Origin of the sequence: Rhizobium sp. H4 (assembly GCF_003013335.1) — a bacterium.
Lineage (GTDB): Bacteria > Pseudomonadota > Alphaproteobacteria > Rhizobiales > Rhizobiaceae > Rhizobium > Rhizobium sophoriradicis.
In genome coordinates this window covers 115344-227556 of sequence record NZ_PSOW01000012.1, presented here as the reverse complement: position 1 = coordinate 227556, position 112213 = coordinate 115344, and the positions used below count along the sequence as shown (strand labels likewise).

At 62.1% G+C, this 112213-nt stretch carries 110 protein-coding genes, 2 tRNA genes and 3 pseudogenes (2 of these 115 only partly in view); 70 read left to right on the top strand and 45 right to left on the bottom strand.

The annotated features are described in order from the left end of the window. Together C4N04_RS20100 and C4N04_RS32505 are read left to right on the top strand one after the other, a co-directional pair. On the top strand, positions 1–13 hold the final stretch of the coding sequence (locus C4N04_RS20100) for a YitT family protein (protein WP_009993999.1). The gene continues 623 nt to the left of window position 1, outside the view; only the last 13 of its 636 coding nucleotides appear in the window; its start codon lies off the left edge, out of view; the stop codon is at positions 11–13. Positions 14–144: 131 nt separating this feature from the next. After that, positions 145–279 carry a hypothetical protein gene (locus C4N04_RS32505; RefSeq protein ID WP_280954347.1) on the top strand — a complete coding sequence of 45 codons (135 nt, stop codon included), beginning with the start codon at positions 145–147 and terminating at the stop codon, positions 277–279. A gap of 433 nt (positions 280–712) precedes the next feature. Here C4N04_RS32505 and C4N04_RS20095 read toward each other — a convergent pair whose 3' ends face one another. Continuing rightward, on the bottom strand, positions 713–1174 hold the full coding sequence (locus tag C4N04_RS20095; RefSeq protein WP_106796841.1) for a carboxymuconolactone decarboxylase family protein: 462 nt from the start codon (positions 1172–1174) through the stop codon (positions 713–715). Positions 1175–1195: 21 nt separating this feature from the next. Beyond that, a complete protein-coding gene (locus C4N04_RS20090; protein WP_038686750.1) occupies positions 1196–1696 on the bottom strand; it encodes an Rrf2 family transcriptional regulator in 501 nt (166 codons plus the stop codon). Between the two features lie 117 nt (positions 1697–1813). On the opposite strand from C4N04_RS20090, the gene C4N04_RS20085 reads away from it, so the two are divergent. From C4N04_RS20085 to pdeM, 3 genes are read left to right on the top strand one after another with little or no spacing between them, the layout of a single operon-like run. Continuing rightward, positions 1814–2446, top strand: a complete 633-nt coding sequence (locus C4N04_RS20085; protein ID WP_010057954.1) for a YitT family protein — start codon at positions 1814–1816, stop codon at positions 2444–2446. A gap of 48 nt (positions 2447–2494) precedes the next feature. After that, positions 2495–5005 (top strand): ligase-associated DNA damage response DEXH box helicase, encoded by a 2511-nt coding sequence (locus tag C4N04_RS20080; protein WP_096765064.1) that lies wholly within the window; start codon positions 2495–2497, stop codon positions 5003–5005. Between the two features lie 48 nt (positions 5006–5053). Beyond that, complete coding sequence (pdeM, locus tag C4N04_RS20075; RefSeq protein WP_038686755.1) at positions 5054–5779, top strand: ligase-associated DNA damage response endonuclease PdeM; 726 nt, start codon at positions 5054–5056, stop codon at positions 5777–5779. A gap of 48 nt (positions 5780–5827) precedes the next feature. On the opposite strand, the gene C4N04_RS20070 is transcribed toward pdeM, so the two are convergent. The 6 genes and pseudogenes from C4N04_RS20070 to C4N04_RS20045 all read right to left on the bottom strand — a co-directional run bounded on the left by C4N04_RS20070 (position 5828) and on the right by C4N04_RS20045 (position 14449). Beyond that, positions 5828–6409, bottom strand: a complete 582-nt coding sequence (locus tag C4N04_RS20070) for a transglycosylase SLT domain-containing protein (protein ID WP_038686757.1) — start codon at positions 6407–6409, stop codon at positions 5828–5830. A gap of 313 nt (positions 6410–6722) precedes the next feature. Further along, positions 6723–7279 (bottom strand): annotated as a pseudogene (locus C4N04_RS20065) (dihydrofolate reductase family protein). A gap of 191 nt (positions 7280–7470) precedes the next feature. Continuing rightward, positions 7471–8271 (bottom strand): TIGR02186 family protein, encoded by an 801-nt coding sequence (locus C4N04_RS20060; RefSeq protein WP_009990223.1) that lies wholly within the window; start codon positions 8269–8271, stop codon positions 7471–7473. Next, the gene (locus C4N04_RS20055; RefSeq protein ID WP_038686761.1) at positions 8271–9191 is read right to left on the bottom strand and encodes a sulfite exporter TauE/SafE family protein; all 921 of its coding nucleotides are present in this window, start codon (positions 9189–9191) and stop codon (positions 8271–8273) included. Before C4N04_RS20055 ends, C4N04_RS20060 begins: the two co-directional genes overlap by 1 nt. Before the next feature lie 460 nt (positions 9192–9651). Next, positions 9652–13428 (bottom strand): peptidoglycan-binding protein, encoded by a 3777-nt coding sequence (locus tag C4N04_RS20050; protein WP_106796840.1) that lies wholly within the window; start codon positions 13426–13428, stop codon positions 9652–9654. 337 nt (positions 13429–13765) lie between these two features. Further along, complete coding sequence (locus tag C4N04_RS20045) at positions 13766–14449, bottom strand: DNA-3-methyladenine glycosylase I (RefSeq protein ID WP_038686765.1); 684 nt, start codon at positions 14447–14449, stop codon at positions 13766–13768. 250 nt (positions 14450–14699) lie between these two features. On the opposite strand from C4N04_RS20045, the gene C4N04_RS20040 reads away from it, so the two are divergent. From C4N04_RS20040 to C4N04_RS20015, 4 genes are all read left to right on the top strand, one after another. After that, positions 14700–16496, top strand: coding sequence for an acyl-CoA dehydrogenase C-terminal domain-containing protein (locus C4N04_RS20040; RefSeq protein WP_106796839.1), 1797 nt, complete (start codon positions 14700–14702; stop codon positions 16494–16496). Between the two features lie 195 nt (positions 16497–16691). After that, positions 16692–17900, top strand: a complete 1209-nt coding sequence (locus C4N04_RS20030) for an acetyl-CoA C-acetyltransferase (RefSeq protein WP_038686769.1) — start codon at positions 16692–16694, stop codon at positions 17898–17900. Positions 17901–17970: 70 nt separating this feature from the next. Beyond that, complete coding sequence (locus tag C4N04_RS20025; protein WP_106796838.1) at positions 17971–20187, top strand: 3-hydroxyacyl-CoA dehydrogenase NAD-binding domain-containing protein; 2217 nt, start codon at positions 17971–17973, stop codon at positions 20185–20187. A gap of 461 nt (positions 20188–20648) precedes the next feature. Next, positions 20649–20858, top strand: coding sequence for a cold-shock protein (locus tag C4N04_RS20015; protein WP_003545273.1), 210 nt, complete (start codon positions 20649–20651; stop codon positions 20856–20858). Positions 20859–21021: 163 nt separating this feature from the next. Here C4N04_RS20015 and C4N04_RS20010 read toward each other — a convergent pair whose 3' ends face one another. Beyond that, positions 21022–21522 carry a MarR family transcriptional regulator gene (locus C4N04_RS20010; RefSeq protein WP_106796837.1) on the bottom strand — a complete coding sequence of 167 codons (501 nt, stop codon included), beginning with the start codon at positions 21520–21522 and terminating at the stop codon, positions 21022–21024. Positions 21523–21580: 58 nt separating this feature from the next. Here C4N04_RS20010 and C4N04_RS20005 point away from each other — a divergent pair, with 58 nt between their 5' ends. Both C4N04_RS20005 and C4N04_RS20000 read left to right on the top strand, forming a co-directional pair. Then, positions 21581–21985: a GFA family protein gene (locus C4N04_RS20005; RefSeq protein ID WP_106796836.1), complete on the top strand. Its 405-nt coding sequence runs from the start codon at positions 21581–21583 to the stop codon at positions 21983–21985. Positions 21986–22058: 73 nt separating this feature from the next. Then, on the top strand, positions 22059–22496 hold the full coding sequence (locus C4N04_RS20000; protein ID WP_106796835.1) for a nuclear transport factor 2 family protein: 438 nt from the start codon (positions 22059–22061) through the stop codon (positions 22494–22496). A gap of 15 nt (positions 22497–22511) precedes the next feature. Here C4N04_RS20000 and C4N04_RS19995 read toward each other — a convergent pair whose 3' ends face one another. Then, the gene (locus C4N04_RS19995; protein WP_106796834.1) at positions 22512–23702 is read right to left on the bottom strand and encodes an MFS transporter; all 1191 of its coding nucleotides are present in this window, start codon (positions 23700–23702) and stop codon (positions 22512–22514) included. A 138-nt stretch (positions 23703–23840) separates the two neighbouring features. On the opposite strand from C4N04_RS19995, the gene C4N04_RS19990 reads away from it, so the two are divergent. Further along, positions 23841–24398: a TetR/AcrR family transcriptional regulator gene (locus C4N04_RS19990; protein ID WP_038686776.1), complete on the top strand. Its 558-nt coding sequence runs from the start codon at positions 23841–23843 to the stop codon at positions 24396–24398. 5 nt (positions 24399–24403) lie between these two features. On the opposite strand, the gene C4N04_RS19985 is transcribed toward C4N04_RS19990, so the two are convergent. Beyond that, positions 24404–27907: a hybrid sensor histidine kinase/response regulator gene (locus C4N04_RS19985; RefSeq protein WP_106796833.1), complete on the bottom strand. Its 3504-nt coding sequence runs from the start codon at positions 27905–27907 to the stop codon at positions 24404–24406. A gap of 223 nt (positions 27908–28130) precedes the next feature. Between C4N04_RS19985 and mscL the strand changes: the two genes are divergently transcribed. The 5 genes from mscL (at position 28131) to C4N04_RS19960 (ending at position 33681) form a co-directional block, all read left to right on the top strand. Further along, positions 28131–28577: a large conductance mechanosensitive channel protein MscL gene (mscL, locus tag C4N04_RS19980; protein WP_106796832.1), complete on the top strand. Its 447-nt coding sequence runs from the start codon at positions 28131–28133 to the stop codon at positions 28575–28577. A 327-nt stretch (positions 28578–28904) separates the two neighbouring features. Beyond that, positions 28905–30071 (top strand): pyridoxal phosphate-dependent aminotransferase, encoded by a 1167-nt coding sequence (locus tag C4N04_RS19975; RefSeq protein ID WP_106796831.1) that lies wholly within the window; start codon positions 28905–28907, stop codon positions 30069–30071. A 208-nt stretch (positions 30072–30279) separates the two neighbouring features. Then, the gene (galE, locus tag C4N04_RS19970) at positions 30280–31314 is read left to right on the top strand and encodes a UDP-glucose 4-epimerase GalE (protein ID WP_106796830.1); all 1035 of its coding nucleotides are present in this window, start codon (positions 30280–30282) and stop codon (positions 31312–31314) included. Between the two features lie 138 nt (positions 31315–31452). Then, positions 31453–32505, top strand: coding sequence for an enoyl-CoA hydratase/isomerase family protein (locus C4N04_RS19965; protein ID WP_106796829.1), 1053 nt, complete (start codon positions 31453–31455; stop codon positions 32503–32505). A gap of 237 nt (positions 32506–32742) precedes the next feature. Beyond that, complete coding sequence (locus tag C4N04_RS19960; protein WP_106796828.1) at positions 32743–33681, top strand: MBL fold metallo-hydrolase; 939 nt, start codon at positions 32743–32745, stop codon at positions 33679–33681. A gap of 173 nt (positions 33682–33854) precedes the next feature. Here the strand turns inward: C4N04_RS19960 and C4N04_RS19955 are convergent, their stop codons facing one another. Together C4N04_RS19955 and C4N04_RS19950 are read right to left on the bottom strand one after the other, a co-directional pair. Then, positions 33855–35915, bottom strand: coding sequence for an ATP-dependent helicase (locus tag C4N04_RS19955; protein ID WP_106796827.1), 2061 nt, complete (start codon positions 35913–35915; stop codon positions 33855–33857). 101 nt (positions 35916–36016) lie between these two features. Continuing rightward, positions 36017–36283, bottom strand: a complete 267-nt coding sequence (locus C4N04_RS19950; RefSeq protein ID WP_106796852.1) for a hypothetical protein — start codon at positions 36281–36283, stop codon at positions 36017–36019. Positions 36284–36446: 163 nt separating this feature from the next. On the opposite strand from C4N04_RS19950, the gene C4N04_RS19945 reads away from it, so the two are divergent. Then, positions 36447–36710, top strand: coding sequence for a hypothetical protein (locus C4N04_RS19945; RefSeq protein WP_096768834.1), 264 nt, complete (start codon positions 36447–36449; stop codon positions 36708–36710). A gap of 285 nt (positions 36711–36995) precedes the next feature. Here the strand turns inward: C4N04_RS19945 and C4N04_RS19940 are convergent, their stop codons facing one another. Both C4N04_RS19940 and C4N04_RS19930 read right to left on the bottom strand, forming a co-directional pair. Beyond that, positions 36996–37241, bottom strand: a complete 246-nt coding sequence (locus C4N04_RS19940; RefSeq protein ID WP_009996061.1) for a DUF982 domain-containing protein — start codon at positions 37239–37241, stop codon at positions 36996–36998. An 861-nt stretch (positions 37242–38102) separates the two neighbouring features. Continuing rightward, positions 38103–38177, bottom strand: a tRNA-Thr gene (locus tag C4N04_RS19930). Positions 38178–38332: 155 nt separating this feature from the next. On the opposite strand from C4N04_RS19930, the gene C4N04_RS19925 reads away from it, so the two are divergent. The 10 genes from C4N04_RS19925 (at position 38333) to C4N04_RS19880 (ending at position 44321) form a co-directional block, all read left to right on the top strand. Next, entirely contained in the window at positions 38333–38527 is a 195-nt protein-coding gene (locus C4N04_RS19925) for a hypothetical protein (RefSeq protein WP_106796826.1), read from the top strand. Between the two features lie 92 nt (positions 38528–38619). Further along, the gene (murA, locus tag C4N04_RS19920; protein WP_038686791.1) at positions 38620–39912 is read left to right on the top strand and encodes a UDP-N-acetylglucosamine 1-carboxyvinyltransferase; all 1293 of its coding nucleotides are present in this window, start codon (positions 38620–38622) and stop codon (positions 39910–39912) included. 156 nt (positions 39913–40068) lie between these two features. Further along, positions 40069–40500: a DUF2948 family protein gene (locus tag C4N04_RS19915; RefSeq protein WP_096768833.1), complete on the top strand. Its 432-nt coding sequence runs from the start codon at positions 40069–40071 to the stop codon at positions 40498–40500. Positions 40501–40551: 51 nt separating this feature from the next. After that, entirely contained in the window at positions 40552–41850 is a 1299-nt protein-coding gene (hisD, locus tag C4N04_RS19910) for a histidinol dehydrogenase (RefSeq protein WP_096768832.1), read from the top strand. 4 nt (positions 41851–41854) lie between these two features. Further along, positions 41855–42328, top strand: a complete 474-nt coding sequence (locus C4N04_RS19905; protein ID WP_106796825.1) for a UPF0262 family protein — start codon at positions 41855–41857, stop codon at positions 42326–42328. After that, positions 42325–42810 (top strand): low molecular weight phosphatase family protein, encoded by a 486-nt coding sequence (locus tag C4N04_RS19900; protein WP_170961363.1) that lies wholly within the window; start codon positions 42325–42327, stop codon positions 42808–42810. Before C4N04_RS19905 ends, C4N04_RS19900 begins: the two co-directional genes overlap by 4 nt. Positions 42811–42932: 122 nt before the next feature. Continuing rightward, positions 42933–43151, top strand: coding sequence for a translation initiation factor IF-1 (gene infA, locus C4N04_RS19895; RefSeq protein ID WP_003545338.1), 219 nt, complete (start codon positions 42933–42935; stop codon positions 43149–43151). Between the two features lie 55 nt (positions 43152–43206). Further along, positions 43207–43827, top strand: a complete 621-nt coding sequence (locus C4N04_RS19890; protein ID WP_012482617.1) for a Maf-like protein — start codon at positions 43207–43209, stop codon at positions 43825–43827. 31 nt (positions 43828–43858) lie between these two features. Then, positions 43859–44071 (top strand): DNA gyrase inhibitor YacG, encoded by a 213-nt coding sequence (yacG, locus tag C4N04_RS19885; RefSeq protein WP_106796824.1) that lies wholly within the window; start codon positions 43859–43861, stop codon positions 44069–44071. A gap of 174 nt (positions 44072–44245) precedes the next feature. Further along, positions 44246–44321, top strand: a tRNA-Phe gene (locus tag C4N04_RS19880). 233 nt (positions 44322–44554) lie between these two features. Here the strand turns inward: C4N04_RS19880 and C4N04_RS19875 are convergent. Beyond that, the gene (locus C4N04_RS19875; protein WP_077992603.1) at positions 44555–45643 is read right to left on the bottom strand and encodes a glycosyltransferase family A protein; all 1089 of its coding nucleotides are present in this window, start codon (positions 45641–45643) and stop codon (positions 44555–44557) included. 765 nt (positions 45644–46408) lie between these two features. Between C4N04_RS19875 and C4N04_RS32205 the strand changes: the two genes are divergently transcribed. Together C4N04_RS32205 and C4N04_RS19865 are read left to right on the top strand one after the other, a co-directional pair. Continuing rightward, positions 46409–46633: a hypothetical protein gene (locus C4N04_RS32205; protein ID WP_086155894.1), complete on the top strand. Its 225-nt coding sequence runs from the start codon at positions 46409–46411 to the stop codon at positions 46631–46633. 68 nt (positions 46634–46701) lie between these two features. After that, positions 46702–47211, top strand: a complete 510-nt coding sequence (locus C4N04_RS19865) for a nucleoside kinase (RefSeq protein WP_086156414.1) — start codon at positions 46702–46704, stop codon at positions 47209–47211. Positions 47212–47325: 114 nt separating this feature from the next. Here C4N04_RS19865 and C4N04_RS19860 read toward each other — a convergent pair whose 3' ends face one another. Next, positions 47326–47919 (bottom strand): TetR/AcrR family transcriptional regulator, encoded by a 594-nt coding sequence (locus C4N04_RS19860; protein ID WP_096768829.1) that lies wholly within the window; start codon positions 47917–47919, stop codon positions 47326–47328. 167 nt (positions 47920–48086) lie between these two features. On the opposite strand from C4N04_RS19860, the gene C4N04_RS19855 reads away from it, so the two are divergent. Continuing rightward, on the top strand, positions 48087–48485 hold the full coding sequence (locus C4N04_RS19855; RefSeq protein WP_096763629.1) for a RidA family protein: 399 nt from the start codon (positions 48087–48089) through the stop codon (positions 48483–48485). A 1-nt stretch (position 48486) separates the two neighbouring features. Here C4N04_RS19855 and C4N04_RS19850 read toward each other — a convergent pair whose 3' ends face one another. From C4N04_RS19850 to C4N04_RS19815, 8 genes and pseudogenes are all read right to left on the bottom strand, one after another. Then, positions 48487–49425: a dihydrodipicolinate synthase family protein gene (locus C4N04_RS19850; protein WP_106796823.1), complete on the bottom strand. Its 939-nt coding sequence runs from the start codon at positions 49423–49425 to the stop codon at positions 48487–48489. Between the two features lie 10 nt (positions 49426–49435). Beyond that, complete coding sequence (locus tag C4N04_RS19845) at positions 49436–50389, bottom strand: oligopeptide/dipeptide ABC transporter ATP-binding protein (protein ID WP_106796822.1); 954 nt, start codon at positions 50387–50389, stop codon at positions 49436–49438. Continuing rightward, positions 50386–51405 carry an ABC transporter ATP-binding protein gene (locus tag C4N04_RS19840; protein WP_106796851.1) on the bottom strand — a complete coding sequence of 340 codons (1020 nt, stop codon included), beginning with the start codon at positions 51403–51405 and terminating at the stop codon, positions 50386–50388. Before C4N04_RS19840 ends, C4N04_RS19845 begins: the two co-directional genes overlap by 4 nt. An 8-nt stretch (positions 51406–51413) precedes the next feature. Continuing rightward, on the bottom strand, positions 51414–52331 hold the full coding sequence (locus C4N04_RS19835; protein WP_086155898.1) for a dihydrodipicolinate synthase family protein: 918 nt from the start codon (positions 52329–52331) through the stop codon (positions 51414–51416). A gap of 19 nt (positions 52332–52350) precedes the next feature. Then, a complete protein-coding gene (locus tag C4N04_RS19830; protein ID WP_106796821.1) occupies positions 52351–53226 on the bottom strand; it encodes an ABC transporter permease in 876 nt (291 codons plus the stop codon). A gap of 3 nt (positions 53227–53229) precedes the next feature. Next, the gene (locus C4N04_RS19825; RefSeq protein WP_106796820.1) at positions 53230–54177 is read right to left on the bottom strand and encodes an ABC transporter permease; all 948 of its coding nucleotides are present in this window, start codon (positions 54175–54177) and stop codon (positions 53230–53232) included. A gap of 74 nt (positions 54178–54251) precedes the next feature. Further along, positions 54252–55830, bottom strand: a pseudogene (locus tag C4N04_RS19820) (ABC transporter substrate-binding protein). After that, positions 55827–56558 carry a FadR/GntR family transcriptional regulator gene (locus tag C4N04_RS19815; protein WP_106796850.1) on the bottom strand — a complete coding sequence of 244 codons (732 nt, stop codon included), beginning with the start codon at positions 56556–56558 and terminating at the stop codon, positions 55827–55829. Before C4N04_RS19815 ends, C4N04_RS19820 begins: the two are co-directional and overlap by 4 nt. 97 nt (positions 56559–56655) lie before the next feature. Here C4N04_RS19815 and C4N04_RS19810 point away from each other — a divergent pair. The 3 genes and pseudogenes from C4N04_RS19810 to C4N04_RS19800 all read left to right on the top strand — a co-directional run. Continuing rightward, positions 56656–56782, top strand: a pseudogene (locus C4N04_RS19810) (ABC transporter permease); the annotation flags it as partial. Positions 56783–57027: 245 nt separating this feature from the next. Next, the gene (locus C4N04_RS19805; RefSeq protein ID WP_106796819.1) at positions 57028–58173 is read left to right on the top strand and encodes a right-handed parallel beta-helix repeat-containing protein; all 1146 of its coding nucleotides are present in this window, start codon (positions 57028–57030) and stop codon (positions 58171–58173) included. Positions 58174–58271: 98 nt separating this feature from the next. Then, on the top strand, positions 58272–59075 hold the full coding sequence (locus C4N04_RS19800; RefSeq protein WP_010059471.1) for a Ku protein: 804 nt from the start codon (positions 58272–58274) through the stop codon (positions 59073–59075). Between the two features lie 83 nt (positions 59076–59158). Here the strand turns inward: C4N04_RS19800 and C4N04_RS19795 are convergent, their stop codons facing one another. The 3 genes from C4N04_RS19795 to C4N04_RS19785 are packed head-to-tail and all read right to left on the bottom strand — an operon-like array spanning position 59159 to position 60583. Then, entirely contained in the window at positions 59159–60013 is an 855-nt protein-coding gene (locus C4N04_RS19795) for a Ku protein (protein WP_106796818.1), read from the bottom strand. Between the two features lie 18 nt (positions 60014–60031). Continuing rightward, a complete protein-coding gene (locus C4N04_RS19790; protein ID WP_009994050.1) occupies positions 60032–60262 on the bottom strand; it encodes a DUF2188 domain-containing protein in 231 nt (76 codons plus the stop codon). A 60-nt stretch (positions 60263–60322) separates the two neighbouring features. Beyond that, positions 60323–60583 carry a hypothetical protein gene (locus C4N04_RS19785; RefSeq protein ID WP_010056011.1) on the bottom strand — a complete coding sequence of 87 codons (261 nt, stop codon included), beginning with the start codon at positions 60581–60583 and terminating at the stop codon, positions 60323–60325. A gap of 143 nt (positions 60584–60726) precedes the next feature. On the opposite strand from C4N04_RS19785, the gene C4N04_RS19780 reads away from it, so the two are divergent. The 3 genes from C4N04_RS19780 (at position 60727) to C4N04_RS19770 (ending at position 63700) form a co-directional block, all read left to right on the top strand. Then, complete coding sequence (locus tag C4N04_RS19780; RefSeq protein ID WP_106796817.1) at positions 60727–61161, top strand: OsmC family protein; 435 nt, start codon at positions 60727–60729, stop codon at positions 61159–61161. A gap of 47 nt (positions 61162–61208) precedes the next feature. Beyond that, the gene (locus C4N04_RS19775; RefSeq protein ID WP_199852487.1) at positions 61209–62690 is read left to right on the top strand and encodes an FAD/NAD(P)-binding protein; all 1482 of its coding nucleotides are present in this window, start codon (positions 61209–61211) and stop codon (positions 62688–62690) included. A gap of 104 nt (positions 62691–62794) precedes the next feature. Further along, positions 62795–63700 carry a DMT family transporter gene (locus tag C4N04_RS19770; RefSeq protein WP_106796816.1) on the top strand — a complete coding sequence of 302 codons (906 nt, stop codon included), beginning with the start codon at positions 62795–62797 and terminating at the stop codon, positions 63698–63700. Here C4N04_RS19770 and C4N04_RS19765 read toward each other — a convergent pair. The 5 genes from C4N04_RS19765 to C4N04_RS31605 are packed head-to-tail and all read right to left on the bottom strand — an operon-like array spanning position 63666 to position 69686. Further along, positions 63666–65348, bottom strand: coding sequence for a VOC family protein (locus tag C4N04_RS19765; protein ID WP_245425627.1), 1683 nt, complete (start codon positions 65346–65348; stop codon positions 63666–63668). The two genes, C4N04_RS19770 and C4N04_RS19765, sit on opposite strands and share 35 nt — an antisense overlap. A 21-nt stretch (positions 65349–65369) precedes the next feature. Next, positions 65370–66965, bottom strand: coding sequence for a response regulator (locus C4N04_RS19760; RefSeq protein WP_106796815.1), 1596 nt, complete (start codon positions 66963–66965; stop codon positions 65370–65372). A 4-nt stretch (positions 66966–66969) separates the two neighbouring features. Further along, the gene (locus C4N04_RS19755; RefSeq protein ID WP_009991532.1) at positions 66970–67395 is read right to left on the bottom strand and encodes a response regulator; all 426 of its coding nucleotides are present in this window, start codon (positions 67393–67395) and stop codon (positions 66970–66972) included. Next, positions 67382–69523, bottom strand: a complete 2142-nt coding sequence (locus C4N04_RS19750; RefSeq protein WP_106796814.1) for a PAS domain-containing sensor histidine kinase — start codon at positions 69521–69523, stop codon at positions 67382–67384. The genes C4N04_RS19755 and C4N04_RS19750 overlap by 14 nt, the downstream gene beginning before the upstream one ends. Continuing rightward, positions 69513–69686 (bottom strand): hypothetical protein, encoded by a 174-nt coding sequence (locus C4N04_RS31605; RefSeq protein WP_158775570.1) that lies wholly within the window; start codon positions 69684–69686, stop codon positions 69513–69515. The genes C4N04_RS19750 and C4N04_RS31605 overlap by 11 nt, the downstream gene beginning before the upstream one ends. A gap of 28 nt (positions 69687–69714) precedes the next feature. Here C4N04_RS31605 and C4N04_RS19745 point away from each other — a divergent pair, with 28 nt between their 5' ends. The 3 genes from C4N04_RS19745 to C4N04_RS19735 all read left to right on the top strand — a co-directional run bounded on the left by C4N04_RS19745 (position 69715) and on the right by C4N04_RS19735 (position 71742). After that, positions 69715–70092: a response regulator gene (locus C4N04_RS19745; protein ID WP_077992568.1), complete on the top strand. Its 378-nt coding sequence runs from the start codon at positions 69715–69717 to the stop codon at positions 70090–70092. Between the two features lie 478 nt (positions 70093–70570). Continuing rightward, positions 70571–71275 carry a helix-turn-helix transcriptional regulator gene (locus C4N04_RS19740; RefSeq protein ID WP_009992967.1) on the top strand — a complete coding sequence of 235 codons (705 nt, stop codon included), beginning with the start codon at positions 70571–70573 and terminating at the stop codon, positions 71273–71275. A 29-nt stretch (positions 71276–71304) separates the two neighbouring features. Continuing rightward, complete coding sequence (locus C4N04_RS19735; RefSeq protein ID WP_106796813.1) at positions 71305–71742, top strand: response regulator; 438 nt, start codon at positions 71305–71307, stop codon at positions 71740–71742. A 33-nt stretch (positions 71743–71775) separates the two neighbouring features. Here C4N04_RS19735 and C4N04_RS19730 read toward each other — a convergent pair whose 3' ends face one another. From C4N04_RS19730 to ybaL, 4 genes are all read right to left on the bottom strand, one after another. Further along, positions 71776–72492 (bottom strand): HAMP domain-containing sensor histidine kinase, encoded by a 717-nt coding sequence (locus C4N04_RS19730; RefSeq protein WP_106796812.1) that lies wholly within the window; start codon positions 72490–72492, stop codon positions 71776–71778. Between the two features lie 172 nt (positions 72493–72664). Then, on the bottom strand, positions 72665–75211 hold the full coding sequence (secD, locus tag C4N04_RS19725) for a protein translocase subunit SecD (protein ID WP_106796811.1): 2547 nt from the start codon (positions 75209–75211) through the stop codon (positions 72665–72667). A gap of 84 nt (positions 75212–75295) precedes the next feature. Then, on the bottom strand, positions 75296–75676 hold the full coding sequence (locus C4N04_RS19720; RefSeq protein ID WP_039623014.1) for a hypothetical protein: 381 nt from the start codon (positions 75674–75676) through the stop codon (positions 75296–75298). A 54-nt stretch (positions 75677–75730) separates the two neighbouring features. Further along, positions 75731–77539, bottom strand: a complete 1809-nt coding sequence (gene ybaL / locus C4N04_RS19715; protein ID WP_096763646.1) for a YbaL family putative K(+) efflux transporter — start codon at positions 77537–77539, stop codon at positions 75731–75733. A 79-nt stretch (positions 77540–77618) separates the two neighbouring features. Here ybaL and C4N04_RS19710 point away from each other — a divergent pair, with 79 nt between their 5' ends. Beyond that, entirely contained in the window at positions 77619–77879 is a 261-nt protein-coding gene (locus C4N04_RS19710; RefSeq protein ID WP_009990767.1) for a helix-turn-helix transcriptional regulator, read from the top strand. A gap of 7 nt (positions 77880–77886) precedes the next feature. On the opposite strand, the gene C4N04_RS19705 is transcribed toward C4N04_RS19710, so the two are convergent. Further along, positions 77887–79308 (bottom strand): glycosyltransferase family 39 protein, encoded by a 1422-nt coding sequence (locus tag C4N04_RS19705; RefSeq protein WP_096763647.1) that lies wholly within the window; start codon positions 79306–79308, stop codon positions 77887–77889. Positions 79309–79931: 623 nt separating this feature from the next. Here C4N04_RS19705 and C4N04_RS19700 point away from each other — a divergent pair. From C4N04_RS19700 to C4N04_RS19640, 13 genes are all read left to right on the top strand, one after another. Next, positions 79932–81566 carry a methyl-accepting chemotaxis protein gene (locus C4N04_RS19700; RefSeq protein WP_086155913.1) on the top strand — a complete coding sequence of 545 codons (1635 nt, stop codon included), beginning with the start codon at positions 79932–79934 and terminating at the stop codon, positions 81564–81566. 63 nt (positions 81567–81629) lie between these two features. After that, entirely contained in the window at positions 81630–81926 is a 297-nt protein-coding gene (locus C4N04_RS19695) for an STAS domain-containing protein (RefSeq protein WP_039617876.1), read from the top strand. Continuing rightward, the gene (gene cheY1 / locus C4N04_RS19690) at positions 81923–82288 is read left to right on the top strand and encodes a chemotaxis response regulator CheY1 (RefSeq protein ID WP_003570362.1); all 366 of its coding nucleotides are present in this window, start codon (positions 81923–81925) and stop codon (positions 82286–82288) included. Before C4N04_RS19695 ends, cheY1 begins: the two co-directional genes overlap by 4 nt. Before the next feature lie 17 nt (positions 82289–82305). Then, positions 82306–84591, top strand: a complete 2286-nt coding sequence (locus C4N04_RS19685) for a chemotaxis protein CheA (protein WP_039617880.1) — start codon at positions 82306–82308, stop codon at positions 84589–84591. 4 nt (positions 84592–84595) lie between these two features. Further along, positions 84596–85063 carry a chemotaxis protein CheW gene (locus C4N04_RS19680; protein ID WP_096763649.1) on the top strand — a complete coding sequence of 156 codons (468 nt, stop codon included), beginning with the start codon at positions 84596–84598 and terminating at the stop codon, positions 85061–85063. Next, on the top strand, positions 85060–85968 hold the full coding sequence (cheR, locus tag C4N04_RS19675) for a protein-glutamate O-methyltransferase CheR (protein ID WP_038686855.1): 909 nt from the start codon (positions 85060–85062) through the stop codon (positions 85966–85968). The genes C4N04_RS19680 and cheR overlap by 4 nt, the downstream gene beginning before the upstream one ends. Next, positions 85965–87008 (top strand): protein-glutamate O-methylesterase CheB, encoded by a 1044-nt coding sequence (gene cheB, locus C4N04_RS19670; RefSeq protein ID WP_038686857.1) that lies wholly within the window; start codon positions 85965–85967, stop codon positions 87006–87008. Before cheR ends, cheB begins: the two co-directional genes overlap by 4 nt. Then, complete coding sequence (locus tag C4N04_RS19665; RefSeq protein WP_004672258.1) at positions 87009–87398, top strand: response regulator; 390 nt, start codon at positions 87009–87011, stop codon at positions 87396–87398. It begins immediately after the preceding gene. Next, entirely contained in the window at positions 87395–87949 is a 555-nt protein-coding gene (gene cheD, locus C4N04_RS19660) for a chemoreceptor glutamine deamidase CheD (RefSeq protein ID WP_012482667.1), read from the top strand. Before C4N04_RS19665 ends, cheD begins: the two co-directional genes overlap by 4 nt. Before the next feature lie 16 nt (positions 87950–87965). Further along, the gene (locus C4N04_RS19655; RefSeq protein WP_009988093.1) at positions 87966–88355 is read left to right on the top strand and encodes a hypothetical protein; all 390 of its coding nucleotides are present in this window, start codon (positions 87966–87968) and stop codon (positions 88353–88355) included. 199 nt (positions 88356–88554) lie between these two features. Then, positions 88555–90246 (top strand): flagellar basal-body MS-ring/collar protein FliF, encoded by a 1692-nt coding sequence (fliF, locus tag C4N04_RS19650; RefSeq protein ID WP_106796810.1) that lies wholly within the window; start codon positions 88555–88557, stop codon positions 90244–90246. Positions 90247–90627: 381 nt separating this feature from the next. Beyond that, a complete protein-coding gene (locus C4N04_RS19645) occupies positions 90628–91374 on the top strand; it encodes a helix-turn-helix transcriptional regulator (RefSeq protein WP_038686864.1) in 747 nt (248 codons plus the stop codon). Positions 91375–91382: 8 nt separating this feature from the next. Beyond that, positions 91383–92129, top strand: a complete 747-nt coding sequence (locus C4N04_RS19640; RefSeq protein WP_077992545.1) for a helix-turn-helix transcriptional regulator — start codon at positions 91383–91385, stop codon at positions 92127–92129. Between the two features lie 57 nt (positions 92130–92186). Here C4N04_RS19640 and C4N04_RS19635 read toward each other — a convergent pair whose 3' ends face one another. The 6 genes from C4N04_RS19635 to motA all read right to left on the bottom strand — a co-directional run bounded on the left by C4N04_RS19635 (position 92187) and on the right by motA (position 97485). After that, complete coding sequence (locus tag C4N04_RS19635) at positions 92187–92627, bottom strand: hypothetical protein (RefSeq protein ID WP_004672272.1); 441 nt, start codon at positions 92625–92627, stop codon at positions 92187–92189. A gap of 5 nt (positions 92628–92632) precedes the next feature. Beyond that, entirely contained in the window at positions 92633–93712 is a 1080-nt protein-coding gene (flhB, locus tag C4N04_RS19630) for a flagellar biosynthesis protein FlhB (RefSeq protein WP_106796809.1), read from the bottom strand. Positions 93713–93940: 228 nt separating this feature from the next. Continuing rightward, the gene (fliG, locus tag C4N04_RS19625) at positions 93941–94981 is read right to left on the bottom strand and encodes a flagellar motor switch protein FliG (protein WP_077992539.1); all 1041 of its coding nucleotides are present in this window, start codon (positions 94979–94981) and stop codon (positions 93941–93943) included. A gap of 27 nt (positions 94982–95008) precedes the next feature. After that, the gene (gene fliN, locus C4N04_RS19620) at positions 95009–95596 is read right to left on the bottom strand and encodes a flagellar motor switch protein FliN (RefSeq protein ID WP_106796808.1); all 588 of its coding nucleotides are present in this window, start codon (positions 95594–95596) and stop codon (positions 95009–95011) included. Positions 95597–95661: 65 nt separating this feature from the next. Then, a complete protein-coding gene (locus C4N04_RS19615; protein ID WP_106796807.1) occupies positions 95662–96612 on the bottom strand; it encodes a FliM/FliN family flagellar motor switch protein in 951 nt (316 codons plus the stop codon). Next, the gene (gene motA / locus C4N04_RS19610; RefSeq protein ID WP_009993223.1) at positions 96613–97485 is read right to left on the bottom strand and encodes a flagellar motor stator protein MotA; all 873 of its coding nucleotides are present in this window, start codon (positions 97483–97485) and stop codon (positions 96613–96615) included. It lies immediately after the preceding gene. A gap of 254 nt (positions 97486–97739) precedes the next feature. On the opposite strand from motA, the gene flgF reads away from it, so the two are divergent. The 13 genes from flgF (at position 97740) to fliP (ending at position 106770) form a co-directional block, all read left to right on the top strand. Further along, positions 97740–98474, top strand: a complete 735-nt coding sequence (gene flgF, locus C4N04_RS19605) for a flagellar basal-body rod protein FlgF (RefSeq protein ID WP_009993224.1) — start codon at positions 97740–97742, stop codon at positions 98472–98474. Between the two features lie 95 nt (positions 98475–98569). Then, on the top strand, positions 98570–99964 hold the full coding sequence (fliI, locus tag C4N04_RS19600; RefSeq protein WP_096763653.1) for a flagellar protein export ATPase FliI: 1395 nt from the start codon (positions 98570–98572) through the stop codon (positions 99962–99964). Positions 99965–99966: 2 nt separating this feature from the next. Further along, the gene (locus C4N04_RS19595) at positions 99967–100509 is read left to right on the top strand and encodes a flagellar protein (protein ID WP_106796806.1); all 543 of its coding nucleotides are present in this window, start codon (positions 99967–99969) and stop codon (positions 100507–100509) included. 175 nt (positions 100510–100684) lie between these two features. Continuing rightward, on the top strand, positions 100685–101077 hold the full coding sequence (flgB, locus tag C4N04_RS19590; RefSeq protein ID WP_038686881.1) for a flagellar basal body rod protein FlgB: 393 nt from the start codon (positions 100685–100687) through the stop codon (positions 101075–101077). A 5-nt stretch (positions 101078–101082) separates the two neighbouring features. Beyond that, positions 101083–101499 carry a flagellar basal body rod protein FlgC gene (gene flgC, locus C4N04_RS19585; RefSeq protein WP_106796805.1) on the top strand — a complete coding sequence of 139 codons (417 nt, stop codon included), beginning with the start codon at positions 101083–101085 and terminating at the stop codon, positions 101497–101499. A gap of 2 nt (positions 101500–101501) precedes the next feature. Further along, the gene (locus tag C4N04_RS19580) at positions 101502–101843 is read left to right on the top strand and encodes a flagellar hook-basal body complex protein FliE (RefSeq protein ID WP_039617900.1); all 342 of its coding nucleotides are present in this window, start codon (positions 101502–101504) and stop codon (positions 101841–101843) included. A gap of 19 nt (positions 101844–101862) precedes the next feature. Continuing rightward, the gene (flgG, locus tag C4N04_RS19575) at positions 101863–102651 is read left to right on the top strand and encodes a flagellar basal-body rod protein FlgG (protein WP_106796804.1); all 789 of its coding nucleotides are present in this window, start codon (positions 101863–101865) and stop codon (positions 102649–102651) included. A gap of 16 nt (positions 102652–102667) precedes the next feature. After that, a complete protein-coding gene (gene flgA / locus C4N04_RS19570) occupies positions 102668–103150 on the top strand; it encodes a flagellar basal body P-ring formation chaperone FlgA (protein ID WP_038686890.1) in 483 nt (160 codons plus the stop codon). Further along, a complete protein-coding gene (locus C4N04_RS19565) occupies positions 103147–104268 on the top strand; it encodes a flagellar basal body P-ring protein FlgI (protein ID WP_039617905.1) in 1122 nt (373 codons plus the stop codon). Before flgA ends, C4N04_RS19565 begins: the two co-directional genes overlap by 4 nt. Continuing rightward, positions 104265–104804: a MotE family protein gene (locus C4N04_RS19560; RefSeq protein WP_038686894.1), complete on the top strand. Its 540-nt coding sequence runs from the start codon at positions 104265–104267 to the stop codon at positions 104802–104804. The genes C4N04_RS19565 and C4N04_RS19560 overlap by 4 nt, the downstream gene beginning before the upstream one ends. Continuing rightward, a complete protein-coding gene (gene flgH, locus C4N04_RS19555; RefSeq protein WP_038686897.1) occupies positions 104801–105517 on the top strand; it encodes a flagellar basal body L-ring protein FlgH in 717 nt (238 codons plus the stop codon). Before C4N04_RS19560 ends, flgH begins: the two co-directional genes overlap by 4 nt. Before the next feature lie 12 nt (positions 105518–105529). Continuing rightward, on the top strand, positions 105530–106036 hold the full coding sequence (locus C4N04_RS19550; protein ID WP_038692234.1) for a flagellar basal body-associated FliL family protein: 507 nt from the start codon (positions 105530–105532) through the stop codon (positions 106034–106036). Then, entirely contained in the window at positions 106033–106770 is a 738-nt protein-coding gene (fliP, locus tag C4N04_RS19545; RefSeq protein ID WP_106796803.1) for a flagellar type III secretion system pore protein FliP, read from the top strand. The genes C4N04_RS19550 and fliP overlap by 4 nt, the downstream gene beginning before the upstream one ends. A 75-nt stretch (positions 106771–106845) precedes the next feature. Here fliP and C4N04_RS19540 read toward each other — a convergent pair whose 3' ends face one another. Continuing rightward, on the bottom strand, positions 106846–108762 hold the full coding sequence (locus C4N04_RS19540; RefSeq protein ID WP_106796802.1) for a glycosyltransferase family 41 protein: 1917 nt from the start codon (positions 108760–108762) through the stop codon (positions 106846–106848). A 431-nt stretch (positions 108763–109193) separates the two neighbouring features. Between C4N04_RS19540 and C4N04_RS19535 the strand changes: the two genes are divergently transcribed. The 3 genes from C4N04_RS19535 to C4N04_RS19525 form a co-directional block, all read left to right on the top strand. Then, positions 109194–110099, top strand: coding sequence for a flagellin (locus C4N04_RS19535; RefSeq protein ID WP_039617911.1), 906 nt, complete (start codon positions 109194–109196; stop codon positions 110097–110099). Positions 110100–110380: 281 nt separating this feature from the next. Beyond that, entirely contained in the window at positions 110381–111289 is a 909-nt protein-coding gene (locus C4N04_RS19530; protein WP_077992528.1) for a flagellin, read from the top strand. A gap of 246 nt (positions 111290–111535) precedes the next feature. Continuing rightward, positions 111536–112213: the 5' portion of a flagellin gene (locus C4N04_RS19525; protein WP_077992525.1), read on the top strand. 234 nt of this gene lie beyond the right edge of the window; 678 of the gene's 912 nt are visible here — the first part of the coding sequence; it begins with the start codon at positions 111536–111538; its stop codon lies beyond the right edge, outside the window.

Below are 112213 nucleotides of genomic sequence, written 5' to 3'. Positions count from 1 at the left end.
CATCGCACTCTGACATTACAAATCGGTAACCCATTCTGAACAAAACGTAACTTGCCTGCGACCGGTCCCGGCGCGACATTTCTCCCCGCGCCGGATTTGATGAGGTGAGTTATGTCAGATTTGGAAAAACTTGTGAGACGCCGCATGCAGGAAGAATACGCCAAGGGCGCTTCCGCAGAGGAAATTACGAAAGTCGTCCGCGATCTGCTCAACAGCATCGACCTCTCGGGCACAGGCCCTGACGCCGTTGCCGCACGGGCCACGATCGATCGCCAATAACGGAATTTTCAACCGACCCGAAATTTCGGGTCGGTTGTTGGGATGCCATCATTGCCCGAGCCGACACCCAGTAGGGAAAGGAGATACGACCCGCCCCTTGTCCTGGTGGATGCGGTGTGGATGCTCGGCTCAAGGCCGAGCATGACGGAGGGTGGGGTTGACCCTACGCCAACTCACTCAGCCCCAGCCGTCACAGTCCGCTCAATCGCCTTCCAATGACAAGCTGGCGCTGCTGTCCTCGCTTTACGACCATGCGAAGCCGCCGAACGGAGGGCCGCATCGCAAAAGCCCGAAGCCGCCGCAGGAGGATTGGGAGGATCGGATCTGACACTAAGTCTCTGGCGGGTAAGCTATTTCCGGCGAACTTTAGCCCCACCCTCCGTCATGCTCGGCCTTGAGCCGAGCATCCACGCCGCATCCACCGGCATTGGCCTCAAGCCGCCTTTGTCACCGCATCGAGCGGATGCTGCGAGTGGAAGCCGACAGCGAGCCGGTTCCAGATATTGATCGCGCCGATCGCAACGGTGATCTTTGTCATCTCCTCCTCGGAGAAATACGCCTTCAGCGTCTCGTAGTCGGCATCCGGGGCGCCGGTTTTGGCGATGTTGGTGACGGCGTCGACCCAGCCGAGCAGGGCGCGTTCGCGCGCGTCATAGACCGGCGATTCCCGCCAGACGCACATCAGGTTGATCCACTGTTCGCTGAGCCCGTCGTGGCGGGCTTCCTTCACATGCATGTCGACGCAATAGGCGCAGCCGTTGATCTGCGAGGCGCGCAGCTTGATCAGGTGGATGAAGCGGCGCTCTAGGCCAGAGGTCTGGACATATTGTTCGAGTGCGGCGACCGCCTTGTAGGCATCGGGGGCGGCTTTGGCGAAGTGGAAACGCGGTTGCATGTCTTTCTCCTTTGATAGGGCTCAGCGAGCCGTCTTGCGTTCGTGGATTTCGAGGAAGGCGCAGCCTCGGGCTGCGATCGATCCGTCGTCGAGGGCATTCAATTCGATGCCGAGATCGGCAATGCTGGTCTTGGCGAGTTCGGCCCGGTAGACCCGCTCGGCCCGGAGCATCGCCGCGCTGATGTTGCAGGGCTTGGCGAAGAAGCGGTCGGAGACCGGGTTCGGGCCGCGCTGGCGGATTTCGGCGCAGCGGAAAGCCGGCGCCGGCCCCTCGACGGCGAGCAGGATATCGAGCAGCGAAATCTCTTCCGGCGCCTTCGCCAGCCTATATCCACCCCGCGGGCCCGGCACGGTATCGAGGATGCCGGCGCCCGACAGCGCCTGCAGATGCTTCAACAGATAGCTCGTCGACACGCCGTGGAATTCCGCCAGGGCCGCGGCCGAGAGCACGCCGCCTTCGGAGAGGCCGGAAAGCATCGCAACGCTGTGAATGGCCTGCTCGACGCCATCGCCCATCTTCATCGAAACAATCTCCAAATCGTGGATAAAAGATATCCATGATTATCTCGACTGTCAACTGGCGGCTGCTTGCCTTTCTCCTTGCGCCGGATAGAAGGAGAAAAACCGCAGGGGAACATCATGGCATCCAATGCCTTCGCAGGCCTTCTGAATTCCAGCGCCGACCGTCACTCACTTTTTGACGACGCGCAGGGCATCGTCGCCGGCAGCATGCTCGCGGTGCTCGGCGTCACGCTTCTTTCCGGCGCGGGACTGCTTGCCGGCGGCACCGCGGGCCTTGCCTTCCTCGCCCATTATGCGACCGGAATAAGCTTCGGCCTCTGCTTCTTTGCGGTAAACCTGCCCTTCTATTATCTCGCCTTCCGTCGCCTGGGCCCCGCCTTCACCATCAAGACTTTCGTTGCGATCGCGCTGACCTCGGTCCTGTCCGAATTCGCGCCCGGCTTCATCGGCGTGGCGCATGTCCATCCGGTCGCCGGAGCGCTCTTCGGAGGCCTCGTCATCGCCGCCGGCATGCTGGCGCTTTTCCGCCACCGCGCCAGTCTCGGCGGCATCGGCATCCTCGCCCTCTACATCCAGGATCGCTTCGGCTGGCGCGCCGGCCTCGTCCAGCTCGGCTTCGACGGCATCGTGCTGGCGCTCTCCTTCTTCGTCGCCAGCCCCTTCATCATCGCCTGTTCGGTGCTCGGCGCGGTCGTGCTCAACCTCACCCTCGCCATCAATCATCGCAAGGACCGCTATATCGCGATGTGAGCGGTCGGCCGCTCTTCTTTTTCGCGGGTGTTTCACTACCTTCAGGATGTGGACCAGATCGATTCCGAAGCCCGAGCCCTGCTTCCTGCCGCCTTTACCCGCTGGTTTGCGGAAAAGGGCTGGCGTCCGCGCGCCCATCAGCTGGAATTGCTTGCCCGCGCCGAGGCCGGCGAAAGCACCCTGCTGATTGCGCCGACCGGCGCCGGCAAGACGCTTGCCGGTTTTCTGCCGTCGCTCACCGACCTTACCCGTCGCGGCAAGATTCCACCCGGGTCCGCCTTCACCGGCATCCACACGCTCTATGTCTCGCCGCTGAAGGCGCTGGCGATCGATATCGAGCGTAATCTGATGAAGCCGGTCGCGGAGATGGGCCTGCCGGTCACCGTCGAAAACCGCACCGGCGATACGCCGAACGCCAAGCGCCAGCGCCAAAAACTCAGCCCCCCAGACATTCTGCTGACGACGCCCGAGCAGGTCGCCCTGCTTCTCGCCAACCGCGAGGCCGAGCGCTTCTTCAAGGACCTGAAATATGTGGTGCTCGACGAGCTGCATTCGCTCGTCACCTCCAAGCGCGGCCATATGCTGTCGCTCGGCCTTGCCCGTCTGCGCCGCCTTGCCCCAGGCCTCAAGACCATCGGCCTGTCGGCGACCGTCGCCGAGCCGATGGACCTGCAGAAATGGCTGGTCGCCCAGGAAGAGGGCAGGGAGCATCACGCCGGCCTCGTCGTCGTCGAAGGCGGCGCCAAACCCGACATTTCGATCCTGTCGACCGACGAGCGCATTCCCTGGGCCGGCCATTCCGCCAAATATGCCATTCCCGATGTCTACCGGCAGCTCCTCGATCACCAGACGACGCTGCTGTTCGTCAATACCCGCAGCCAGGCCGAAATGCTCTTCCAGGAGCTTTGGACGATCAATGACGACAACCTGCCGATCGCCCTTCACCACGGCTCGCTCGATGTCGCCCAGCGCCGCAAGGTCGAGGCGGCGATGGCCGAAAACCGGCTGCGTGCCGTCGTCGCCACCTCGACGCTCGATCTCGGCATTGACTGGGGCGATGTCGATCTGGTGATCCATGTCGGCGCGCCGAAGGGCGCCTCGCGCCTTGCCCAGCGCATCGGCCGCGCCAATCACCGCATGGACGAGCCGTCGAAGGCGATCCTCGTGCCGGCCAACCGTTTCGAGGTGATGGAGTGCCAGGCGGCACTCGACGCCAATTATATCGGCGCCCAGGATACGCCGCCGGTCGGCCGCGGTGCGCTCGACGTGCTCGCCCAGCACGTGCTCGGCATGGCCTGCGCCGAACCCTTCGACATGCTGGAACTCTATGACGAGATCACCAGCGCCTCGCCCTATGCCGATCTCAGCTGGGAAAATTTCGAACGCGTCGTCGATTTCGTCGCGACCGGCGGTTATGCACTCAGGACCTACGAGCGTTACGCCCGCATCCGCAAGAGCAAGGAGGGCCGCTGGCGCGTCTCCAACCCTGCTGTCGCCCAGCAATATCGCCTCAACCTCGGCACCATCGTCGAAAGCCCGATGCTGAACATCCGCATGGTCAAGCGCGGCGAGGGCGGCCGGATCGGCCGCGGCGGCGCCACGCTCGGCAAGGTCGAGGAATATTTCCTCGAGCAATTGTCGCCCGGCGATACCTTCGTCTTCTCCGGCAAGGTGCTGCGCTTCGAGGGCATCCGCGAAAACGAATGCCTGGCGTCGCAGGCCTTTTCGCTCGATCCGAAGATCCCGTCTTACAATGGCGGCAAGTTTCCGCTGTCGACCTATCTTGCCGAGCAGGTGCGGGCGATGATCGCCGACCCCGACCGCTGGCGCCATCTGCCCGATCAGGTGCGCGACTGGCTGTCGCTGCAGACGGACAAATCGATGCTGCCGAAGCGCGACGAGTTCCTGATCGAAACCTTCCCGCGCGGCAGCCGCGGCTACATGGTCGCCTATCCCTTCGAGGGCCGCCTCGCGCACCAGACGCTCGGCATGCTGCTGACGCGCCGGCTGGACCGGGCGGGCGCCAAGCCGCTCGGCTTCGTCGCCACCGATTATTCGCTCGCCGTCTGGGCGCTGGAGGATATGGGCCTGATGATCGGCAACGGCCGGCTCAGCCTTTCCGACCTGTTCGACGCGGACATGCTGGGTGACGATCTCGAAGCCTGGCTCAACGAATCCTTCCTGCTGAAGCGCACCTTCCGCAATTGCGCCGTGATTGCAGGCTTGATCGAGCGCCGCCATCCTGGCAAGGAAAAGAGCGGCCGCCAGATCACCGTCTCCGCCGATCTGATCTATGACGTGCTGCGCAGCCACGAGCCGGATCACATCCTCCTGCAGGCGACGCGGCAGGATGCGGCGACCGGACTTTTGGATATAGGCCGACTTGGCGATATGCTGATGCGAATCAGGGGCCATATCACCCACCGCCCGCTCGATCATATTTCCCCGCTCGCCGTGCCGGTGATGCTGGAGATCGGACGCGAAGCGGTGCCGGGCGAGGCCCATGACGCATTGCTCGCTGAAGCGGCGGACGATCTGATCGCCGAAGCGCTGGCGTAAGGATTGGACCTGACAGAATTGGGCCTGACGAGGGAAAAGACGACCGTGATGAACCGCCTGGCGCTGGCGCGCGACATATCGGCACTGGCTGCAGTACCGGCCGTCGAGACGTCGATCCACGGCATTGCCGCCGTCTGCGATCCGCTCGGCGCCCTCTATTTGCCCGATGCCGGCCTGCTCGTCGTCTCCGACCTGCATCTGGAAAAAGGCGCGGCCTTCGCCCGCCGCGGCATGATGCTGCCGCCCTATGATACGCTGGCGACCCTGACCGTACTGGCCGCCGTCATCTCGCGTTACGATCCAAGGCTCGTCGTCTCGCTCGGCGACAATTTCCACGATCGCATCGGCTCCGCGCATCTGCCGGAAAATTTCCGCGCGCTGATCGTCGGCATGGCGCGTGGCCGCGAATGGATCTGGATCAACGGCAACCACGATCCCGACGGCGTCGTCGATCTGCCCGGCGCCTGCGCCGACGAGATCCATTATGCCGGCCTGACCTTCCGCCACGAGCCGAAAAACGGCCTGCAGAGCGGCGAAATCGCCGGTCACCTGCACCCGTCGGCGACCGTGCGCCGGCGCGAGAGATCAATCCGACGCCCCTGTTTCGCCACCGACGGCGCCCGCCTGCTGATGCCCGCCTTCGGCGTCATGAGCGGGGGCTTGGATCTCGGCCACCAGGCGATGAAAGGCCTGTTCGACACATCGTCGCTGGTGGCGCATCTTTTGGGGCGCGATCGGATTTATTCTGTCAGGTATGGGAATTTGCGGGGGTAGCGATTGCTATTCGGATAGGGCCTGCCGTGGCCGCCCCTCAGACTATTATTAATCACACCCCCGCAACTGCTGCTGATAGGTTCCAGCCATCCGCGCGAACTTCTGCGCCGTCTGCTGCAATTGCCCGTTCGAGCGCCAGTCGCCGCGCTTGTATCCCGTCGGCCCGGAATAATAGGCGAGGTAGAGATTATAGGCATCGTTCAGCGGAATGCCGGTCTCCACGCTGTTTTGATAGTGGTACCAGCCGATGAAATCGATGGCGTCGGTGAAGTTCGTGCGCCGCGCCGCCCAGTTCCCGGTCTGCGACTGATAGTGATCCCACGTTCCGTCGAGCGCCTGCGAATAGCCGTAGGCGGTCGATGGCCGGGTCCAGGGAATGAAGCCGAAGAGCTTGGTACGCGGTGGCCGCGCATAAGGCTGGAAACCCGATTCGGTGTACATCGTCGCCATCAGGATCGGCACGGGCACGCCGTATTTCTTTTCTGTCCGCTCGGCCGCTCTCTGCCAGCTGGAAAAAAGCCCCTCGCGCTGGTCGAACACGGCGCAGATGTTTCTCGTCTGCTTCGGCGCCGTCGCGCAGCCGGCAAGTAGCGCGAGACCCACGGCGGTCAGAACGATACGAGTACGCATAACAGAACCTCTCGTTTCAGAGAGATTACTAACTCGTAAATGTTAAGAACCGGTTTTTAGTCGAATACGAAGCTTTTTGGAAAGGGCTGCCGCCGTCGACCGGGGCCGAGCCACGATCTAAGACCCCTCCCCAACCCCTCCCCACAAGGGGGAGGGGCTTGAATGCCGCGCCGACCTTATTCCCTTCACCGTCTCATCCGCAGAAGCGTTGATGTTTGTCGTGGGACGGTGCCGCGCATAGCCCCTCCCCCTTGTGGGGAGGGGTTGGGGAGGGGTTTCGCCCAGGCATCGCACAGCCATGGCCCGCAGCCTGCTACACCTTCACCGGCTCATAGCGCAGGATCACTGCGCCGCCTTGCGTCGTCGCGGAATCGATGAGCTTCAGCGGCAGCTGGGCCTCGGAGCGCTTGAAAAGCGGATTGCCGCCGCCGAGGATGACGGGTACCACGCAGACCCTGATTTCATCGATAAGGCCAGCTTTCAACAGGCTGTCGGCAAGCTCGGCGCTGCCGAAGATGAAGATCGTCTTGCCGTCCTCTTGCTTCAGCCGCGTCAATTCGGGGATCGGATCGCTGACGACGCGGGCTTGTTCCAGCCGGGCTCGGTCATCGTCCGCGACACGGCGATCTTGGCGATGCCGTTCATATAGGCCTTGATCTTGTCTTCGCCTTGCGCCGTCGGCCAGTAGGAGGCCATGCCCTCATAGGTCTTGCGGCCGAAAACCAGGAGATCGCCTTCTTCGCCGAACTGCTCGGCCAGGCGCTGCAGCTCCGGCCCCCAGGCGAGATTGTGGAAGTCGATATCCCACGGCTTCGTGCCTTCGAAATACCCGTCGAGGGTCATCAGGTTCCAGACGATAAGCTTTCTCATGGCATCCTCCTTCTCGATTGTCGGATGTAAACCGGTTGCGAATCAAAACTGGTTCAAACCTTACGTGGCCGATAGCAAAATGCAAGCGGTTTTTACGAGGAGGAGCGGATGAGGTGCGCCGGGGCCAGCCGGCGCTCGACCGGTGGCCGCTATAACAGGACATTCGCGGGCGTACGGTGCCTTGCGGCGGCTCAGTCCCGGCGGAAGATGAGGCTGGCGCCCCAGCCGGTGACGACGGCGAGCAGCACGGCAACGCAGCCGTAGAGGATCGGCTGGTCATGTGCCGCATCGGTGATCGTCTGCTCGATGCCCGTCTTGATGACGCGCAGCGGCAGCGATTTCTCGGTGACGAGATTGCCGCTCTTGAAGAGATAGGCGCGCACCGTATGCACGCCGTTTGGAATATTTGCCGGCAGGCGCAGGCTCGCCTTGAACAGGTTCGAGGAAACGAACCGCACGCCGCTCGGGTTGCGGTCGTAAAGCGCGCCTCCCTGCTGCAGCCGCAGGAAAGCCTGGCGGAACTCGCCGAGATTGCTGCCGTCGCCGACGAAGCCGACCGGCGTCAGCGGAATGTGATCGATGCCGATCCCCTGATCGGTCAGCTCGAGCGGCGTCGTCAGATCGTCGATCATGCGCGAACTCGACATCGAATAGGAATGCGGCACCGCCTCGAAGGTCATCGAGCGCCTGTTCACCCAGATGCCGAAGACACGCTCCTTCTTGCGCACCGTCGCATCCTCGCGCGGGCCTTCCAGCACCACGACCACGTCATACTGGCCGATGGCGAGCAGCAGCTGGTCGGTGTTCGAGAGCGCCCCGAAGATCGTCAGATCCGCCCCGTGGAAATCCGAGGTGATGGCGATTTCGCTGGTCGACGTGCCGATCTCAAGGCCTTCTCGCACCGCTTCGGTTGATTGTCCCGGCAGCCATTGCGCGCCGGCCACCGCCGGCAGCAGGCAAAGAAGCGCGAGGAGGGCGACAAGCAGGCGCATCAGTTATCCCCCATCACCACCGAATAGACATCGGTCGGCGTTACCACCAACGCGATCGCCAGACGCAGGCCGACGGCCAGCACAAGCAGCCCGAGCAGGGCGCGCAACTGCTCGCCGCGCAGCTTCTGACCGACGCGAACGCCGTATTGCGCGCCGATGACGCCCGCCACCATCAGGATGAAGGCGAGCACGATGTCGACAGAGAAATTCGTCGCCGCCTGCACGATCGTCGTATAGGCGGTGACGAAGATGATCTGGTAGAGCGAGGTGCCGACCACGACATTGGTCGGAATGCGCAGGAGGTAGATCATCGCCGGCACCATGATGAAGCCGCCGCCGACGCCCATGATCGAGGTGAGGATGCCGATCGCAAAGCCGAGCGCGACGATCGGAATGACGCTGAGATAGATCTTCGATTTCTTGAAGCGCACCTTGAGCGGCAGCTTGTGCACCCAATGCTGGTGGCCCGGCTTGCGTGGCGCCGGCGGTTCGTTGCGAGCAGCCCGCCGCATGGCATTGATGCTTTCGAGCAGCATCAGCCCACCGACGGTCCCCAGGAAGATGACGTACATCAGCGAGATTATGAGATCGAGCTGGCCTACGCGGCGCAAAAGCGAAAAGATCCAGATACCGACCGTGGCGCCTGTAAGACCGCCGATCAGAAGCACAGTGCCGAGTTTCACATCGAGCGTGCCGCGCCGGAAATGGGTGATCGCCCCCGAAATCGACGACGCTACAACCTGGTTCGCGCCGGTGGCGACGGCGACGACAGGCGGGATATTGTAAAAGATCAGCAGTGGGGTGATGAGAAAGCCGCCACCAACGCCGAACATTCCGGAAAGGAACCCGACGGCCGCCCCCATGCCGAGAATGATGAAGATGTTCACCGACAATTCTGCGATGGGCAGATAGATTGTCACAACCGACCCCGAATGATGACCGCTCCTGCCGGGCGGTTTCCGTCACGTCCCCGTTCGAATGCGCACCTTACCGCGAAATCGTTGCCAGAGGCTTTCGATCAGCTCTGAGATGGAGATCGGTGGCAGAGATTCGCCGGATGCGCGAACGGATATTCCCGCATATTCCGGCTTTTTTCAGATTGCATGACGGGCGGGAGCAAAAGGCGGCGAAAGCCTTGCGGCATAGTGCCGCCAGGCTGGGATTTGCTGACGGAGTTGGCAGACTCCTTTCGGTTCGCGCCGCAATGGTTGCCCCTCACCCTAACCCTCTCCCCGTAAAAACGGGGCGAGGGGACGTGCCTTGCGAGATGCCAGTGAGGGAGGGAGAGGTCGCGGCAAATCCCCTTCTCCCCGCATGCGGGGAGAAGGTGCCGGCAGGTGGATGAGGGGCCGGTCTCGCCGATCTCCGGCGCGCCGCGCCTCAAATCGCCTTGGCCACCTGCTTGTTGCGCTCGAGCAGCGCCTTGACCGTCGCGTCGGTCACCTTGCCGTCCGGCTGCTGGCCGATCGACTTCTGGAAGTTCTTGATCGCGGTCACGGTCTTCGCGCCCATTTCGCCGTCGGGCACGCCGGCGTCGAAGCCGTTATTGTTGAGGATGGCCTGGATGTTGCGGATCGCCTTCTTCATGTCGACCGAGGCTGTCTTGGCGCCGGTGCCCGCCCATTCGTCGGGAATGTCGATGCCGTTGGCGCGGTGGTCGAGCGGCTCCGGCTTCCAGAGATCGGCCTTGGTGCGGGCACGCTCGAGCTGGTCCGGCTTCATCGCGTTGGCGACCTCGTCGCGCTTCTGGGCCGCATCCTTGTCGCCGGCCTTGGCGGCGATCGCGAACCACTTGTAGGATTCTTCGAGGTCGGCAGGAACGCCGTTGCCCCTCGCGCAGAGGATCGCCAGGTTGAACTGGCTGTCGGTGATGCCGAGGTTGGCGGCCTTGATGAACCAGGAGGCGGCCGTCGCATAATCCTGCTGGCCGAGCGCGCCGGAGGCGTAGAGGACGGCGAGGTTGTGCATGGCGCTGGCATTGCCCTGGTTGGCCGCCTGTTCGTAGAAGGACCTTGCCTTGGCAATGTCGCGTTCGACGCCGTTGCCCTTTTCGTACATGCTGCCGAGCCGGTACTGCGCCGGCGCAAAACCCTTGTCGGCCGAAAGCTGGTACCAGGTCGCCGCCTGCTTCTGATCGACCGTCACGCCGTTGCGGCCGTCCGAATAGCGCGCGCCGATCTCGAACAGCGCCAGCGCATCGCCGCCCTGCGCCGCATCGGCAAGCGATTTCGGCTGCACGGTGTCGGGAATGGTGATGGCGGCCTGCGGTGCTGCGGCCGGCGTATTCGGAAGGAAGCCCGATGTCTCCTGCGTCGGGCTGGACGAAGCGGCGGGCGCAAAAGTTGCAGCTCCTTCGCCGTCGAGCGGTGCAGCGTCGGTCAGATGATCGCCGGCGGTGGGTGAGGTTGATTCCGGCTGCGCCTGTTCGCCGGCCGGGGGAGCCGTTTCGGCTGCGGGAGCGGTCGTAGCGGCAACGCCGGCGTCCGTCTGGGCGGGTGTCGCTTCAGGCAGGGCCGGCTGCGGGTTTTCCGTCGCTCCGGTCAGCGCCGAGACCTCCGCCGGCGCCTGCGGCGCGGGTTCGCCGCTCGTCAGCGTCCGGGCCAGCGGAAAGGCCATGATGGCGAGCAGCACGGCGCCGATCGCCAGCAGGATCGGCCGGCGGTAGCGCGAAAAGGCGCTGATCTTGCCGGTTTTGCCCGTCTGGTCGGTCTTGCCCAGCTTGTCGGCCTTGGCAGTGGCGCTCTTCTTTTCGGCCTTGGGAGCTGCCTGCTTTGGGTTGGCGTCCACTTCCATCGCGGCTGCCTGCGCCGCACGGCGGGCCGCGGCGATGTAATCGGCGCGATCGGTTTCGCCGGCAGGTTTGCCGCGCGCGGCACTCTGGCTGGCGCGCACCCGTTCAAGGATCTTCTTGACGTCAGGCGCGCCCGAACCCGGCTCGAGCAGTTCATTCGCCGCATCCGTCGGCACCACGTCGGCAGGATCGATCGACGGCGCGGGGTCGATCACCGCGCGTTCGCCGGCCTTGGTCTCGGATTTCTTGCCTGGGCGGAGCCGCTTGCCCAAGCTGGCGAGCAGGCCGGCCTTTGCCGGTGCCGGCGTTGCGGCCTCCGGCACTCTGGTCGCGGCTTCGATGGCGATCGCGCTCGTCGCGCTCATGGCCGCGGCCTGGGCCGGGACGGCAGCTTCGGCTGCGACCTCAGCCGGGCGGATGACCGGAGAGGCCATCGCTGTCGGGGCAGCTCTCGGCGTCTGGGCGGCCTCGGCCACCATCAGCGCGTAAGGGTCGACATCGAAATCGACGTCGGCGACCGGCATCGGGGCGACCGGCCGTCCGCGCTCTTCCATCCCGTCGAGGCGGTCGGCGATATGCACCAGCGTCTCATGCAGCGCCTTGAAAGTCTTGTGCGTGCGCTCCTCGCTGTCACGGCTGATATCCTCGAGGTGGCGCAGATCCTCGGCCAGCGCCGCCAGCGCCGACATATCGGCGGCCGGCACGCCGCCCTGCAGCGCGCCATTGCGCGAATAGGCCTCGACGACGGCTTCCGCCGCCTGACGCGCCGCTTCGATAATATATTCGTCGCTCGTCGCCATATAATCTTCGATCGCGCCCATGCGCCGGTCGAGATCGGCGGGGATCGCAGCGCTTTCGCGCGGCTCGCTCATCAGCGCCGAAAGATTGGCGATCTGGTCCTCGAGGTTCTTCAGCGCCCGAGGATCTGTCGGCGGTGCTGCGGTGCTCTCCTCCAGCCGGGCGGCAATATCGCTCAGGCGCCCTTCCAGACGCCGGAAGGCGCCGTCGTCGATCGCCGCGGCCGGCGCCGGCTGCGGATGGGCCATCTCGTCGATTCGCCGGGCGAGATAATCGAGCCGCTGCGCCAGCACGTCGTTGACGGCGCCGTTCTCGAGCGCGTCGATCTTGCGGGAGATGTCGGACAGCGGTCCCGTGAGGTCGGGCTGCGCGGCCGTCTGCTGCGTGCGCTCCAGCAGATAGGAAAGATGTTCCAGCCGCTCGTCGAGCCGCGACGTCGCTTCGGCGTTGGTCAGATCCTCGACACGTTCCGTCAGCGCCTCCAGCCGCATCGCCAGCTCATCGGCCGGCGTCGCCCGGTTGGCGGCATCATGGCTCATCACGTCGATCTGGTCGGCGAGTGCCGAAAGCCGGCTTTCCAGCCGCTGCATCAGCGTCGGATCGCTGTTGGCGGCCGCACGTCCGCTGGCCGCGATCGCCCGGCTGATCTCGTCGAGCCGCATGTCCATGGCGGCGAACTGTTCGGCCATGACCCGGTCATGCGGCTGGATCATATTGCCGAACTGCTCCATCGCCGTGGCGATGGCGATGAGCTTATCTTCCAGCGCGCGAACCGCCGGGCTTTCGCCCATGCCGCCGATATGGCGCTTGATGTCGTCGAGCCGGTAGGCGAGCGAAACCAGCTCTTCCTGCAGCCCCTCGGTATCGAGGGCGGCAAGCCGGTTCTCGAAGCCGTCCCAGCGGCTTTCCATGTGACGCAGCGATTCCTCGCGCGCCAGCCCGTCCATCAGCGATCGCAGATCCTCGAAATCTTCACGCAGGCCGGCCGCTTCCGCGCCGGCCGAGCGTCCGGTCAGCTGGGTGATGCTCTGGGCGAGGCGGTTCATGTCGGCGCGGATGTCGTCGGCGAAGCGGCCGTCGCCGGCACTTGTTTTGATCTCGCGCAGTTCCGTGCGCAGCGCATTCATCTCGCGGGTAACGCCTTCGGAAATGTCGCGCTTCAGGTCTTGGCGCAGGTTGACGAGCGCCTGGGCGATCTCCGTCATCGTATCGTCGCCGGCGCGGAAGGCGGGTGCCGGCTGAGACGCTGTGGCGCGTGGCGCGGGTTCGCGCAGCTGCGGAGCCGGTTCGCGCCCGTAAGGCCGCTCACGACCGGCTTCCAGCGCGCGCTGGCGCTGGCGGATTTCAGCGAGCGGATCTGGCCTCGGCTCGATCGGCGCTCTGGCCGGGCGCGGCGAATTGGAGCTGGCGTAAACGTCGCGCTCGGCCGTTGCCGTGCGCGGTCGGGGTTCGCGCCCGCTTCCCATTAGCCCTTCGATGCGCGCCTCCAGCCCTTCGATCGTGCGGTTCAGCGCATCGAGCGAGGTCCTGTCGGACTGCCGGGAAGGATTTGATCGCGATCCGTTCATCTTCTTGCTCGCTTCGACTGCTCGACCTCTCGTCAGAGCTCGATCCGTGGCTTTTCCGTCTGTGGCCAGCGTCTTCACGCGGACCGGAGCGCATCATCCGAAAGAAGATCGTCGATTAGACTTTCCTCAGGCTGAACGATGTAGCGGCATCCTTTAGAAACGCGAGACGGGGAAAAGGAATGCGGGTCGCTACTGCTCAACCCGCACCTTTCACGAAACGTGGTAAACAAGCCGTTAATATCGATGAGAATTTTTTAACGTTTGCAGTCCAACGGCCGCTTTTGGCAGCAATTGCGGCTGAATTCGTCAAACCGGAAACGCATGACACGGCGGGATCTCAGTGCGCCGCATCGATCGAATAGGCGCTGATGCGGGAGAGATGAATGAAGGAAAGGCCGGTCTCCTCGGCCCAGTCGTTGAAGGCCTTCTGGATCAGCGGCTGGTCCTTCTTCGCCGTCCCGGAGGTAGACAGCGGCACGCCGGCCGATCTGAGGCAGGCAAGCACATCCATCGTCGCAACGAAGCTGTCGCGGCCGATGCCCCGCAGGAAATATTGCCCGGTCATGCCGCCGAGCCGGCTGCCGCGTTTGCTCAACAGGTCGAGGAGACCGACCTGGTCTTCCCGCGGCCAGTCGGCGAGGAAGACGCCGGCGCTGCCATATTCCTTCGCCAGCTCCCTGATGAAAGCGGCATTGGCGCGAACGGACATGATCTTCGCGCCGTTGCGGATGATCCGCTCGTCCGAGGTCAGTTCATGCCAATAATCATCGGGCGCGATATTCAGCATTGCCGGATCGAAACCGGAAAACGCCGCCTCGAAGCCCGGCCACTTCGCATCGATCACCTTCTGGACGAAGCCGCTGTAGAAGATGCGCCGGGTCATGTCGGCGAGAATACGATCGTCGGGCATGGCGCGCAGCCGGTCGTGATCCGGCCGATGCTTTTCCAGCAAGGCCTGCAGCGCGGCCGCTCCGCCTTTCCGCTCTTCCGCACGCTGCCTTATCGCCTCGAAACTGATCATGCCGGCCGCCCCTTACGCAATTGCCGTTGGAAAGACGCCTCCGCTTATACGCCGTTCCACAATGGGCAAGGAAGGGGAGATGACGTCTCGTGCTTCCGGGCACTTCGTCGCCCGCAGATTCGTGGTCCGCGAATTTTTTCGAGAAAGATCGCAAAGCTGCTGAATTTGACGTTTACGCAAACGTCAATATTTTGTAAGACAGTGCCCGAGGCCGGTGCGACCCGGTCAGTCGAATGGAGGAATTCGCGAAATGCCAGTCTACAAGGCCCCGGTGAACGATACGCTCTTCGTCCTGAATGATGTGCTGGGCCTCGAACGCTACAACAATCTGCCGGGTTTTGCCGATGCCACGCCTGACATGATCGAGGCGATCCTCGGCGAGGCGGGGAAAGTTGCCGAGGAGGCGCTCTTCCCGGTGAATTATTCCGGCGATCAGGAAGGCTGCCATCGCCACGACGATGCCAGCGTCTCGACACCAAAAGGCTTCAAGGAGGCTTATAGGGCCTATCGCGAAGGCGGCTGGATCGGCCTTGCCGTGCCTGAGGAATTCGGCGGGCAGGGGCTTCCCTATACGCTGCATTGCGCCGTCGGCGAATATACGTCCGCAGCCAACATGTCGCTGATGATGTACCCCGGCCTGACGCAGGGCGCGATCGCCGCGATCCTCGTCCACGGCACGCAGGAGCAGAAGGACACCTACTTGCCGAAGATGGTCGACGGTTCCTGGTCGGGCACCATGAACCTGACAGAGCCGCATTGCGGCACCGATCTCGGCATGCTGCGCACCAAGGCGGTGCCGCAGCCTGACGGCAGCTACAAAATATCAGGCCAGAAGATCTTCATCTCCGCCGGCGAACACGACCTGACCGACAATATCGTCCACCTGGTGCTCGCCCGCATCGAAGGCGCGCCCGAGGGCACCAAGGGCATCTCGCTGTTCATCGTTCCGAAATTTCTGGTCGGCCAGGACGGCGCGCTCGGTGCCCGCAATACCGTCTCCTGCGGCGCGATCGAGCACAAGATGGGCATTCACGGCAACGCCACTTGCGTGATGAATTACGACGAGGCGACCGGTTTCCTGATCGGCGCCGAAAACCGCGGCCTCAACGCCATGTTCGTGATGATGAACGAGGCCCGCCTGATGGTCGGTCTGCAGGGCATCGCCATTTCCGAGGTCGCCTATCAGAACGCCGCCGCCTATGCCCGCGACCGCATCCAGGGCCGCTCGCTGTCCGGCGTCAAGGCGCCGGACAAGAAGGCAGATCCGATCATCGTCCATCCCGATATCCGCCGGACGCTGATGACCATCCGCGCCTTCAACGAGGCCGGCCGCGCCTTCCTGCTCTGGACCGCGCTGAAATCCGATATCGCCCACCGCGCCACCGACGAGAAGGAGCGCCAGACGGCCGACGATATTCTCGGCCTCGTCACGCCGATCCTCAAGGGCGTGATGACCGACCGCGGCTTCGACCATGCCGTCATGGCCCAGCAGGTCTTCGGCGGTCACGGTTATATCGAAGAACACGGCATGAGCCAGTATGTGCGGGATGCCCGCATCGCCATGATCTATGAAGGCGCCAACGGCATTCAGGCGCTCGATCTCGTCGGCCGCAAGCTCGCCTTGAACGGCGGTCGCGCCGCCATGGCCCTGTTCAAGGAGATCGGTGATTTCTGCGAAGAGAACCGCGGCGACGAAAAGCTCTCCTTCTTCACCAAGCATCTGAAGAAGGGCTTGAACGACGTCCAGGGCGCGACCATGTGGTTCATGCAGAACGCCATGGCCAAGCCCGACAATGCCGGCGCCGGCTCGACCGACTATATGCATCTCTTCGGCCTCGTCGTCCTCGGCTATATGTGGGCGAAGATGGCGAAAGCCGCCGAGGACGGCCTTGCGTCAGGTGATGGAACCCGTGAGGATTTCCTGAAGAACAAGCTGGTGACCGCCCGCTTCTTCATGGAACGCATTATGCCGGAAACCGCGCTGCGCAAAGCCCGCATCGAAGCCGGCGCCGATACAATGATGGAACTCGCCGCCGAAGCGTTTTAATTGAGGTTCCCCCTTCTCCCCAGCGGGGAGAAGATGTCCGAAGGACAGATGAGGGGGTGAGCGACGAAGGAGCGAACGGCCGCGCGCAAGCAAGGCCGAGTTTGCCGCGAGCGCCCCCTCATCCGACCTTCTCCCCGAGGGGGGAAGGGGGAGTTGAAATTCACCGGCGCCGCCGCGCCGTCAGGGAGATGAGGAATGACCGAGGTTTTCATTTACGATCACGTCCGCACGCCGCGCGGCCGCGGCAAGAAGGACGGCGCCCTGCATGAGGTGCCCTCCGTCCGCCTCGCGGCCAAGAGCCTGGAAGCGATCCGCGACCGCAACGGGCTCGATACCACAACCGTCGACGACATCATCATGGGCTGCGTCGATCCGGTGATGGATGCCGGCGCCGTCATCCCCAAGGCCGCCGCCTTCGAAGCCGGTTATTCCACCAGGGCGCCCGGTATGCAGATCTCCCGTTTCTGCGCCTCCGGCCTCGATGCCGTCAATTTCGGCGCTGGCAAGATTGCCCAAGGCGCCGATGACATCGTCATCGCGGGCGGCGTCGAAAGCATGTCGCGTGTCGGCCTCGGCATGTCGGGCGGCGCCTGGTTCATGGACCCCTCGGTGAATTTCCCGGCCTATTTCATGCCGCAGGGCGTATCGGCCGATCTCATCGCCACCAAATACGGTTTCAGCAGGACCGATGTCGACGCCTACGCCGTCGAGAGCCAGAGGCGCGCTGGACATGCCTGGGAGCAGGGTTGGTTCGACAAGTCGGTCGTCCCGGTCAAGGATCAGAATGGCCTGACGATCCTCGATAAGGACGAGCATATGCGCCCCGGCACCGATATGCAGGCGCTCGCATCCCTCAATCCGTCCTTCCAGATGCCCGGCGAGATGGGCGGCTTCGAGGCCGTCGGCATCCAGGCGCATCCTGAGATCGAGCGCATCAACTATGTCCATCACGCCGGCAATTCCTCCGGCATCGTCGATGGCGCGGGCGTCGTCCTGCTCGGCTCGAAGGTGGGTGGCGAGAGCATGGGACTGAAGCCGCGCGCCCGCATCAAGGCCTTCGCCAATATCGGCTCCGATCCGGCCCTGATGCTGACCGGCCCTGTCGACGTCACCGAGAAACTGTTGAAGCGGACCGGCATGAGCCTTGCCGATATCGACCTCTTCGAGCTCAACGAGGCCTTCGCCGCCGTGGTGCTGCGCTACATGCAGGCCTTCGACATCGACCACGCCAAGATCAACGTCAATGGCGGCGCCATTGCCATGGGCCACCCGCTCGGCGCCACCGGCGCGATGATCCTCGGCACGGTGCTCGACGAACTCGAACGCCGCGATCTCAATACCGCGCTGGTGACGCTCTGCATCGGCGCCGGCATGGGCACGGCGACGGTTATCGAACGCGTTTGATCGGATCTGAACCCTCCCTTGTCGGGGAGGGGCTTCACCGCAAGAGAGTTCAGGGAGAGGAATTCCCAAGATGAGCAGCTACAACAATTTCACGCTCGAAACCGACGCCGATGGCATCGCTCTCGTCACCTGGGACATGCCCGGCAAATCGATGAACGTCTTCACCGCCGAGGTGATGGAAGAGCTCAACGCCATCATCGACGCCACGACGGCCGACGCCGGCGTCAAGGGCGTCGTCTTCACCTCGGGCAAGTCCTCCTTCTCCGGCGGCGCCGACCTGTCGATGATCAAGTCGATGTTCGGCTCCTATCAGAAGGAGAAGGCGAAGAGCCCGGAAACGGCCGTTCAGACGCTTTTCGGTCTCGTCGGCCGTATGTCCGGCCTGTTCCGCAAGCTCGAAACGTCGGGCAAGCCCTGGGTATCCGCCATTAACGGCACCTGCATGGGCGGCGCTTTCGAACTGTCGCTCGCCTGCCACGGCCGCGTCGCCTCCAATGCCAAGAGCGTCAAGATCGCGTTGCCCGAGGTCAAGGTCGGCATTTTCCCCGGCGCCGGCGGCACCCAGCGTGTGCCGCGGCTTGCCAATGCTCAGGATGCGTTGCAGATGATGACGACGGGCCAATCGCTGACCGGCTCCCGCGCCAAGGCGATGAACCTCGTGCATCAGGTGGTCGAGCCGGATCAACTGATCCCGGCCGCCAAGCAGATGATCAAGGACGGGCTGAAGCCGGTTGCCCCGTGGGACGAGAAGGGCTTCAAGCTGCCGGGCGGCGGCATCTGGACGCCGGCCTCCGCCCAGCTCTGGCCGGCCGCACCGGCAATCCTGCGCCGCGAAACCTCCGGCAATTACCCCGCCGCGCTCGCCATCCTGAAATGCGTTTATGAAGGCCTGCAGGTGCCGTTCGACACGGGTCTCAAGATCGAGCAGCGTTATTTCACCGAGGTGCTGCAGACCCGCGAAGCCTTCTCGATGATCCGCTCGCTGTTCATCTCCATGCAGGAGCTCGGCAAGGGCGCCCGCCGTCCCGCCGGCATTCCGAAGACCGAACTCAAACATGTCGGCGTCGTCGGCGCCGGTTTCATGGGCGCCTCGATTGCCTATGTCACCGCCGCCGCCGGTCTCCCGGTGACGCTGATCGACCGCGACATGGAGGCTGCCGCCAAGGGCAAGGCCGTCTGCGAAGGCCTCGTCAAGGATTCCGTCGGTAAGGGACGCTTTACGCAGGACGAGGCGGCGGCGCTTCTCTCCCGCATCACGCCTGCCGCCGACTATGCCGGTCTCGCCACCGCCGATCTCGTCATCGAGGCGGTGTTCGAAGATCGCGAAGTGAAGAAATCGGTCATCGAGGCGGTTGAAGCCGTACTGCCGGAAGGCGCGATCTTCGCCTCCAATACCTCGACCCTGCCGATCACGGGTCTTGCGAAGAACTCGAAGCGCCCGGCCGATTTCATCGGCATCCACTTCTTCTCGCCTGTCGAAAAGATGATGCTGACCGAGGTCATCCTCGGCAAGGAGACCGGCGACAAGGCGCTCGCCGTCGCGCTCGACTATGTCGCGGCGATCAAGAAGACGCCGATCGTCGTCAACGACACCCGCGGTTTCTTCGTCAATCGCTGCGTGCTGCGCTACATGTCGGAAAGCTACGACATGCTGATCGAAGGCGTGCCGCCTGCGATGATCGAGAACGCGGCCAAGATGGCCGGCATGCCGGTCGGTCCCCTGGCGCTCAACGATGAGGTCGCCATCGACCTGTCGCTGAAGATCCTCAAGGCCACCATCGCCGATCTCGGCGAGAAGGCGATCGAACCCAGGCATATGGAGCTCATCTCCCGCATGGTCGAAAAGGAGGGCCGCTTCGGCCGCAAGAACTCCAAGGGTTTCTACGACTATCCGCCGAAACCGGCGAAGAAGTCGCTTTGGCCCGAGCTCAAGGACTTCTATCCGCAGAAACAGGCGGATGAGGTCGATGTCGCCGTCCTCAAACAGCGTTTCCTCGTCACCATCGCGCTCGAAGCCGCCCGCACGGTCGAGGAAGGTATCGTCACCGATCCGCGCGAAGCCGACGTCGGCTCGATCCTCGGCTTCGGCTTCGCGCCCTATACCGGCGGGGCGCTGAGCTATATCGACGGCATGGGTGTGAAGGCTTTCGTCGAGTTGGCGGAAAAGTTAGCCGAGGCTTACGGCAGCCACTTCAAGCCGACGCCGCTGCTGAAGGACATGGCCGCCAAGGGCGAGACCTTTTATGGGCGGTTCGATCCCTATGCGGGGGCGAAGGCAGCGGCGTAAGCGCGATCCGCGGCCTTGGTATTAACGGGAGTATCTTTACCGTTGTGCCGTGGCCGCCCCCCTCTGCCCTGCCGGGCATCTCCCCCACAGGTGGGGAGATCGCAAGTGGCTAAACTTTCCCGCCTCTCTACCGTTTCGCCCGGCGGACACCAGTTGTTTGGGGAAGCCGGTGCGCCCAGCCAATCTCCCCACCTGTGGGGGAGATGCCCGGCAGGGCAGAGGGGGGCTTACACGGCACGACGTTAGTGAACACCCCGCCAAGCCGAATTCGACTTTCCCTTGCCGACGCCTTGCCGCGGACACAATTTGCAATTACATGTCTCCGCATCGATCTTGCTAGATGAACTTTGAAACGGCGCTTGCGTCGTTCCTGGCGACCTTCCTCCAAAATCGGTTTTCATCGCCGCTTGGGCTTTGCCCGGGCTGCAATCTTCTATGAGCGATTCGAAAAGGATATCGTCATGAGCACAGGTACAGTAAAGTGGTTCAACGCAACCAAGGGCTTCGGCTTCATTCAGCCGGATGACGGCGCAGCCGACGTTTTCGTCCACATCTCCGCCGTCGAGCGTGCCGGCATGCGCGATCTCAAGGATGGCCAGAAGCTGTCTTACGAGCTCGTCCGCGACAACAAGTCCGGCAAGATGTCGGCAGACCGCCTCCAGGCGGCCTAAATCTTGACGCGTCCTCTTGGACGCGTGGAGCTTTGAATATCATCTCCGGATCGTGACCACGGATGTACTGGCACGGTTCGTTGAGATGGCAGGGAAGGTCGGGTTAGCCCGGCCTTTTTGCGTTTCTGGCCGGCAGGCCAGAGGGGGCGCTCAGGGTGCGACCTCAACCTCCGGACGCCCCGTCACTCTCCAGCATCGCCATCACCCGCGCCATGACAGCCCGCGCCGCGTCGAGCTCGGCCGACGTAAACGCGGCGCCGAGCCCATCCGCCCATCCGGCCTGCGCCACCTCGATCACCCCCAGCCGCTCGGCCCCTTCGTCCGTTAGCCGCACCAGCTTCGCCCGCTGGTGCTCCGGATTGTCGGCATAGGCGATCAGCCCTTCGCCCGCCAGCACGTCGGCAAGCCGCTGCACACCCTGGCGGGCGAGGCCGAGCGCGCGCGCGATTTGCGCCACCGACATGTCGCCGCGCCGCGCCGCCGCCAACACCTGCCAGCGCGCGCTCGTCTGTCCCGCGGGCTTTGCCAGCCGGTCGCCGGCCGCGATCAGATGGCCGGCAAGACGAAGGGCCGTGATCGCGAAAGCGGAAAAGGCGTCCCCTTCCACGGTTCGCTCCGGTCGCTTTTGTTTGACAACATGTTGTCTATTCTGTATCTCATCCATCGTGACAACATATTGTCATAGTTCTGCGCCCGCTGCAACGCCGAAGGAGGAGATCACCATGAAGAAGACCTACAGAGGAAGCTGCCATTGCGGCAAAGTGCACTACGAGGTGGACATGGACCTCGAAGCGGGCACCGGCCGCTGCAATTGTTCGATCTGCGCCAAGCGGCGCTATTGGGGCGCCAACGTCAAGCCGGAGGACTTCCGGCTGATGTGCGACGAGGAGGAGATGTCAGACTACCAGTTCAACACGATGAGCGGCCATCACCGCTTTTGCCGCACCTGCGGCGTGTCCGCCTTCGGCGACGGTTATGTCGAAGCGATCGGCGGCGCCTATGTCTCGATCAACATCGCCTGCCTCGACGATATCACCCCTGAGGAACTGGCGGCCTTATCAGTCCGTTATGCCGACGGCAGGCACGATGCCTGGTGGAACGAACCGGCGGTGACGAGTTACCTCTGAAGCAATTCAGCAGCCGATGTCGGATCGTCCTCCTCCCGTTCGTCCTCTGTCCACAACGGAAAGGAGAACGACCGTGAAAGACGAAGCCAGGATCAACGAAGAGGCGATCATCGCCATGCTGATGATGCGGGCCAAGGCGCTGGGCGAAAAGAACGCCGCGGAGGCGCTTTCCTATGAGGCCGAGGATTCCGTCGAATTTTCGCTGGCGCCGCCGCTGGTCTACTACGGCCAGGACGAGGCGGGTCTGCAGGCGTGGTTCGACACGTGGGAAGGCCCGATCGGCGGCGAGGTACGCGATGCCAAGTTGACGGTCGGCGGGGGTGTCGCGTTCTGGAGCGGCCTCATGCATATGACCGGGACCAAGACCGATGGCGCCGAGGTCGATCTCTGGTTCCGCCAGACCCTCGGCATCGTCAAGCAAGACGGGCATTGGATCGTCGCTCACCAGCATGCCTCCGTGCCCTTTGCCATGGATGGCAGCGGTCGTGCATTGCTCGATCTCAAGCCGTGACGTGGGCCTTGTATGTCAGGCCATCATCCTGCGGCCACTACGGACAGCGATGATCCCGATGCCCATCAAAAGCAGGATGGCCGTCGCATAGATATCCGTCGTCAGGCCATAACCTGCCGATTTCGCCAGGAAGCCGGCAAGGATCGCCGGCAGGCTGAAGGCGAGATAACTCTGGACGTAGAAGGCGGCAAGCAGGCCTGCCCGTTCCTCCGCCTTGGCGAGCGGCATGATGGTGCCGATCGAGCCGAGGAAATTGGTGCCGAAGCCGGCGCCGGTGAAGACGGTGCCGACGAGAAGCAGCGGCACATTGGCAAGATGCACGCCGGCAACGACCGTCAGGATGCCGAGCGTTTTGGCCGACACGCCGAAACCGAGATTGGCCGATGCCGTCTTGCCGCGCCTGAGATAGACGGCGATTGCTCCGCTCACCATCAGCGCGGTCACGACAGCCCCGCCCGTCAGCGGCGCGCGGCTGCCGGTCGTGCTGGCGACCAGCGACGGTACCAGCGAGAGGTAGAAGCCGGCAAGCGTCCAGTTGGCGATGTTGATCGGCGTCACCAGCGACAGCGGCCGCTTCACCTGCGGCGGAATGACGACCCGCGGCATCAGCGAGCCGAGCGCGCCGGGTCGCCTGCCGCCCGTCTCCCGGGTCAGCCAGATGCCGCCCGCCTGCAGGGTGAAGGCGATGATCAGCAGCGCATAGGTGAGATGCATCGGGAACGGGCCATATTGGATCAAGGCGCTGGTGCCGACCGCGCCGACCACCATGCCGCAAAGCGGCGCGATCGAATTGACGATCTGCCCCTTTGCCCGATCGACATCGACAAGCGCCGCTCCGAGCGAAGCGCCGGCAATGCCGGTCGCCACACCCTGAACGGTCCGTGCCGCGATCAGCCAGCCGGGGCCGTTGGCGACGACGAACAGCCCCATGGCAAGGATTTCGAGTAAGAGGGCTGAGAAGATCACCGGCTTCCTGCCCAGATGGTCGGAGATCGAACCGGCGATCAGGAGCGCCGCCAGCAGGGCGAAAGCGTAGACCGCGAAGATCACCGTAATCACCACCGGCGAGAGCGAGAAATTCTCCTGATAGATGCGGTAGAGCGGCGTCGGCGCCGCGGAAGCGCCGAAGAAGGTGGCGAGCGTCAGCGCGTGAAAGCCGATCGAGGGGGCTGGCGCATTCTCTGTGGATTTGGCTGAGGCGAGCATATATAAGCCCCTTAAAGCTAAGCCGTTGCGTTAGCTCCATCTAAGGCGCTTGCGGCATAAAGGCAAATTCTTTGCGTTAATGCATCTTTCAAAGATTTTGAACCATAGAACTGGGAAGGCGTAAGTCGGGTTGCGGGCATGGCATTGAAAGAAAATCTCCGGCCGGGTGGCAGAAGTGCCCGGGTTCAGGCATCGGTTCACAAAGCCGTCCGCGAGCTGCTGGCCGAGATGAACCGCGCCGAGGTGACGATCCCGCTGATCGCTGCCAGGGCGGGGGTGACCCCGTCGACCATCTATCGCCGCTGGGGCGATCTGCAGGAGCTGTTGGCCGATGTCGCCGTCGAGCGGTTGCGGCCGGATATGCAGCCGGTCGATGCCGGCAGCGGCAGGGCCGACCTCGAAGCCTGGGCCGAGCAATATGCCGAGGAAATGTCCTCCGGGCCAGGCCGTGAGATGATCCGCGATGTGCTGGCGGCGCAGGCCGGCGCCAATGCCTGCAAATGCGCCGAATATACGCGCCAGCAGATCGTCGTCATTGCCGACCGGGCGAAGGCGCGCGGCGAGGCCTTTCCCGATGTCGACCGTGTCATGGATGAGGTCGTGGCGCCGATCATGTACCGCATCCTGTTCGGCGACGTGCCGGATGCCGCGCGTGTGCGCTCTCTCGTCGCACGCCTCATGACCACGACGGACTGAATCTCTTACTCTGCGGCTGCGCGTTTGAGGCCGGATATTTGAGTGATATACGCGCGTAGCGCCGCCGGACGTACCGGTTTGTGCTGAACGGCGATGTCGTGCCGCTCGGCCTCGCCGCGCACCTCAAGCGTGCGGTCGGCGGTGATCAGCAAAGCCGGGAGATCCGTGCCGAACTGCCGGCGCAGGTGCAGGATCGCGGCAATGCCGGTGCCGTCGTCGAGATGATAGTCGGCAATGACGAGATCCGGCGGCCCGCCATCGCCATCGCTTGATATGACGTCTGCGAGGCAGTCGAGCGCCCTGACCTCGCAGCCCCAGCCGCTGAGCAGCAGCCGCATGCCTTCGAGGATCTTCGGCTCGTTGTCGATGCACAGGATCTTGAGCCCCTTTAGCGGCTGCCCGCCGCGTTCGGCAGGGGCGACGGCTGCCGCGGCTTCTGCCGGGCGCGAAGCGTCGAGCGGCATGGCGATGCGGAACTCGGTGCCTTTGCCATGCGTCGAATGCAGCTCGACCCGATGATTGAGCACCCGAGCGATGCGGTCGACGATTGAAAGGCCGAGCCCGAGGCCGGAAGCGGTTTTCGCCCCTTCGTCCAGCCGCGCGAATTCCTTGAACACGGTGCGGAATTTCGACGGCGGAATGCCGATGCCGGAATCGATCACCTGGATAATCACCTGATTGCCGCGCCGCCGCGCCCCGACCAGCACCTTGCCGGTGATCGTGTATTTGATGGCGTTGGAAACGAGGTTCTGCACCAGCCGGCGCAGGAGGTTGGGGTCGGAGCGCACGCGCAGCGACGTCGGCATGACCACCAGCTTCAGCTGTTTTTCCCGGGCGATCGGCGCGAAATCGGTCTCGATCCGCTCCAAGAGGTCGGAAAGCGCGACGGAGGCGAGCCGCGGCCGCATAGCGCCGGTATCGAGCCTGGAGATATCGAGCACCGCGCCGAGAATGGTTTCGACCGATTCCAGCGCGGAGTCGATGTTGCGCACGATCGGGCTGTTGTCGGATTGCGCCATGCGCTCGACCAGGGCGGAGGAATAGAGCCTGGCGGCATTGAGCGGCTGCAGGATGTCGTGGCCGGCGGCGGCAAAAAAGCGGGTCTTGCCGATATTCGCCTCGTCGGCCGCCGCCCGCGCCTCGGCGAGTTGGCGGTTGACGCGGGTAAGCTCGGCCGTGCGTTCGGCGACGCGCTGCTCCAGCGTCTCGTTCGCCTGCTTCAGGGCCTGGTCGGCGTTGACGCGCTGGGTGATGTCGGTGAAGGTGGCGACGATGCCTTTGTCGGGCATGGCGTTGGAGCGCACCTCGATGATCCGCTCGCCGCCGCCGAGCACCAGTGAGAAGGGCTTGTCGAGCGTCAGGAAGTGCCGCACCGTCTGCTGCTGATCGCCGGGCGCGATGTCGCCGCGCTGGCTGAGAATGGTGACGATCTCGGAGAGGGGAAAGCCGACCTGGCCGGCATTCTCCGGCAGATCGAGCAATTGCCGGAAGCGCCGGTTCCAGATGGTCAGCCGGTTGGAACTGTCGAAGACGGCAATGCCCTGGTCCATCTGCGACAGTGCGGTCTGCAGCATGTCCTGGTTATATTGCAGCGCCTCGCTCGCTTGGTCGAGCAGCCAGGCGGTGTCGGAAGAAGCATCCTCGATCTTCTGCAGGATCAACGACAGCACCAGGCGGGCCGAGGATGAGCCGATGGCGCTGCCGAGCAGCTGTTCGCTGAAATGGATCAGCGCCATGTCGGCCGGCTGTTCGTCCTCCAGCTTGCGGCCGGAGCTTTGCTCATAGGTCGTCAACGAGCGCTGCATGCGCTCCTCGCCGAGATAGCGCGAGATCGCCGCCTTGAGGTCGCCGACGCTGATGCGGGTCTTCCAGCCGCGCGTGGCAAATTGCGAGCGCGAATGCCGCTTGACGAAGATGCCGGCCTGGATGCGTTCCAGCGGCCTGGCATTGCGGGTGAGCGAGCCGACGATGACGAAGGCGGTATTGACGAGCAGGCTCATCACGGTCGCATTGACCAGCGGATCGGCGTCGGGCGCGGTAAACAGCGTCGCGCCGGGGAAGATGAAGCCGAGCACGGCGCTTGCCACATAGGAATAATCGGGGCCGCCGAGCGAGGGCAGGAACAGCAGATAGACCCAGATGACGAAGCCGGACGTCAGCCCGAGGATGGCGCCGCGCGCATTCGCCCGCCGCCAGATCAGCCCGCCGAACAGGGCAGGGGCGATCTGCGCGATCGCCGCGAAGGAGAGAAGGCCGATCGAGGCAAGGCCGGCCGTGCTGTCGGTCGAGCGGTAATAGGCATAGCCGAACAGCAGCACGGCGAAGATGGCGCTGCGGCGGATGTTGAGCAGCGTCTTGGCGAAATCGTCGCGCTGGCCGGTGCGGCCGGCAAGTTTGCGCCTGAGGAAGATCGGCATGATGATGTCGTTCGACACCATGATCGACAGCGCCACGGAATCGACGATGACCATCGCGGTTGCGGCAGAAAAGCCGCCGATGAAGGTGATCAGCGTGATGACAGGCATCTCGCCGGCCAGCGGCAGCGACAGCATGTAGAAATCGGCATTGCCGGTGCCGCCGAAGGTCAGCAGCCCGCCGATCGCCACCGGCAGGACGAAGAGATTGATCGCGACGAGATAGGTGGGAAACAGGAAGCCCGCGAGTTTCAGCTGTTTCGCCGTCCGGTTTTCAACGACCGTTACGTGGAATTGCCGCGGCAGCAGGATGATGGCGAAAGCCGACAGCATGATTAGGGTAATCCAGCGGCTGATCGGCGTATGGTAATTCAGCGCCGACATGACCAGGCTGTTTTCGACGGTCTTTTGCCAGAGATCGGCGGGACCGTCGAAGAGAAACCAGATGACGCAGACGCCGGCCGTCAGGAAGGCGACGAGCTTGACCACCGATTCCATCGAAACCGCGAGGATGAGGCCGTCCTGGTGTTCCGTCGCATCCGTATGCCGCGTGCCGAACATGATGGCGAAGCAGGCAAGCACCAGCGTCGCGGCGAGCGGCAGGTCGACGAAGTAGAGATTGCCGCTGCCGATGCCGTAATCGGACGGGTTGACCATGGCGCTGACGGTGCTGGAGATCGCCTTCAGCTGCAGCGCGATATAGGGAATGGTACCGATCAGCGAGATCAGCGCGACGATGGTGGCGACCGTCGGGTTCTTGCCGTAGCGCGCGGCGACGAAATCGGCGACCGAGGTGAGCTTCTCCGCCTTGGCAAGCTCGATGATGCGGCGAAGCAGCGGCATGCCGAGGGTGAAGACCAGAATGGGACCGATATAGATGCCGGCAAATTCCAGGCCGCGTTGCGCGGCAAGCCCGACGCTGCCGAAATAGGTCCAGGAGGTGCAGTAGATCGCCAGGCTCAGCGCATAGACCACGGGCCATCCGCCTTCCAGCGCACCCGGGCCGCGGTTCTTGCGGTCGCCATAGCTGGCCACGGCGAAAAGCAGCAGCAGATAGCCGAAGGCAGACGCGAATATGACCCAGCCTGGAAGCATTGACTCTCCGCCGGCGAGAAGCCGCCGGCACCTCCCGCAATGCAGATGAGCTTAAGTCATTTCAGGAGCCTTGAAAATTCCCGCCCGTCTACGCCTTAAGTCAAAGACTGCACGCGGGAGTTCGGCCCGATTATTGCGATTTGCAATTGATTAATTGCAATGAAGATGTAGCTAATGAAAACAACTGCATATCTCTGAAATGGATCGAAGGGAGACGGATCGGATGCTCAATGAGTTCAAAACCTTTATCGCCCGCGGCAATGTCATGGATCTTGCAGTCGGCGTCATCATCGGCGGCGCCTTCGGCGGCATCGTCAAATCGCTGGTCGATGACCTTATCATGCCGATCGTCGGCGCCATTATGGGCGGCTTCGATTTTTCCAATTACTTCCTGCCACTCTCCTCGGCCGTCAACGCGCCCACACTTGCCGCCGCCCGCGCCCAGGGTGCGGTCTTCGCCTATGGCAGCTTCCTCACCGTTCTCATCAACTTTCTGATTCTGGCCTGGATCATCTTCCTGATGGTCAAGGGCGTCAATTATCTGCGCATGCAGGTCGAGCGCCAGGAAAAGGCCGCACCGGAAGAGCTGCCCCCACCGCCGGCGGATGTTCAGCTGCTGACGGAGATCCGCGATCTCCTCGCCACGCGCCCGACGGCTGATCGGGGCTGAAGTCGGCGGCTCCGTCCCATACCCACTGCTGTCCGTTCGTGTCGATAGCTGCCCCTCACCCTAGCCCTCTCCCCGTAAAAACGGGGAGAGGGGACGTGCCTTGCTAGAGGTCGGTGGGGACTGGAGAGATTGCGGCAGATCCCCTTCTCCCCGTCAGAACGGGGAGAAGGTGCCGGCAGGCGGATGAGGGGCAGGCGTCAATCTCCCAGCGGGATTTTTTCCGTCGGCCCAGCCCGGCCATTCATCACGAAAATCGATATAGCATCACTGGATATCATGGGATTTGCCGGCGCAAATCTTCTATGAAGGCGGAAACCGGAGATATGCATGTCGATCGTGAAAAGCCTGAGCCCGCGCGCCATGGCGGCGCCCGAAAGCGGGATCGTCGAAGTCGTCAATTATGCCCGCGGCCGGCAAGGCCTGCTGCCGCTCTGGGTGGGGGAAGGCGACCTGCCGACGCCTGATTTCATCAGCAGGGCGGCGATGGAGGCGCTTGCTTCAGGCGAAACCTTCTATACCTGGCAGCGCGGCATTCCCGAGCTTCGCCGGGCGCTGTCGGATTATTATTTCAGACATTTCGGAATCCGGCTTCCGGTCGAGCATTTCTATGTCACCGGCTCCGGCATGCAGGCGATCCAGATCGCCGTGCAGGCGCTGACCTCGCCGGGCGACGAATTCGTCTATCTCACCCCGGCCTGGCCGAATATCGCCGCCGCGCTCGAAATCGCCGGCGCGCGCGCCGTCGGCGTCGAACTGCAGTTCGAGGGCGGCAAATGGGGGCTCGATCTCGACCGCCTCGCAGCCGCGATCACGCCAAAGACCCGGGGTCTTTTCATCAATACGCCCTCGAACCCGACCGGCTGGACCGCAACCCAAAAGGATCTCGGCGAAATCCTCGCCCTTGCCCGCAAACATGATCTCTGGATCATGGCGGATGAAATCTACGCGCTCTATCACTTTGCTGGCGGCCGAGCGCCCTCCTTCCTCGACATCATGGAAGAGGGCGACAAGATCATCTTCGTCAATTCCTTCTCGAAGAACTGGTCGATGACCGGCTGGCGCGTCGGCTGGATCGTCGCTCCGCCCGAGATGGGACAGGTGCTCGAAAACCTCATCCAATATTCGACATCGGGCGTGGCGCAGTTCATGCAGAAGGGCGCCGTCGCGGCGCTCGATCAAGGCGATGATTTCGTGCGCGCCAACATCGCCAAGGCCGCCCGTTCCCGCGACATCCTCTGCGATGCGCTGATTGCCACCAACCGCGTCGAGACGCTGAAGCCGGACGGCGCACTCTATGCCTTCCTGAAGATTGACGGGGTTACCAACAGCCGCAGGGCCGCGGTCGACATCGTCGACAAGACGGGCGTCGGTCTCGCCCCCGGAACCGCTTTCGGCGCCGGCGGCGAGCTGTTCCTGCGCGCCTGTTTCCTGCGCGACCCCGGCCAGATAGCGGTCGCTGCCGAGCGGCTCTGCGATTATATCGTCAAGCTCTGAGAGGGCCGGCGAGAGCGCGCGCCGGACCGATTTTGCGCCGGAACGGCCGGATCGCTAAAACTTGAGCAAAGCCCGAAATCGGCCTCTAACCACGACTCCAAACATAAGCGTTGAAAGGGTCCCGAACGGCCCTGCGATAAGAAAATTGGAAAGAAAAACCGGCGCCTGATGCCCCTGCTTCTAAAAAGCGAAAGCAGGGGTGTGGGACATGGCGGTTTTGGTGACGGGCGGGGCCGGTTATATCGGCAGTCACATGGTTTGGGCGCTCATCGATGCGGGCGAGGATGTGGTGGTGCTCGACCGTCTCTCCACCGGCTTCCGCTGGGCCGTGGCGCCGGCGGCGCGTTTCTATCTCGGCGACATTGCCGATCCCGACATCTTGAAGAAGATCTTCATCGAAAACGACATCGAGGCGATCGTCCATTTCGCCGGCTCCGCCGTCGTCCCGGTCTCGGTCGCCGATCCGCTTTCCTATTACGACAACAACTCCGGCAAGACCCGGGCACTTCTCTCCGCCTCGATCAAGGCCGGCATCCGCAATTTCGTCTTTTCGTCGACGGCGGCCGTCTACGGTCAGCAGCAGAACGACCTGCCGGTGAAGGAGAATGCCTCCCTCAATCCGGAAAATCCCTACGGCCAGTCGAAGCTGATGACCGAATTCATGCTGCGCGATGCCGCCGCCGCCTATGATTTCAACTATGTCGCGCTCCGCTATTTCAACGTCGCCGGCGCCGACCCAGATCACCGCACCGGCCAGTCGACGGCAGGCGCCACGCATCTGATCAAGGTCGCCTGCGAGGCAGCACTCGGCAAACGCGACAGCGTCCATGTCTACGGCATCGACTATCCCACCCATGACGGCACCGGCGTGCGCGACTACATCCATGTCACCGATCTTGCCGATGCCCATCTGAAAGCGCTGCAGCATCTGCGCAGGGACAAAGGCTCGCTGGTTGCCAATTGCGGTTATGGCAGCGGCTATTCGGTGCTCGACGTCTTGAACATGGTCACCCGCCTGCACGGACATTCCTTCAAGATCCATATGGCGCCGCGCCGTCCCGGCGATTCGGCAAGCGTCGTCGCCGATGCTTCGCTCGCCCGCCAGGTGCTCGACTGGAAGCCGCGCCACAATTCGCTGGAAACCATCGTCCAGAGCTCGCTCGATTGGGAGCTCTTCCTGTCGAACAGAAATGTCGACGACCTGCACAGCATCCACCGGGCGCTTGCCGCCGCATCCTTTTAAACGGTGCTCGGCGGCAGCCTGTTTACAGGCTTGCCGGAAATGCTCTGGAGCGATGCCGCATCGTCGTCTATGCATGGTTTCAAGCCTTTCCTTGGCAGAATGTCTGACCAGGAAAGGCTGGAACAGCGGAGGTGAACCATGCAGGACAGCGAAGTCATCATCGAGCGGCGAGGCGCTGCCGGCATCATCCGGCTCAACCGGCCGCGGGCGCTGAACAGCCTGACGCTGGCGATGATCCGGTCGATTGCCGAGGCGCTTGACGGTTTTGCCCGCGATGCCGACGTGGCGATTGTCGTGGCGACAGGGGAAGGCGAACGCGGCTTCTGCGCCGGCGGCGACATCCGCGCCCTGCATGAGAGCGCCCGGGCCGGCGACGGCCTCGCCGGAACCTTCTGGCGCGAGGAATTCCGTCTCAACCATCAGATCGCCGTCTACCCCAAACCCTATGTCGCGCTGATGGACGGCATCACCATGGGCGGCGGTGTCGGCCTGTCCGCGCATGGCCGCCACCGCATCGTCACCGAACGCACCCGCCTTGCCATGCCGGAAACCGGCATCGGCTATGTCCCCGATGTCGGCGCCACCTGGCTTCTGCCGCAGGCACCCGGTGAAGCCGGGACATGGCTCGGCCTCACCGGGCTCGATATCGGCGCGGCCGACGCGATCCACTCCGGGCTTGCCGATGTTCAAATCGCTTCCTCGCGACGCGGCGAGGTGATCGATGCGCTGTCCACACTACCATGCGGTAGTTCGTCGATTGATGTCGATACCGCCTTGCAGGCGTTTGCGGAACCTCAGGGTGAAAGCCGGCTGCGGCAGAACGCAGCGGTGATCGACCGTGCGTTTTGTTTCGACAGCGTCGAGGAGATCCTCGCGGCGCTCGGCCGGGAGGCGGGAGAGTTCGCCGACGAGACGCGCCGCGTACTGCTGGCGCGTTCGCCGACCAGCCTGAAGCTCGCTCTGCATCTGCTGAGAGCCGGCCGCCGCAGCGCGTCGCTGGCCGAATGCCTCGGCCGTGAACTCGGCGCCTGCCTGCAGATGTTGCACAACCCGGATTTCTTCGAGGGCATCCGCGCCGCCGTCATCGACAAGGACCGCAATCCGAAATGGTCGCCGGCGTCGGTCGAGGCCGTGGAGCCGGCAATCCTGGAGCGTTTCCTGAAACCGGCCGACCCACCGCTTTCGCTCTGACGCCGCACCTCTGAATACCGAGTGCCGGCACAGTTCGGCGGGCGATAACCGATGCTTCTTCACGCCAGCCTCTTCACTACCAAACCTTCGCGACGGCCGGCTGAAGCTATAGGCTGGCCTATCCTAAGGCGTAGCCTTTCCTCTCCCTTGACCTGATCGACCGTCAGCACGCCCCGACATAGTGTCCGCGACGTGACCCCTAACCGACATCTCGATCACGCAAAACAGGAGCGCATCATGTCGCAGGCAGAAGCAAAACCCCGTACGACCGGTCAGCAGGAGCCTGGCAGGCCGAAGCCCGAAGAGTTGGTTCCGTCGCGCTATGCGGTGCGGATCGGTGAAATTGAAGTGCTGATTATCAGCGATGGCGTGTTGCCGCTCCCGACTGCGATGCTGGGACACAACGCCGACGCGGCTGACCGGGCAGTCTGGCTGGACGATATGTTCCTGCCGCGAGACGCTTTCGACTGGGCGTTGAACGTGGTCCTTGTGCGCAGCAGCGGGCAGACCATTCTCATCGACGCCGGGCTAGGCTTGGATCCGGACTTGAACTTGCCGCGCGCCGGACAGTTGATCAAGCGATTGGAAGCCGCTGGCATCGATCTGACATCGGTGACCGACGTGGTACTTACCCACTTGCATATGGATCACATCGGCGGGCTGCTGGTCGATGGCGTGAAGGACCAGTTGCGTGCTGATCTCAGGATCCACGTTGCGTCCGCAGAGGCCAAGTTCTGGGAGGCGCCCGATTTCAGCCACGTGTCGATGCCGCCCGGCTTTCCGGATGCGCTTCGGGCAACGGCAAAGCGATTCCTCAGCGAGTACGGCAGCCATCTCAAGCTGTTCGATGAGCGGTCCGAGGTGGCGCCGGGTGTGGTCGTCCAACGCACCGGCGGCCACACCCCCGGACACAGCGTGGTACGGCTGGCATCCGGCGGTGACCGCCTGACATTCGCCGGCGATGCCGTGTTCGCGGTCGGGTTCGAGCACCCCGACTGGTACAATGGTTTCGAACACGATCCCGAGGAAGCCGCTCGCGTTCGCATCGATCTTCTCAGGGAGCTGGCAGCGAACGGCGAACAGCTGGTGGCCACCCACCTGCCGTTCCCGTCGGTCGGTCGGGTGGCGGTCGACGGTGACGTCTTCCGTTGGGTGCCGGTGTTCTGGGACTACTAAGCGCCCGCCAGGTCAGGGCCGAACCAAAGCGCGTCGTATGGATCGGATTCCATGCGGCGCTCAGAGCATGATGCCGAAAAGTGTGAGCGGTTTTCGGGCGACATCATGCTCTAACTCTTTAATTCAGAGCAGGATTCAGATTTTAGGCCGACCGGGCCTAAAATCATCCTGTTCTAGCGCCACATGCCGCGCATACGGGCGCCGACATCGATGCGCACCTGCCGCGCCTGCGCTTGAGCGGCGGCATCCGATTTCACCTGCGGCCAGCTGCAGGCCTCGAAGAATTGCAGCAGGGTCGCCGGAATGAAGCGGCTGCGCGAGGCATAGACATGCCGGTCGCCCTGCGCGTTCTGCCCATAGGTGAAGAAACGCTGCGGCACGACGAGGTCGAGACCGTCGCGGGCACGCGTCATCGCCACATAGAGCAGCCGGCGCTCCTCCTCGATTTCGGCGGTGGCGCCGACGGCAAGATCGCTCGGAATGCAGCCGTCGACGACGTTCAGCATGAAGACCCTCGTCCATTCCTGGCCCTTGGCCGAATGGATGGTCGACAGAATGAGATAATCCTCATCGAGCAGCGGCACGCCGGCCTGGTCGCTGGTCGCATCCGGCGGGTCGAGGGTGAGCTCGGTGAGGAAACGCTCGCGCGAGGCATAACCGACGGCAATCTGCTCGAGCTGTAACAGATCGGCCTGCCGCGTTGCCGCGTCCTCATGCAGACGCTCCAGATGCGGCGCGTACCATTGCCGCGCTAGCTCGATTTCCGCCGGCCAGCCGGCCTTGCCGGATTTGATCTCCTGCAGCATCGAAACGAAAGCCGCCCAGTCCTCGCCGGAGCGCGGCGGCGCCGGCATGGCGGCGAGCGCCGACAGCGGGCTCGCATCCTCGGCCATCAGGTCGAGCGCCTTCTGCGCCGTCGACGGCCCTACGCCCGGCAGGATTTGCATCAGCCGGAAACCCGCCACCCGGTCGCGCGGGTTCTGGGCGAAGCGAAGCGCGGCCAGCATGTCCTTGACATGGGCGCTGTCGAGAAATTTCAGCCCGCCGAACTTGACGAAGGGAATGTTGCGCCGGGTCAGCTCAACCTCCAGCGGCCCGCTGTGATGCGAAGCGCGGAACAGCACCGCCTGCTGCTTGAGCTTCAGGCCCTCTTCGCGATTGTCGAGCACCTTGTCGGCAACGTAACGCGCCTGATCGGCCTCGTCGCGCACGGTGACGAGGCGCGGCCGCTCGGCCGATTGCCGCTCGGTCCAGAGATTTTTGGTGAAGCGCTCCGAGGCGAGATCGATGACGGCGTTGGCGGCTGTCAGGATCGGCTGCGTCGAGCGATAGTTGCGGTCGAGCGTGACGATATTGGCGGGCGGGCTGAAGGCGGCGGGAAAATCGAGGATGTTGCGCACCGTCGCTGCACGGAAGGAATAGATCGACTGCGCATCGTCGCCGACGACGGTCAGTCCCCGACCGCCGGGCTTCAGCGCCATTAGGATCGAGGCCTGCAGCCGGTTGGTGTCCTGATATTCGTCGACCAGCACATGGTCGAAGCGGCTGCCGATATCCTCGGCGATCACGCTCTCGCCGACCATCTGCGCCCAGTAGAGCAGGAGGTCGTCGTAATCGAGCACATTCTGGCTCTGCTTGGCCTCGACATAGCAGGCAAAAAGCTCGCGCAGCTGTGTTTCCCAGGCCGCGCACCAGGGGAAGGCGTCGCGCAGCACCTGGTCAAGCGCCGTCTCCGAATTCACCGCCCTGGAATAAATGGCAAGGCAGGTGCCCTTGGCCGGAAAGCGGCTTTCCGTCTTGGAGAAGCCGAGATCGTGCCGGATGAGGTTCATAAGGTCGGCGCTGTCTTCGCGGTCATGAATGGTGAAATCGGCGTCGAGGCCGATCTGCTTGTTATAGTCACGCAGCAGCCTGGCGCCGATGCCATGGAAGGTGCCGGACCAATGAAGCGCATCGGTCATGACGCCGGCCTTCGAACCGAGCACGTCGCGGCAGATGCGCTCGACGCGCCGCGCCATCTCGGCGGCGGCCCGGCGCGAGAAAGTCATCAGCAGGATGCGGCGGGGATCGGCGCCCTTGACGATCAAATGGGCGACCCGATGCGCCAAGGTATTCGTCTTGCCGGAACCGGCGCCGGCGATGACCAGCAGCGGCCCGGCAATATGGCTGCCGTCGGTGAGCGTGCCGTGCTCGACGGCCATGCGCTGCTGGGGATTGAGCTTTTCGAGATACATCCAGCCGTCCGGTCGGGCTCCCGCAGAATCACCGCGAGAAGATTAGATGTTCCTTGAATGTTCGCGATTGTCGGCGATGTCAAGTCGGGAACCGGCAATCCTCAATCGGGGAAATCCGGCCCCACTTCGCGACGCACCAGTTTCAGGCTGCGGTCCGGCTGAAGAATATAGGTCTCCTCCACGCGCTGGCCGCTCTCATTGTAGAACTGGTTGTAAACGGCGCTGCCGACCGGCGACTTGGTCAGCTTGGTTCGCGGTTGGCCGCCATAGGTGATGCTGCCGGGGATGGGGTCGAGCGCCGGGCTGTCGGCCGAGGAGCAGCCGGCCAGCAGGGCGCCGGCAAAAAGGGCGGGCAGTAGCGCTTTCATCGTCGTCATTCCTCTCGGACTGCCGCCAGATATGGAACGGCGGTGCCTTCCGCCAAGGGTGCAACACCACAGTCCCGAAGATATCACTCGCACAGGGCCAGGTAACGGAACCAAACACCTTCCCACGTGTTGAAATGCCGGATCTGAAACGCTGGAGACCATCATGCAGACGCTTCCTCGCCTCTGGGCGCCCACTCTGATCATCGGCTGCGGTGTCCTTGCCGGCTCGGCCCATGCCTCGCTCGAAACCGGCACGGATTATTCCGCGCTTCCGAAGGACCAGATCGCGCTCAACGAATATACCGAAACGACCGCCTGCACGCCTGTAGAGCCGCACTATCTGCCGTCATTCATCCGCACGGGCGACGGCACGATCATCGGTGTCGGGTATATCGAGGTGGAAAATGCGGGTGACGCGGCCTGCTGAAAATCCGATCTGCTCTGAAGCATGATGCCGAAAAGTGTCGGCGGTTGTCGGACGACATCCATGCCTGGCGTTCGAACGAGGCTCGCCTGCTTGTCCGGTGACGAGCCTCTGACCATCATCATGATGGCTGGGTGTTTTTTATCGAAACAGCTGTCTCAGGCGCAACGCCTTTTGCGCCCAAACCCGGCAACGGCTCGATCCAGGGTTAAGTAAAAATTAAACAATGTATCGTTCCGGCACGCCTTGCCGAACAAATCGGAAAACAGCCGCGCGTTCCTCGCCGTGTTAATGCAGCAGCTTCAGCTTCGCCTCTTCGGCAGCCGCCAGGAATTCGGCTCTTGCCTCTTCCACGCTCTTGCGTCCGTCGAGTGCTGCCCGACAGGTGCTGCGCGCCTTGATATAATGCAGTCCGCGCGCGCTCGGCCAGAGATCCGCCAGGCATTTCAGCGCATCGAACGGCCCGTTGACGGTTCTGAGGTCAGCGCCTTCGAAACCGACCTTGACCGGGTCGTGCCATTTTTCAGTTGCCATCGATGCTCCTCCAGGGTTTCGACAGAACTACGGTGCAGCGCCCGCCTATCCTCAGGCGAGACACGGCCATGATAGCCATTCTAGCGAGATTTTTGCGGTCAACAATGGTGAATCGTTTGTTGCTGGTGAAACGGAAATGCCACCTGGCGACACGCGATCGTAGGATTCGAAGGGGGGACGCCCGTACGCGAAGGAGAGGCCTTCAATAAACCATAAGGTGCAGGCCCGTATCGCTGATCCGTGCTCCGCAAGCTAAGAGTTCAACATATGGTTAGGCGGAAATCTGATCCAGACTGCTATTTTCTATGGCGCGCTGGCAATGCCGCCTCTTGCCCACGGCGCGGAGATATCGGCTGAAGAATCCTTCCTCGTCCATATTTCCATCGAAACTGTCCCGCGAATGCAGCGGGAATATCTGCGGGTCAACCTTCAGCGGCTGGGGAAGAGGGAGACGATAGATATCGCCTCCCATGTGGCATCAGAGAGTGTTGATCGATAGTATGTAGAGGGCATATTTGACGGGGTTAACGGACTGCCCCACGAACCAATTCCAGGTCAAGACGTTGTGGTAACTGGCGAATTGGTCGAACGGTGGCAGTTATCCCCGTTCCGACCCTATTATCTCGAAGCGACCGAAATCCCCGATTGTACGGGCATGCTGTCCGCTTCCTGCGGATGGCTGCCCCTCACCCTAACCCTCTCCCCGTAAACGGGGCGAGGGGACGTGCCCTGCTAGGGGCCAGCGAGGGACGGAGACGTTGCGGCATATCCCCTTCGCCCCGTTTACGGGGAGAAGGTGGCGGCAGCCGGATGAGGGGCGGCCGGGCACACGAGATATGATGTTATTGCCTGAAAGAAAACTGGTGCTGCCGAGTGGGATTGAACCACCGACCTCACCCTTACCAAGGGTGTGCTCTACCACTGAGCTACGGCAGCAGGACCAGGACCCGTGTGAGCCGGGCGGCTCAATCGCGGGAACGGGGCGGCTATTGCCACAGCTTGACGACAAGCGCAAGCCGCAAATTCCAACTTCGCGTGGATTGCGGTGTAGGGGACTTTTGGATCGGCGCGAATTCGGCTAATCCTGTGACATGAACAACAAGACCGAAACCGGCCACCAGAGCCGCAAAGAGGCAATCGAGGCACAGGCGAAACTGCGCCGCGAGCGCGCCGCCGAAAAGCTCAGGGAAAATCTCAGCCGACGCAAACAGCAGGTGCGCGCCCGCCGTTCCGGCCAGGCCGACGAAACAAATGGGCTGCCCGCCGCAAAAATGGACGAATCGTAATGTTCCGTCCGGCACGAATTGAAGCCTCTTAAGAAATCCCCTAAACACCCCCACTCCTCTTTCAAGCCAGAACTTTCAGGAAGTAAGCGCACATGGATCGTATCAGAATCGTCGGCGGTAATGAGCTGAATGGCATCATTCAGATTTCCGGCGCCAAGAATGCCGCACTGCCGCTGATGATCGCCTCGCTTCTGACCAGCGACACGCTGACGCTGGAAAACGTGCCGCATCTGGCCGATGTCGAACTTCTGATGCGCATCCTCGGCAATCATGGCGTCGATGTCGCCGTCAACGGCCGCCGCGAGCGCCAGGAGGATTCATACGCCCGCACGATCCATTTCACCTGCCGCACCATCGTCGATACCACCGCTTCCTATGAACTGGTCTCGAAGATGCGCGCCTCGTTTTGGGTTATCGGCCCGCTCTTGGCGCGCGAAGGCCATTGCCGGGTGTCGCTGCCGGGCGGCTGCGCCATCGGCACGCGCCCAGTCGATCTCTTCATCGAAGGCCTGACGGCGCTCGGCGCGACCATGGAGATCGATGCCGGTTACATCAACGCCAAGGCCCCGGATGGCGGCCTGATCGGCGCGCGCTACACCTTCCCGAAGGTTTCCGTCGGCGCCACCCATGTGATGATGATGGCGGCGACCCTTGCCCGCGGCACGACTGTCATAGGCAATGCCGCCCGCGAACCTGAAGTCGTCGATCTCGCCAACTGCCTGAACGCCATGGGCGCCAAGATCTCAGGCGCGGGCACCGCGACCATCACAATCGAAGGCGTCACCTCGCTGTCCGGCGCCCGCCACCGCGTCCTGCCGGATCGCATCGAGACCGGCACCTATGCGATGGCCGTTGCCATGGCCGGCGGCGACGTCGTGCTCGAAAATACCGATGTGTCGCTGCTTGAAACCGCGCTGGAAACGCTGCGCCGCGCCGGCGCGGATATTTCCGCGACCAACAACGGCATGCGCATCAAGCGCAACGGAGCCGGCATCAAGCCGGTCGATATCGTCACCGATCCCTTCCCGGGTTTCCCGACCGACCTGCAGGCGCAGTTCATGGCGCTGATGACCCGCTCGTCCGGTATCTCGCACGTCACCGAGACCATCTTCGAAAACCGCTTCATGCACGTGCAGGAGCTTGCCCGGCTCGGCGCCAGGATCACGCTGTCAGGCCAGACGGCGAAGATCGAAGGTGTCCAGCGCCTGCGCGGCGCGCCTGTTATGGCGACCGATCTGCGCGCTTCCGTTTCGCTCGTCATCGCCGGCCTTGCTGCCGAGGGCGAAACCACGGTCTCCCGCGTCTATCATCTCGATCGCGGTTTCGAGCGGCTCGAGGAGAAGTTGACCCGCTGCGGCGCCGTCGTCCAGCGCATCAGCGAGTAACAGAGACCTTCATTCCGGTTGCGAAATCGGTCGCAGCATCTTATTTCCCTTGTCTAACGCATCGCCATTCCGGCGGTGCCTGTTAAAAACAACAGCATGATGTCGTCCGAAAAGCGCTCACGCTTTTCGGCATCATGCTCTGGGGATTGAGCCTGAATGACCGACCTGAAGCTTGTTGCGCTCGATGACGAGGACCTCGCGATCATTTCCGCGCATATGCAGGATAGCGTCTTCAAGGTCGGTGACATCGACTGGTCGCCGCGCGGTGCCCAGTTCGCGCTTGCCGCCAATCGCTTCGTCTGGGAAAGTGCCGTGCGCAAGCGCAGAGGGTTCGAGCGCCGCCGCGCTGCCTTGGTCTTCAAGCGGGTCCTGGCCGTGCGTTCGCTCGGCATCGACCGTGGCGAGCGAGATGAAGTGCTGTCGCTGCTGGCGCTGCGCTTCGAGAAGAAGGGCGAGGGGCCGGATGGCACGGTCGAGCTGGCGCTGTCGGGCAACGCCTCGATTGCGCTCGATGTCGAATGCATCGAGGTGCAGATGGCCGATATCGGCGGTGCATGGCAGGCGGCTTCCAAGCCGCGCCATCCCTGACGCGCAAGACGTTTGAATGTTGCGGTTTCGAGTTGAGAAGGAATATCGGCCTTGGCAATCTGGCTGGATCAGGCATCGGAAGGTTTCGAGCAGCATTTCGCCGCTTTCCTGACGACGAAGCGCGAAGTCTCCGAGGATGTGAACGCCGTTGCGCGCGGCATTATCGATGACGTCAGGGCCCGTGGCGATGTGGCGCTTGCCGAATATTCGCTGAAATTCGACGGCATCGATTTCGCCACCGTGCCGATGCGCGTCACGCCCGAAGAGATCGATGCCGCCGTCGAGGCGGTGCCGTCGGAAGTGCTGGGGGCGCTGAAGCTCGCAGCACTCCGCATTGAATCCCATCATCGCCGGCAGCTGCCGAAGGACGATATCTACGAGGACGATCTCGGCGTCCGTCTCGGCTCGCGCTGGACGGCGATCGAGGCGGTCGGGCTCTACGTCCCGGGCGGCACCGCGAGCTATCCGAGTTCGGTACTGATGAATGCCGTGCCGGCCAAGGTCGCCGGCGTCGACCGTATCGTCATCGCCGTTCCGGCCACCGGTGGCGCCGTCAATCCGGCGGTGCTGGCCGCCGCCAGGCTTGCCGGCGTGACCGAGATCTACCGCGTCGGCGGCGCCCAGGCGATCGCCGCTCTCGCCTACGGCACCGAGACGATCGCGCCGGTCGCCAAGATCACCGGGCCCGGCAACGCCTATGTCGCCGCCGCCAAGCGCCACGTCTTCGGCACCGTCGGCATCGATATGATCGCCGGCCCCTCCGAGGTGCTGGTCATTGCCGACAAGGACAACAATCCCGATTGGATCGCCGCCGATCTTTTGGCGCAGGCCGAGCACGATGCCAGCGCCCAGGCGATCCTGATCACCGATGATGTCGAATTCGGTAAGGCGGTGGAGCAGGCGGTCGAACGCCAGCTGCAGACGCTGAACCGCGCGGATACGGCAGCCGCCAGCTGGCGCGACTTCGGCGCGGTCATCCTCGTGGCCGATCTGAAACAGGCCATTCCGCTCGCCAATCGCATCGCTGCCGAACATCTCGAGCTTGCCGTCGCCGATCCGGACCGGCTGCTCGACGGCATCCGCAATGCCGGCGCGATCTTCATCGGCGCCCATACGCCCGAAGTGATCGGCGATTATGTCGGCGGGTCGAACCATGTGCTGCCGACGGCGCGTTCGGCGCGCTTCTCCTCCGGTCTTTCGGTGCTCGATTTCGTCAAGCGCACCTCGATCCTGCGCCTTGGGCCGGGTGAGCTGCGCACCCTCGGCCCGGCGGCGATCGCGCTGGCGGTCTCCGAAGGCCTCGATGCCCATGCGCGATCGGTCGCGATCCGCCTCAACCTCGAAAGGTGAGGGCATGGCGGCGGGCGATTTCCGGCTTTGCGACGTCGTCCTCGACGATACGATCGGCCGTTCGACGCCCGATGTCGAGCATGAGCGTGCCGTCGCCATCTTCGATCTGATCGAGGAAAACAGTTTTGCGCCGATCGGCCATGCCGGCGGACCCTACCGGCTGAACATCTCGCTGGTCGATTCGAAGCTGGTCTTCGCCATCACCACGGAAGAGGGCGGCCATGTCGCCACCCATATCCTGTCGCTCACGCCTTTCCGGCGGATCGTCAAGGATTACTTCATGATCTGCGAGAGCTATTATGAAGCGATCCGTTCGGCGACGCCGAGCCGCATCGAAGCGATCGATATGGGCCGGCGCGGCATCCACAACGAGGGGTCGCAGACGCTGAGGGACAGGCTGGCCGGCAAGATCGAAGTGGATTTCGACACCGCCCGGCGGCTGTTTACCCTGGTCTGCGTGCTCTACTGGCGCGGATGACGGAGATGGAGCTCGCCGCCGATGTTGGGGAGGGAAAGAGGCCGGGCGCCATCCTCTTCATGTGCGGGATGAATGCCATCCGCTCGCCGATGGCGGAAATCATTGCCCGTAGCATTCTGCCCTCCAATACTTATATAAGGTCGGCCGGCGTTCGCGCCGGCGAGCGCGATCCCTTCGTCGATGTCGTGCTCGAGGAGATCGGGCTTTCCCTCGGGCGCCGCCAGCCGCAGACGCTTGATGAACTCGAGGACGATTATTTCGATCTGATCATCACGCTCTCGCCGCAGGCTCATCACGCCGCACTCGAGCTGACGCGTTCGAATGCAATCGACGTCGTCTACTGGCCGACCATGGACCCGACGGTTGTCACAGGAACGCGCGAGCAGATTCTCGAGAGCTATCGCGAGGTCCGCAATCACCTGGCCGGTCTCATCGAAAGCCGGCTGCTGAAACGAAATGGCATTGCCGCGCAATCGGCGTGAAAACAAATGACGGAAAGCCCGATCAACAAGGTTCACAAACCCGCCTTGATTGTGTAGTTTCCGCCCAAATTTAAAGGCGCGCGCTGCGCTGCCTCTTCAACCCACAGGAAGAAAACCACTATATGCCGAAAGAAGAAGTCCTCGAATTCCCGGGAATCGTCACCGAACTTCTGCCGAATGCGACGTTTCGCGTGAAGCTCGAAAACGAACACGAGATCATCGCCCACACCGCCGGCCGCATGCGCAAGAACCGCATCCGCGTTCTCGCCGGCGACAAGGTGCTTGTGGAAATGACGCCCTACGATCTGACCAAGGGCCGCATCACCTACCGTTTCAAGTAAGCTTGCCCGAGGTCCTGCAAGCGGTTTTCTCCCGTCTGCCGATGGTCGAGGTTCCATGGCGCTGAAATACAAGCTCATTCTCGCCTCGGGCTCTCCCCGTCGCGTCGACCTGCTAAACCAGGCAGGCATCGAGCCTTCGCGCCTGATGCCGATGGATATCGACGAGACGCCGAAGAAGTCGGAGCATCCGCGTTCGCTCGCCCGCAGGCTTTCGGCCGAGAAGGCGGAAGCGGCGCTCGCTGCCATCAAGGGCGATATCACCTGGAAGGGCAGCTATATCCTCTCCGCCGATACGGTGGTTGCCGTCGGCCGGCGCATTCTCGGCAAGGCCGAGTTCGCCGACGAGGCGCTGAGCTCGCTCCATCTTCTGTCGGGACGCAACCATCTCGTCTATACCGGCGTTTGTCTGGTGACGCCGGATCGCAAGATCCGCCAGAAAATAGTCGAGACAAAGGTGCGCTTCAAGCGGCTGTCCGGCTTTGAGATCGAGAACTACCTGGCCTCCGGCCAGTGGCGCGGCAAGGCGGGCGCCTACGGCATCCAGGGCCTTGCCGGCACCTTCGTGCAGAAGATGGTGGGCTCCTACACCAATGTCGTCGGCCTACCGCTTTATGAAACCATTGTGCTGCTGACCGGCGAAGGCTTCGATGTGCATAGCCGGTGGCCCGAGGCCTGAGCCCACGGCCAACGCCTTAGGACGGACCGATATGCCCGAATACAGGAAAGCCGCCGCCAAGGTCGAACCGCTGCGCAAGACGCGCCCTTGCCCCGAATGCGGCAAGCCGTCGAATCGCGAACATTATCCCTTTTGCTCCAACCGCTGCCGCGAGGTTGATCTCTCCCGCTGGCTGACCGGCTCCTATGCCATTCCCGTTGCCGTTGACGAGACGAAGGCCGATTATCCCGACGAGGAAAACTAGAGGCTCCACTGGCGAAGCTCTTATTTTTCCTGATGAATCGGGCAAATCCAGCGGGACCGTCAAAAAAGAGTCATTTGACGCTTGCCATGAGCGAACAAGATGCTATAACCCCGCTCGCTTCCGGGGCGAACCAAGGCCCCACGGTGCTTTTTAAGCACCATCGGAAGCAGGTTAGCCCAGGTAGCTCAGTTGGTAGAGCAGCGGATTGAAAATCCGCGTGTCACTGGTTCGATTCCGGTCCTGGGCACCATCAAAAATCTAAAGCAAAGCTTTATTGAGTTTCCTGGTCCTCGTTGGCCTGCGACAAGCCTTTCTGCAGTACCGGAGTCCTGATAAGCGAAATGCCCCGCCAGGACGGGGCATTCGTATCAGGGGTGCCGCGCTATTGAGGAGGCGCGGCAGGTAGAAGGATGACAGAGTTCGGAAAATCGTCAATTTACCTGAACTCATTAGCCCCGCCTCCGCACAGCATCGCCCAACCTCTCAGGGCTCGAGAGATGAACTTAGTTTGGCATCCACCCCTGCCAGCCGAACCAGGTGGCGTCTTGATCGTCGGCTCTCGTCAGGGGGCTCGACGGGCGGAATGCTCTTTAGGTCGAATTTCGATCTAAACTGGAGATCTGAATTTTGAATTTTTCGCCAGCGCAGCCCCTTTTGGAGGATACGCTGGACCACGAAAAAGGGATCGCTTCGTATTATCGACCAAAGGACCATGACTGACAAAGATGAACTCTTGGCTTGGCGAAATTGCCAGTACGCATATTTCCGAGTGGCGTTCATCGCACTTCGCGCAGCGTAGTGGGGCAGATGAGGATTTGCGGCGAGCGAACGCCTGACAACTTCCAGAGCGCCCTGACCCATCTGCAGGTGATTTGATGACATGTTGCCCGGATACTGGCGGTAGCCAACCAGCCGTTCCGGAATGACTTCGACAAGATAGCGCGCGGCCAACCTAAGTTCGAAATCGAGGTCTTCACAGCCGCCAATTCCTGCTGCTGCATATGAGGTATCAAACCCGCCAATTTCGAGCGCAACATCGCGACGAACAAGAAGCGCGCTCCCATTGCCAACGTATTTGAAAGTGAGATGCCGGGCGTAGATATATCCTCTTGCAACATCGGGGCGGTAGGAGCAAACGATCTCATCGTCTCGATTGATTATATGGTGCAACACATAAACAGCGGCCCACTCACGGGATAATCTGTGGAGCGCATTTACCTGCTTCTCGATTTTGGTCGAATGCCAGAGATCGTCCGCGTCAAGAAACGCCACATATGGCCCTGATGATGCCCTGATGCCGGTATTTCTTGCCGCCGCGACACCGCGGTTTGATGTGGACAGGAGACGAATTCGCGAATCCACCCTGGCCATTTTCTCGACCAATCTTGCCGTATCGTCGGTAGAGCCATCATTGACGACGATGATCTCAAGATTCGCATAAGTCTGTTGCACTGCGGATCGAAGTGTACGTTCGATGTACGGTGAAGCGTTGAAAGCGGGAACGACCACCGACACTAGCGGCCGGGTCAAATGGACAGTTTCCCTACGATCCTCAACTGAACAAGAAACCATACAAGATGATCTTCAGGTTGTTGCCGTGTGTAGAAGGGTGCGGCGGTGCCGGCCAGCGCTCGATGAGGTGCTCCGAAAGGCACTGATCCCTTTTGGCGATACTGCATACGAACTCGCCCCCTATGATACAACGATCGTAACATGTGGACATAATCCCGGAAAGGTAGACAAATGAGGTATATCCGGCGCACGCGGCCTTCAGCGGGGCGGCCGTGGCGCGAACTCCACAAGTACTGGACGGCCATCGATCGGGATAAGCCGACCAATCCTGTTATCACCGCCTCGGCCGCGGTCGTCCCAAAGCGCGTACCCGCCCCGGTCGAGGCGGGCCGGTTATGCCATCGAATGGAACCAACACCGGGCATTGCCGTTGTAAGCAGGAGTCCCACCATGAGCAACGTCCGTCAGGCGCCAACGAGATGGTGATGGTACTCCGAGGAGAACGCGCATGGATCTCACAACTCTTCTCATCATCGTTGTAATACTTCTGTTACTTGGCGGTGGCGGCTGGTACGGCCGAGGACGCTGGTATTAAACGACGGTCTACACGCACCACTGGGTTGACGAGCGCTCCGGCTGGACGGCGCTGTCGCCACAGCGAAGCTTTGCGTGGTCCATCGATCCCATTGTCGATCCGCAATGAGCAGTCCAATCACGTAGGTTTGCTTCGGCGCGCTGACGGTTTATGCATAAGCGGCTGGAGCAACGGAACAATCGCGACCCGGTCTGGTTTAAGCTAGGTCCGTATTCCCAGCGGAGGCGACGATGTGGGCAGTTCTGATCGGTGCCGCTCTGATAATCGGCGGCCTTGTTTTTCTCTTACAGCCGACGCTCCGTCGAAAACCGAGTGATCCTCACCTGATGCCCCAAGGCGGGGCGACGTTGGAACCGCGGCGTCAAGGCCTGAGGTTCCTTGGATTATCGCGGAATTGGCCGGCGCTTGCGGTTATCGCGGTTGGCGCGCTTCTTCTCGTTTTCGGGAGCTACTAGGCCCGCCGTCAGTGAATACGCCAGTGAAGTATCTTCTCAGCGGATTGCTGACCGTGGTAAGCGTCCCTATGGGCATCAAGAACTACTTGATCGAAGGCAGCTCCGGCACTGGAAAAACGTCTGTCGCTACTGAGCTGGAGCGGCGTGGTTTTCATGTCGTCCATGGTGATCGGGTGCTGGCCTATGTTGGGGACCCCGAGACCGGCGAGGCGCTCGAAGGACCGCCGCAAGGTGTGGACCGCGTCGTTTGGAGTTACGCGCACTGGATCTGGCCTGTTGAAAAGGTCCGGGCCATCTCCGCTGACACCACTCATCCTGCGACGTTCTTCTGTGGCGGCTCCCGCAACTTCCATAAGTTCCTGGACGTGTTCGACAAGGTTTTTGTGCTCGACATAGATGTCGAGACGTTGAACAGACGATTGGACGGGCGGCCAGATGAGCCGGGTTTCGCGCCGGACGAGCGTGCGGTGGTTCTGCGCTACCATAGGAGCATCAAACACTTTCCCGCCGGGATCGGTATCGACACAACCGGAACAGTCCCGAGCGTCGTCGACGATATCCTTGCCCAACTGAGCTGAAGCCTGAAGGGTGTTGCGACGGGGTGGGGAAGCACCGGTGCCACGCAGGCTGGGCAAGGCATGCCACCAGGGCGATTGGCGCCGGGTCGCCGATACGCTGCGCGTATAAGGCGCTTACGCCGACGTCCTGAGAAGGCCTGCAGCCAAAGCGCCGAAGGCTTCGACGGCTTTCGGCAGCACATCCTGCGGCTCGTCACTGGCAGCGATCCAGAGAGCGGCATTGAGCGCCGCGCCGTTGAGCAGCCGGGCGGCGGCTTCCGCGTCCACCGGCTTCAGGGTTCCCTGTGCGATCAAGCGCTCGATCGCCCGCCTGGTAGCCTGAAGACAGTTGCTCTGGCTCGGCCATTGTGAGGGATCACCCAACACGGCAGGTCCGTCGAGGAGAACGATGCGCTGGACCTCCGGATCGAGCGCCATCTCGATATAGGCGGCACCTTCGGCAAGCAGGCCCTGCCAAGCGTCACCCGCACGGGCGCCGATCTCCTGGGCGCGCGAGGCCATTTCCGTGTCGATCTGGTCGACAACTGCGGCAAGCAGCCCGCGCTTGTCACCGAAGTTGTGGTAGAGTGCACCCCGCGTCAGCCCGACTTCGGCCGTTAGCTCGTCCATCGAGGCGGCCGCATAGCCCTTCTCGGCAAAAGCCTTTCGCCCGGCGGCGATCAGCTTCCGACGATTTTCCTCCATCGTCTCGGCGCGTCGTTTTGCCATTTCAACTCCAATTTCAGATACGCTTCGTATATGAAGCTTGACATGTGCAGCGTATCTAACTAAGTCATATACGCACCGTATATCAGATGGCGCGGCCATATGTGAAGCTTCTGCAGTGACACGGCTGCGCTCACGTTCCAATCAACGATGATGAAACGAGATCGACAATGACCAAACGCGAAGCAATTTTTCCCGCCGACAGACATGCTCTTTATGAGGAACACGGCTATTCGGCCGCCATCCGATCCGGCGATCTTCTGTTCGTGTCCGGCCAGGTCGGCAGCCGTTCCGATGGAACGCCTGAACCAGACTTCCAACGCCAGGTCGAACTGGCTTTCGAAAATCTCAAGGCGGCGCTGGATGCCGCGGGTTGCACGTTGGATGATATAGTTGACGTCACGACGTTCCACACCGACCCCGAAAACCAGTTTGAGACAATCATGGCCGTCAAGCAGAAGGTTTTCAGCGAACCGCCCTATCCAAACTGGACGGCGGTCGGCGTGAATTGGCTGGCCGGCTTCGATTTCGAGATCAAGGTCATCGCCCGCATCCCTTCGATTGCATGACCTACCGAACGAAGAGTTCGGGGATCATCATGCGGGCGCGGTCGCGCAGATTTGCCGCCTCTTGCTCATCGATAAAGCGGTAAGGCCATCGCAACCTGGTGGTGACTGGCCCCCAGTTACCGATCGCGGCGAGCAGTTTGTCGAGGGCTGCGTTTGAATAGCCATGGTCACGGCGAAACGGGACGATGTGATCGTCCATAAAGGCGCGGATGCGCTTCTCGATCTCGAGCGCGGCGTCGATGTCGGCGTGCATCAGCTCTGTCCAGGCTTGGGCACCATGGGGGCTGAGACAGGCGACGTTGGAAAACGCGCCGGCAGCAACGCCGCGTTTGATGCCGGTGGCGAGATGGTGGCCGGGAATGAACAGGGAAAATTCGCCAAGATGCGCGCGCGCCTGTGCATACCAGGCTTCGTCGCCATCGGCGATCTTCATCCCGACCACCGACGGGCAGGGGCCGCACACGTCACTGAGCTCGGCTGGCGTCAGGACGCGTTTCGCATGCGGGGGATTGTAAAGGATGAGCGGGAAGCCGTCGGCGGCCTCCGACGCGCGGTGCAGGAAGTCGACGGCTTCGAGATTGGTGAGCGGCCACCAGTCGGGCAGGATCACCTGGATTGCCAACGGCTTGTGTGCAGTGGCGCGGCGCAGGCGATCGAGCATGATGATCGGATCGGGCTGGCAGGCGCCGATGACGAAGGGCATTGCGGCGGCCCGGCAACGCGACGCCAGCATCTCCTGAATTCGCTCGTACTCCGCTTCCGTCTGGTTGTGAAATTCACCCGCAGTGCCATTCGAATAGATGCCGTCGACCTTGGCGGCGATCAGTCTGTCGATTTCCTCGCCGAGCTTTTCGAAATCGATGCTGTTGTCCTCAGCGATCGGCAGGAGCAGGCTTGCCCAGTTCCCCGCGATAGGATGGCGGCGGGTTGCCATGCTCATCTCACTTCCTTCAGTCGAGGTCATCGCGGATGCAGGCCTTGAAATGCCCGGGCGTCATTTCGCGCAGCTCCGGCACGGTCTCGCCGCAGGCCGGCAGGGTGTTCGGACAGCGCGTGCGAAAGACGCAACCGCTCGGGGGATCGGCGGGGCTCGGAATATCGCCCTTCAGGATCTGGCGGTCGCGCGGCGCATCGGGATCGGGCGAGGGGATCGCCGAGAGCAGTGCTCGGGTGTAGGGATGCAGCGGCCTGGCATAAAGCGCAGCGGTTGGCGCGATTTCCATGATCCGGCCGAGATAGAGGACGATCACCCGGTCGCAGATATATTCGACCACGGCGAGATCGTGACTGATGAACAGCATGGTCAGGCCAAGTCGCTGCTGCAGGTCACGCAGAAGGTTGATCACCTGCGCCTGGATCGAGACATCGAGTGCGGAGACCGGCTCGTCGGCGACGATGAATTGGGGCGCGAGCGTCAGCGCCCGGGCGATGCCGATCCGCTGCCGCTGGCCGCCCGAGAACTCGTGAGCGTAACGATTGACGGCGTCCGGCGGCAGATCGACCTGTTCGAGCGCGGCGCGGGCGCGTTCCAATCTCTCTTTTGCCGTGCCGAGGCCCTGGATCTTCAGTCCCTCGGTCAGAATTTCGCCGATCGTCATACGCGGCGAAAGGCTCGCGAACGGGTCCTGAAAAATATATTGCATCCGCGGCCGCAGGCGCCGCATTGCCGATGAAGACAGGCTGGTGAGTTCGGTGCCGTCGAAGCGGACGCTGCCGGCGGAGGGTTCGATGAGGCGCAGCACCGATCGCCCGATCGTGGTCTTGCCGCTGCCGGATTCGCCGACCAGCCCGACCACCTCGCCCCTGCCGATATCGAAGGAAATGGCCCGCAGGATGGTCAGCCTGGCGCCGCGGGACGTGTAGTCTTTTCCGAGGTCGCGGACCGAGAGAAGGGGCTCGCTCATCTGATCTCCTGCCAGCGAATGCAGCGGCTCTTGTGACGCAGATTGACATCGGCAAGCGGCGGCACGGCCGTGCGACAGGCGTCGATGGCAAATCGGCAGCGCGGCTGGAAAGCGCAGCCGGCCGGCATGTTCATCAGGCTCGGCACGACGCCCGGAATGGCCGCCAGCCTTTCCCCCGCCTGCTTCATCCGGCTGGCGTCACCGAGTTTCGGCATCGAGGCCAACAGGCCGATGGTATAGGGATGCCGCGGATTGCGGAAGACCTCGGCCACCGGCCCCGTCTCGACGATCCGGCCGGCATACATGACCGCCACCCGATGGGCGATTTCGGCGACGACGCCGAGATTATGGGTGACCAAGAGCATGGCCATGCCGCGTTCACGCTGCAGCCTCTGCAGCAGGGCCAGAACCTGCGCCTGGATGGTGACGTCGAGCGCCGTCGTCGGCTCGTCGGCAATCAGCAGCGTCGGGTCGCAGGCAAGGGCCATGGCGATCGTGGCGCGCTGGCGCATGCCGCCGGAGAGCTCGTGCGGATACTGACCGGCACGGCGCCTGGCATCGGGAATGCCGACGTTGTCGAGAAGCGCGACGGCAGCGTCCATGGCGGTCTTCCGGTTCGCGCCGCGATGAATGCGGATCGGCTCCGAGATCTGGTCGCCGATGGTGTAGACCGGGTTGAGGCTCGACATCGGCTCCTGAAAGACCATGCCGATATCATTGCCGCGAATGGCGCGCAGTTCCTGCTCGGGGAGGCAGACAAGGTTGCTGACCGTCCCATCCTTGCGCTTCAGATCGATACTGCCGGCCGCGATCGCACCGATGTTGCGGGTCAGCAGCCGCATAACCGAAAGGCTGGTCACCGATTTGCCCGAGCCGGACTCGCCGACGAGCGCCAGCGTCTCGCCGGCAGCCACGCTCAGATCGATGCCGTTGACCGCCGTCACCTCGCCCGAGCGGATGCGGAAGACGGTCCGCAGCCCCTTGATGTAGAGAATGGTGTCGGCGGTCTGTGGCATGGCATCCATCAGGCAAGCAGGCCGGTGGCGCGGAGGATTTGGTCGATCCTTGCCGTTTCGGCTTCGTTGAGGGCCGCACGCGGGCGCGGCATCAGCGCCGTATCGATGATGCCGAGGCTCTTCATCGCCGCCTTGAAGGCACCGATACCGGCAGCGCCGCCGCTGACCCGGCCCGCTCCGACCCAGACGATTTCGAAGAGCCGGCAGAGCCGCTCCTGTTCCTTGCGGGCCGCGACCCAGTCGCCGCGCTGAGCGGCATTCCAGAGCCTGACATAACCGTGCGGATCGACATTGGCGATGCCGGGCACCACGCCATGGGCGCCCATCTGCAGCGCCGTGTCGACGACGATCTCGGAACCGGTCATCAGGAAGACGTCCTTGTTGTCGGCGAGATCGAGCAGCACGTAACGGAAATTGCCGTCATCGCCGCTCGAATCCTTGATGCCGATGATGGTTCCCTCCTTCGCCAGCGTCACGCTGGTCTGGCGCTGCAGTTTCACATGCACGCAGACGGGAATGTCATAGGCGATCAGCGGCACGTCGACCGCATCGCGGATATAGCGGAAGTGATCGATCGTCTCGGCCTGGCTGGTCACAGTATAGAACGGCGCCGTGACGACCACCGCGTCGGCGCCGGCCGATTTGGCGATCCTGGCATGGTTGATGACCCGGTCGGTCGTCGGATCGATGACCCCGACGATCAGCGGTACCCGGCCGTTGATGACCTTGGCCGAATGCTCGATGATCTCCTGCCGGGTTTGTTCGTCGTGGAAGATCACCTCGCTGGTCGAGCCGAGCACGAACAGGCCGTGGCAGCCGGCCTCGATCAGATTTTCCAGCACCCGCGTATAGGACGGGTAATCGACGGTGTAATCCTTGTTCAACGGGGTTACGACGGGAGGAACGACACCCTTGAATTTGCTCATTTTCGCTTTCTTTCGATCGTCAGTTTAATTCGGCGCGAGGGTCGAAGGCATCGCGAAGACCGTCGCCAATGAAGTTGATTGCAAGGACGGCAAGCACCAGAAAGCCGCCGGGAAACAGCCACTGCCAGGGATATTGTTCGAGCACGGCAGTGGAGCGGGCGGCATTCAGCATGTTGCCCCAGCTTGCCGCCGGCGGCGCAATGCCGAGTCCGAGGAAGGAAAGGCCGGCCTCGAGCAGGATGGCATTGGCGATCTGCAGCGTCGCGAAGACGACCAGGATGTCGATCGAGTTCGGCAGGCCGTGGCGGAAGAGCAGGTGCGGCAGACCCGCTCCCATGCCCCTTGCCGCCGTCACGAAGTCACGCTCGCGAAGTTCCAGCAGCCGCGCGCGCACCATGCGCGCCAGCAGCGGCCAGGAGAGCAGCGAGATGACGAAGACCGTTGGCCAGATGCCGGTGCCGGCGATCGAGGCGAGCACCAGCAGGAAGATGACCGGCGGCAGCGTCATGACAAGATCGACGAAACGCATGGTGACAGCATCCGCAAAGCGGCCCGCAAGCGCCGAGACCGCGCCGACCATGAAACCGATGACGGCGGAAATGACGGTCGAGGTGAGGGCCACCAAAAGCGAGATCCGGCCGCCGTCCATGACCCGGGCAAAGATATCGCGGCCGACGCCATCGGTGCCGAACCAGTGTCTCGGTCCCGGCTGCGCATTCATCGCCAGGAGGTCGATGTCGTTGGGTTTGAAGCTCCACCACAGCGGATAGGAAAGGATCGCCACGATCACCAGCGCGATCATGGACAGGCCGGCGAAGGCCGCCCGGTTGAGCAGGAAACGATTGAGGGAGCGTGCGATCGGGCCCGGACTGCGGGCAGGGCTTCGTGCCGGCATCGCTCAGCCCACCTTGATCCGCGGATCGACCAGCGCATAGGCGAGATCGGTCAGAAGGTTGACGGCGATGACGCAGGCGCCGATCACGAGCGTCGAACCCATGATAACGGGATAATCGCGGCCTTCCACCGCATCGACCATCAGCAGGCCCATGCCGGGCCAGTTGAAGACGCTTTCGATGAAGATCGCGCCGCCGATCGCAAGGCCGATGGTCGAGCCGATCAGGGTGATGACGGGAAGCAGCGCATGCTTGATAATGACCCAGAATTCGAAGACGCCCTTGGCGCGCGCCGTGCGCACATAGTCCTGGTTCAGGACCTCGAGCATGGAAGCGCGCATGTAGCGCATGATCAGCGCTGTCTGCGCGACGGCCAGCAATGTCGCGGGCAGGACGAGGTGATGGAGGAGGTCGGCGACGGAAAATTCCCGGCCGGGCGTCAGCATGCCGCCGGAGGGCATCCAGCGGAAATAGACCGAAAACAGATAAAGGCCGACCAGGGCGCTTAAGAAGGGCGGACTGGAAATGCCGGTGACGGCAAAGACCGACAAGGACAGGTCGGCGATGGAATTGCGGCGAACCGCGCTGACGATGCCGGTCGCGATGCCGGCGATGATCGCGATCGCGATCGCCGATCCCATCAAGAGGACCGTCGGCCCGACGCGCGACAGCACAAGACCGAGCACCGGCTGGTCGGGCCGTTTGATCGAATAGCCGAGATTGCCCGTCAGCGCTTGCCCCAGCCAGGCGACATACTGCAGCGGCAGCGGCTGATCGAGGCCGAGTGTGGCGCGCAGTTCCGCAAGATCCGACGATGACATCGGCACATTGGGGTCGATATAGGCGTCGATCGGATCGCCGGGGGTAAGGCGCAGCATGACGAAGATCAGCACGCTCAAGGCAAGCAGCATGCCCACGCCGATCAGCAGGCGCCGGAGACTGTATCTCAGCATGAAAAACCCGTTCCTGTGCGGGCGGACAGGTTCGCCGACCTGGCCGCCCTTTGCTTCTCAGGATGCGCTACGCCCTATTCGGCGATCGCCCACTTTTCCGGATGCGCCTGGTAAGGGCCGCCGCCCGGGGCAGGCGTCCAGATGAAGTCCTTCAGCTTGGAGGAGGCGACGCCATAACGTTTCGCCACCCAGAGCGGACCCCAGGGCAGTTCCTTGTTCATCACCTTGCAGACCTCCTGGTAGCGGGCCTCGCGCTTTGCGGCATCCGTCTCGCTAAGCGCTGCATCGAGAGCGGCGGTCAGCATCGGCATGCGCACGCGGGCGACGTTCGGGCCGGCCGGCGGGATCTGCTTTTCGTTGAGGCCGACATTGATGCTGCCCGGGTCAGGGCCGTTCTGCAGGCCGGCATAAACCATCTGGAATTGCGCGACGTCGGGCGTCGGGTTGAGCACGATGCTGTTATAGGTCGGGGTGTCGACGGCGCGCGGCGTGACGTTGATGCCGACCTGGGCGAGCATTGCCTGGACCGCAGCCATGACATTGGCGGCAAGCGGCGTTGTGTAATAGGTCAGAAGCGTTATCGGCTTGTCGCCGTTGATCTGATCCCAGCCGGCTTCCTTCAGCAACTGCTTGGCCTTTTCCGGGTCGTAGCCGTAGGTTTCGATGCCCTTCGGCACCACCTGGTCGGCGATATAGGCGCAGTTTGCCGGTTTGGCGGCGCCGCCGTAAAGGCTCTGGATGATTGCATCGCGATTGATCGCATACATCACCGCCTGACGCACCCGGACATCCTTCCAGATCGGTGAATCATGGTTGAAGCCGAGATAGTTGACGACGAAGGAATTGCCTTCGATGACGCGGAAATCCTTGTTGTTGTTGAAGGCGGTCAAGTCGTTCGAATCGACATAGGTGAACTGGATCTCGCCGGCGCGCAGTGCGGCAATAGCCGCAGCCGGATTGGCGAAATAGCGGTTGATGATCTTTTCCAGCGCCGGCTTGCTGCCCCGGTAGTCGGTGTTGGCGGCAAGTTCGACATATTGATCGGTGACGTATTTGATGAATTTGAACGGCCCGGTGCCGATCGGCGCGGTGGACCACCATGTGTTCTTGGCGAGCTGGTCCGCCGGGATCTGCGAGAGCGCGTGCTCCGGCAACATCATCACCTTCGTCAGCGTGTCCATCAAACTTGCCGACGGAGCCGAGAGTTTGATGACCAGCGTCTTGTCGTCCGTGGCCTCGGCCGAGGAAACGGCGTTCAGGCGAGCCGCGAGAACCGAGCCGGTCTTGGCGTTCTTGGCAAGCTCGATGGTGAACTTGGCATCCTTTGCGGTGAAGGGCTTGCCGTCATGCCATTTCGCATCGGCGAGCTTGAACGTGTAGGTCATCTGATCGGGACTGACCTCATAGGACGAGGCGAGCTGGCCGACGACTTTCTCGAGCTTCTCGTCATAGGTCACCAGCGGCTCGAAATAGACGCTGAGCCAGGTAAAGCCGCCGGTGGCGGCGAGAGGGTTGAAATTACCCTGGAAACCGCCGGGCCCGACATCGAAGCAGCGTGGCGGCCTGCGCCGGGCCGGTGAAGGCCGGAACGGCGGTCGTCGCCATCATAGCAGCAAGCGCGATGGCGGATGATAGTCTGAACAGTCCTCTCATTGTGTTCCTCCCACATTGGCACTTTTCTTATTGGCGGCGATCACCCGGGAAATACCGTCATAGTGGCGGTCCAGGCGGTTCTGCGCTTGCGCGACGTCCTTCGCCTCGATGGCATCGACGATCGCCGCGTGATCCCTCCAGGTCGCGACGGGATCGACATTGTCGAGATTGACGAAATCCGAGGCCTTGTAGAAGGCGAGCCAGAACACATCGATCAGCCGGGCAAGGGTCTCGTTGTTCTGGCAGCGGAACAGCAGCGTATGAAAAAGCTGGTCTTCGTCGGCAAAGGATTGACCGCGCTCGGCATGGACCCGCATGCGCTCCACCGTGGCGCGCAGCTCGGCGATATCGTCGTTGCCGATCATCTCGACCGTCTTGCCGATCAGGCCGACTTCCAGGGTCCGGCGGATCTCGATCACTTCCTCGATCTGGCGCAGAGCGCCGCCGAGGCCATAGGCGAGATTGTCGAGCAGCGGTTCGAATGAGAAGGCTTTGACGAAGATGCCGATGCCGCGGCGCGATTCCAACACACCCAGCGATTCCAGCGCCTTGATGCCCTCACGCAGGGAATTGCGGCTGACGCCGAGCTGGTTCGCCAGGTCGGATTCGGCCGGCAGCATCGTGCCGGGCTTCAATCCGTTGTCGCTGATATAGGCTCGCAGGCTTTCTTGCACGGAAACGTGGAGCAGAGGCGCACGGGTGAGGGGCTTCATGGATTTCAGCGACATGCCGTTCTCGTTTCGGTCTGCAATGAGGTAAAACATATCCACTTGTAGGATATCCGTCAACCCAATTTGATCCCGACATTCGCCGCGGACTATTAGGGTCTTCGGACACTTCGTCTTCGCGATCGGCACCAATGAGGAAGGCCGTGCGGCTGTCGGGACACGAGCCGAAACGCTACAAGATTGCGGTATTCAAGATTTCAGGCCTGACCGCCAGCATTGCCGCCGGTTGACGCGGATGCTCGAGACCCAGTGACCGGTTGCAAGCTTTAGCCTCTGAATCGCAAGACGCCCTGCGAAGTGAAGCAGGCTGTCAAACTCCTGCCACATGCCCTGCATTAATTCGGCGTGACTGCGTATTTCTTAAATCGGAATTGATTTAAGGATATGCAGCAGCTCAATGCGTTACCGCATGCCTTGCGCCTCTGAGAAGACGCGCGGTACCCCAGGTAATCGCGCCGATGGAGATCCGATGCCCGCAATCCTGCGAAAGAAATCTCATGGCGTCTCCACGCGGGCGCAGGTCATCGACGGTGCTGAGGATATTGGCGTCTCCTATCAGGTGTTTTCCGATACGGTGGTCGAAGACGTCGTCGTCAAGAACTCGCCACGCGGCTTTAAATTTCACAACGGCAAGAACCTCGTCGTCAGGCGCTGCGAAACCGAGAATGTCCGAGGCGACGGCATCTATCTGACGAAGACGTCGAACGTGCTTCTGGAAAACAACCGCATGGGTGCGGCACCGGGCGAGGGCGCGGATTGCTGCCAGTTCGCCTATCAAAACAGCGACGACAATATCAGTTCCGATATCGTGATCCGCGGCAACCTCTTCCTGCAATCGCCGACGAGCAGTTCTAACAAGGGCGCGCTGGTCTGCGACAAAACCCGGAGATACCGCGTCGAGTACAACTTCATCGGCGGCAAGAATTTTTCCTTTTCGTCGATCGGCGATAATGCCGTGGTGCGCAGCAACATCATGCGCGACGGCAGGATGAACGACTATTCCTTCGGTTACGGCATCGGCGACAAGGCCGATCATGCCGGTCATCACCTCTATGACAACTGGATCGAGAACAACAATCGCGGCATCAGCCTGAGCGGCTTTTCCGACCAGGAGCGGGCATTCCGCAAGGATATCGATATCCATGACAACATCATCAGCGCATGCGACGTCGCCTTTTTCGCCAATCGTCCGTGGTCGGGCAGCCTCCGGCGCAACATATTCATGCGTTGCCGGCAGGACATCCTATTGAAAGGAACGGGCCAAGCGACGGCCGGTGAGATTGACGGCAATTATCATAATGACGGCAGCTTTCTGAACGTTACGCCGCCGCCGCTTCGCTTCAATGCCGACGGCAAAGCCTCCGTCGCCTCGGGTGAATGGACATCCGAACCCGATGAAATCGTCATCCAGTGGCGCGACAAGGGCATCGACATATCAGGCGCCAACCGGCCTTCCATTGCCGTCGAGCCCGGCATGGAACTGTCGTGCGTGCTGCTGGCGCGCAAGGGCCGCAATTGGATGCTGGCGATCGCCGAGACAGCCTATGACGAATTCACGCCGCGCGCATGGCAGGAAAAAAAGCTGCCCTGGCAGAAGCGGTATTTCTCGATCTGAACGGCGCCGCGCGCAACCGCTGATCACCCGGCCCGGAACCAAAGACCGGCTTTGCCGTTGATTGCCATGTCCCACCGTGTCGGGGAGACAGGACCGTCATGGCACGCCAGACATTCTGGAAGGGTTATCTCAAGCTTTCGCTCGTCACCGCCTCCGTCTCGCTGACGCCGGCGACGACCGAAAGCAACAAGGTGCATTTCCACGTCCTCAATCGCCAGACGAAAAACCGCGTCGAAAGCCGCTATGTCGACAGCGTCACCCACAAGCCGGTCGCCGACAGGGACCAGGTGAAGGGTTATCCGCGCGGCGAGGGCGACTATGTTCTTCTCGAAGACGAAGAGATCGAGGAAGTCGGGCTTGAAAGCACCCGCACCATCGAGATCGACAGTTTCGTGCCGCGCGGCTCGATCGACTGGATCTGGTACGACAAGCCGCATTTCCTGGCGCCCGCGGACAAGGTCGGCGTGGAAGCCTTCTGCGTCATCCGCGAGGCGATGAAGGCGAACGACGTCGTCGGCATTGCCCGTCTGGTCCTCTATCGCCGCGAGCGTGCCGTGCTGCTGGAGCCGCAAGGCAAGGGCATTATTCTCTGGACCCTGCGTTATGGCGACGAAGTGCGCGAACCCTTTGCCGAGATCGACGATAAAGCAAAGATCGACAGCAAGCTTTTGACGCTGATGAAGCAGCTGGTAAAGGAAGAGACCAGGGATTGGAGCCCGACCATGGTGCAGGATCCGATCCAGAAGCGCCTGAAATCGATGATCCGCGGCAAGCAGAAGAACCTGAAGAAGGCCGCACCGGCCAAGAAACCGGCGCCGGTGAAATCGACTGGCAACGTCATCAACATCATGGATGCGCTGAAAAAGAGCCTGGCGGAAGAAGGGGAGAGGAAGCCGCGTTAGAGCAATTTCAGCATCTGCGAAGCGCTGTCGTTAAAGCTGAAGCGGTTCTTGCGCTTCGCCTGACAGGATTCGAGAGCCATCTCTCAGCCTGCCTTCTTTTTCTGGCTGTCGCTGCGGGCCGGCGCCCTCTTCTTTGCCGGTGTTTTCTTAGCCGCACCCTTGCCGGTCATCTTGGCGCTCTCGCGCAGCGCCTCCATCAGGTCGACGACCTTGCGTTCCGACGCCGGCTTCTTCTTCGGCGGCTCCCGGCCCTCGATCTTTGCCTTCACCAGTTCGACGAGAGCAGCTTCGTAACGGTCCTCGTAGGCGCTCGGATCGAAACTGCCGTGCTTGGTCTCGATGATATGGCCGGCGAGTTCAAGCATCTCCTTGTCGAACTTGATGTCGGGAATGTCCTTGAAGACAGTGTCGGCCGAGCGCACCTCATAGTCGAAGTTGAGCATGGTCGCGACGATGTGGCTGTCATGAGGCCGGATCAGCAGCGTCCGGTTGCGCTTGAAGAGCACGGCTTCGGCGAGCGCTGCCACCTTGCCGTCGCGCATGCCCCGGACGATCAGCGACAGCGCTTCTTCGTCATGTTCGTCGACGGGCGCGAGATAATAGGGACGGTCGAAATAGAGCTTGTCGATATCGTCATACGCAATGAAAGCCTTGACGTTGAGCACCTTGTCGCTTTCCGGCATGATCTCGGCGATCTCGTCGCCTTCGATGACGATGTAATCGCCATTCTCCATCTGGTAGCCCTTGACCTGATCGTCCCGCTCGACCGGCTTGCCGGTCTCGCTGTCGACGAACTGCCGTTCAACCCGATGGCCAGTCCTGCGGTTGATGATGTTGAAGGAAACGCGGTCGGAGGAGGAAATGGCGGTATAGAGCCCGACGGCGCAAGCAAGGTCGCCTACCTTCAGATGACCTTTCCAGCTTGCCCGCGCGGCCATTCCACCCTCCGTCGCAAATCAGAGCCGACTGTTGCTCTTGTCGGTTTCGAGCTCCTGAAACGCCCAGCCGCCGTCGGGTGAGGGATAGGCGAGCAGCGCATCGCCGTCGCCGATTTTCTGGCGTGAAGCGGCATCCTTGGCGTGGACAATCGCTTCGTCGGCCGTCGCATAGGTTTCCGACAGTGTGTCGCCGAGCTTGTAAGCCCAGCCATTGTCGTGCGGGACAACCTGATAAGTGATATCGGCCATTTCGGATCTCCTCTTCTCAAGTGATGTCGGCGAAAACCAAGCACGCTTCGCCATCACGCTCTAGTTCCGATTTGGTTTCCGCCTTTCGTCGAGCGCGATGATTTTTTCCAGGGAGGCGATGTCCTCGCTGGTAACGACGGGAACCGGATCGGCCGCAATCGCCTCCAGCACCTCCTGCGAAATGGCGCCGTTGCGGATCGCCCATTCCAGCGTCTCGCGCGTGTCCCGCTCGGCCTTGAGCTGTGCATAGAGCGCGATGATCAGCCGGTCGCGGGCGTCCATCCGCCGGCCCTGACGATCCATGCTGCGGACATGCGCCATTGCGATGCACCTTTGTCACTGGTTTCGTACAGGTGTAGTCAACTGATGACGGATGGAAAGGTTCCGTTGCCGAGCGTCGCCACGCCGTTGCGGGCCGACGCGCAACTCGCTATCTCTGCGAGGCTGTTGTCAGAGGATTTCTCATGGTCGATCTCAAGGCTCGCCCCCGCCGGACCGGCGCTACCGCCACGCTCGGCCGCACCGGTTTTCCGCATGTGACTTCCACCACCAAGGGTGAAATCGATATCGTCACTGCGCCGTCGCAGCCGGGCTTCAGCCCGCTCGACCTGCTCTATGCCTCGCTTTCTGCCTGCCTCGTGCTCAGCGCCCGCATTGCCGCCAGCAAGATGGGCGCTCTCGACAGGATCAGCGAGATCGCTGCCGACGTCACTGGCGAAAAGGCGGAAGAAGGGCTTTCACGCGTTGCCAAATTCAACATTGTCTTCTCGATAATGGGCGATATCGACGAGGAGACTCGCCGCAAGATCGTCCATGCGGCTGAAGATGAGATCTGCACGGTCAGCAACACCATCCGCGGCAATCCTGAATTTACGACGACAATCTCAGCAGCGCATTAATCTACACAATTATTATAGACAACTGCCGGGCGAGGATTGCACTAGGAATGTCCGGCTTCTATGTTTGGCCATCGAAGCAAGATCCGGCCACCATGCAGCCCAAGCCCCTGCCGACGTCAAAACAGCCCGTCGTCGCCATCATCGGCGGTGGCGTTTCCGGTGCGGGCGTCGCCTATCATCTCGCCCGGGCGATGGGCGGCGAACATCCCGTGATCGTCGTTTTCGAGCCGCGGGCGGAGCTCGGCCGTGGTCTTGCCTATGACACGGACGATCCGGCCCACCGCATCAATGTCCCGGCCGCCAAGATGAGCCTGCAGCCTGACGACCAGGGTGAATTCCAGGCCTGGATCGAGGCCCGGGACGCAGTCGCCTGCGACCCCGAGGCAAGACGCTCCGACGGCCAGATCTTTCCCCGGCGCCGGCTCTTCGGCGATTATGTCGCCTCCCTGCTGAAGCCGTTTCTGGACGACGGCAGCGTGCGCCATCGCCGCGCGGCGGTGAGCCATGTCGAGCGCCGGGCCGGCCGTTGGTCGATCCGCGACGAGAACGGCGGCGTGACTGAGGCCGATATGGTCGCGATCGCCACCAGCCATCCGCCGCCGGCCGCTCCCGGCCGGCTTGCGAGCCTTCTTGCCGCCCACCCCCGTTTCGTCCCCGACACGACGAAGCCGGGCGCGCTCGACGTCATCCGTCCCCACGACCGGGTGCTGGTCATCGGCAACGGCCTGACCGCCGCCGATGTCATTGCCTCGCTTGCCGAACGCGGACATCGCGGTCCGCTGACGGCGATCTCGCGCCGCGGCCTGCGCTCGCGCGGCCATCCGCCGGTGCCGCAACCGCTCTTCGGCGATTTCCTCTCCGATGCGGCACACTCCGCCGTTTCGCTGCTGGCCGGAATCCGCGCCGCCATCAGCGCCGCGAAAGCGCAGGACATAAGCTGGCATGGGGTGATCGATCAGGTGCGGGCGCAGGGCTATGATCTCTGGCAGGCGCTGCCGGTTGCTGAACGGCGCCGTCTTGCCCGCCATCTGCGTCCCTATTGGGATGTGCATCGTTTCCGCATCGCACCGCAGGTGGAAGCCGTGCTCGATATGGCGATTGCTGCCGGTCGCCTCGAAATCCTTGCCGGTTCCGTCGCCGATGGGCGCATCGAAGGCGAACTCATCCTTTGCACCCTGCAGCCGCGCCATCGCGGCCAGCCGCTTGAGCGGATCTATGACGCTGTCATCGTCACCACCGGTCCGGCCCATGGTGGCATTCTCGAAACCCAGCCCTGGCTCGCGGCGCTCGCGACAGACGGCCATTTGTCGCTTGACCCCACAGGTCTCGGCCTTGCCTGCACCGAGCGCTCGGAGGCGATCGGCCCGTCGGGAACGGCGGATCCGTCGCTGTTGATCTCCGGTCCGCTGGCGCGGGGCACATTCGGCGAGTTGATGGGACTGCCGCAGGTGACCGAGCACGCCTTCTTCATTGCGGCCGAAATCGCCGCAAAGCTGCGACTGGCTGACACAAAGACGCATCCGGCCTGATTTTCCGTTTCGATGTCGTTCTCCGACTGTCTCAGGCAATCGACTTCTGCTACGCAGTCCAAAGTCAATGGCCCGGCCTTCGGGCAATCAGAAATAGCGAGACCATGTCGCAAACCGCTTCCACCCTTTCCGAAGCCTCGCCTTCCAATCGTCTCGCTCTTGCGGCGCTCGTTCTCGGCGGCGCGGCGATCGGCGGCTCGCCGATCTTCGTGCGGCTTTCCGAAGTCGGGCCGATGGCCACCGCCTTCTGGCGCGTGGCGCTGGCGCTGATCCCGATCTTCATCGTCTCGCTCATGAAGAAGGATGCGGGGCCGAAGCCGCAAAACCTTTCCGATTATGGCATGCTGGTTCTTCCCGGCGTCATGCTGGCGCTCGACCTTGCCGCCTGGCACCTTTCGCTCACCATGACCTCGGTCGCCAACGCGACGCTGCTTGCCAATCTCGCGCCCGTTTTCGTCACGCTGATCGCCGTCCTGGTTTTCAGGGCGAGAACCAGCGGCGTCTTCCTGTTGGGGCTGCTTCTGGCACTTGCCGGGGTCGTTATTCTGAAAGGCGGTCCGGCAGGGCTCGGCAATGGCGATTTAAGCGGCGACGGCGCCGCGATGATCGCCGCCTTCTTCTATGCCTGTTATATCCTGGCGATCGGCAGGCTGCGCAGCCGGTTCGATACGATCCGCATCATGCTGTGGAGCACGGCATCGGCTGCCGTCTGCATCTTCCCGATAGCCTTTTTCTTCGAAGGTCAGATGCTGCCGGCGACCCTCTACGGCTGGTCGATCCTCTTCGGCCTCGCCTTTATCAGCCATGCCGGCGGGCAGGTGGCGATCACCTATGCGCTGGCCTATCTGCCGCCGGCCTTTTCATCGCTGACGCTGCTGCTGCAGCCGGTCGTGGCCGCGATCCTCGCCTGGGCGCTGCTCAATGAGGCGATCGGCACGATGCAGGCGCTCGGCGCCGCAGTGGTGCTGGCCGGCATCATGGTCGCCCGAACGTCTCGCTCGTCGGCTTGACGGCTTGCTGCTCCAGCGGCGGTGTCTCATCGCCCATTCTCTGGAGCAGCCACTTCTGGATGATCGGCACATCGGCATCACCGAGGTCGTGACCGCCCGGGATGACGTCGGAATCGACAGTGGCGCCCGAACTTTTCAGTCTCTCCTCGAGTTCGCTCGCATATTGGCCGTAGGCATCGGTCTTGCCGCTGATGACGAGCAGGTCCGTGCCCTTCAGATCGGCATGCGGGAAGTCGCTGAGTACAGGCATGGAGCGCAGCAGCACCGCCTTGTGAACGAGGTTCGGGTGCAGGTAGAGCAGCGAGTTCAATAGGTTGGCGCCGTTGGAATAGCCGACATAGACGATCTTCTTGGGGTCGAGCCCGTAAGACTTGACGGCGCCGTCGATGAAGGCCGCAAAGGCCTCCGCCTCGGTCTTGATGTCGTCCTGGTCGAAGGAGAAGGGTGTGATGCGCTTGTACCAGCGCGGAAAACCCTCTTCCGTCGCACGACCCCGTACGCCCATGAGGGTTGCGCGCGGCGCCGCCTTGTTCAGCAGTGGCATGAGCGTCGTCTCATTGCCGCCCGAGCCGTGCAGCAGCACGAAGACGCTGCCGTCGGGATTCGGCGGCGTGTAGAAGCGATGGACGAAGGGCAGCTCGCGGTAATTGACGCGCGGCTGGCCGGGCATCGAAAATTGCGGCAGCACTACCTTCAGCTCGTCGAGATTGGTGATCGCGCCGGGTGGCGCGAAAAGCTTCGTTCCGAGTGCGGCTTGCTCCTCGTCGACAGTCATGCCCGGCTTGTCGGTCGCGAGCTCGACCAGCGTCCCACCCGGTTCGCGGGCATAGAGCGAACGGAAATATTTGCGGTCATGCATGTTGGTCGGCGACGCATTGGTCGCCTCCAGGGCTTTGCCGACCGACAGCAGCGTCTCCTCGTCCGGGGCGCGGAACGCGACGTGATCGATGGTGCCGGTGCCGGGCGCCCCGGACCAGAAGCCGCGTGCATCGCGCACGTCGATAATGTCGCCCGATTGCGAAACCAGCCTGTGGATCGTGCCCCGATTGGCCTGGAAGCGGTAGCCGAAATGGCGCTCGAGAAAGCCCCGGCTTTCGTCAGGCTTCTCCGTCAGCATGGTTGCGCCGCGCACGCGCTGGACTGCATGTTCTGACGGGATCGAGGCGCCGTCCCAGGCGGCCGGCGATGTCAGGTTCTTGGCGCCTGCGAGCTTGAGGATGATATTGTCGGGATCTTTCAGCCTGAGCACGGGCTCGCCGAATTCGTCGGTCGGTCCCTCAGAGCGCAGGCCGAAGCTCATGGCGCGCGTCAGCCAGTAGCCGATGCTCGCCGGATCGATCGCCAGCGAAATCTCGCTGATCTGGCCGTAGCCTGCCCGGCCGGGGGCGCCGTCTTCCCAGACGAGGAAGGTAAGCAGCGAACCCGGCGTTCCCGCCGCATCGCCATAGAGGAGATGAAGCTGCATCACATCTTCGTAACCGGCCGTCTGCTTGACGAGCCGCATGCCGAGAAAGCCGGCGTAAAAGTCCACGTTTGCCTGCACCTTGCGGGTGATGGCCGTCACGTGATGTATGCCTGATACCATCGAGAGCAGTCCTGATTGAAGCGGCGTCGTCAGGAGCGCGAGTATGAAAGTTGCAAAGATCATACCGTTGCCAATGACCACCGCTTAGTTTTGTTCCGCACAAAGCGCAAGCGAATCGCCGCGCTGCAGCAGCTCCAAATGATCGACATCTACGAGGGCCTCTTCCAGTTGCTGCAGGGTCGGCGGCTTGACCATATAGGCGCGCGCGCCGAGGTTTCTGGCCCGCTGCATGTCGGTCTCGTCGCTTGAGGTGCTGAGAATGCAGACGGGAATCCGCTTCAGTCGGGCGTCGGCCGACAGTGCGTTCAGCACCTCGAAGCCGTCCATGATCGGCATGTTGATGTCGAGCAGCATCAGGTCGATCTGCGGCAGGTCGGCTGTGCCGGCGCGCTCCTCGAGCAGCCGCATCGCCTCGCGTCCGTTGGTGGCGACATGCAGGTTGAAGGTCACCTTCTCCCGCCGCATCAGCTTGATCTTCAGAATCTGAATGTCGGCCGGGCTGTCTTCGACCAGCAGCACTTCGGCAAGCCTGCCGGAACCTTCGCCCGGCTGCTCCGCAGGCTTTGGGCTGGGCGGAGCGGCCGATGCGGCCGGCGGCGCGGGCCGCGCCGCGGCGAGCGGTATTTCGACGATGAAGGTGGCGCCGGGGCCCTTCTCCGGTTCGCACCAGATCGAGCCGCCATGCAGCTGCGCGATGCGGCGGCAGATGGCAAGCCCAAGCCCGGTGCCCTCGATGCCGCGGCCGACCAGCCGCTTGAACGGCTGGAAGATCAGCTCGCGGTGCTGGGGATCGATGCCCGGTCCATTGTCACGCACCGTCAGGCGGCAGGTATGGCCCTCTGCTTCACCTGAGATCGTCACCTCCGGAACCTTTTGATCGCAATAACGGATGGCATTCGACACCAGGTTCTGCAGAAGCTGGGTCAAAAGCGTCGCATCGCCCATGACCTCCGGCAGTGCGCCGCGAATGATCACGGCCCCGCGGCTCTCCATCTGCTGGCGCAGATTGTCTTCCACCTGGTTGAGCACATCCGACAGCGAGACCGGCGTCAGCTCCGGCCCGCCATAGGCTTCGAGCTTGGTGAAGCCTGAGACCTTGACGATCAGGTCTTCCATATGGTCGGCGGCGCTCAGCACGTAATCGAGCAGTTCCCGGTCTTCGGCCGGAAGTGCTGCGGAACCGTGCAGGATGCGGCTGAAGGATTTGATCGTCCTGAGCGGCTCCTTCAGATCATGGGCCATGGCGCGGGTGAAGATCTCGAGCGACTGCCGCTTCTGCTCCAGCTGTGCTTCCAGCATGCCGTGCATGATGGCGTTCTGAATGCAGCGGTGCAGCGTTTCGGGCGAAAGCGAATCCTTGGTGAGATAGTCGCGCGCACCGGCCTTCATCACTTCGACGGCGACGGTCTCGCTGCCCTGGCCGGTCAGCATGATGACATTGGCGACAGGATCGTCCTCCAATATATCGGCCAGCACGCCGAGCCCGTCGCGCCCGGGCAGCGAATAATCGAGCAGGATGCAGTCCGGCCGCTTGCGCCCGTTCAGCGCACGGCCCTCTTCGCCGGTCTCCGCCTCGACGACGGTGTAGGCGGTGCTGGAGACGCGGCCCAGTATGCGACGATAGACCTCGCGATCGTCGATATTGTCGTCGATGATGAGAATGCAGCAGTCTTCCGCCAAACCGTCAGTCCTCGAGCGGCAGGATTGCGATTTCGAACCAGTATTCCTTCAGCCGCTGGATCGCGGCGAAGAGGCCGTCGAGATCGACCGGCTTCTGCACATAGGTATTGGCGCCGAGCGCATAGCAGCCTTCGATGTCGCGCTCGTCGTCGGAGGTCGTCAGGATCACCACCGGAATCTTGCGCCAGCCGTCATTCGACTTGATCGCCTCCAGCGTCTTGCGGCCGTCGAGGCCGGGCATGTTGAGATCGAGCAGGATCAGCCCGGGTTTCGGCACCATCGTCGCGAGCATGTCGAGCGCTTCATGCCCGGAGGCTGCCCAACGGATCGAGTTGCGAAGATTGGTGCGCTTGAATGCGCGCATCGTCGCTTCGAAATCGTCTTCGCTGTCTTCGACGATGAGGATCGGTTGCGTGTCACGCTGCTGCATTCTGCCCCTCGCGCTTTTTTCCCAGGGTGAAATAGAATGTGGTGCCGGCGCCGACTTCGGATTCCAGCCAGATATCGCCGTTGTGCCGCGCGATGATCTTGCGGACGAAGGTAAGGCCTGCTCCGGTCCCGTCGTCGGAATCCTGCGACTTTTCGAGACGTTTGAAAATGCGGAAAATATCCTCGTGGAATTCCCGGGGTATGCCTTTGCCGTTATCCCTAACGAAAAACACGTTGCGGGCAACCGTGCCGTCCTCGCCGACATAGCGTTCGAGATAGCCGATCGAGACCAGCGGCGCCGGCTTGTCGTTGTATTTGATCGCGTTGGTGATGAGATTGCGGAATACTTCGGTCAGCCGCGGCGCGTCGCAGACGACGTCCGGCAGCCGGCCTTCGATGACGACCTTGGCATGCCGCTCCTCCAGCAGCAGCTCCATCGTCGCGACCACATCCTTGACGATCAGACCGATATCGGCGCGTTTGACCGCCAGCTGCTGTCGCCCGAGCCGGGAGAAGTAAAGCAGGTCGTTGACGAGTTTTTCCATGCGCTGGCTGAGACGCACCAGACGGTTCAGGCGGCGCACGCCGTCATCGTCGAGCTTGTCCTCGTAGTCTTCGAGGAGAAAGCGGGAATGGTTGTGCAGGCCGCGCAGCGGCTCCTTCAGATCATGCGAGGCGATATAGGCGAATTCATCGAGGTCGTGGTTGCTGCGCTCGAGTTCGGCCGTATAGGCCTCGAGCTGGGCAAGCGTGGTTTTCATCCGCTCTTCCTGCCGGGCGCGCTCGCTGATGTCGCGAACGATGCCGACAAAGGTCTTTGTCTCACCGCTGACGACGACGCTGATCGAGACGTCGATCGGAAAGACGATGCCGTTCTTGCGCCGCCCGGAGACCATGCGCGTCGTGCCGATGATGCGTTCCTCGCCGGTCTGACGGTAATGGCCGAGATAGCCGTCATGCTCGGAATGATAGGGCTCCGGCATCAGCATCTTGATGTTCCGGCCGATCGTCTCCTGCGGGGAATAGCCGAACATGCTTTCGGCCGCCGGATTGAAACTCTTGATCGTTCCGCGTTCGTCGATGACGATGACGGCGTCGGGCGTGCTGCGCACCAATGCGCCGAAGCGGATGCGCTCGGCCTCGAGATTATGGTGGTTGCGCAGGAAATAGAAGACGAGGATCGCGATCAGCCAGAGCGTGGCGGCGGTGATCGTGCGGTTGGCGATCTCTTGCCAGAAGCCCGCTTCGTCGTGCCGGACGGCAAGGAAGCCGAGCATCAGCAGCACGGTGCAGGCAAAGGCGAAGAAGAGCGGCGCATTCCTGTTGCCGAACCAGAGGGCCGTCAACACCAGCGGCACGTAGAGAATGCCGTTGGCAAGGCCAAGCGGCGTATAGAGATCGACAAGAAGGCCGGTGAAGCAGACCGCCGCCGGGATCCAGAGCGGGATCTGCGCCCGGTTTGCCGGCTGCAGCCACCAGGAGCGGGCAAGAAGGCCCGAGCCGAAGAACACCAGGCCGATCGCCGTATGCAGCGCCATCGCCGCATAGGGCCCCCAGCGGTAGCCCTGTTCGGCATCGGTGACATAGCTGGCGAGCGCGATCATGCCGAGCGTGATGACGACGTAGCTGGTCAGCTCCTGGACCACCCGGCTTGTCGACGTCTCGATGTGGAGGGAGAGCAGCAGCGAAACATTGGCGATCAGGAAGACCAATGCCGTGTTGGGGCCCATGCCGCCGCCGATCTCGGCGATGAAGTCTGACGGAACCAAGAGGTGCGAGATCAGCACGTCGACATTGTGGAAACGCCGCCCGAGCGTGGCGATTTCCACGAGCCGGGCCGTCGCGATCGCTGCCGCAAACCCCGCCATCACCGTTGCCGCCATGCGTAAGCGGCGGTCGGCCAGCATCGAGGCGGCAAGCCCGGCGCCGGAAAGCACGAAGCAAAGCGCGGCATTAAAAGCCATCGACGGGAAACCGGGGATTAGCGAGATGACGATGGCGATCTGCAACAACCAGCCGGCCAGGGCGCTGGCGCCGAGCAGCAACATCAGGCAGCCGACAGCAATCGCGAAGGCGCGGTAGCGCCGCCTACGCTGATCCTGCAGGTCCACGTTGCCCTTATCCTGCACCCGTATATCCTCCGCCGGTTCGCTCCATTTTTTCCGAAATCGAGGAATACTCAATAGGCAGGCGAAGCCGCCGCCGCGCTTTTTGCGAAATGATTTTTCGATAAAACAGATCGAATTTTGGTGAAATCGCGATATCGTGCGAGCGAAGGACGGCGAGGTTCATTCGAACAATATCCAAATCATGGTGCTGGATGCCTACCATCGTTTACGTCGACGACAGCAGGGATGATCTCTTCTATCTCGACTATATCCGCAGGAAGCAGCAGATAGACGTCGATCTGTTCTGTTTTTCGACGGCCGAGACCGCGCTGGAAGCGCTGAAGCAGCGGGTGGCGGAAGGCTGGGCTCCACCGGAGCTGCTGGTCGCCGATCTCTACATGCCTCTCGACAGCGGTATCGGCCTGGTGAGCAAGTTGCGCGGCGACGATCGGTTCAGCGCAATGCGGCTTGCGATCTGCAGCGGATCGGATGCCGATGAGGATCGCGCCCGCGCGCTCGAGGCCGGCGCCGATTTTTACCTCGAGAAGCCGCTTGACCTTGCCGAGATCGTTCTCAATCTTGAAGTGTAGGAAACCGCGAAAACCGGTGGTGCGTTTCCTGGCGTTCGTTCGGGCGATATGACAAACCGCAATTGACAAGGCCGAGTGTGCATCCCAAGATGCAACCGAAACGAAGCGGACGGAATTAAAAATAAGCGCTGAGAGAACCGAATGGACCCGCGTTCGCCGCCACGAACTTCAGCCAACCCCTTAGCTAATGGGCCTATCGGCTCTCTCGCGCTTACGTCTGGCACTGCCTTCCCACATTCATGGATGTTGAACGCGTGAAGATTTACGATACCCAGGTAAGAACTACTGCCCCTCAGTATAATCTGCCCGTGCATCACCTGTAGTTGAGATAACTGATGATATCCGCCTTGCGTACCGAAAGTCCCCGTTTCGATATCTCTCATCAACCGTCTCGCAATTTTTGTAGCTCTTCGCCTTTAAGACGTATATCCCAAGATTTAGGGATTGGGGGCATGGCGGGAGGAGAGGAAGATTGGGAATGAGCAATGCCGCGGCAACTCCTTTTCATGCCGGGCCGGAGCTGAGCCGGGCAATCAACCGCACCGATTTTTTCCGTCTGCTAAAAGCGGCGGCGCAGCATTATCACTTCGACAATTTCGCGCTTGCCCGCATTTCCGAAGCTTCGGCTCCTTTCGGCGAACGCGATGTCGTCATCACCAGTGTCCCCGAGCGCCGCGTCGGCCTTTTTATCGCGACGTTGAAGGAGACGCTTGGAACTGTCCGGGCAAAGAGCGCCCAGTTCCTGGCAACTCCGGTGCATGGCAGAAGTGCTGAGCCGGATACCTATCCCTCCGATCGCCTGTTCAACGAGTTCCGCAGCGGCGTCTTCCTTTTCATTCCGCTGTTCACGCCGGAAGGGCGGCGATATTGCCTGGTGCTCAGCGGCGAGCGTGAGGAGCCGGATCAGGGCGAGATCGCCGACCTGCTTCTCGACGCCATGCGCATTTTCGACAAGCTCTACGAGGAAATCCTGACGCAGGAAATGTCCGGACGGCTGACACAGCGCGAATCGGAAATCGTCAAATGGACGAGCGAAGGCAAAACCTCAGCGGAAATCGCCATCATCCTTGGTCTGTCCGAACACACGGTCAATTCGCATATCACCGCGGCCGCGCGCAAACTCGACGCGGTGAACCGCGTCCACATGGTGGCGATCGCCCTGAGAAACGGTTTGGTTTCGTGACAATGGACTTTGGGACTGGGGAAAATGAGATGACCAGCGAAACGGTCCGAAAGAATGCGGTAAAGGTTCTCTTTGTCGACGATGAATTCATCGAATTCCGCGCGCTCAAGAAGAAGATCGCCGAGCTCTCCGAGCCGCTGGTCGAGGTCGAATATTCGCCTTCGATCGGCGACGCGCTGGAAAAGATCCGCGCGGCGCGCTTCGATCTCATCCTGCTCGACAACCGCCTTCTGCCCAATGCTGATTTCCGCGAAACGGTGCCGGAGCTGCGCGGAAGCGGCTATACCGGCCCGATCGGCGTCGTCTCGACCGATATATCCGGCGGCTATTTCCAGGAGTTTCCCGATTACGGCGTCGATTTCCGCATCGGCAAGGACGAAATCGACGCCCAGACGCTGCAGCACATCATCCGCGAATATGTGCACTATGACGTCCCGGATTTCTGGAAGGACGATTACAGCATTTAACGCATGTCGCCCCAGGACTGTGGGCGGTTTGCCTCAAGAAACCGGAAGGTGGATGGTGAAGCGGCTGCCGCTTTCGTCCGAATGTTCGAGGCTGAGATCCCCGCCAAGCGCCTTCAGAAGCTCCTGCGCCGTCGTCAGTCCGAGGCCGGCGCCCGCGACCGCTCCCGCCTTCGGCAATTTCCAGAACGGCTCGAAGATCCGCTCCCGATAGGCGGGATCGATGCCGGTTCCGTTGTCGGAAACCCGGATCAACCAATTCTCCCCCTTCTGCTCCGCCGTGATCGCCACATGCGGCGGCGATGAACGGCGATAGGTGAGGGCGTTGGAAATGAGCTGCCTCAGCACCAGGCCGAACAAAGCAGGGTCGGTGCGGATGGAGGGCAGGCCCCGGCAGGCAAGCGTCGCGTCGTGCGCCCCTGTTTCATCGATCAGCTCGGGCCAGACCTGTTCGGCCAGCGCCTGCAGGTTGACCTCCTCGGGCGTCACCTGAGGCGCGCCACCGGCAAGGCTCATCAATGCCTTGGTGAGGCGCTGCGCGGCCTGCGCCTTTTCCATGATCATCCTCAGGCTCTGAAGCTGTTCGCCGTCGAGCGTCTCCTCGAGATCGTCGAGCAGCAACTCGGCATACATGGCGATATGGCGAAGCGGCGATTGCAGGTCGTGCGAGGCGGTTGCGAGAAAACGTTTGATGCGCTCTTCGGTGTCGCCGGCAATATTGGTGTCAAGCGGTCTCGTCGGGTTGGATGACATCTGGCGGTTTCCCCGATCTCTGCTGCGGTGCCGCGCATCTTTTTCGGACGCGCAACGGACGCTGTAATATCTTGAATTGCTGCATAATTTTTTCCTGGCAATAGGCAACAATAAAAACAGGGCGCCGGTTCTGCAACCGGCGCCCCGTTCAAGGATGCGTTAACAGCTGTTTTCAGCCTGCCGATGTGCGCGAGCGGCCCTCTTCCGGCGGGATGATGTCGACGCCCGCATCGGTTGCCGGCGCCTTCGCGTGGCGACGGCGCCAGTCGCCGAGGAAGAGCAGGATGGGTGCGGCAATGAAGATCGACGAGGCGCCGGCAACCAGAATGCCGAATACCATCGGGATCGCGAAGCTCGATACGGCGCTGCCGCCCCAGATTGCCATCGGCACCAACGCGAGGAAGGCCGTCGCATTGGTGTAAAGGCTTCGCGCCAGGGTCTCGTTGATCGACTTGTCGATGATCTCGCGCAGCGGCATCGACTTGTAGAGCCGCATATTTTCGCGCATGCGGTCATAGACGACGACCTTGTCGTTCACCGAGTAGCCGACCAGCGTCAGGATGGCGGCGATGGCCGTCAGGTTGAAGTCTAGGCCGGTGATCGCGAAGAAGCCGATCGCCTTGGTGACGTCGAGCACCAATGTGACGATGGCGCCGACGGCAAACGGCCATTCGAACCGCACCCAGATATAGATCAGCATCGCCAAGCTGGCGATCACCACCGACAGAATGCCGGCCGAGGCAAGCTCGCCGCTGACCTTCGGACCGATGACGTCGGTGCCTTCGACGGTGGCGGTCGGATCGATCTTGGCGACTTCGGCCTTCAGCTTAGTGACCGCCGCTGTCTGCGCCTCTTCGCCGCCCTCCTGGCGCTGCGCGCGAACGAGAATGCTGTTGTTGCCGCCGAAGGACTGCAGCGTGATTTCGCCGAGGCCGAGACTGTCCAGACCTTCGCGGAACTTCGCCAGATCGGCCGTCCCTTGCGTCTTGACGGACATCTGGATGCCGCCGCGGAAGTCGACGCCGTAGTTGAGGCCGGGATAGATGAAGAGCGCAACGGAGGCAATCGAAAGCAGCGCCGAAACGGTGACGCCGAAGAAGCGCGCCTTCATGAACTGGATATGCTTGTCGTAAGGGCTGAAGGGGATCAACGGCCGGATGTTCAGCACCTTGAATTTGCGGCGGCGGGTAATCTCGATCATCGCGACGCGCACGAAGGCGACCGAGGTGAACATCGAGATGATCAGGCCGAGCGCCATGGTCACCGCAAAGCCGCGAACCGGCCCGGAACCGAAAAAGAACAGGATGCTCGCCGCGATCAGGGCCGTCATATTGCCGTCGATAATCGTCGAATAGGCACGGTTGAAGCCCGTATCGATGGCGGCAAAGGCGCCTCTGCCCTTGCGGGTCTCTTCACGGATACGCTCATTGATGAGAACGTTCGCGTCGACCGCGAGGCCGATGCCGAGAACGACACCGGCAATGCCCGGCAGCGTCAGTGTTGCGCCGACCAGCGTCAGGGCCGAGAGGGTCAGGATCGTGTGGATCAGCAGCGCCACATTCGCCAGGATGCCCCAGGTGCCGTAAAGAACGAAGATGAAGACTGCGACAAGGACGAAGCCGACAATGCCGGAGTAGAGGCCCATCTTGATGGCATCAGCGCCGAGATCGGCGCCGACGGTGCGCTCCTCGATCACGGTCAGCTTGGCGGGCAGGGCGCCGGCGCGCAGCATGGCGGCAAGCGTCGTGGCGCTGTCGGCCGAGAAGTTGCCGGATATCTGGCCGGAACCGCCGGTGATCGGCTCGCGGATGACGGGCGCGCTCAGCACCTTGTTGTCGAGGACGATGGCGAAGGGATTGCCGACATTCTGCCGGGTGATTTCGGCAAAGCGAGTGGAACCGGCGCTGTCGAAGCGGAAGCTGACGATCGGTTCGCGCGTGTTCGGGTCGAAGCTGACGCGGGCATCCGAGAGACGGTCGCCGGAGATTTCGACACGGTCGAGAACAGCATGGGTCCGGCCTTCGTCGTCCTGCATCATCGTGACGCCGGGGCCGGGCTGGTTGTTCGGCGACAGCATGTGGAACGACATCTTCGCCGTGGAGCCGAGAAGCTGGCGCAGCCGCGTCGGATCCTGCGCGCCGGGCAGCTGCACGAGCACGCGATTGGCGCCGATGCGCTGAATGGTCGGCTCTGAGACGCCGACCTGGTCGACGCGCTGGCGGATGACTTCCAAGCTCTGCTGGACGGCGTTGTCGACATTGGCGGAGATGCCGGCCGGCGAGAAGCCGACGGTGATGGTGGCGCCGTTCGCCGTGACATCAAGATCCGCCTGGCCGGCGCTGAGGCCGGTGCTGATCGGGTTGGCGAGCGTCTTGAGTTCGGTGACCGCCGCATCGCTCTGCGCGGCGTCGGCGAGCGTCACGACGATCTGATTCTGGCTGCGCACGACGGCTTTCGGCTGGATGCCCTTTTCGCGCAGGACGCGGCGGGCATCCTGAAGCAGCGATTGCAGCCGCTCCTTGGTCAGGTCCGCCTCGTCGACTTCCAGAACGAGGTGCGAACCGCCGCGAAGGTCGAGGCCGAGCGACACCTGCTCATGCGGCAGCCATGCGGGGATGCGCTGAAGGACGGACTGCGGCAGGGCGTTCGGCAGGGCGATCAATAGGCCGATCACGATGATCACCGAATAGGTGAACACCAGCCAGGGTGAATTGCGCATGTTGTATTCCTTAGATAATCGAGGGCCGGCGCTCGGGCGCAGGCGGCATGTCGTCAATGCTCGGAAGCGCCGCTCGGCGCCATGTCAGGCGGCGGCCGGCGGTGCGCGCGGCTGATGGGCCCTGAAAACTGAAGCATGAAGCGGAGCTTCGAATGCCGGGAGAGGAACGGCGCTGTTCCAGCCGGCGAAATCGATAGCCGGGGCAGCGGCAAGGGCAGGCGACCCGGCGTCGTAGGCGGCCTGTTTCGGCGCAAGCTTGCGCTCGGCGGCAAGCACCCCGCGCACGGCATCGCGCGCGCTCAGTTGCGGCGGCTGCGGATCGCGGCCGGACGAGGAAAGCGTATTGACGGCGGTGGCCGGCGCAATGATGAGATTGCCGCCGAACAGCAGGCCGAGATAGGCAAGGGCGGCGAAGAGCAGGGAAGCAGCGATACGGTTCGTCAGACGGCGCTGGTCCAGCTCCATCTCCTCCGTCCCGGCAATGTCACTCCCGTATCGGCTCAAAAGCGCGCCAATCTTTCATTCTCTTTCCGGCGGAGGGTCATCCGTCGGGACAATTGTATCAGGCCCATCACTGTCTTCATAGGCCACACTCTCATGATGCACTTGAGCGAGCCGGTCAACCATGCCCAGTGCGATTTCGCGTTCGCCCATGATGACGGTGTCGGCGCCATATTGCTTCAGCGCATCGACTTCGGCGTCGGAATGGGCGCGGGCGACGATGAGAATGGATGGATTGGCGCTGCGTGCCTGCTCGGCGATGCGGCAGGCTTCGAAGGCGTTCGGGATGGCGATGGCAATGCTGCGCGCCGCCGGCAGATTGGCGAGATCGAGCGTCTCGGTGGCCGCGGCATTGCCCATGAAAGCTTCGATGCCCTGGGCTTGCAGCTCGCCGACGCGCTTGTCGGAATCCTCGATGACGAGGAAGGGCGTGCCCGCCGATTTCAGGTTCTGCCCGACGATTCTGCCGACCCGCCCGTAACCGACGACAACGGCATGACCGTGGAGGCCGCTCGGATGCACCTCGTCATCTTCGGCCGGCGCCGTTTCCTCGGCGGGCGCAATCGCGCGCTCGGCCTGGCTCTCCTCGTGTCTCGCGCCTTCGAGCAGCGGGCGCATGCGGTCGCAGAGGAAGAACAGCAGCGGATTGAGGATGATCGAGATGATGGCGCCGGCCAGGATCAGGTCGCGGCCTTCCTCCGGCAACAGCCCGAGATCGACGCCGAGGGCGGCCAGGATGAAGGAGAACTCGCCGATCTGGCCGAGGCTCGCCGAAATCGTCAGCGCCGTGCCGAGCGGCTTCTTGAAGGCGAGCACGATCAGCAAGGCGGCGACGGATTTGCCGATGACGATGATGAAGATGGTGGCGATGATCGGCAGCGGCCTGTCGATCAGGATGTTCGGATCGAACAGCATGCCGACCGAGACGAAGAAGAGCACGGCGAAGGCATCGCGCAGCGGCAGGCTTTCCTGGGCGGCGCGATGGCTGAGCTCGCTTTCGGCCAGTACCATTCCGGCGAAGAAGGCCCCGAGCGCCAGCGACACGCCAAAAAGCTTGGCCGCGCCGAAGGCGACGCCGAGTGCGATGGCCAGCACGCCAAGCCGGAAGAGCTCGCGCGAGCCGGTATGGGCGATGCGATGCATCATCCAGGGAATGAGCTTGCGGCCGAAAACCAGCATCAGCGCCACGAACAGCGCCACCTTCACCAGCGTCATGGCGATCATGCCGCCGATGCCGAGGTCGAGTCCGAACAGGAGGTTCAGTCCGGCCGAGAGCGGCTCGGCGGGAGCGTGACCCTCGCCGCCGATGCCTGCGGCCGCCGGGATCAGCACCAGGGCCAGCACCATGGCGAGGTCTTCGACGATCAGCCAGCCGACGGCGATCCGGCCGCGCTCAGTCTCCACCAGCCGCCGCTCCTGCAGCGCTTTCAACAGCACGACGGTGGAGGCGACCGAAAGCGCCAATCCGAACACCAGGCTGCCGCCGGTCGGCCACCCCATCATGGCGCCAAGCCCCCAACCGAGCAGCGTCGCGAAGGCGATCTGCGCGGTCGCGCCGGGCAGCGCGATGCCGCGCACCGACATCAGGTCTTTCAGCGAGAAATGCAGTCCGACGCCGAACATCAGCAGGATAACGCCGATTTCGGCAAGCTCTGGCGCAAGGTTCTGGTCGGCCACGTAACCCGGCGTATGCGGCCCGACCAGCACGCCGGCGATGAGATAACCGACGAGCGGCGGCATGCGCAGCCGATGGGCAAGTGCACCGAAGATGAATGCCAGCACGAGGCCGCCGACGATTGTCGAGATCAAGGGCGTATCGTGCGGCATCATTGTCTCCCGATCTGGAAATCTCGCGCAAACTATGACATATATGGTCTATATCAACCAATATGGGTGACTTGAAATCATGGGTCAAGGCGCAAGGGCGACAATTCTCACGCCCGCTCTATGCCGCGCGGCGCGCGGCCTGCTCGACTGGACCCAGGCTGATCTGGCCGATAGGGCCGCGGTTTCGCGCAGCACCATCCGCGATTACGAGGGACGCCACCACGACATTCATCGCGCGACGGAGGCGCAGCTGCGCCTCGCCTTCGAAGAGGGCGGCGTCAGGTTCGTCGAAATCGAAGGCGCGGGCACCGGCCTCTGCCTGCCCGATCGGCAGGATTGAACCGGTCTCAAGGCGCCAGGCAGGTGGCCGAGACTTTGTAGATGTAGAGCGTCTTGCCCTTGTAGTAGCCTGCGGTCGGCTGCCAGCTCTTCAGCACCTCGGGCGTTTCTGTTGCGCAGGCGAGGGGACCGTCGGTCAGGAAAAGCACCTTGCCGGTGGTCTCGGCGGGCAGGGCGAATTCCTGCTCGTAATAGCTCTCCGGAAGGCCTGCCCGCGCCCGCGCATAGATCCGGTAGGATGCGTCGCGCAGCGTATAGAAAAGATCGGCGACCATGTCGCGGTTATCAGTGACGATGATATCGGTGCCGGCCTGATTTGCGAGCGCTGCGGCCTCGCGGCTGACCTCGGCGCGGCCGAGATAACGCTTCATCAATTCGTCGCCGTTGGGTAACAACAGCTGCTGCGGAAAGATCGTCGCCAGCGGAAACAGCAGGCTTGCGATGCCGTTGATGGTGAGCGACAGCCTCAGCCCCTTCGGCCACAACCGATAAAGCAGCCAGACGGCGAGGATCGTCCCGGCGACATAGGCGGTCACGGCCCAGTTGGCATAGGCCTTGGCGACCGTCGCCTGCAGGGTGATGAGCACCACCACCGGCATCGACAGCCAGACCAGCATCTTCTCGCGGTCGTCGCTCCGGCCCTTGATCATGCGGTAGACCGCCCAGAGGATCGCGAAGAAGATGATCGGCCCGACGACGCCGAACTGCGCGGAGAAGAATTCAAGCCCGCGACGGAGATTGATGCCGAGGTCGCTCCAGTGGGCGATATCCTGCGTATGGCGAACCGTCGTATTGTCGTGTTGCAGGTTCCACCAGAGGTTCGGCAAGGCAACGACCGCCGCGACCGCGACGGCGATGATGAAATCCCGAATGGCGATGCGCGCCGCCGGAATGAGAAGCAGGGCGAGTGCGCCGCCCGGCACAACGAACAGCACGGCATATTTCGTCAGGAAGGCGAGGCCGACCCCGAGGCCCATGACGAGCGCCAACCCGACTGAGCGCCGCTGCGTCAGGCCGAAATAGGCAAGCAGGGCGAGGGCGATGAAGAACAACAGGATGACATCGGTCGAGAAGAACACCGAGGAAAGCGCCACGCCCGGCAGCGTGATATAGGTGGCGCCCGTCCAGCCTTCGATCTCCGGTCCGACGAAACGTTTTGCCACCTTCATCAGCACCAGTGCCGCCGCCATATGGATCAGCGGTCCGAGCAGCCTGATCGAGTAGGTGGCGTTTGAGCCGGAAAATTCGGTCATCGCCCGGATCACCCAGGCGATCATCGGCGGCTTGGAATAGTAGCCGAGATCGAGATTCTGCGCCCAGAACCAGTACTGCGCCTCGTCGACAAATAGGTCCGTCGCATCGAAATTGAGCGTGACGACGCGCCAGAGCGTGAAGCCGAGAACGATGAGAAGACCAGATCTGGGGGACATGAACTTAAGTGTTCCGCTGACATGAAAGGCGCGAGTGCGATTACACCAAAGGCGCCGGACTGCCAACGGGCAAGGCGTTAGAACACGCGAAGCATGCGGATGTCGCGGTTTGCCGCGAGGGAATCGAGCCGGGCGATGGCTGCGAGCACGCCCATTGCGATCAAGCAGGAACCCAATCCGAGAACAATCATTGCTCTGTCCTTGTCGACGTCATGTCTTGGTTGTCGGCCGGCATATAACACGGAGCTTGCGTGTGCCTTGTAGCAGCCGTGCAACTCTCCCGCAGTATTTCTCGCGAACTGCCTTGAATTGCTTCAAAAGCCGGCGCCTGGACAGGCTTATTAACCTTCAGGCAAGGAATTAACCATAAACATTGGGTTACACGTCGGAATGGGAAGATGCACTCGTTCCCACCAGGCATGACGCCGTCCCGCCGTACCGGTTGATCCGGTATCCAATCTCTTCAGACAGCTCCGAAACATAGCTGATCAGGGGGCTCGATCCGCCGGTTGTCACCGGTGGTGAGGACCGTCCCCCAAGCTTCGTGTTCATTGGATGCTGCGAAAGTTTTTAACCAGGCATTCGCCTGGACAGTGGGTCGGGGACAGGCGTTGAGGCAGGACATGCCATCAGATCAGGCTCGTGGAGCGCAGGCAGGCAGCTTGCGCGACCGCCTGCGCTTTGCCGGTCTCGACGCCGACCAGTGCGAGTTGGTGCGCCGCAACCGGCCGGCCCTCGAAGCGCATCTGAAGGCAGGTCTCAGGGATCTCTTTCACAGGTTCCAGTCATTCCCCGACGCCTCGCGCAATTTCGAGAGCGAGCGCCAGGTCGAACGCCTGCATGATCTGCAGTCCTCGCATTGGGACGTGTTGACGGATGCCCGCTTCGACAGCCTCTATGCCGAGCGCGTCAAGGTTCTCTCCGATACCGAAAACAAGATGGGTCTCGACCCACGCTGGCACGTGGCCGGTCACGGCGTCATTCTGGAGCACGTCCTTTCCGGCCTCGTCGAGGAGATCGCCGGCCGGCCGCTGTTGCCCTCGACCAAGCGCCGCACACGCGAAATCTCCGAGCTAATGACGGCGATCATCCGCATTGTCATGGTCGATGTGGAAATCGCCGTGTCGCTCCGCTTCAATGCGCTGCGCGCCGCCCAGCACCGCGCGCTCGCCGATCAGCGCGCCGATAATGAAGCCGAGATCATCAGGATCTTCGGCGATGTCATTGAAGGCCTGTCCGCCCGCGATCTGACGCGGCGCGCCCCCGTCGACGCCGACAGCGCCTATGCCGGCATCGCCGCAGCGCTGAACGGCGCCTTGGATGGTCTCCAGGCCGAATTCGCCGACATCACCGGGCGCACCGTCAAGGCGGAAGCGGCAACGGCTTCGCTTGCCGACCTGTCGCGGCAGTTCGCCGGCACCGCGTCCGGCCAGGCCGACCGGCTGCAGCTTTCCGCCACTGCTCTTGCCGCCCTTGCCGGCAGCGTGCGTGGCGGCGCCGCCGACAGCCGCGCCGCCGAACAGGCGGCCGCCGCAACGCGCGCTGCCGTCGAGGAAAGCGGCGAGGTCGTCGGCCGCGCGATCAGCGCCATGGCCGATATCGAACAGTCGGCCGAAAAGATCGGCCAGATTATCGGCGCGATCGACGAGATCGCCTTCCAGACCAATCTTCTGGCGCTGAATGCCGGCATCGAGGCGGCTCGTGCCGGTGACTCCGGCCGCGGTTTTGCCGTGGTCGCCCAGGAGGTCCGGGCGCTGGCCCAGCGCTCGGCGGAAGCCGCCCGCGAGATCAAGACGCTGGTGACGACCACCAAGGCGCAGGTCGACGCCGGCGTGCAGATGGTCGGCCGCACGCAGGATTCGATCGGCAGCATCGTGCGCCAGGTCACCGACATCAATGCCGCCATTGCAGGCATCGCCACAAGGACCGGCGAACATGCCGCAAGCCTCGACGGCGTCACCGCGGACGTCAGGGGCCTGGGCGCCGAGGTGGCCGATAGCGCAGGCCTTGCGGAGCGCTCGGCTGATGGCGCCGACGATCTCCACACCGTCATTCTCGAGCTCGGCCGGACGGTTCGCGAATTTCGTATCGCGCGCGAAAACGCCCATGCCGGCCGGCCGACGCCGGTCCGCGTGGCGCCGTCGCGTGCCATCGACGCCTCCGCCCGCCCGGCAATGGCCGAGGACGAATATGAAAATGATGATTTTGGCCTTCCCCAGTCGTTCGCAAGCGTCGGAGGTGGGCGGAATGTTTACTAACCTATCGGATTATCGCCTCAGCTCATCTTTTCGGGCTGGGGACCAGGGGACAAGGACAAGCTGATGGTAGCAAAGAAGAGTGGCAAGACGCTGAATTTGACAGCGGTGCTCGACCTCAACGAGGCCTCCGCCTTGCGTGAAAAGCTCCTTTCGTTCAGGGGCAGCGGTCTTTCGATCGACGCATCCGGCGTTGAGCGGATCGGTGCTCTTTGCGCGCAGGTCCTGATGTCCGCCGAGAAGACCTGGGCACAGGACAAGCAGCCGTTCACCTTCTCCCAGGTGTCCGACGCATTTCAAAAAACCATGCAGCTGGTTGGCGTCAATTTTGACCACCTGCTTGCCAAGGAGATTCGGCAATGAAGAAAAAAGTACTGACCGTGGATGATTCCCGCACCATCCGAAACATGCTGCTCGTGACGCTGAACAATGCCGGCTTCGAGACGATCCAGGCGGAAGACGGCGTCGAGGGGCTCGAGGTCCTCGAAGAGTCCAATCCTGACGTCATCGTCACCGACATCAACATGCCGCGCCTCGACGGTTTCGGCTTCATCGAAGGTGTCCGCCGCAACGAGAAATATCGGGCGATCCCGATCCTGGTCCTGACGACCGAGAGCGACGCGGAAAAAAAGAACCGCGCCCGCCAGGCTGGCGCCACCGGCTGGATCGTCAAGCCTTTCGACCCGGCCAAGCTGATCGATGCCATTGAGCGCGTAACCGCTTAAACCCAGGATTTTCTCCTATGGATATGAACGAAATCAAAGAGATCTTTTTCCAGGAGTGCGAGGAACAGCTCGCCGAGCTGGAATCCGGTCTTCTGAAATTGAATGATGGCGATCGCGATCCCGAAACCGTCAATGCGGTGTTCCGTGCCGTGCATTCGATCAAGGGTGGCGCCGGCGCCTTCGGCCTTGATGATCTGGTCGCTTTCGCCCATGTTTTCGAGACCACTCTCGATTGCGTTCGATCCAACAAGCTTGAGCCGACCCAGGACGTCCTGAAGGTGATGCTGAAGTCGGCCGACGTGCTCGCCGACCTGACCAATGCCGCGCGCGACGGCGGCAGCGTCGATGAGAGCCGCAGCCGCGGCCTCGTCAAGGAGTTGGAAGCGCTGGCCAACGGTGAATTGCCGTCTCCCTCGGCCGCCGCTGAGGCGCCCGCGCCGAAGGCCGCGGCAAAGGCGGCCCCGGCCGCTTCGGCGCCGACCCCCAAACCGACCGATGACAGCGGCTTCCAGCCGATCCCCTTTTCCTTCGACGATTTCGGCGGCGACGAAGCCGGCTCCGACCTGCCGGCCTATGAAGTCACCTTCAAGCCGCGTTACGAACTCTATTCCAAGGGCAATGACGCCACCCTTCTGCTGCGCGATCTCTCGCGTCTCGGCGAGATGACCATCTATTGCAATATGGATGAGCTGCCGGGTCTCGAGGAACTCGATCCGGAAGGCGCCTATTTCTTCTGGAACGTCACGATCAAGACGGACAAGGGCGAAGACGCCATCCGCACTGTCTTCGAATTCGCCGAGTGGGATTGCGAGCTGACGGTGAAGCCGGTCGAGGCAGCCAGGGCCGGCGCAGCCGGCAATGAGGAACTGCCGATGGTGCCAGTTCCCTTCGACCTGTCGATCCTGGACGAGACGGACGGCACGGAACAGGTTTCCGCCACGCGGTCCGAAGATGCGACGGCCGCCATTGCCGCCGCCGAAACCGCATCCAACGTCACGCAGATGGCCGCAGCCGCCGCCCGCGTCGAAAAGAAAGAATCGGCAGCTGCCGCAGCCGCCGCGGCAAGTGCCGCCGCCCAGAACAATGCCGCCGGTGCCGGCCAGACGATCCGCGTCGATCTCGACCGCGTCGACCGTCTCATCAACCTCGTCGGCGAACTGGTCATCAACCAGGCGATGCTGTCGCAGAGCGTCATCGAGAACGACACGACCGGCACCTCCTCGATCAACATGGGCCTCGAGGAGCTGCAGCAGCTCACCCGCGAGATCCAGGACTCGGTCATGGCGATCCGCGCCCAGCCGGTGAAGCCGGTGTTCCAGCGCATGTCGCGTATCGTCCGCGAAATCGCCGACATGACCGGCAAGTCGATCCGCCTGATCACCGAAGGTGAAAACACCGAAGTCGACAAGACGGTTATCGACAAGCTGGCCGAGCCGCTGACCCACATGATCCGCAACGCCGTCGACCACGGCATCGAGACGCCGGAAAAGCGCGCAGCTGCCGGCAAGAACACCGAAGGCACCGTCCGCCTCACCGCCAAGCATCGTTCGGGCCGCATCCTGATCGAGCTTGCCGACGACGGCGCCGGCATCAACCGCGAGAAGGTGCGCCAGAAGGCGATCGACAACGACCTGATCCCGGCCGACGCCAACCTGTCGGACGAGGAAATCGACAACCTGATCTTCCTGCCGGGCTTCTCTACCGCCGACAAGATCTCCGACATCTCGGGCCGCGGCGTCGGCATGGACGTCGTCAAGCGTTCGATCCAGGCACTCGGCGGCCGCATCAACATCACCTCCAAGCCGGGCCACGGCTCGGTCTTCACCATGAGCCTGCCGCTGACGCTCGCCGTCCTCGACGGCATGGTGGTCACCGTCGCCGGCCAGACGCTGGTCGTGCCGCTGACCGCGATCGTCGAAACCCTGCAGCCGGAAGCTGCCGCGATCCACTCCTTCGGTGCCAACCACCGGCTGATCTCGATCCGCAACTCCTTCTGCCCGCTGGTCGATGTCGGCCGCATCCTGAACTTCCGTGCGACCCAGGCCAATCCTGTGGAAGGCGTGGCGCTTCTGGTGGAATCCGAAGGCGGCGGCCAGCGCGCCCTGATGGTCGATGCCATCCAGGGTCAGCGCCAGGTGGTCATCAAGAGCCTGGAAGCCAACTACACCCACGTGCCGGGCATTGCCGCCGCCACCATCCTCGGCGACGGCCGCGTCGCTCTCATCCTCGATGTCGACGCGGTTGTCGGCGCTTCCCGCGGCCAGTCTTTGAAAGCGGAAATGTCGTTGGCAGCGGTAGGATAAGGCAATGTCGTACACCGTAAAAAGTCTGAGCGAAGGGGACCGCGAGCTGATCGCGTTCCGCATCGGCGATCAGGAATTTTGCGTGAACATCATGTCGGTTCGCGAAATCCGGGGCTGGACCCCGGCGACCGCGATGCCGCACTCGCCTGCCTATATACTCGGTGTCATCAACCTGCGAGGCGCGGTGCTGCCGATCATCGATCTTGCCGCCCGCCTCGGCATGAAGCCAGCCGATCCGACCGCCCGTCATGTCATCATCGTCGCCCAGGTCCGCCGCAAGGTCGTCGGCCTCCTGGTCGATGCCGTCTCCGACATTCTGACGGTGACCGACGAGATCGTTCAGCCGACACCCGAAATCTCCTCTGACCTCGAGCGCCAATTTGCCCGAGGCATTCTCGCCATCGACAAGCGCATGATCTGCCTGATCGAACTTGAAGCCCTCTTTTCCGAGACCGAAAGCGAAGCCGCATGAGTGCAATGGGTGCAAAGGATCAGAGGCAGGGAGCCGACGAGGTGCTGGCGAGCGGAGAATATCCGCTGACGCGCCGTGACCTCACGGAAATCGCCGCCATGATCTACTCGGATGCCGGCATCTTCCTCAACGAGACGAAGGCCTCGCTGGTCTATTCGCGTCTGTCGAAGCATATCCGCAATCTCGGCCTTTCCGGCTTCCGGGAATATTGTGAACTCGTCGCTTCGCAGGCGGGTGCGGCGGAGCGCCGCGAAATGCTGTCGCATCTGACGACCAATTTCACCCGCTTCTTCCGCGAAAACCATCATTTCGAGCATCTGCGCGATCATGTGCTGCCGGAGCTTCTGCAGCGGGCGAGAGCCGGCGGCAGGGTGCGCATCTGGTCGGCCGCTTCCTCCGACGGGCAGGAACCCTATTCGATCGCGCTCACCGTGCTGTCGCTGATGCCGAATGTCGCAGACTATGACTTCAAGATCTTGGCGACCGACATCGACCCGAAGATCCTCGCGATCGCCCGCGCCGGCGCCTATGACGAAACCGCGCTCGAAACAGTTTCGCCCGCCATGCGCAAGCAATGGTTCAGCGAAGTCGAGGTGCAGGGCCGCCGGAAATTCCAGGTCGACGACCGCGTCAAGCGGCTGATCACCTACAATGAGTTGAACTTGATGGCGCAATGGCCCTTCAAGGGCAAGTTCGACGTCATCTTCTGCCGCAACGTCGTCATCTATTTCGACGAGCCGACGCAGATGAAGATCTGGCAGCGTTTCGCCGGCCTGCTGCCGGAGGGCGGCCATCTCTATATCGGCCATTCCGAGCGCGTCTCCGGCGAGGCGAAGCACGTCTTCGACAATATCGGCATCACGACCTATCGCTACACGGCCAAGGGTCTCGGGAGGAAGGCATGAGCGCGCCGGCAAGGGTTCTCGTTGTTGACGACTCGCCGACGATGCGCGGCCTGATCACCGCCGTCCTGAGTTCCGATCCGGAGGTCAACGTGATCGGCCAGGCGGGCGACGCGCTGGAAGCGCGCGAGGCGATCAAGCGCCTGAACCCCGACGTCGTGACGCTCGACATCGAGATGCCTAATATGAACGGCCTCGATTTTCTCGAAAAGATCATGACGCTGCGGCCGATGCCCGTCATCATGGTGTCCACGATGACCCATCGCGGCGCCGAGGCGACGCTTGCAGCACTCGAGATCGGAGCATTCGATTGCGTCGGCAAGCCGGCGCCGGGTGAAGCCAGGCCCTTCGGCGACCTCGCCGAGAAGGTCAAGGCCGCCGCCCGCACGCAGCGCCAGTTTTCCCAGCCGGTGGCGGCTGCCACGCCGCCGCCCTCCGTCGCCGATTTCCGCGTCGGCCGCAAGATCGTCGCGATCGGCTCGTCGACCGGCGGCGTCGAGGCGCTGATTACCGTGCTGCAGAAATTCCCGGCCAATTGCCCGCCGACGGTCATCACCCAGCACATGCCGCCGACCTTCACCAGGAGCTTTGCCGAGCGCCTGAACCGCCTCTGCGCGCCGGTGGTGCAGGAAGCGACCGATGGCGCCCGTCTGGAAATCGGCAAGATTTATCTGGCGCCCGGCGGCGAGCGTCATCTCCAGGTCACCGGCGCTTCGGCGCCGTGCTGCCGTCTCGTCGACCGCCCCCCGGTCAATGGCCACCGCCCCTCGGTGGACGTGCTCTTTGATTCGGTTGCGGAACTGGCCGGCCGCAACGCCGTTGGCGTGATTCTGACCGGAATGGGCCGCGATGGCGCCGCCGGATTGTTGAAAATGCGTCACGCCGGCGCCAGAACCCTCGGCCAGAACGAAAAAACCTGTGTCGTTTACGGAATGCCAAGGGTTGCGCACGAACTTGGCGCCGTTGAGCAGCAGCTGCCACTGTCTGCCATCGGTGAGGAAATATTGAAAATGACAGCCGCCCGAAAGGAAGGGACCGAATAAATGTCGATCGCGGAGAAAATCAAAGTTCTGATCGTCGATGATCAGGTAACGAGCCGGTTGCTGCTCAGCGACGCGCTGACACAGCTCGGTTTCAAGCAGATCACGTCGGCCGGTGACGGCGAGCAGGGCATGAAGATCATGACCGAGCAGCCGCATCATCTGGTGATCTCGGACTTCAACATGCCGAAGATGGATGGCATCGGTTTCCTTCAGGCCGTGCGCACCAACCCGAACACCAAGAAGGCGGCCTTCATCATCCTCACCGCCCAGGGGGATCGCGCGCTGGTGCAGAAGGCAGCCCAGCTCGGCGCCAACAACGTGCTCGCCAAGCCGTTCACGATCGAGAAGATGAAGGCGGCCATCGAAGCCGTGTTTGGAGCCTTGAAATGATCACTGAGGGGGCAGCCCGCCGCGTGCACATCATTCAAGGCGAGTATAAGGTTCTGAGCGATCCGAATGCGGTCCTCTCGACCATTCTCGGCTCGTGCGTGGCTGCGTGCCTCAGAGACCCTGTCGCCGGCATCGGCGGCATGAACCACTTTCTGCTACCCGGTTCGGCGACGTCGCCGACATCAGGCGGGGATGCCACGCGCTACGGTGTGCATCTGATGGAACTGCTGATCAATGGTCTTCTGAAGCAGGGCGCCAGGCGCGACCGGCTGGAGGCAAAGATCTTCGGCGGCGCTAAAACGATCTCGACCTTCTCCAACGTCGGTGAGCAGAACGCGGCCTTCGCCATGCAGTTCCTGAGGGATGAAGGCATTCCGGTCGTCGGCTCCTCCACAGGCGGAGAACATGGGCGCAAGCTCGAATACTGGCCGGTCTCCGGTCGTGCCCGGCAATACCCCCTGACCGGCGCCGAAACCCAGAGAACCGTTGCGCTCGAGCAGCGTCCCGCCGCTCCGCAGAAGCCCGTCGAAACGAGTATCGAATTTTTCTGATGGCGAGGATTTTCATATGACATTTACCCCGGTGATGGAGCCGCCCGCGCCTGTCGAGGCGCTGAGCGACATCCTGATGCGCATCGTCTCCGAACTGCACGACGTCGCCTACCTGATCGAGCGCATCGAGCCGCAGCTTCTCGACCTCGGCGGCGCCGAAATCCTGAATTCGCCGGATGCCATGAAGGTCATGCAGGGTATTGACCTGGCGGTGCAGAAATCGCGCGGCATTGCCGAATTCATCGACACCATCACCGGCGAAATCCCGCTCGGCTGGACCGTCGACGTCGCAACTGCGCTCAGCCTCGTCAAGCTGGCGGAGATGCAGAAGGCGCTGGGCGGCGCCACCCGCCATGGCCATTCCCAGCCGCTGAGCAAGGCGGCCGGCGACTTCGATTTCTTCTAACGCCGCTATCTTTCAGCTTCGCTTCTCCCGCCTTGGGGCCTTGGTTCAACCGAGGTCGTTCTCGCAAAATCGCAGCATGACAGGCGTGAGCCTACCGCTCCCGCGCGCGCTCCACGAAACGCTCGCACAAGTTTCGCCGATTATTCGTCAGATGAGGCAATAAGCCTGCTTTGTCGTTGACGGATCGTGCGAGAACAGAATGAATCTGTTAAATCAATTAGTTCAGATATTTAAGAACTTTGGCGCCCTGGGGCGGACGCGCCTGATGATTCTGGGAGGCGTCGGCGCCGTTTCCATCGCAATCATCCTTGCGGCCGCTCTTTTCGTCAACAAGCCGGCGCAGGAAACGCTTTACGTCGGTCTCGACGCTCCCGATCTCAACCAGATCAGCATGGCGCTTGCCGAAGCCAACATCAATTTCCAGGTCGGCACGGACGGCGCCAGCATCACCGTTCCGGCGGGCATGACGGGCAAGGCCCGGTTGATGCTTGCCGAGCGCGGCCTGCCGAACAGCGCCAATGCTGGTTACGAACTGTTCGACAATGTCGGCTCGCTCGGCCTGACCTCCTTCATGCAGGAGGTGACGCGGGTTCGTGCGCTGGAAGGCGAAATCGCCCGCACCATCCAGTCGATCTCAGGCATAACAGCCGCGCGCGTCCATATCGTCATGCCGGAGGTCGGGAACTTCCGGAAGGCGGAGCAGAAACCGACAGCCTCCGTCATGATTCGCGCGAGCGCGGCCACCGGGCGCGGCGCTGCGAGCTCGATACGCCACCTCGTCGCCTCGGCCGTGCCGGGGCTCGACGTCGATGACGTGACGATTCTCGATTCCGCCGGCCAGCTGCTCGCTTCCGGCGACGAGGCGAGCAACAGCTCGCTGAACCGCTCGCTCAACATCGTCCAGAACGTTCAGCAGGAAGTCGAATCCAACATCGACAAGGCGCTGGCGCCGTTCCTCGGCATGGATAACTTCCGCTCCAGCGTCACCGCCGACCTCAACACCGACGCCCAGCAGATTCAGGAAACGACTTACGATCCGGAATCCAAGGTCGAACGCTCGGTGCGCTCGACCAAGGAAGCCCAGCAGTCGCAGCAGAAGCAGTCCGACAACGCGACGACCGTCGAACAGAACATTCCGCAGGCTGCACCGGACGCCGGCGGCGCGGGCGGCCCGGAATCGCAGGACAAGTCCGACAAGCGCGAAGAGCAGACCAACTACGAAATCAACAGCAAGACGACGGCGACGACGCGCAACAGCTACCAGGTCGAAAAGCTGTCGATCGCCGTGGTGGTCAATAAGGGTCGTATCGCCAAGATGGTCGGCGAGCCTGCCGATCAGGCCAAGATCGACGCCTATATTGCCGAAATGCAGAAGATCGTCGCCTCGGCGGCTGGCATCGATGCCAAGCGTGGCGACGTCGTCACCGTCACGGCCATGGACTTCCTTGAAAATCAGCTGCTCGAAGACGCCACCGGCGGTGTCCGCGTCATGGACATGCTGAGCCGCAATCTTGCCGGCATCATCAATTCGCTCGCCTTCGTCGCCGTTGCCTTCGTGGTGGTCTGGATGGGCCTGCGCCCGCTGGTCCGCAGCGTCAGCGGCAATGGTGCAGGCGCGGCGCTCGGCGACGCCTCACCGGAATCGGCCGGCCTCGAACTCCCGGACTTCGCGCCGGCGGCAGGCGCGTCCGGAGGCGCTCTCATGGACGGCTTCGGATCCGACTTCGGCTTCGACAGCACCGAGGATCTGCTCAGCCTCGGCGACGACGACGGCAACTTCAACCGCCGCGTCAAGGAGGGCCCGGAACGCAAGCTCGCCCGCATGGTCGAGATCAACGAGGAGCGCGCCGCGAAAATCCTCAGGAAATGGGCGATCGACGAAGCAGCATAAGAAAAGGCCGGGCAACCGGCCTTTTTCACGTCCATGCCGATCTTTCCCGTTGGGGGGCTTGCCGGTCCCCGTAAAGGCCGGTAAGGCCCTTCGGCTAGTGGATAAAGCTGCTGAGCTCACTCGCGTAAAACGCGAATCACGTTGCGATGCAGCCAGAATCACCGTAGCCTCGACCATGTCTTGAGAGGCATGATCGGCATTCGAATCAGGGCATGGACGGCGGTGAAAGTAAATCCCTAGAAGTCGGAGATGGTACTTTACATCGGCTGGCTTACCCTTGGGTGATTCGAAATGGATTCCCGCGGGACATGAATTGAATCCTTTACAGAAAAATTGCCGTTGCACCGAGTGTGATCGTTTCTCAGCCGCAGGACGTTGCCAATGGATATGAACATATTTCAGGCGAGCAAAGGCGAGAGGCAGATGATCAATTTCGCAAGCGCAGTGGCGCCGGCTCTGTTGCCGCGCGATGAGCTGCTCCAGCGGCTGCACAGTGTCGCCAGCACTGGCAGGTTGCAGTCCGGTCTGCGCGCCCTGACGGAATATGTCGGCGCTTCGCACTATCTGCTGGCGCGTTGTGATCTCATCCAGGAAAGCGGCCTCGATTTCGTCGTCTCCTCGGATTGGCCCTTCGACCTGGTCAAGGACATCGCCAACGATCTCGTCAGCGGCTATGCGCGCTCCACCGAGCTGGAAAAATGCATGCAGGTCTTCCAGCCGAATTTTGCGCTGCTGCCCGAGAGCGCCGCCGTGCCGGAGGGCGCCAGCCGCCAATATTGTTCATTGACCTTCAATGTCGGCCGCTCGCGGCTGGCCTTGATGTTCCTGTTCGGCGAAGGGTTCATCCTGTCGCCGGAGCGGCTGCGGGATGTCGGCCTGCTTGCCGGTTATGTCGCGAGCTTCCTTCGCTGCGGCGGCGCCAGGGTCGACCGCGATTTCGAGCTGACCGACCGCGAGCTGGAATGCCTGTTCTGGATCGCCGAAGGCAAGACAAGCGACGAGATCGCGATGATCCTTGGAATCTCCCGCAACACGATCAACAACTACATCACCAGCGTGATGCGCAAGACGGCGACCAAGACCCGGTCGGAGGCCATTGCCTTCGCGGTCCGCAACAATCTCGTATAGGGGGATCCATGGGGCATCCATCAAGCAGGGTGATGAACGGCGCCGATCCGCTCCGCATGGTGCGGGTGAACAGGATTTCCAGCCGGTCCGATCTTTTTCCGCGGCTGGTCGCGATGCAGAAGCTCGCCGATGCTCAGGGCTTCGCGATCTTCCGCGTCAGCGGCTCAGGCCTGCCGGCAAAGCAGCGCCTCGTCTGCGAGCTCGAGAATTGGGGATCCTCCAATGCCGGTTTCGGCAAGGCCTTCACCGATGCCTATGGCGATATCCTTCTCGATCATCTCGAAAAGTCGCTGCTGCCGCTTTCATGGGCCGGTGCACATGACCGGGCGGCCCCCGGCCCGGCCGACTTCGCGCCGTTCATGACGCGCCTGAGGGATGGCATCCTGCCGTTTTCCGGTCTCGCCTTTCCGGTGCGGCTCGGCGCCGTCGGCAATGGCTTCATCCTGTTTACCGGCGATGATATCGATCCTTCGAGCGACATGATCGTCGAGCTGCACGGCCGCTGCTGCCATATAATGATGGATCTGCTCTCCCTCGACGAACGCCGCACGGGCGCTGCCGAGGCGCTCAGCGAACGTGAGATCGCCTGTCTCCAGCTCGCCGGCGACGGTCGCATCAGCGAAGAGATCGCCGAAAAGCTCGGCCTGTCCGTGCATACGGTCAACGCCTATCTTGGCTCGGCGACGATCAAGCTCGATTCCGTCAACCGCATCCAGGCGATCGCCAAGGCGATCCGGCTCGGCTACATCAGCTGAAGCTGCGCTTGCGGCTCTAACTACAGACGGCGCGAAAGCTTGATTGATCAAGGGCGATCAGCTGGCGAGCGCGCGCGGCGGTTTCAGGCTGTAACGGGCTTGCCGAAGGCTCCTTTCCAGGAAGACGGTATTCTCGTCGGGGTCGGGAGAGGGATCCTGGAAAGCGATATGATTGATTTCGATGCCGGCATGATCCTCGGCAAGGGTGAGCTGGGCATAGACGGTGACGCCGCGCGGCTTGATTTCCAGGTCGAGAACGACCTCCGGCTTGCCGCCCCATTCCAGCGTATAGTTTCCGCCCAGGCCGAAATTGACCGTGCCCGGATGAAAGAAAAGCTCCGCGGCCGAAGCGACAAGATCGGCCAGATTGCCGTAATACTCGAAGCGCAGCAGTGAAATAAGGTCAGAGGCATCCAGAAGGCGCAGTTCAGTGGCGACCGGGCTGATCGCGTCTGCGAGGATCTTTTCACGCTGGGCAGAGTGAGGGCATTTTTTCATTCGGCTTATCTTACCCGTTTGTTCTTGGCGTCTGCGGCGTAGACTCGGTGTATGAGCTCCGCAACGGCCTTATAGAAGACTGACGGTATGACACTATCGACCGAGACTTGCGCAAACATGGAGCGCGCAAGCGGCGGATCTTCGAACACCGGGATGCCGTTCTGCTCGGCGATCTCCCTGATCTTCAGCGCAATCAGGTCCTGGCCCTTTGCCAGCACCACCGGGGCGTCGTTCTCCTCACGCGCGTAACGCAGCGCCACTGCGTAGTGCGTCGGGTTGGCGATGACGAGCGTTGCGCGGTGCACGTTGGCGATCATGCGCCGGCGCGCGCGGTCGCGCATCAGCGAGCGCTGCCGGCCCTTGACGAAGGGATCGCCCTGCGCCTGCTTGTTTTCTTCCTTCACTTCGTGGCGCGTCATCTTGAGTTCGGTGAACCAGTGATGCCGCGTCCAGAAAAGATCGGCGATCGCCACGATCGCGGTGGCGATCAGCATGACGATGATGATCTTGCGCATCGCCGTCATCACCCTGACGAGGATCGTCTGCGGATCGGAGAACATCGCGTCGATCGAGCCGAAATATTCGCTCCTCAGCACGAAGAACAGAATCACTCCGACAACGACGACCTTGAACAGCGACTTTCCGAACTCGACGAGGCCGGGCAGGCTGAAGAGCCGTGACCAGCCCTTGATCGGCGAGATGCGCGAAGCCTGCGGTCGGATGCGTTCCAGCACAGGCGTCGGCAGGTTCTGGAAGATCGACGATGCGATGCCGAAGACCATGAGCAGGATGAAGGCAGGCGCCAGCAGCGCAGCGATTGCCCAGCCGAGCCGCACGAAGAGCGCCAGGACATCCGGCCCCGTTTCGATCTTCCACTGATCGGGCTGCTCGAAGATATCGCGCAGCGTTTCGCTCATGCGCCCGACGCTTTCGGGAAGGAAGAACACCAGGTAGATGAAGGTGGCAAGGATGGTCGCGAAGATCGACAGCTCGCGCGAAAACGGCACATTGCCCTTTTCCGCGGCATCGCTTTGCTTTTTCGCGGTCGGGGCTTCTGTTTTGCTGTCCTTGTCATCGTCTGCCAAGTCGCGGCCCTCCGTCTAAGAAACAGGCCGCAGCGAATGCATGCCACCCAAGGGCAGCGGTTTTGGGATGACGACATGCACCAAAACAAAGAGCTGCAGCGCGTCGCGAAAACCGGGTTTTCTGCGACACGCCAGAGAACGCGGCCTATCGGTGAAGGGTAGTCGTCTGTTGCAGGGCGATCAACAGCCGCCTTTCGGGCGGCCGGATTTGTCAACAGGCTCGGAAGATTAGGCCGCTGCCGAAGCGTCGCCTTCCTTCTCCTTGAGCTCGATCTGGCCTGAATTGGCCAGGCGAATCGCTTCCTGCGCCACGGCGCGCCGGGCAATGGCGACCTCGCGCGGATTGACGCCGGCCATGCCGCTCTGCAGATCCGATTCGATCATGCGGCGCTGGCGCGGGCTGATGGCGGAGAGAACCGATTCGCGGATCTCCGGCGGCGAACCGCGCAGCGAGACGGTGAGCACATCCGTCGAGATGTCGTTGAGCAGCAGGACGCGGCTGCGCTGCGGCATATACATGAGGTCTTCGAACAGGAAGATCTTCGGGCGGACCTTGTTGACAGATTCGCGGCTGATCGATTCGAGCGAGGTGAGCAGCGTGTCGACCTGCGGCTTGTCGAGCTCGTTCATGAGGTCGGCGACCTTCGTCGAGCCGGCTGCGTTGCGTTCTGCCTCGACCTCGGCAAGCAGCGTCACCACCTGGTTCTCGATGATCTGCGCAGCCTTCGGGCTGACGGTCTTCATGTTGACGGTGCGGTTCATTATGTCGGCGCGACGGTTGTCGGGAAGCTGCAGCAGCACCTTGGCGCCGAAGGAGGAGGGCATCATCGAAAGAATATAGGCGACGGTCTGCGGATGTTCGCGTAGCAGGAACTGCGCGACGAATGCCGGCTCCGCCTCGCTGAGGCGATCCCAGATCGAGGTCTCGTAGGCCTGGAAGGCCGTGCGGCGGCCGAGCAGGCTGTCGACCTCGTCCGGCGTCAGGCCTTCTTCCAGAATAGCCTCGATCGCCTTGGCATTGTCCATCAGTCCGGCGCCCTCGGTGAAGAGGTCCTCGAACTCGGAAACAAGCGACAGCAGTTCGTCCGGCGGAATGGCGCGCAGCGACTGGGCAGATGCGATAATGGTCTGCAGCTCGGCTTGGGTAAAATATTTCAACAGCCGGCCGGCGACACCCTTTCCCATGGCGAGAAGGACCGCCGCCGCCTTTTCAGCCTGGGTCAACGGTTTCCCGGCTAGCGCGCCGCCGAAATCGTCAAAGTCCATCATGGTCTAACCTCTCCGTCCCCACAGGGATCAGGCTTTTTTCGTACTCAAAACTTCTATCAGTTTTACGCCGAATCGGGTGTCGTCATTATCAAGCACCGTGATCTCGCCGCGTGCAATCCTGCGGCCGTTCACCATGATCTCGACAGGTTCGCCGATTTTCTTGTCGAGAGCGATCGTCGCTCCTTCGTTGAGATTCATCAGGCCGGAGACCTGCATCCGGCTGGTGCCGAGCATGATCTGGACATCGATCGGAATGTCCATGATCAGTTCGAAGTTCGAAGTCAGCGCGCTGCCGAGCGGCGCCGGCGCCGCCTCGAACGAAGAGCTGCCGCCGAAATCCATGCCGGCAGCCGAGCTGGCATTGCCAGCGCCGAAATCGCCACCGAAATCGTCGCCGCCGAAAGGGGAATCCGAAATCTCGCCGCCAAAGGCGGCCAGATCCGTTCCTGCTCCGAAGGCATCATTCTCCAGGTCGCCGCCAAACTGCGACAGGTCGCCATCGGCATCCTGCTTCAGCACGCCGCGCAGATCGTCGATCGCCTGGTCGAGATCCGCTTCGCTGCCCGGCACATCCAGGGAGAGGTCACTGTTCTGCTGTGTTTTCTTCGTAGCCATGAAATCACTATTCCAGTTGAAACTTGCCTCAAACTGCCTTTGCAGCCCAAAGGCCAGAGAACCGACTAATTCATTAAATGACGGATGAGTTCGTCATCCGAGTTCATCGTATCCTTGACGCGGACCATGTAGTTTTCGCCTGAGCGGCCGAACTCGCAGATATACAATTCCTTGCTGTTGGCGCTGACTTCGACGCGCACTTCGCCGCTGTCGCGGAAGGGAATGACGTCGCCGACCATCAGCTTCGATATCGTCCGCAGCGTCAGATCCTGCAGCCTGATCCTGGCCTCGAGCGTGACATGCGAGCGGCGGACCTGGTCGCCGAGCTGTTCGGTCCATTCGGGAGAGGCGCCGGCGGCCTGGCGCTTCGGCTTCGGCGGCGTCACCTTGGTTTTCAGCAGCGCCGTCTGCGGAACGATCAGCGAGAATTCCGAAACGATGCCGGCAAGCGTGAGCGACATGTTGATGGCGGCGGCGAATTCGTCCGGCTTGTCTTCCGCCGGCCTCGGGCGCGTGTCATGGGCGTGCGGGGCCGAAAGGCTCGGTTCGAAACCGCCCGGCGCGTTGACAGCCGAGCGCAGCACCTTGGCGATCTTGTCGAAGACCATGACCGCCAGATCGAGTTCGATGATCGAGAGCAGCCGGTCGGCCGGTTCCTCGATCGTATCGGCGGTGGCGCCGAGCAGGTGCTCCATCAGCGTGATGACGAAACCATTGCCGCAGGCAAGCGTGACGTTCTGTGACCAGTTGCGCAACGTCGCATCGACGAGGGTGACGTTGGCGCTGAGGTCATCGATCAGGTGGTTCTTGTAGCCGATCTCGCAGCCGAGATAATTGACCGTCACATCGAGGCCGGTCTCGCTTTTGATGACATCGGGAAAGAACTCGCTGTAGACCTCTCCGAAGGCGCTGCAGATCTTGGACACGCGGCCTCTGTCGCCGAGCCCGCCTGTCAGCTTGGCGAGAAGGGCAGGATCCATTGCCGGTTTGTCATGCGAAGCATCGCTCATGGTCATTTAAGCCGCCTTGTTTTCGCCGCCTGGGTTCATCATTTCCTGTTCGACGGCATCGATCGACGGACGCTCGTAAGCCGAGATCGTCTTGCGGCCGTATTCGAGAGCCACCTGCGGCACCGAACCGTTCATGTAGGCAAGCAGCGTCTGCTTGACGATCACGTAGAGGCGATGCTGCTTGTTGCGGACGACCTTGATCTGGGAGACCAGCGGCGAGCAAAGGCAGTAGGACAACAGAATGCCGAGGAAGGTGCCGACCAGCGCCGAGCCGATCAGGTGGCCGAGCACTTCGGGCGAATCGTTGATGTGGGCCATCGCCTTGATGACGCCGAGAACGGCCGCGACGATACCGATTGCAGGGAAAGAGTCGCCCATGATCTGGATTGCGTGATAGGGCTTCATCTTGTCGTGCATGATGGTGTTGAGCTCTTCATCCATCAGCGCCTCGATTTCGTGGCTGCGCGCGTTGCCGATGATGATCAGGCGGACGTAATCGCAGATGAAGGCCGTCAGTTCCTTGTTCTTCAGAACCGTGGGTGCCTGCTGGAAGATCGTCGATTCGGCCGGATTGTCGATATGGGCTTCGATTTCGTTTCGCGACTTGGTGCGCAGGTCGCGCATCAGCGAATACAGCACGCCGAGCGTGTCGAGATAATTGCGCTCCTTCGGCACGGCGTGCTTGAAGGCTTCGCCGAGCGCTTTGCCGGAATCCTTCACTACCTTCATTGGATTGGCCATGATGAAGCTGCCGAGACCCGCGCCGCCGATGATGACGAACTCGAAGGGCTGGAATAGCGCCTCCACGTGGCCGCCCATCGCCATGAAGCTGCCGATGACACAGCCGCAAGTCACTATAAATCCGATAATGATGTTCATCGTCAGCCCAATCTGAACGTTGCTTTTCTTTGAGACGGATAGGGTTTCTGCCTTGCGTGAGGCTGATGAAAAGGCCGCATGCAGGGAATTCAGCGTGCCAGCTTCGCGCAAGCATCTGCCGTCAATCTGAAGGAGACGAATGGGCGTTCGCGCCCGTTTCTGAGATGCCGCCTCAGCGAAATTCCGGCCGAACCAGATCAGACGACGCCCGGCTTTTCGTTCCGTTCATCGCCAATGCTTGGAGCTTTCCGACAATGCAATCCGGTCTTTATGTTTCTCTGTCGTCGCAGATGGCGCTCGAAAAGCGCTTGAACACCATCGCAGACAACATGGCCAACGTGAACACGACCGGTTTTCGCGCCACTGAGGTGAAGTTCGACGAGATGGTGGCGGCCACCAAGAACAAGCTCAACACCAAGGTTGCCTTCGTCTCCCAGGGCAATGATTATCTGAACGAGCAGAACGGCGAGCTGCAGCATACCGGCAACATGCTCGATTTCGCCATCAAGGGCGATGCCTGGTTTGCGCTCGATACGCCGGCCGGCCGCGTGCTGACGCGGGACGGCCGCTTCACGATCAAGGACACCGGCGAGCTCGTCTCGATCCGGGGATATCCGGTTCTCGACGCCGGCGGCGCGCCGATCCAGCTCGATACGAAAGCCGGCGAGCCGGCGGTCGGAACCGACGGCGTCATCTATCAGACCGGCCGTCAGGTCGGATCGCTCGGGCTGTTCGAGGCCGATATCAGCAAAGGTTACCTGCGCTACGAAAACAGCGGCATCATGACCACCGATCAGCCGCGCGCCGTCGTCGACCGCTTCAATGTCGGCGTCGAGCAGGGATACCTGGAAAACTCCAACGTCAACGCCATGCGCGAGATCACCCAACTGATCGAGGTCAACCGCGCCTTTGAGAGCATCTCGTCGCTGATGCGCGACAGCGAGGATTCGTTCAAGGAAGCCGTCCAGACGCTTGGGGGCAGCCGCTAATGCATGTCGCCCAAAAGTGTGCAGTGGTTTTGGGAGGACGGCATGCATAAGAACAACGACCGAAAATACATCGCATTTTCGGGTGGGATTGAAGCATGAGCACGCTACTGTCCGAGGACGGCCTTTCCCCGAAGCTGGCGCATCTGGCGGGTCTCGTCGACCAATATGCATCGCCGGAGTTCGCGGTCGCTCATGGCGGTCGTGTGCAGACCATTGCCGCCGGCCACTATACCGTTCGCGGTCTTTCCCGCCATGTTCGTCTCGGCGAGTTCGTGGCGCATAAATCCGCCTCCGGCGTCCATCTCGGCGAGGTCGTTCGTGTCGAGCCGGAGCTGATCTACGTCTGCCCGATCGAACCCGGCGAGCCGATCGGCATCCATGATACCGTCATCCGCAAGGGCGCCTTCCGCATTTCGCCGTCCGACAACTGGTGCGGGCGCACCGTCAATTCGCTTTGCGAGCCGATTGACGGGCTGGGTCCGATCGTCGAAGGCCTCGATCGCCGCTCGATCTCCAACACCGCGCCGCCGTCGATGACCCGCCAGCGCGTCGGGACCGGCTTCAAGACCGGCGTGCGCGCCATCGATATCTTCTCGCCGCTCTGCCTCGGGCAGCGCCTCGGCATCTTCGCCGGCTCCGGCGTCGGCAAGTCGACGCTTCTGTCGATGCTCGCCCGCGCCGACGCCTTCGACAAGGTTGTCATCGCGCTCGTCGGCGAACGCGGCCGCGAGGTGCGCGAGTTCATCGAGGATACGCTCGGCAGCAACATGAAGAAGGCGATCGCCGTCGTTGCGACCAGCGACGAAAGCCCGATGCTGCGCAAGATGGCGCCGCTGACGGCGATCACCATCGCCGAGCATTTCCGCGACAAGGGCGAGAACGTCCTCTTCATCGTCGACAGCGTCACCCGCTTCGCCCACGCGATCCGCGAGGTGGCGACCGCCTCCGGCGAGCCGCCGATCGCCCGCGGTTATCCCGCTTCGGTTTTCACCGAACTGCCGCGCCTGCTGGAGCGCGCCGGTCCGGGCCCCGAGGGCGCCGGCACGATTACCGCGATCATCTCGATCCTCGTCGACGGCGACAACCACAACGATCCGATCGCCGATTCAACGCGCGGCATCCTCGACGGCCATATCGTCCTGCAGCGCAGCCTCGCCGAAGAGGGGCGTTATCCGCCGATTGATCCGCTCGCCTCGATCTCGCGTCTTGCCCGCAAGGCCTGGACGCCGGACCAGGAAAAGCTGGTGTCGCGGCTGAAAGTGTTGATCCACCGCTTCGAGGAGACGCGAGACCTGCGCCTGATCGGCGGTTACCGCCAGGGCGCCGATCCCGATCTCGACATGGCGGTCAAGCAGGTCCCCATCATTTACGACGTCCTGAAACAGGCGCCGGGCGATCGTGAGTCGGTCGACGCCTTTGCCGATCTCGCCGGCGCGCTGAAGGCTGCAGCCGGCATGGGCAATCAGGGCGCGCCCATCCAGAGGAGATAGACGTGGCTGAATTCGACGACGAACGCATCGCTTCCCTGAAGCAGCGCAGGAAGGCCGCCTTCCTGGATCGGTTTCTCACCGTCGCCGGCCTGGCGCTTGCCGGCGCTTCGGCCTTCTTCCCCTGGTACGTCTTCTTCAACGCAGAGAAGTTCGGCATCAACGTCGCCGCCAGCAGCAACTCGCGCGAACTGCCGGATTGGCCCGCCCGCAACGTCCTCAGCGTCTCGCCGCTTGCCATGGTCAACAAGAACGAGGCAGCCAAGAAGATTCCGCCGATCGATCCGCTGACGACGGCAACGGTCTCCAATCTCGGCAAAGCGCGTGACGGCGGCGACTTGCTGGAAGAGCAGCCGTTCCCCGGCAAGTCTTCCTTCCGCCTGCTGCATGTCTCCAACGGCCGGGCGCTGATCGAGGATCCCTCGGGCATGTATGTGGTGCGCATCGGCTCGATCCTGCCCGACGAAAGCCGCCTTGCGACGCTGGAGCAGCGGGACGGCAAGTGGGTGATCATCACCTCCAAGGGTGAGATCTACAAGAACGACTGAACCTCTTCGCAATGCCGAAGGCAACAGGGGCTCCGCCGCAGACCGGTAGGAGCCCTTTCTCTTGTGCGGCCCCCTCTTATGCGAGCTCGCCGAAAGCGCCGCCAAGCCCGATTTCCGGTAAGTCCCACGCAAGATTACCGCACTAGGTTCGGGCTAGTAAAAACGGAGAGTTCTCATGCAACCGATCCAACTTTTCGACTTGGCTTCGCGACAGGCGGAATGGCTGACGATCCGTCAGCAGGTTGTTGCCGGCAATATCGCGAATGCCAATACCCCGAAATTCCGCGCCAAGGACGTCACGCCGTTTGACGCCGTGCTTGATAGGTCCGACATCGCCATGGCGCGCACCAATCCGGCGCATCTGAGCGGCAACGATTTCAGCGACAGCGGCGATATCGACGTCAAGGACGCCGCGCTCGACCAGGAGATCGGCATCCAGGAATCCGGCAACACCGTCGGACTGGCCGAGGAGCTTTCGAAGTCGGGCGACATCAAACGCCAGTACGATCTGAACACCTCGCTGGTCAGCTCCTTCAACCGCATGATGCTGATGACCGTCAGGAAGTAATTGTCATGGATCCGCTTTCCGCCGCTATGAAAATCGCCGGTTCGGGGCTCGATGCGCAATCGACGCGTCTGCGCATCGTCTCGGAAAACATCGCCAACGCCCGTTCGACCGGCGATACGCCCGGTGCCGACCCCTATCGCCGCAAGACGATCACCTTCGGCCAGCAGATGGATCGCGCAAGCGGCGTCGAGACGGTCGACGTCAAGAAGGTCGGTGTCGACGAAGGCGATTTCAGCACCGAATTCGACCCCAGCAATCCGGCGGCGGATGCCAAGGGTGTCGTCAAGCTGCCGAACGTCAACATCCTGGTCGAGATGGCCGACATGCGCGAAGCCAACCGCTCCTATGACGCCAACCTGCAGACCATCAAGCAGACCCGCGATCTCATCTCCTCCACGATCGATCTCCTGAAGAGCCAATAATAATGATCAGCAGCGTCCAGAATGTCAGCAATCTTTCGATGACCCGTGCGCTCGGCGCCGTCGATACCGAAAATTCCGCCTCGTCGTCTGCAACAACCATGCCGGGCACATCAGGTGCGGCCAACGGCATGAGCTTCGCCTCCGTCATGGGCAACATGGCAAGCGACGCCGTCAACAGCCTGAAGGGCGCCGAAAGCATGTCCTTTGCCGGCATCAAGGGCACGGCGACAACCCGTGAAGTCGTCGATTCCATGCTCCAGGCCGAGCAGACGCTGCAGACGGCGATTGCCATCCGCGACAAGGTCGTTTCGGCCTTTCTCGAAGTCACCAAGATGCAGATGTAACTGATTTGAGGACGAACACATGAGAGCGCTCGCCATTGCAGCAACGGGCATGGATGCCCAGCAGACCAATCTGGAAGTCATCGCCAACAACATCGCCAACATCAACACCACAGGTTTCAAGCGCGCCCGCGCCGAGTTCACCGATCTGCTCTATCAGACCGAACGCGCCAAGGGTGTCGCCAACCGCGCCAACCAGGCCGTCGTTCCCGAAGGCGCCAATATCGGTCTCGGCGTTCAGACGTCGGCGGTGCGCAATCTGCATCTCCAGGGTGAACTCACGCAGACCGGCAACGATCTCGACGTTGCGCTGATCGGCAAGGGCTTCTTCCAGATCCAGTCGACCGACGGCACCACGCTCTATACCCGCGCCGGCGCCTTCAACAAGAACGACCAGGGCCAGCTCGTCACGATCGACGGCTATGAAGTTCTGCCCGGCATCACCATTCCGCAGGGTTCGACCGAACTGACCATCAGCCGCTCCGGCGAGGTCTCGGTCAAGCTGCCGGGCGTCACCGATGCGACCGTGCTCGGCCAGCTGACGCTTGCCGACTTCGTCAACGAGGCGGGCCTGCAGCCGATCGGTGACAACCTCTTCCAGGAAACGGCAGCCTCCGGCGAGGCCGTCGTCGGCAATCCCGACGAGGAAGGCTTCGGCTACATGAAGCAGGGCTATCTGGAATCCTCGAACGTCGACCCGGTGAAGGAAATCACCGAGCTGATATCGGCCCAGCGCGCTTACGAAATGAATTCCAAGGTGATCACCACCGCTGATGAAATGGCCTCCATCGTCAGCAAGAACCTGAAGTAAAGGGAAGGGCCGAAACATGATGTTTTGCCGGGCAGGACACATCTCGGGATGGGTGGCGGCAGCCATGATCGCAGTCGCGGGCATCGTCATGCCCGCAGGCGCCGACGCCGGCATGGGTTATGCCGTCGTCCCGACGACAATCATCTACCCCGGCGATACATTGTCGGCCAGCCAGCTTCAGGAGGTCGAGGTCACCAACCCCAACCTTGCCGGCGATTTTGCCAAATCTATTTCCCAGGTCGAAGGCCTGGTCTCCAAGCGCACGCTGCTGCCGGGCCGCACGATCGCGGTTTCGGGTCTGCGCGAACCCTATACGGTCACGCGCGGCTCTTCGATCCGCCTGGTCTTCTCGCTCGGCCCGATGACGATCTCGGCCGCCGGCACGCCGCTCGAAGACGGCGCCACCGGGCAGCTGATCCGCGCCCGCAATATGGATTCCGGCGTCATCGTCAGCGGCACGGTGCTTGCGGACGGCACGGTCCATGTGAGGGCAAAATGAGATTGTTGTTCCGTTTCCTGACCCTTGCCGCGGTTCTCGCCATGAGCCTGGCCGACGTCGCGCCCGCCTGGGCGCTGACCTCGCGCATCAAGGATATCGCCTCGCTTCAGGCCGGCCGTGACAATCAGCTGATCGGTTATGGCCTCATCGTCGGCTTGCAGGGCACCGGCGACGGTTTCCGCTCCTCGCCCTTCACCGAGCAGTCGATGCGGGCGATGCTGCAGAATCTCGGCATCTCGACGCAGGGAGGCCAGTCCAGCGCCAAGAATACCGCCGCCGTGATGGTCACCGCCAACCTGCCTCCTTTCGCAAGCCCCGGCAGCCGTATCGACGTCACTGTGAGCTCGCTCGGCGACGCGACGTCGCTGCGCGGCGGCACGCTCGTCATGACCTCGCTTTCCGGTGCCGACGGCCAGATCTACGCCGTCGCGCAGGGCTCCGTCATCGTCTCCGGCTTTCAGGCGCAGGGCCAGGCGGCGACCGTGACCGAAGGTGTGACCACCGCCGGCCGCGTGCCGGGCGGCGCCATCATCGAACGTGAATTGCCGTCCCGCTTCAAGGATTCGGTCAATCTCGTCCTGCAGCTGCGCAATCCCGACTTCTCGACGGCGATCCGTATTGCCGACATCGTCAACGGTTATGCCTCGGCCCGTTTCGGCGGTCCGGTCGCCGAAGCCAAGGATTCGCAGGAAGTGGTGATCCAGAAGCCGCGCCAGGCCGATCTCACCCGGCTGATGGCCGATGTCGAAAACCTTATCGTCGAAACCGATACGCCGGCCAAGGTTGTGATCAACGAGCGCACCGGAACGATCGTCATCGGTTCCGATGTCCGCGTTTCGCCGGTCGCCGTCAGCTACGGCACGCTGACCGTTCAGGTCACCGAGACGCCGCAGATCATCCAGCCCGAACCCTTCTCGCGTGGCCGGACCGCGGTCCAGCCGCAGACCGATATCGCGGCTGAGCAGACCGGCGGGCGCGTCGCCATCATCGACGGTCCCGACCTCAGGACCCTTGTCGCCGGCCTCAACAATATCGGCGTGAAACCGGATGGCATCATCGCCATTCTCCAGGGCATCAAATCGGCGGGCGCCCTGCAGGCGGAGCTTGTGCTGCAATGAAGACGATCCTGAACCCTGACCTGACGGTCCTGCAACTGCTGCGCCGGCTGGCGCTGCCGGCAGCAGGCCTCATCCTTCTGTCGATCCCCGGCGCCTTCGCGCAGCAGCATCCGGAGGGGGACATTACCTCGCAGGATGAGATCAAGCAGTTCTGCACCAACATCGCCGACCCCGCCCGCGACCAACGTTACCTCCTGCAGAAGCAGGAGCTGGAAAGGCTCCGCGCCGACATCGACGCCCGCATGGAGGAGATGGACAAGCGCAAGGCCGAATATCAGGACTGGCTGAAGCGGCGCGACGACTTCCTGAAGCAGGCCGAAGCCGGTCTCACCGAGATCTACAAGAAGATGAAGCCGGATGCGGCTGCACTCCAGCTGCAGGATATGAAGGTCGAGGTGGCCTCCGCCGTGATCATGCGGCTCGGTCCGCGCCAGTCGAGCCTCATCCTCAACGAGATGGACCCGCAGAAAGCCGCCGTCATCGCCAGCGTCATCGCCAGTGCGTCCGATCCCAATACGTCGAAGGATCCTTCATGAACATGCGTTTCCCGGCCGCGATCGCCGCCCTCGCACTCCTTGCAGGCTGCCAGTCCCCGACGGCGGTCAGCGAGATCGGCCGCGCGCCCGCCATGAGCCCGATCGGCAGCGGCCTTGCCTATGGTCAGACGCCGCAGATGGCGCTCTATCCGAAGCAGCCGCGTGCCGTCGCGCAGGGTTATTCGCTGTGGAGCGATTCGCAGGCCGCCCTCTTCAAGGACGCGCGCGCCTTGAACGTCGGCGACATCCTGACCGTCGACATCCAGATCAACGACAAGGCCTCCTTCGACAACGAGACCAACCGCAGCCGCACCAATTCGAGCGGCATGAACTGGGACATCAACGCCCAGATCTTCGGCTGGACGCCTGAATCCAAGACCGACCTGACCTACGGCTCCGACACCAGCACCGACGGCAAGGGCAAGATCGAGCGCACCGACAAGCTCACCCTTCTGGTCGCCGCCGTCGTCACCGGCATTCTCGAAAACGGCAACCTCGTCATTTCGGGCTCGCAGGAGGTGCGCCTGAACCAGGAGCTGCGCATTCTGAACGTCGCCGGTATCGTGCGTCCGCAGGACGTCAACGCCGAAAACCAGATCTCCTACGACAAGATCGCCGAAGCCCGCATTTCCTATGGCGGCCGCGGCCGCCTGATGGAAGTGCAGCAGCCTCCGCGCGGCCAGCAGGCCGTCGACCTTTTCTCGCCGCTTTGAGGCCGAATGACGATGGCAGACGCAGACATAAGCGCAGGTCAACCGAAGAAGAAATCCGGACCGCTGATGACGATCATCGGCGTCGCCATCCTGACCTTGCTCGGCGCCGGCGGCGGCTGGGCGGTCGGCACGATCGTCGCGCCCGAGATCAAGGTCGCCAAGGAGGCCGAAGAGGCCAAGGACGCCGAAGCCAAGAAGAAGGCCGAGGAAGGCCTGGCGCGGATCTCGACCGAGGCCAATAATGTCGTCCAGCTCGAGCCGATCACTTCGAACCTCGCCTACCCCTCGGAAAACTGGGTGCGGCTGGAAGTCGCGCTGCTGTTCAACGGGCCGCCTGACGTCAAGGTTTCCGAGGACATTCACCAGGATATCCTGGCCTATATCAGGACCGTTTCCCTCCAACAGATCGAGGGGCCGCGGGGCTTTCAATATCTCAGGGATGACATCCAGGAACGTGTTGACCTTCGTTCGCAAGGGCGGGTATCGAAGGTCATGTTCAGGACATTTGTCATCGAATGATTCGATTTATAATTTTCCTTACCGCCATGATGGCGGTACCGGAACTGGCGGTGGCACAGCAGCTGCCGACGGATTTGTTGAACGTGCCGGTCGATGGCTCTGTCGCCGCCTGGATCATCCGCACCTTCGGCCTGCTGACCATTCTTTCGGTCGCGCCGGGCATCCTGATCATGGTGACGAGCTTCCCGCGCTTCGTCATCGCCTTCTCGATCCTGCGCTCGGGCATGGGCCTCTCCTCGACCCCCTCCAACATGATCCTCCTGTCGCTGTCGCTGTTCATGACCTTCTACGTCATGTCGCCGACCTTCGATCAGGCCTGGCAAAACGGCGTGCAGCCGCTGCTTGCCAACCAGATCAACGAGACCGAGGCGGTCCAGCGTATCGCCGAACCCTTCCGCACCTTCATGGCGGCCAATACCCGCGACAAGGACCTGGCGCTGTTCGTCGATCTGGCGCGTGAACGCGGCCAGACTATCCAGACATCGGATCCGATCGACTACCGGGTTCTAATCCCCGCCTTCATGATTTCCGAGATCCGCCGCGGCTTCGAAATCGGCTTCCTCGTGGTACTGCCGTTCCTCGTCATCGACCTCATTGTCGCGACCATCACGATGGCGATGGGCATGATGATGCTGCCGCCGACCTCGATCTCGCTGCCGTTCAAGATTCTCTTTTTCGTGCTGATCGACGGCTGGAACCTGCTCGTCGGCAGTCTGGTGCGCTCGTTCAGCTGATACGCCCCCTCATCATTGGTCACAAGATAAACCCCGCCGGAGCGATCCGGCGGGGTTTTTCATGCAGGTCGAACCTTACTCGGAAGCGAACGGGACGGTGCGCGGCGGCAGCGCCCGAATGTCCATGTGCTCGGGGGCGAGATGCTGTTTGGCGCGGTCGGCCATGATTTCGTAGGCCTGCTCCAGATGATTGCAGAAACGTTCGGCGTCGAAGAGCGGCGCGATATAGCGCCTCTCCTTCAGCCGCGCTTTGTATTCGGTGATCCGCCCGGGATTCTGCGCCAGCTCGACGGCGAGATCCTCGTAGGCCTGCAGGTCGCCGGCAACGAGCTCGGGCAGATCGATTGCTCTCAGCAGGCTCTCGCTGACGCGTGAGGCGAAATTGGTGCCCTTGACGGTCAGAACCGGCAGGCCGCCCCAGAGTTGCTCCGACGTGGTCGTGTGGCCGTTGACGGGGAAAGTGTCGATGCCGAGGTCGGCCGCCTGCTGGCGGTCTATATGTTGTTCGTAGGGCGCGCGCGGGCAGAAGATGATCCGCTTGGGCGAGATGCCTGCCGTCTGGAAGTGCTTCAACAGGTTCGCCTGGTTGCGCGGCGTATTCGCCATCAGCCAAAGCACGCTGTTCGGCGCCCGTTTGAGAATCCGGCACCAGCTGTTGACGACCTCAGGCGTGATCTTGCGGTTGCCGTTGAAGGAGGCGAAGATGAAGGCGTCTTCCGGCAGGCCGAGCTGCTCGCGGGTGACCGGACGCGGCTTCGGACGATGCATCGGATCGTTCGGCTGATAGCTCTCCGGCAATCGGCAGAATTTTTCATGGTAGAACGGCTTTGCGACTTCGGGCAGGACGGAATGGTCGCCGATGACGTAGTCGAGGTCGATGTTAACAGTGCTGCCGGGAAAGCCGAGCCAGCCGACGTGGACAGGTGCCAGCGGCAGGTTGAAGGCTGCCGCGCGGCTGCCTGACGTATGGCCCTTCAGATCGACCATGATGTCGATATTATGCTCGCGCACGACTGCCAGCACCGCCTGGTCGGAGAAGCCGTGAATGTCCACGATCCTGCCCCAGCGGCTGCGATCGGTGTCATTGTGCTTCAGATATTCCGGGCCGGTATGGCAGAAGAGCGTCACCTCGAACCGATCCTTGTCGTGCAGCTCGAGGATGCGCTGCAACAGCTTCATCGTCGCGTGGCGATCCCAGAAGTCCGAGGACATGTAGCCGATCCGGATCTTGTTTGACCATGTGTGCGGCTGGTTGCGGCGGAAAGCTATCCGTTCCTGGTTGAGCGGCGTGGTGCCGATCGTTGCATACCGGTTGAAATCCTCGTTGCCGCACCAGTGCAGATGATAGAAAGGGTTGTCCTTGCGCAGGATCTCGAAATCGCCCTTTGCCAAGGCCCCGTCGATCACCGCCTGATGCTTGCCTGCCTCTTCGAAATCATTGAATTCGCGGGCGAAAACAAGGTGGAGAAAGCGGAAGGCGTGATTGCCCGGAAAACGCTTGAAGAGATTGCGCGCAAGCGTCTGGTTGGTTGCGTCGTTGAGATCGTCGCTGAGCAGCAGGGCCGCCAGGCGCATGTGATCGGGATTCATGCTTTCCGACAGCACCGTCTTGAACGGGCGGATGATATCCCGCTGCTGGCGCTTCAGATAGATCGCGGTGATGATGAAGGCGAGCTCGGCATCTTCCTGCGCTCTGGTGAGGTTGCGCATGGCGATCAGCAGCGCTTCGTCCTCGTTGCCGGTCTCGTAATAGAGCTTGGCAGACTGCTTCTGATATTCGTAGGCGTTCGGTCCTTCGCAATTGCCGGCCAGGCCATAGGCTTTCGCGGCATCGGCTTTGAAGCCGAGCTGCACGAGGTTCTTGGCCAGCAGCGCGTAGGTCTTGGCGTCCTGATGAATATCCATGAGCTGGTTGAGCGTCGCCAGAGACTGTGTGTAGCGGCCCGCCTGATAATCTCTGGATGCCGCAGAGAACGAAACTTTGCTGTTCAAAACCCAACTCCGTGAAGGAAATGTTCTAGCATGGCTGTCGATCGCCCGGCGCAGGCACGGGCCGTCCGCCCCGAATACGGGCGAATGATCCGATGGTGCTATCCCGGCACCTGACACGTTGGCATGTGAAGCTTGCTTGAAACCGGTGCGCCTCATGAAGGCGCTTTCTTTCATGAGAGAAAACGGCTTCTTTCCCGGTATGTTAGCATGCGAAGGAATAGATTCAGCCGGCATTAACTATGCAATGGAAGGAGCCGGAACGGGGCCTCGATTTTTAAGAAGTTGGCAAGCATTGGCTGCGAGATTGCCCTGGACATGACGGGTTTGGGCCAAACAAGCAGGCGCCGAGTAGCATGAAGCTGGTCCGTCATCGCCGGTATTACAGTCCGGTATGTCCTCCTTTTTGTATCTAGTTTCCAGGGGACAGATTTATGACAAGCATTAACACCAATTCTTCCGCACAGGCCGCTCTGCAGACGCTGCGCAGCGTCAACCAGAACCTCAACAGCACGCAGAACCACGTTTCTTCTGGTTATCGCGTTGAAAAGGCTTCGGACAACGCTGCTTACTGGTCGATCGCAACGACCATGCGTTCGGACAACAAGGCTCTCTCGGCTGTTTCCGACGCTCTCGGCATGGGTGCTGCCAAGGTCGACACCGCCTATACCGCAATGGACAGCGCCATCGACGTCGTCGGCGACATCAAGGCCAAGTTGGTTGCCGCCACTGAAAACGGCGTCGACAAGGCCAAGGTTCAGGAAGAAATCAGCCAGCTGCAAGAGCAGCTGAAGAGCATCGCGCAGTCGGCTTCCTTCAACGGCGAAAACTGGGTTGCCGGCGCTGACGGCACCAAGAGCGTCGTTTCCTCCTTTGTCCGCGACGGCTCCAACGCCGTTTCGGTCACGACGACCGACTATGTTCTCGACGACGGCTCCGCCGGCAACGTCCTGTTCGGCATGAGCAACGGCACGGTTGAAACCTCCACGGGCATTCTCGGGACCTCGTCGGGCGCGACCGGCTCGATCTACGCGATGGACATCACCAACTTCACCGCCGGCCAGATCCAGACCGCTCTGACCAATGTTGAAGCGGCTCTGAAGGCCATGACCAGCGCTGGCGCTGCTCTCGGCTCGCTCTCCAAGCGCATCGACAGCCAGGACGACTTCGTCTCCGCCCTCAGCGACTCGATCGACTCCGGTGTCGGCCGTCTCGTCGACGCCAATATGGAAGAAGAATCCTCCAGGCTCAGCGCCCTGCAGACCCAGCAGCAGCTGGCGATCCAGTCGCTATCGATCGCGAATTCCTCTTCGCAGAACATCCTGTCGCTCTTCCGCTAAAAGCGGTCGGCACCAGGTTTCCAAGTTTCGCGGCCGGGTCGTCCCCGGCCGCGAAATGTTTTAATATAAGGTTAATAAAAATCCTTCTAAGTCTCAGATATTTTTACGCTATTTCCATTTCCGATTTAGTTTTCCTTAACCATCTTGCTGTTTTCTAGGCCCATCGAAACGGCGAGTTAACCTTAACGACAATGGTTAACAGGCATGATGCTGATCGCTGTGGGCCGGCCGAAATCCGGAATGTCCCTTCTTAAAATCTGCCAACAAGGGGCAAGCAAACTATGACGAGCATCAACACCAATAACGCTGCAATGGCAGCCCTCCAGACTCTCCGCGGCATCAACCAGGGTCTCCAGACAACCCAGGCTCACGTTTCGTCCGGCTATCGCGTCGGCCAGGCTTCCGACAACGCTGCTTACTGGTCGATCGCAACGACCATGCGTTCGGACAACAAGGCTCTCTCGGCTGTTTCCGACGCTCTCGGTCTCGGCGCCGCCAAGGTCGACACCGCTTACTCCGCTATGGACAGCGCCATCGACGTCGTCGGCGACATCAAGGCCAAGCTGGTTGCCGCGACTGAAAACGGCGTCGACAAGGCCAAGGTCCAGGAAGAAATCAGCCAGCTGCAGCAGCAGCTCCTGAGCGTCGCTCAGTCGGCTTCCTTCTCCGGTGAAAACTGGGTTGCCGGCGCTGACGGTACCAAGAACGTCGTCGCCTCCTTCGTCCGCGACGGCTCCAACGCCGTTTCGGTCGTGATGACCGACTATGTTCTCGACGACGGCTCCATGGGCAACGTTCTGTTCGGCATGAGCGGCGGTGCGGTCGAAACCTCCACGGGTATCCTCGGCACGTCGAATGGTGCGACCGGTTCCGTCTACGCAATGGACATCACCAACTTCACCCTCGGCCAGATCCAGTCGGCACTGACCAACGTCGAATCGGCTCTGAAGGCCATGACCAGCGCTGGCGCTGCTCTCGGCTCGATCTCCAAGCGCATCGAACTGCAGGAAAACTTCGTCTCCGCTCTCAGCGACTCGATCGACTCCGGTGTCGGCCGTCTCGTTGACGCCAACATGGAAGAAGAATCCTCCAAGCTCAGCGCTCTGCAGACCCAGCAGCAGCTGGCTGTCCAGTCGCTGTCGATCGCGAACTCCTCGTCGCAGACCATCCTGTCGCTGTTCCGCGGCTAATAACCCTCGGAAATATCGGCCCGCCGGTATCCGGCGGGCGCCTCGAAATCGAGCCGCGCTTCGATGGAGCGCGGCTTTTTTATTCTCGTTAACGGTTGATTAACCATAATGCTGTTTTCTCAGGCCAACGAGACGGCGAGTTAACCGAACTTAAGAACCGGTTAACAGGCATGAGGCTGATCCCCGTTCCCGGTGGCTTTCCGGAATGTCCCTTTTTCCCACCTGCCGACAAGGGGCAATCATTTCATGACCAGCATTTTGACCAACGTCGCGGCGATGGCCGCTCTTCAGACGCTCCGCGGCATCAACGACAGCCTCGAAAGCACGCAGAACCGCGTATCCTCGGGTTACCGCGTCGAAAAGGCCGCCGACAACGCCGCCTACTGGTCGATTGCAACGACCATGCGTTCGGACAACAAGGCACTTTCCGCCGTTTCTGACGCTCTCGGCCTCGGCGCCGCCAAGGTCGACACCGCTTATTCCGCCATGGACAGCGCCATCGACGTAATCAGCGAAATCAAGGCGAAGATAGTCGCGGCAACCGAAAAGGGCGTCGACAAGACCAAGGTCCAGGAAGAAATCGGGCAGTTGCAGCAGCAGCTCCTGAGCATCGCGCAGTCGGCTTCCTTCTCCGGCGAAAACTGGGTCGCCGGCGCTGACGGCACCAAGAGCGTGGTTTCCACCTTCGTGCGCGACGGCAACGGCAATGTCTCGGTCAAGACGACAGACTACGTCCTGGACACGAGCTCCGCGGGCAACGTTCTCTTCGGCATGACCTCGACCGGCACGATCGACACGGCCGCCGGCATTATCGGCACATCATACGGCACGATCGGCTCGATCTACTCGATGGACATCAGCACCTTCGGCTCGGTTGAGATCTCCATGGCCTTGACGTCGATCGAGGCCGGCCTCGAAGCCATG

Bases quoted from the DNA above. Each gene is read 5' to 3' on its own strand.
- C4N04_RS32505 (WP_280954347.1), top strand. From the start codon at position 145: ATGCAGGAAGAATACGCCAAGGGCGCTTCCGCAGAGGAAATTACGAAA.
- C4N04_RS20095 (WP_106796841.1), bottom strand. From the start codon at position 1,174: ATGCAACCGCGTTTCCACTTCGCCAAAGCCGCCCCCGATGCCTACAAG.
- C4N04_RS20090 (WP_038686750.1), bottom strand. From the start codon at position 1,696: ATGAAGATGGGCGATGGCGTCGAGCAGGCCATTCACAGCGTTGCGATG.
- C4N04_RS20085 (WP_010057954.1), top strand. From the start codon at position 1,814: ATGGCATCCAATGCCTTCGCAGGCCTTCTGAATTCCAGCGCCGACCGT.
- pdeM (WP_038686755.1), top strand. From the start codon at position 5,054: ATGAACCGCCTGGCGCTGGCGCGCGACATATCGGCACTGGCTGCAGTA.
- C4N04_RS20070 (WP_038686757.1), bottom strand. From the start codon at position 6,409: ATGCGTACTCGTATCGTTCTGACCGCCGTGGGTCTCGCGCTACTTGCC.
- C4N04_RS20060 (WP_009990223.1), bottom strand. From the start codon at position 8,271: ATGCGCCTGCTTGTCGCCCTCCTCGCGCTTCTTTGCCTGCTGCCGGCG.
- C4N04_RS20050 (WP_106796840.1), bottom strand. From the start codon at position 13,428: ATGAACGGATCGCGATCAAATCCTTCCCGGCAGTCCGACAGGACCTCG.
- C4N04_RS20045 (WP_038686765.1), bottom strand. From the start codon at position 14,449: ATGATCAGTTTCGAGGCGATAAGGCAGCGTGCGGAAGAGCGGAAAGGC.
- C4N04_RS20040 (WP_106796839.1), top strand. From the start codon at position 14,700: ATGCCAGTCTACAAGGCCCCGGTGAACGATACGCTCTTCGTCCTGAAT.
- C4N04_RS20030 (WP_038686769.1), top strand. From the start codon at position 16,692: ATGACCGAGGTTTTCATTTACGATCACGTCCGCACGCCGCGCGGCCGC.
- C4N04_RS20025 (WP_106796838.1), top strand. From the start codon at position 17,971: ATGAGCAGCTACAACAATTTCACGCTCGAAACCGACGCCGATGGCATC.
- C4N04_RS20015 (WP_003545273.1), top strand. From the start codon at position 20,649: ATGAGCACAGGTACAGTAAAGTGGTTCAACGCAACCAAGGGCTTCGGC.
- C4N04_RS20010 (WP_106796837.1), bottom strand. From the start codon at position 21,522: ATGGATGAGATACAGAATAGACAACATGTTGTCAAACAAAAGCGACCG.
- C4N04_RS20005 (WP_106796836.1), top strand. From the start codon at position 21,581: ATGAAGAAGACCTACAGAGGAAGCTGCCATTGCGGCAAAGTGCACTAC.
- C4N04_RS19995 (WP_106796834.1), bottom strand. From the start codon at position 23,702: ATGCTCGCCTCAGCCAAATCCACAGAGAATGCGCCAGCCCCCTCGATC.
- C4N04_RS19990 (WP_038686776.1), top strand. From the start codon at position 23,841: ATGGCATTGAAAGAAAATCTCCGGCCGGGTGGCAGAAGTGCCCGGGTT.
- C4N04_RS19985 (WP_106796833.1), bottom strand. From the start codon at position 27,907: ATGCTTCCAGGCTGGGTCATATTCGCGTCTGCCTTCGGCTATCTGCTG.
- mscL (WP_106796832.1), top strand. From the start codon at position 28,131: ATGCTCAATGAGTTCAAAACCTTTATCGCCCGCGGCAATGTCATGGAT.
- C4N04_RS19975 (WP_106796831.1), top strand. From the start codon at position 28,905: ATGTCGATCGTGAAAAGCCTGAGCCCGCGCGCCATGGCGGCGCCCGAA.
- galE (WP_106796830.1), top strand. From the start codon at position 30,280: ATGGCGGTTTTGGTGACGGGCGGGGCCGGTTATATCGGCAGTCACATG.
- C4N04_RS19965 (WP_106796829.1), top strand. From the start codon at position 31,453: ATGCAGGACAGCGAAGTCATCATCGAGCGGCGAGGCGCTGCCGGCATC.
- C4N04_RS19960 (WP_106796828.1), top strand. From the start codon at position 32,743: ATGTCGCAGGCAGAAGCAAAACCCCGTACGACCGGTCAGCAGGAGCCT.
- C4N04_RS19955 (WP_106796827.1), bottom strand. From the start codon at position 35,915: ATGTATCTCGAAAAGCTCAATCCCCAGCAGCGCATGGCCGTCGAGCAC.
- C4N04_RS19950 (WP_106796852.1), bottom strand. From the start codon at position 36,283: ATGAAAGCGCTACTGCCCGCCCTTTTTGCCGGCGCCCTGCTGGCCGGC.
- C4N04_RS19945 (WP_096768834.1), top strand. From the start codon at position 36,447: ATGCAGACGCTTCCTCGCCTCTGGGCGCCCACTCTGATCATCGGCTGC.
- C4N04_RS19940 (WP_009996061.1), bottom strand. From the start codon at position 37,241: ATGGCAACTGAAAAATGGCACGACCCGGTCAAGGTCGGTTTCGAAGGC.
- C4N04_RS19925 (WP_106796826.1), top strand. From the start codon at position 38,333: ATGAACAACAAGACCGAAACCGGCCACCAGAGCCGCAAAGAGGCAATC.
- murA (WP_038686791.1), top strand. From the start codon at position 38,620: ATGGATCGTATCAGAATCGTCGGCGGTAATGAGCTGAATGGCATCATT.
- C4N04_RS19915 (WP_096768833.1), top strand. From the start codon at position 40,069: ATGACCGACCTGAAGCTTGTTGCGCTCGATGACGAGGACCTCGCGATC.
- C4N04_RS19905 (WP_106796825.1), top strand. From the start codon at position 41,855: ATGGCGGCGGGCGATTTCCGGCTTTGCGACGTCGTCCTCGACGATACG.
- C4N04_RS19900 (WP_170961363.1), top strand. From the start codon at position 42,325: ATGACGGAGATGGAGCTCGCCGCCGATGTTGGGGAGGGAAAGAGGCCG.
- infA (WP_003545338.1), top strand. From the start codon at position 42,933: ATGCCGAAAGAAGAAGTCCTCGAATTCCCGGGAATCGTCACCGAACTT.
- C4N04_RS19890 (WP_012482617.1), top strand. From the start codon at position 43,207: ATGGCGCTGAAATACAAGCTCATTCTCGCCTCGGGCTCTCCCCGTCGC.
- yacG (WP_106796824.1), top strand. From the start codon at position 43,859: ATGCCCGAATACAGGAAAGCCGCCGCCAAGGTCGAACCGCTGCGCAAG.
- C4N04_RS19875 (WP_077992603.1), bottom strand. From the start codon at position 45,643: ATGGTTTCTTGTTCAGTTGAGGATCGTAGGGAAACTGTCCATTTGACC.
- C4N04_RS32205 (WP_086155894.1), top strand. From the start codon at position 46,409: ATGTGGGCAGTTCTGATCGGTGCCGCTCTGATAATCGGCGGCCTTGTT.
- C4N04_RS19865 (WP_086156414.1), top strand. From the start codon at position 46,702: ATGGGCATCAAGAACTACTTGATCGAAGGCAGCTCCGGCACTGGAAAA.
- C4N04_RS19860 (WP_096768829.1), bottom strand. From the start codon at position 47,919: ATGGCAAAACGACGCGCCGAGACGATGGAGGAAAATCGTCGGAAGCTG.
- C4N04_RS19855 (WP_096763629.1), top strand. From the start codon at position 48,087: ATGACCAAACGCGAAGCAATTTTTCCCGCCGACAGACATGCTCTTTAT.
- C4N04_RS19850 (WP_106796823.1), bottom strand. From the start codon at position 49,425: ATGAGCATGGCAACCCGCCGCCATCCTATCGCGGGGAACTGGGCAAGC.
- C4N04_RS19845 (WP_106796822.1), bottom strand. From the start codon at position 50,389: ATGAGCGAGCCCCTTCTCTCGGTCCGCGACCTCGGAAAAGACTACACG.
- C4N04_RS19840 (WP_106796851.1), bottom strand. From the start codon at position 51,405: ATGCCACAGACCGCCGACACCATTCTCTACATCAAGGGGCTGCGGACC.
- C4N04_RS19835 (WP_086155898.1), bottom strand. From the start codon at position 52,331: ATGAGCAAATTCAAGGGTGTCGTTCCTCCCGTCGTAACCCCGTTGAAC.
- C4N04_RS19830 (WP_106796821.1), bottom strand. From the start codon at position 53,226: ATGCCGGCACGAAGCCCTGCCCGCAGTCCGGGCCCGATCGCACGCTCC.
- C4N04_RS19825 (WP_106796820.1), bottom strand. From the start codon at position 54,177: ATGCTGAGATACAGTCTCCGGCGCCTGCTGATCGGCGTGGGCATGCTG.
- C4N04_RS19815 (WP_106796850.1), bottom strand. From the start codon at position 56,558: ATGTCGCTGAAATCCATGAAGCCCCTCACCCGTGCGCCTCTGCTCCAC.
- C4N04_RS19805 (WP_106796819.1), top strand. From the start codon at position 57,028: ATGCCCGCAATCCTGCGAAAGAAATCTCATGGCGTCTCCACGCGGGCG.
- C4N04_RS19800 (WP_010059471.1), top strand. From the start codon at position 58,272: ATGGCACGCCAGACATTCTGGAAGGGTTATCTCAAGCTTTCGCTCGTC.
- C4N04_RS19795 (WP_106796818.1), bottom strand. From the start codon at position 60,013: ATGGCCGCGCGGGCAAGCTGGAAAGGTCATCTGAAGGTAGGCGACCTT.
- C4N04_RS19790 (WP_009994050.1), bottom strand. From the start codon at position 60,262: ATGGCCGATATCACTTATCAGGTTGTCCCGCACGACAATGGCTGGGCT.
- C4N04_RS19785 (WP_010056011.1), bottom strand. From the start codon at position 60,583: ATGGCGCATGTCCGCAGCATGGATCGTCAGGGCCGGCGGATGGACGCC.
- C4N04_RS19780 (WP_106796817.1), top strand. From the start codon at position 60,727: ATGGTCGATCTCAAGGCTCGCCCCCGCCGGACCGGCGCTACCGCCACG.
- C4N04_RS19775 (WP_199852487.1), top strand. From the start codon at position 61,209: ATGTCCGGCTTCTATGTTTGGCCATCGAAGCAAGATCCGGCCACCATG.
- C4N04_RS19770 (WP_106796816.1), top strand. From the start codon at position 62,795: ATGTCGCAAACCGCTTCCACCCTTTCCGAAGCCTCGCCTTCCAATCGT.
- C4N04_RS19765 (WP_245425627.1), bottom strand. From the start codon at position 65,348: ATGATCTTTGCAACTTTCATACTCGCGCTCCTGACGACGCCGCTTCAA.
- C4N04_RS19755 (WP_009991532.1), bottom strand. From the start codon at position 67,395: ATGCAGCAGCGTGACACGCAACCGATCCTCATCGTCGAAGACAGCGAA.
- C4N04_RS31605 (WP_158775570.1), bottom strand. From the start codon at position 69,686: ATGAACCTCGCCGTCCTTCGCTCGCACGATATCGCGATTTCACCAAAA.
- C4N04_RS19745 (WP_077992568.1), top strand. From the start codon at position 69,715: ATGCCTACCATCGTTTACGTCGACGACAGCAGGGATGATCTCTTCTAT.
- C4N04_RS19740 (WP_009992967.1), top strand. From the start codon at position 70,571: ATGAGCAATGCCGCGGCAACTCCTTTTCATGCCGGGCCGGAGCTGAGC.
- C4N04_RS19735 (WP_106796813.1), top strand. From the start codon at position 71,305: ATGACCAGCGAAACGGTCCGAAAGAATGCGGTAAAGGTTCTCTTTGTC.
- C4N04_RS19730 (WP_106796812.1), bottom strand. From the start codon at position 72,492: ATGTCATCCAACCCGACGAGACCGCTTGACACCAATATTGCCGGCGAC.
- secD (WP_106796811.1), bottom strand. From the start codon at position 75,211: ATGCGCAATTCACCCTGGCTGGTGTTCACCTATTCGGTGATCATCGTG.
- C4N04_RS19720 (WP_039623014.1), bottom strand. From the start codon at position 75,676: ATGGAGCTGGACCAGCGCCGTCTGACGAACCGTATCGCTGCTTCCCTG.
- ybaL (WP_096763646.1), bottom strand. From the start codon at position 77,539: ATGCCGCACGATACGCCCTTGATCTCGACAATCGTCGGCGGCCTCGTG.
- C4N04_RS19710 (WP_009990767.1), top strand. From the start codon at position 77,619: ATGGGTCAAGGCGCAAGGGCGACAATTCTCACGCCCGCTCTATGCCGC.
- C4N04_RS19705 (WP_096763647.1), bottom strand. From the start codon at position 79,308: ATGTCCCCCAGATCTGGTCTTCTCATCGTTCTCGGCTTCACGCTCTGG.
- C4N04_RS19700 (WP_086155913.1), top strand. From the start codon at position 79,932: ATGCCATCAGATCAGGCTCGTGGAGCGCAGGCAGGCAGCTTGCGCGAC.
- C4N04_RS19695 (WP_039617876.1), top strand. From the start codon at position 81,630: ATGGTAGCAAAGAAGAGTGGCAAGACGCTGAATTTGACAGCGGTGCTC.
- cheY1 (WP_003570362.1), top strand. From the start codon at position 81,923: ATGAAGAAAAAAGTACTGACCGTGGATGATTCCCGCACCATCCGAAAC.
- C4N04_RS19685 (WP_039617880.1), top strand. From the start codon at position 82,306: ATGGATATGAACGAAATCAAAGAGATCTTTTTCCAGGAGTGCGAGGAA.
- C4N04_RS19680 (WP_096763649.1), top strand. From the start codon at position 84,596: ATGTCGTACACCGTAAAAAGTCTGAGCGAAGGGGACCGCGAGCTGATC.
- cheR (WP_038686855.1), top strand. From the start codon at position 85,060: ATGAGTGCAATGGGTGCAAAGGATCAGAGGCAGGGAGCCGACGAGGTG.
- cheB (WP_038686857.1), top strand. From the start codon at position 85,965: ATGAGCGCGCCGGCAAGGGTTCTCGTTGTTGACGACTCGCCGACGATG.
- C4N04_RS19665 (WP_004672258.1), top strand. From the start codon at position 87,009: ATGTCGATCGCGGAGAAAATCAAAGTTCTGATCGTCGATGATCAGGTA.
- cheD (WP_012482667.1), top strand. From the start codon at position 87,395: ATGATCACTGAGGGGGCAGCCCGCCGCGTGCACATCATTCAAGGCGAG.
- C4N04_RS19655 (WP_009988093.1), top strand. From the start codon at position 87,966: ATGACATTTACCCCGGTGATGGAGCCGCCCGCGCCTGTCGAGGCGCTG.
- fliF (WP_106796810.1), top strand. From the start codon at position 88,555: ATGAATCTGTTAAATCAATTAGTTCAGATATTTAAGAACTTTGGCGCC.
- C4N04_RS19645 (WP_038686864.1), top strand. From the start codon at position 90,628: ATGGATATGAACATATTTCAGGCGAGCAAAGGCGAGAGGCAGATGATC.
- C4N04_RS19640 (WP_077992545.1), top strand. From the start codon at position 91,383: ATGGGGCATCCATCAAGCAGGGTGATGAACGGCGCCGATCCGCTCCGC.
- C4N04_RS19635 (WP_004672272.1), bottom strand. From the start codon at position 92,627: ATGAAAAAATGCCCTCACTCTGCCCAGCGTGAAAAGATCCTCGCAGAC.
- fliG (WP_077992539.1), bottom strand. From the start codon at position 94,981: ATGATGGACTTTGACGATTTCGGCGGCGCGCTAGCCGGGAAACCGTTG.
- fliN (WP_106796808.1), bottom strand. From the start codon at position 95,596: ATGGCTACGAAGAAAACACAGCAGAACAGTGACCTCTCCCTGGATGTG.
- C4N04_RS19615 (WP_106796807.1), bottom strand. From the start codon at position 96,612: ATGACCATGAGCGATGCTTCGCATGACAAACCGGCAATGGATCCTGCC.
- motA (WP_009993223.1), bottom strand. From the start codon at position 97,485: ATGAACATCATTATCGGATTTATAGTGACTTGCGGCTGTGTCATCGGC.
- flgF (WP_009993224.1), top strand. From the start codon at position 97,740: ATGCAATCCGGTCTTTATGTTTCTCTGTCGTCGCAGATGGCGCTCGAA.
- fliI (WP_096763653.1), top strand. From the start codon at position 98,570: ATGAGCACGCTACTGTCCGAGGACGGCCTTTCCCCGAAGCTGGCGCAT.
- flgB (WP_038686881.1), top strand. From the start codon at position 100,685: ATGCAACCGATCCAACTTTTCGACTTGGCTTCGCGACAGGCGGAATGG.
- flgC (WP_106796805.1), top strand. From the start codon at position 101,083: ATGGATCCGCTTTCCGCCGCTATGAAAATCGCCGGTTCGGGGCTCGAT.
- C4N04_RS19580 (WP_039617900.1), top strand. From the start codon at position 101,502: ATGATCAGCAGCGTCCAGAATGTCAGCAATCTTTCGATGACCCGTGCG.
- flgG (WP_106796804.1), top strand. From the start codon at position 101,863: ATGAGAGCGCTCGCCATTGCAGCAACGGGCATGGATGCCCAGCAGACC.
- flgA (WP_038686890.1), top strand. From the start codon at position 102,668: ATGATGTTTTGCCGGGCAGGACACATCTCGGGATGGGTGGCGGCAGCC.
- C4N04_RS19565 (WP_039617905.1), top strand. From the start codon at position 103,147: ATGAGATTGTTGTTCCGTTTCCTGACCCTTGCCGCGGTTCTCGCCATG.
- C4N04_RS19560 (WP_038686894.1), top strand. From the start codon at position 104,265: ATGAAGACGATCCTGAACCCTGACCTGACGGTCCTGCAACTGCTGCGC.
- flgH (WP_038686897.1), top strand. From the start codon at position 104,801: ATGAACATGCGTTTCCCGGCCGCGATCGCCGCCCTCGCACTCCTTGCA.
- C4N04_RS19550 (WP_038692234.1), top strand. From the start codon at position 105,530: ATGGCAGACGCAGACATAAGCGCAGGTCAACCGAAGAAGAAATCCGGA.
- fliP (WP_106796803.1), top strand. From the start codon at position 106,033: ATGATTCGATTTATAATTTTCCTTACCGCCATGATGGCGGTACCGGAA.
- C4N04_RS19535 (WP_039617911.1), top strand. From the start codon at position 109,194: ATGACAAGCATTAACACCAATTCTTCCGCACAGGCCGCTCTGCAGACG.
- C4N04_RS19530 (WP_077992528.1), top strand. From the start codon at position 110,381: ATGACGAGCATCAACACCAATAACGCTGCAATGGCAGCCCTCCAGACT.